General features: G+C 74.7%; 107 protein-coding genes, 1 tRNA gene and 1 pseudogene (1 of these 109 running past the window's edge). 35 read left to right on the forward strand and 74 right to left on the reverse strand.

What is annotated here, in order from left to right:
- Positions 1-254: 254 nt before the first annotated feature.
- The 4 genes from Q0840_RS12885 to Q0840_RS12900 all read right to left on the reverse strand — a co-directional run bounded on the left by Q0840_RS12885 (position 255) and on the right by Q0840_RS12900 (position 3528).
- Positions 255-1556: a multidrug effflux MFS transporter gene (locus Q0840_RS12885; RefSeq protein WP_298459962.1), complete on the reverse strand. Its 1302-nt coding sequence runs from the start codon at positions 1554-1556 to the stop codon at positions 255-257.
- A gap of 41 nt (positions 1557-1597) precedes the next feature.
- Positions 1598-2356, reverse strand: a complete 759-nt coding sequence (locus Q0840_RS12890; RefSeq protein WP_298459963.1) for a response regulator transcription factor — start codon at positions 2354-2356, stop codon at positions 1598-1600.
- A gap of 96 nt (positions 2357-2452) precedes the next feature.
- A complete protein-coding gene (locus Q0840_RS12895) occupies positions 2453-2686 on the reverse strand; it encodes a hypothetical protein (protein ID WP_298459964.1) in 234 nt (77 codons plus the stop codon).
- A 113-nt stretch (positions 2687-2799) separates the two neighbouring features.
- On the reverse strand, positions 2800-3528 hold the full coding sequence (locus tag Q0840_RS12900; protein WP_298459965.1) for a DUF72 domain-containing protein: 729 nt from the start codon (positions 3526-3528) through the stop codon (positions 2800-2802).
- 74 nt (positions 3529-3602) lie between these two features.
- Here Q0840_RS12900 and Q0840_RS12905 point away from each other — a divergent pair, with 74 nt between their 5' ends.
- From Q0840_RS12905 to Q0840_RS12915, 3 genes are all read left to right on the forward strand, one after another.
- Positions 3603-4034, forward strand: coding sequence for an HNH endonuclease (locus Q0840_RS12905; protein ID WP_298459966.1), 432 nt, complete (start codon positions 3603-3605; stop codon positions 4032-4034).
- 86 nt (positions 4035-4120) lie between these two features.
- On the forward strand, positions 4121-6172 hold the full coding sequence (locus tag Q0840_RS12910) for a S9 family peptidase (protein ID WP_298459967.1): 2052 nt from the start codon (positions 4121-4123) through the stop codon (positions 6170-6172).
- Positions 6173-6263: 91 nt separating this feature from the next.
- Positions 6264-7376, forward strand: coding sequence for a Gfo/Idh/MocA family protein (locus Q0840_RS12915; RefSeq protein WP_298459968.1), 1113 nt, complete (start codon positions 6264-6266; stop codon positions 7374-7376).
- A gap of 170 nt (positions 7377-7546) precedes the next feature.
- Here the strand turns inward: Q0840_RS12915 and Q0840_RS12920 are convergent, their stop codons facing one another.
- The 3 genes from Q0840_RS12920 to Q0840_RS12930 form a co-directional block, all read right to left on the reverse strand.
- On the reverse strand, positions 7547-8191 hold the full coding sequence (locus tag Q0840_RS12920) for a hypothetical protein (protein WP_298459970.1): 645 nt from the start codon (positions 8189-8191) through the stop codon (positions 7547-7549).
- 101 nt (positions 8192-8292) lie between these two features.
- Entirely contained in the window at positions 8293-9582 is a 1290-nt protein-coding gene (locus Q0840_RS12925) for an ATP-binding protein (protein ID WP_298459971.1), read from the reverse strand.
- Positions 9579-10259: a response regulator transcription factor gene (locus tag Q0840_RS12930; RefSeq protein ID WP_298459972.1), complete on the reverse strand. Its 681-nt coding sequence runs from the start codon at positions 10257-10259 to the stop codon at positions 9579-9581. The genes Q0840_RS12925 and Q0840_RS12930 overlap by 4 nt, the downstream gene beginning before the upstream one ends.
- Before the next feature lie 113 nt (positions 10260-10372).
- Here Q0840_RS12930 and Q0840_RS12935 point away from each other — a divergent pair, with 113 nt between their 5' ends.
- The 6 genes from Q0840_RS12935 to Q0840_RS12960 all read left to right on the forward strand — a co-directional run bounded on the left by Q0840_RS12935 (position 10373) and on the right by Q0840_RS12960 (position 15410).
- On the forward strand, positions 10373-11062 hold the full coding sequence (locus Q0840_RS12935; RefSeq protein WP_298459973.1) for a hypothetical protein: 690 nt from the start codon (positions 10373-10375) through the stop codon (positions 11060-11062).
- Positions 11063-11171: 109 nt separating this feature from the next.
- Positions 11172-11414 (forward strand): hypothetical protein, encoded by a 243-nt coding sequence (locus Q0840_RS12940; protein ID WP_298459975.1) that lies wholly within the window; start codon positions 11172-11174, stop codon positions 11412-11414.
- Between the two features lie 209 nt (positions 11415-11623).
- Positions 11624-12685, forward strand: coding sequence for a putative F420-0 ABC transporter substrate-binding protein (locus Q0840_RS12945; protein ID WP_298459976.1), 1062 nt, complete (start codon positions 11624-11626; stop codon positions 12683-12685).
- 179 nt (positions 12686-12864) lie between these two features.
- Complete coding sequence (locus tag Q0840_RS12950; RefSeq protein ID WP_298459978.1) at positions 12865-13866, forward strand: putative F420-0 ABC transporter permease subunit; 1002 nt, start codon at positions 12865-12867, stop codon at positions 13864-13866.
- Positions 13863-14684 (forward strand): ABC transporter ATP-binding protein, encoded by an 822-nt coding sequence (locus Q0840_RS12955; protein WP_298459980.1) that lies wholly within the window; start codon positions 13863-13865, stop codon positions 14682-14684. Before Q0840_RS12950 ends, Q0840_RS12955 begins: the two co-directional genes overlap by 4 nt.
- Before the next feature lie 36 nt (positions 14685-14720).
- Positions 14721-15410 (forward strand): nitroreductase family protein, encoded by a 690-nt coding sequence (locus tag Q0840_RS12960; protein ID WP_298459982.1) that lies wholly within the window; start codon positions 14721-14723, stop codon positions 15408-15410.
- 21 nt (positions 15411-15431) lie between these two features.
- Here Q0840_RS12960 and cofC read toward each other — a convergent pair whose 3' ends face one another.
- From cofC to Q0840_RS12995, 7 genes are all read right to left on the reverse strand, one after another.
- On the reverse strand, positions 15432-16103 hold the full coding sequence (cofC, locus tag Q0840_RS12965; protein ID WP_298459984.1) for a 2-phospho-L-lactate guanylyltransferase: 672 nt from the start codon (positions 16101-16103) through the stop codon (positions 15432-15434).
- A 32-nt stretch (positions 16104-16135) separates the two neighbouring features.
- Positions 16136-17080, reverse strand: a complete 945-nt coding sequence (cofD, locus tag Q0840_RS12970) for a 2-phospho-L-lactate transferase (protein ID WP_298459986.1) — start codon at positions 17078-17080, stop codon at positions 16136-16138.
- Between the two features lie 264 nt (positions 17081-17344).
- Complete coding sequence (locus Q0840_RS12975; protein WP_298459988.1) at positions 17345-17689, reverse strand: STAS domain-containing protein; 345 nt, start codon at positions 17687-17689, stop codon at positions 17345-17347.
- Between the two features lie 99 nt (positions 17690-17788).
- The gene (locus Q0840_RS12980; RefSeq protein WP_298459990.1) at positions 17789-18913 is read right to left on the reverse strand and encodes a LacI family DNA-binding transcriptional regulator; all 1125 of its coding nucleotides are present in this window, start codon (positions 18911-18913) and stop codon (positions 17789-17791) included.
- 28 nt (positions 18914-18941) lie between these two features.
- Positions 18942-19868 (reverse strand): carbohydrate ABC transporter permease, encoded by a 927-nt coding sequence (locus tag Q0840_RS12985; RefSeq protein WP_298459992.1) that lies wholly within the window; start codon positions 19866-19868, stop codon positions 18942-18944.
- Positions 19865-20827, reverse strand: a complete 963-nt coding sequence (locus tag Q0840_RS12990) for a carbohydrate ABC transporter permease (RefSeq protein ID WP_298459994.1) — start codon at positions 20825-20827, stop codon at positions 19865-19867. Before Q0840_RS12990 ends, Q0840_RS12985 begins: the two co-directional genes overlap by 4 nt.
- Before the next feature lie 4 nt (positions 20828-20831).
- The gene (locus Q0840_RS12995; protein ID WP_298459995.1) at positions 20832-22220 is read right to left on the reverse strand and encodes an ABC transporter substrate-binding protein; all 1389 of its coding nucleotides are present in this window, start codon (positions 22218-22220) and stop codon (positions 20832-20834) included.
- Positions 22221-22543: 323 nt separating this feature from the next.
- Here Q0840_RS12995 and Q0840_RS13000 point away from each other — a divergent pair, with 323 nt between their 5' ends.
- Positions 22544-23473 (forward strand): Gfo/Idh/MocA family protein, encoded by a 930-nt coding sequence (locus Q0840_RS13000; protein WP_298459996.1) that lies wholly within the window; start codon positions 22544-22546, stop codon positions 23471-23473.
- Between the two features lie 43 nt (positions 23474-23516).
- On the opposite strand, the gene Q0840_RS13005 is transcribed toward Q0840_RS13000, so the two are convergent.
- Complete coding sequence (locus Q0840_RS13005) at positions 23517-24095, reverse strand: DNA-3-methyladenine glycosylase I (protein WP_298460210.1); 579 nt, start codon at positions 24093-24095, stop codon at positions 23517-23519.
- 330 nt (positions 24096-24425) lie between these two features.
- Here Q0840_RS13005 and Q0840_RS13010 point away from each other — a divergent pair, with 330 nt between their 5' ends.
- Positions 24426-24875: a DUF6098 family protein gene (locus tag Q0840_RS13010; RefSeq protein WP_298459998.1), complete on the forward strand. Its 450-nt coding sequence runs from the start codon at positions 24426-24428 to the stop codon at positions 24873-24875.
- 44 nt (positions 24876-24919) lie between these two features.
- On the opposite strand, the gene Q0840_RS13015 is transcribed toward Q0840_RS13010, so the two are convergent.
- From Q0840_RS13015 to Q0840_RS13025, 3 genes are read right to left on the reverse strand one after another with little or no spacing between them, the layout of a single operon-like run.
- A complete protein-coding gene (locus Q0840_RS13015) occupies positions 24920-27130 on the reverse strand; it encodes a SpoIIE family protein phosphatase (RefSeq protein WP_298460000.1) in 2211 nt (736 codons plus the stop codon).
- Complete coding sequence (locus tag Q0840_RS13020; RefSeq protein WP_298460002.1) at positions 27127-27936, reverse strand: alpha/beta fold hydrolase; 810 nt, start codon at positions 27934-27936, stop codon at positions 27127-27129. Before Q0840_RS13020 ends, Q0840_RS13015 begins: the two co-directional genes overlap by 4 nt.
- Before the next feature lie 53 nt (positions 27937-27989).
- Positions 27990-28217, reverse strand: coding sequence for a hypothetical protein (locus Q0840_RS13025; RefSeq protein WP_298460005.1), 228 nt, complete (start codon positions 28215-28217; stop codon positions 27990-27992).
- A 257-nt stretch (positions 28218-28474) separates the two neighbouring features.
- On the opposite strand from Q0840_RS13025, the gene Q0840_RS13030 reads away from it, so the two are divergent.
- Entirely contained in the window at positions 28475-29047 is a 573-nt protein-coding gene (locus Q0840_RS13030; protein WP_298460006.1) for a Dps family protein, read from the forward strand.
- 144 nt (positions 29048-29191) lie between these two features.
- On the opposite strand, the gene pyk is transcribed toward Q0840_RS13030, so the two are convergent.
- The 15 genes and pseudogenes from pyk to Q0840_RS13105 form a co-directional block, all read right to left on the reverse strand.
- On the reverse strand, positions 29192-30625 hold the full coding sequence (pyk, locus tag Q0840_RS13035; protein WP_298460008.1) for a pyruvate kinase: 1434 nt from the start codon (positions 30623-30625) through the stop codon (positions 29192-29194).
- 85 nt (positions 30626-30710) lie between these two features.
- A complete protein-coding gene (locus tag Q0840_RS13040; RefSeq protein WP_298460010.1) occupies positions 30711-32186 on the reverse strand; it encodes a glutamate synthase subunit beta in 1476 nt (491 codons plus the stop codon).
- The gene (gene gltB, locus Q0840_RS13045) at positions 32179-36741 is read right to left on the reverse strand and encodes a glutamate synthase large subunit (RefSeq protein ID WP_298460012.1); all 4563 of its coding nucleotides are present in this window, start codon (positions 36739-36741) and stop codon (positions 32179-32181) included. The genes Q0840_RS13040 and gltB overlap by 8 nt, the downstream gene beginning before the upstream one ends.
- Positions 36742-36869: 128 nt before the next feature.
- Entirely contained in the window at positions 36870-37874 is a 1005-nt protein-coding gene (gene lgt, locus Q0840_RS13050) for a prolipoprotein diacylglyceryl transferase (RefSeq protein ID WP_298460212.1), read from the reverse strand.
- A 47-nt stretch (positions 37875-37921) separates the two neighbouring features.
- Positions 37922-38755, reverse strand: a complete 834-nt coding sequence (gene trpA, locus Q0840_RS13055; protein WP_298460014.1) for a tryptophan synthase subunit alpha — start codon at positions 38753-38755, stop codon at positions 37922-37924.
- Positions 38752-40017 carry a tryptophan synthase subunit beta gene (gene trpB, locus Q0840_RS13060; protein ID WP_298460016.1) on the reverse strand — a complete coding sequence of 422 codons (1266 nt, stop codon included), beginning with the start codon at positions 40015-40017 and terminating at the stop codon, positions 38752-38754. The genes trpA and trpB overlap by 4 nt, the downstream gene beginning before the upstream one ends.
- 58 nt (positions 40018-40075) lie before the next feature.
- Positions 40076-40888 carry an indole-3-glycerol phosphate synthase TrpC gene (gene trpC, locus Q0840_RS13065; protein WP_298460018.1) on the reverse strand — a complete coding sequence of 271 codons (813 nt, stop codon included), beginning with the start codon at positions 40886-40888 and terminating at the stop codon, positions 40076-40078.
- A gap of 165 nt (positions 40889-41053) precedes the next feature.
- Positions 41054-41458 (reverse strand): DUF2752 domain-containing protein, encoded by a 405-nt coding sequence (locus Q0840_RS13070; protein WP_298460020.1) that lies wholly within the window; start codon positions 41456-41458, stop codon positions 41054-41056.
- 94 nt (positions 41459-41552) lie between these two features.
- Positions 41553-42116, reverse strand: a complete 564-nt coding sequence (locus tag Q0840_RS13075) for a DUF4190 domain-containing protein (RefSeq protein WP_298460023.1) — start codon at positions 42114-42116, stop codon at positions 41553-41555.
- Between the two features lie 176 nt (positions 42117-42292).
- Positions 42293-42589 carry an HGxxPAAW family protein gene (locus Q0840_RS13080; protein WP_298460025.1) on the reverse strand — a complete coding sequence of 99 codons (297 nt, stop codon included), beginning with the start codon at positions 42587-42589 and terminating at the stop codon, positions 42293-42295.
- Positions 42590-42768: 179 nt separating this feature from the next.
- Positions 42769-43377, reverse strand: coding sequence for a Trp biosynthesis-associated membrane protein (locus Q0840_RS13085; protein WP_298460029.1), 609 nt, complete (start codon positions 43375-43377; stop codon positions 42769-42771).
- A complete protein-coding gene (locus tag Q0840_RS13090) occupies positions 43374-44948 on the reverse strand; it encodes an anthranilate synthase component I (RefSeq protein WP_298460031.1) in 1575 nt (524 codons plus the stop codon). Before Q0840_RS13090 ends, Q0840_RS13085 begins: the two co-directional genes overlap by 4 nt.
- Positions 44949-45058: 110 nt before the next feature.
- Positions 45059-45445: pseudogene (gene hisI, locus Q0840_RS13095) on the reverse strand (phosphoribosyl-AMP cyclohydrolase); the annotation flags it as partial.
- Positions 45446-45467: 22 nt separating this feature from the next.
- Entirely contained in the window at positions 45468-47330 is a 1863-nt protein-coding gene (locus Q0840_RS13100; protein ID WP_298460033.1) for an ABC transporter ATP-binding protein, read from the reverse strand.
- The gene (locus tag Q0840_RS13105) at positions 47327-49210 is read right to left on the reverse strand and encodes an ABC transporter ATP-binding protein (protein ID WP_298460216.1); all 1884 of its coding nucleotides are present in this window, start codon (positions 49208-49210) and stop codon (positions 47327-47329) included. Before Q0840_RS13105 ends, Q0840_RS13100 begins: the two co-directional genes overlap by 4 nt.
- A 153-nt stretch (positions 49211-49363) precedes the next feature.
- Here Q0840_RS13105 and Q0840_RS13110 point away from each other — a divergent pair, with 153 nt between their 5' ends.
- Complete coding sequence (locus tag Q0840_RS13110; RefSeq protein ID WP_298460035.1) at positions 49364-50011, forward strand: TIGR03085 family metal-binding protein; 648 nt, start codon at positions 49364-49366, stop codon at positions 50009-50011.
- Between the two features lie 42 nt (positions 50012-50053).
- Here Q0840_RS13110 and hisF read toward each other — a convergent pair whose 3' ends face one another.
- The 10 genes from hisF to Q0840_RS13160 all read right to left on the reverse strand — a co-directional run bounded on the left by hisF (position 50054) and on the right by Q0840_RS13160 (position 60948).
- Positions 50054-50824, reverse strand: a complete 771-nt coding sequence (hisF, locus tag Q0840_RS13115) for an imidazole glycerol phosphate synthase subunit HisF (protein ID WP_298460037.1) — start codon at positions 50822-50824, stop codon at positions 50054-50056.
- Between the two features lie 3 nt (positions 50825-50827).
- Positions 50828-51721, reverse strand: a complete 894-nt coding sequence (locus Q0840_RS13120; protein ID WP_298460039.1) for an FKBP-type peptidyl-prolyl cis-trans isomerase — start codon at positions 51719-51721, stop codon at positions 50828-50830.
- Positions 51722-51827: 106 nt separating this feature from the next.
- Positions 51828-53189 carry a Pup--protein ligase gene (gene pafA, locus Q0840_RS13125; protein ID WP_298460041.1) on the reverse strand — a complete coding sequence of 454 codons (1362 nt, stop codon included), beginning with the start codon at positions 53187-53189 and terminating at the stop codon, positions 51828-51830.
- 12 nt (positions 53190-53201) lie between these two features.
- Positions 53202-53897, reverse strand: coding sequence for a proteasome subunit alpha (gene prcA, locus Q0840_RS13130; protein WP_298460043.1), 696 nt, complete (start codon positions 53895-53897; stop codon positions 53202-53204).
- Positions 53894-54751: a proteasome subunit beta gene (prcB, locus tag Q0840_RS13135; RefSeq protein ID WP_298460045.1), complete on the reverse strand. Its 858-nt coding sequence runs from the start codon at positions 54749-54751 to the stop codon at positions 53894-53896. The genes prcA and prcB overlap by 4 nt, the downstream gene beginning before the upstream one ends.
- A 6-nt stretch (positions 54752-54757) precedes the next feature.
- Entirely contained in the window at positions 54758-54949 is a 192-nt protein-coding gene (locus tag Q0840_RS13140) for a ubiquitin-like protein Pup (RefSeq protein WP_298460047.1), read from the reverse strand.
- Positions 54950-55028: 79 nt separating this feature from the next.
- Positions 55029-56807: a depupylase/deamidase Dop gene (gene dop / locus Q0840_RS13145; protein ID WP_298460049.1), complete on the reverse strand. Its 1779-nt coding sequence runs from the start codon at positions 56805-56807 to the stop codon at positions 55029-55031.
- A 128-nt stretch (positions 56808-56935) separates the two neighbouring features.
- Positions 56936-58657: a proteasome ATPase gene (gene arc, locus Q0840_RS13150; protein ID WP_298460053.1), complete on the reverse strand. Its 1722-nt coding sequence runs from the start codon at positions 58655-58657 to the stop codon at positions 56936-56938.
- An 84-nt stretch (positions 58658-58741) separates the two neighbouring features.
- The gene (locus tag Q0840_RS13155; protein WP_298460055.1) at positions 58742-59773 is read right to left on the reverse strand and encodes a tRNA (adenine-N1)-methyltransferase; all 1032 of its coding nucleotides are present in this window, start codon (positions 59771-59773) and stop codon (positions 58742-58744) included.
- An 11-nt stretch (positions 59774-59784) separates the two neighbouring features.
- A complete protein-coding gene (locus tag Q0840_RS13160; RefSeq protein ID WP_298460057.1) occupies positions 59785-60948 on the reverse strand; it encodes a site-2 protease family protein in 1164 nt (387 codons plus the stop codon).
- 71 nt (positions 60949-61019) lie between these two features.
- Between Q0840_RS13160 and Q0840_RS13165 the strand changes: the two genes are divergently transcribed.
- The gene (locus Q0840_RS13165) at positions 61020-62087 is read left to right on the forward strand and encodes a PD-(D/E)XK nuclease family protein (protein WP_298460059.1); all 1068 of its coding nucleotides are present in this window, start codon (positions 61020-61022) and stop codon (positions 62085-62087) included.
- 394 nt (positions 62088-62481) lie between these two features.
- On the forward strand, positions 62482-63459 hold the full coding sequence (locus Q0840_RS13170; RefSeq protein ID WP_298460061.1) for an epimerase: 978 nt from the start codon (positions 62482-62484) through the stop codon (positions 63457-63459).
- Between the two features lie 11 nt (positions 63460-63470).
- Here Q0840_RS13170 and Q0840_RS13175 read toward each other — a convergent pair whose 3' ends face one another.
- Positions 63471-64181 (reverse strand): cation diffusion facilitator family transporter, encoded by a 711-nt coding sequence (locus Q0840_RS13175; protein WP_298460063.1) that lies wholly within the window; start codon positions 64179-64181, stop codon positions 63471-63473.
- 263 nt (positions 64182-64444) lie between these two features.
- Complete coding sequence (locus tag Q0840_RS13180; protein ID WP_298460065.1) at positions 64445-65245, reverse strand: HAD family phosphatase; 801 nt, start codon at positions 65243-65245, stop codon at positions 64445-64447.
- A gap of 65 nt (positions 65246-65310) precedes the next feature.
- Between Q0840_RS13180 and Q0840_RS13185 the strand changes: the two genes are divergently transcribed.
- Positions 65311-66174 (forward strand): PAC2 family protein, encoded by an 864-nt coding sequence (locus Q0840_RS13185; RefSeq protein ID WP_298460067.1) that lies wholly within the window; start codon positions 65311-65313, stop codon positions 66172-66174.
- Between the two features lie 4 nt (positions 66175-66178).
- Here Q0840_RS13185 and mshC read toward each other — a convergent pair whose 3' ends face one another.
- Both mshC and Q0840_RS13195 read right to left on the reverse strand, forming a co-directional pair.
- A complete protein-coding gene (gene mshC / locus Q0840_RS13190; protein WP_298460069.1) occupies positions 66179-67462 on the reverse strand; it encodes a cysteine--1-D-myo-inosityl 2-amino-2-deoxy-alpha-D-glucopyranoside ligase in 1284 nt (427 codons plus the stop codon).
- Between the two features lie 123 nt (positions 67463-67585).
- Complete coding sequence (locus Q0840_RS13195; RefSeq protein WP_298460218.1) at positions 67586-68452, reverse strand: undecaprenyl-diphosphate phosphatase; 867 nt, start codon at positions 68450-68452, stop codon at positions 67586-67588.
- A 95-nt stretch (positions 68453-68547) separates the two neighbouring features.
- Between Q0840_RS13195 and Q0840_RS13200 the strand changes: the two genes are divergently transcribed.
- A complete protein-coding gene (locus tag Q0840_RS13200; RefSeq protein WP_298460071.1) occupies positions 68548-69510 on the forward strand; it encodes an aldo/keto reductase in 963 nt (320 codons plus the stop codon).
- A gap of 89 nt (positions 69511-69599) precedes the next feature.
- Here Q0840_RS13200 and Q0840_RS13205 read toward each other — a convergent pair whose 3' ends face one another.
- Complete coding sequence (locus Q0840_RS13205) at positions 69600-69953, reverse strand: primosomal protein (protein WP_298460073.1); 354 nt, start codon at positions 69951-69953, stop codon at positions 69600-69602.
- Positions 69954-70078: 125 nt separating this feature from the next.
- Between Q0840_RS13205 and Q0840_RS13210 the strand changes: the two genes are divergently transcribed.
- Positions 70079-70327, forward strand: a complete 249-nt coding sequence (locus tag Q0840_RS13210) for a DUF5703 family protein (RefSeq protein ID WP_298460075.1) — start codon at positions 70079-70081, stop codon at positions 70325-70327.
- Between the two features lie 43 nt (positions 70328-70370).
- Here Q0840_RS13210 and Q0840_RS13215 read toward each other — a convergent pair whose 3' ends face one another.
- The 4 genes from Q0840_RS13215 to ald form a co-directional block, all read right to left on the reverse strand.
- Complete coding sequence (locus Q0840_RS13215) at positions 70371-71702, reverse strand: M20/M25/M40 family metallo-hydrolase (protein WP_298460078.1); 1332 nt, start codon at positions 71700-71702, stop codon at positions 70371-70373.
- Positions 71703-71782: 80 nt separating this feature from the next.
- Positions 71783-73870, reverse strand: coding sequence for a M3 family metallopeptidase (locus Q0840_RS13220; RefSeq protein ID WP_298460080.1), 2088 nt, complete (start codon positions 73868-73870; stop codon positions 71783-71785).
- Between the two features lie 74 nt (positions 73871-73944).
- A complete protein-coding gene (locus Q0840_RS13225) occupies positions 73945-74487 on the reverse strand; it encodes a dihydrofolate reductase family protein (RefSeq protein WP_298460082.1) in 543 nt (180 codons plus the stop codon).
- 73 nt (positions 74488-74560) lie between these two features.
- Complete coding sequence (gene ald / locus Q0840_RS13230) at positions 74561-75676, reverse strand: alanine dehydrogenase (RefSeq protein ID WP_298460084.1); 1116 nt, start codon at positions 75674-75676, stop codon at positions 74561-74563.
- A 131-nt stretch (positions 75677-75807) separates the two neighbouring features.
- On the opposite strand from ald, the gene Q0840_RS13235 reads away from it, so the two are divergent.
- A complete protein-coding gene (locus Q0840_RS13235; protein ID WP_298460086.1) occupies positions 75808-76599 on the forward strand; it encodes a fructosamine kinase family protein in 792 nt (263 codons plus the stop codon).
- Positions 76600-77102: 503 nt separating this feature from the next.
- Here Q0840_RS13235 and Q0840_RS13240 read toward each other — a convergent pair.
- From Q0840_RS13240 to Q0840_RS13250, 3 genes are all read right to left on the reverse strand, one after another.
- Complete coding sequence (locus tag Q0840_RS13240; RefSeq protein WP_298460088.1) at positions 77103-77333, reverse strand: zinc-ribbon domain-containing protein; 231 nt, start codon at positions 77331-77333, stop codon at positions 77103-77105.
- A 132-nt stretch (positions 77334-77465) separates the two neighbouring features.
- A complete protein-coding gene (locus tag Q0840_RS13245; RefSeq protein WP_298460090.1) occupies positions 77466-77744 on the reverse strand; it encodes a hypothetical protein in 279 nt (92 codons plus the stop codon).
- Between the two features lie 166 nt (positions 77745-77910).
- Positions 77911-77994: transfer RNA gene (locus tag Q0840_RS13250), tRNA-Leu, on the reverse strand.
- 142 nt (positions 77995-78136) lie between these two features.
- On the opposite strand from Q0840_RS13250, the gene Q0840_RS13255 reads away from it, so the two are divergent.
- Positions 78137-79366, forward strand: a complete 1230-nt coding sequence (locus tag Q0840_RS13255) for an AI-2E family transporter (RefSeq protein ID WP_298460093.1) — start codon at positions 78137-78139, stop codon at positions 79364-79366.
- Between the two features lie 55 nt (positions 79367-79421).
- On the opposite strand, the gene Q0840_RS13260 is transcribed toward Q0840_RS13255, so the two are convergent.
- From Q0840_RS13260 to Q0840_RS13270, 3 genes are read right to left on the reverse strand one after another with little or no spacing between them, the layout of a single operon-like run.
- On the reverse strand, positions 79422-82856 hold the full coding sequence (locus Q0840_RS13260; protein WP_298460095.1) for an error-prone DNA polymerase: 3435 nt from the start codon (positions 82854-82856) through the stop codon (positions 79422-79424).
- Complete coding sequence (locus Q0840_RS13265; protein ID WP_367183131.1) at positions 82849-84591, reverse strand: DNA polymerase Y family protein; 1743 nt, start codon at positions 84589-84591, stop codon at positions 82849-82851. The genes Q0840_RS13260 and Q0840_RS13265 overlap by 8 nt, the downstream gene beginning before the upstream one ends.
- Before the next feature lie 6 nt (positions 84592-84597).
- Positions 84598-85524: a hypothetical protein gene (locus Q0840_RS13270; RefSeq protein WP_298460097.1), complete on the reverse strand. Its 927-nt coding sequence runs from the start codon at positions 85522-85524 to the stop codon at positions 84598-84600.
- 278 nt (positions 85525-85802) lie between these two features.
- Between Q0840_RS13270 and Q0840_RS13275 the strand changes: the two genes are divergently transcribed.
- From Q0840_RS13275 to Q0840_RS13285, 3 genes are all read left to right on the forward strand, one after another.
- Complete coding sequence (locus tag Q0840_RS13275; protein ID WP_298460099.1) at positions 85803-86333, forward strand: YbhB/YbcL family Raf kinase inhibitor-like protein; 531 nt, start codon at positions 85803-85805, stop codon at positions 86331-86333.
- A complete protein-coding gene (locus Q0840_RS13280; RefSeq protein WP_298460101.1) occupies positions 86330-86926 on the forward strand; it encodes a YbaK/EbsC family protein in 597 nt (198 codons plus the stop codon). Before Q0840_RS13275 ends, Q0840_RS13280 begins: the two co-directional genes overlap by 4 nt.
- A gap of 94 nt (positions 86927-87020) precedes the next feature.
- Positions 87021-88136 carry a GGDEF domain-containing protein gene (locus Q0840_RS13285; RefSeq protein ID WP_298460104.1) on the forward strand — a complete coding sequence of 372 codons (1116 nt, stop codon included), beginning with the start codon at positions 87021-87023 and terminating at the stop codon, positions 88134-88136.
- On the opposite strand, the gene Q0840_RS13290 is transcribed toward Q0840_RS13285, so the two are convergent.
- The 7 genes from Q0840_RS13290 to Q0840_RS13320 all read right to left on the reverse strand — a co-directional run bounded on the left by Q0840_RS13290 (position 88120) and on the right by Q0840_RS13320 (position 96469).
- Positions 88120-88734 (reverse strand): GNAT family N-acetyltransferase, encoded by a 615-nt coding sequence (locus tag Q0840_RS13290; protein ID WP_298460106.1) that lies wholly within the window; start codon positions 88732-88734, stop codon positions 88120-88122. The genes Q0840_RS13285 and Q0840_RS13290 overlap by 17 nt on opposite strands.
- Before the next feature lie 2 nt (positions 88735-88736).
- Positions 88737-89627, reverse strand: coding sequence for an RNA methyltransferase (locus Q0840_RS13295; protein ID WP_298460108.1), 891 nt, complete (start codon positions 89625-89627; stop codon positions 88737-88739).
- A 37-nt stretch (positions 89628-89664) separates the two neighbouring features.
- A complete protein-coding gene (locus tag Q0840_RS13300; protein WP_298460110.1) occupies positions 89665-91656 on the reverse strand; it encodes an ABC transporter ATP-binding protein in 1992 nt (663 codons plus the stop codon).
- Positions 91657-91748: 92 nt separating this feature from the next.
- Positions 91749-93500 carry an ABC transporter ATP-binding protein gene (locus Q0840_RS13305; protein ID WP_298460112.1) on the reverse strand — a complete coding sequence of 584 codons (1752 nt, stop codon included), beginning with the start codon at positions 93498-93500 and terminating at the stop codon, positions 91749-91751.
- Positions 93501-93611: 111 nt separating this feature from the next.
- Positions 93612-94967 carry an SPFH domain-containing protein gene (locus tag Q0840_RS13310; protein WP_367183132.1) on the reverse strand — a complete coding sequence of 452 codons (1356 nt, stop codon included), beginning with the start codon at positions 94965-94967 and terminating at the stop codon, positions 93612-93614.
- Positions 94967-95506: an NfeD family protein gene (locus tag Q0840_RS13315; RefSeq protein WP_298460114.1), complete on the reverse strand. Its 540-nt coding sequence runs from the start codon at positions 95504-95506 to the stop codon at positions 94967-94969. Before Q0840_RS13315 ends, Q0840_RS13310 begins: the two co-directional genes overlap by 1 nt.
- 177 nt (positions 95507-95683) lie before the next feature.
- Positions 95684-96469, reverse strand: coding sequence for an ABC transporter ATP-binding protein (locus Q0840_RS13320; RefSeq protein WP_298460117.1), 786 nt, complete (start codon positions 96467-96469; stop codon positions 95684-95686).
- A gap of 154 nt (positions 96470-96623) precedes the next feature.
- Between Q0840_RS13320 and Q0840_RS13325 the strand changes: the two genes are divergently transcribed.
- Complete coding sequence (locus Q0840_RS13325) at positions 96624-97421, forward strand: hypothetical protein (protein WP_298460119.1); 798 nt, start codon at positions 96624-96626, stop codon at positions 97419-97421.
- A gap of 106 nt (positions 97422-97527) precedes the next feature.
- Here Q0840_RS13325 and Q0840_RS13330 read toward each other — a convergent pair whose 3' ends face one another.
- Both Q0840_RS13330 and glgA read right to left on the reverse strand, forming a co-directional pair.
- Positions 97528-97776: a hypothetical protein gene (locus tag Q0840_RS13330; RefSeq protein WP_298460121.1), complete on the reverse strand. Its 249-nt coding sequence runs from the start codon at positions 97774-97776 to the stop codon at positions 97528-97530.
- A gap of 165 nt (positions 97777-97941) precedes the next feature.
- Positions 97942-99159 carry a glycogen synthase gene (gene glgA, locus Q0840_RS13335; RefSeq protein WP_298460123.1) on the reverse strand — a complete coding sequence of 406 codons (1218 nt, stop codon included), beginning with the start codon at positions 99157-99159 and terminating at the stop codon, positions 97942-97944.
- 82 nt (positions 99160-99241) lie between these two features.
- Between glgA and glgC the strand changes: the two genes are divergently transcribed.
- The 3 genes from glgC (at position 99242) to Q0840_RS13350 (ending at position 102034) form a co-directional block, all read left to right on the forward strand.
- Positions 99242-100483 carry a glucose-1-phosphate adenylyltransferase gene (gene glgC, locus Q0840_RS13340; RefSeq protein ID WP_298460124.1) on the forward strand — a complete coding sequence of 414 codons (1242 nt, stop codon included), beginning with the start codon at positions 99242-99244 and terminating at the stop codon, positions 100481-100483.
- Positions 100484-100571: 88 nt separating this feature from the next.
- On the forward strand, positions 100572-101318 hold the full coding sequence (serB, locus tag Q0840_RS13345) for a phosphoserine phosphatase SerB (RefSeq protein WP_298460127.1): 747 nt from the start codon (positions 100572-100574) through the stop codon (positions 101316-101318).
- Positions 101315-102034 carry a ThuA domain-containing protein gene (locus Q0840_RS13350; protein ID WP_298460129.1) on the forward strand — a complete coding sequence of 240 codons (720 nt, stop codon included), beginning with the start codon at positions 101315-101317 and terminating at the stop codon, positions 102032-102034. The genes serB and Q0840_RS13350 overlap by 4 nt, the downstream gene beginning before the upstream one ends.
- A gap of 12 nt (positions 102035-102046) precedes the next feature.
- On the opposite strand, the gene Q0840_RS13355 is transcribed toward Q0840_RS13350, so the two are convergent.
- The 3 genes from Q0840_RS13355 to Q0840_RS13365 all read right to left on the reverse strand — a co-directional run bounded on the left by Q0840_RS13355 (position 102047) and on the right by Q0840_RS13365 (position 104182).
- Positions 102047-102577, reverse strand: coding sequence for a histidine phosphatase family protein (locus Q0840_RS13355; protein WP_298460131.1), 531 nt, complete (start codon positions 102575-102577; stop codon positions 102047-102049).
- Positions 102578-102582: 5 nt separating this feature from the next.
- Positions 102583-103350, reverse strand: a complete 768-nt coding sequence (fabI, locus tag Q0840_RS13360; RefSeq protein WP_298460132.1) for an enoyl-ACP reductase FabI — start codon at positions 103348-103350, stop codon at positions 102583-102585.
- An 85-nt stretch (positions 103351-103435) separates the two neighbouring features.
- On the reverse strand, positions 103436-104182 hold the full coding sequence (locus Q0840_RS13365) for a beta-ketoacyl-ACP reductase (protein ID WP_298460133.1): 747 nt from the start codon (positions 104180-104182) through the stop codon (positions 103436-103438).
- A gap of 183 nt (positions 104183-104365) precedes the next feature.
- Between Q0840_RS13365 and Q0840_RS13370 the strand changes: the two genes are divergently transcribed.
- From Q0840_RS13370 to Q0840_RS13380, 3 genes are read left to right on the forward strand one after another with little or no spacing between them, the layout of a single operon-like run.
- Positions 104366-104857, forward strand: coding sequence for a DUF3099 domain-containing protein (locus tag Q0840_RS13370; RefSeq protein ID WP_298460135.1), 492 nt, complete (start codon positions 104366-104368; stop codon positions 104855-104857).
- Entirely contained in the window at positions 104850-105110 is a 261-nt protein-coding gene (locus tag Q0840_RS13375; RefSeq protein WP_298460137.1) for a hypothetical protein, read from the forward strand. Before Q0840_RS13370 ends, Q0840_RS13375 begins: the two co-directional genes overlap by 8 nt.
- Positions 105107-105946, forward strand: a complete 840-nt coding sequence (locus Q0840_RS13380) for an SURF1 family protein (protein WP_298460139.1) — start codon at positions 105107-105109, stop codon at positions 105944-105946. Before Q0840_RS13375 ends, Q0840_RS13380 begins: the two co-directional genes overlap by 4 nt.
- Positions 105947-105980: 34 nt before the next feature.
- Here Q0840_RS13380 and Q0840_RS13385 read toward each other — a convergent pair whose 3' ends face one another.
- Positions 105981-106751: a TetR/AcrR family transcriptional regulator gene (locus tag Q0840_RS13385; RefSeq protein WP_298460140.1), complete on the reverse strand. Its 771-nt coding sequence runs from the start codon at positions 106749-106751 to the stop codon at positions 105981-105983.
- Positions 106752-106824: 73 nt separating this feature from the next.
- Between Q0840_RS13385 and Q0840_RS13390 the strand changes: the two genes are divergently transcribed.
- Entirely contained in the window at positions 106825-107214 is a 390-nt protein-coding gene (locus tag Q0840_RS13390; RefSeq protein ID WP_298460141.1) for a VOC family protein, read from the forward strand.
- A 25-nt stretch (positions 107215-107239) separates the two neighbouring features.
- Here the strand turns inward: Q0840_RS13390 and Q0840_RS13395 are convergent, their stop codons facing one another.
- Positions 107240-108838, reverse strand: a complete 1599-nt coding sequence (locus tag Q0840_RS13395; protein ID WP_298460142.1) for an ABC-F family ATP-binding cassette domain-containing protein — start codon at positions 108836-108838, stop codon at positions 107240-107242.
- Positions 108839-108993: 155 nt separating this feature from the next.
- Here Q0840_RS13395 and Q0840_RS13400 point away from each other — a divergent pair, with 155 nt between their 5' ends.
- From Q0840_RS13400 to Q0840_RS13415, 4 genes are all read left to right on the forward strand, one after another.
- On the forward strand, positions 108994-109668 hold the full coding sequence (locus Q0840_RS13400) for a biotin transporter BioY (protein ID WP_298460144.1): 675 nt from the start codon (positions 108994-108996) through the stop codon (positions 109666-109668).
- 25 nt (positions 109669-109693) lie between these two features.
- Positions 109694-110404, forward strand: coding sequence for an energy-coupling factor ABC transporter ATP-binding protein (locus Q0840_RS13405; RefSeq protein ID WP_298460146.1), 711 nt, complete (start codon positions 109694-109696; stop codon positions 110402-110404).
- Positions 110401-111012, forward strand: coding sequence for an energy-coupling factor transporter transmembrane protein EcfT (locus tag Q0840_RS13410; RefSeq protein WP_298460148.1), 612 nt, complete (start codon positions 110401-110403; stop codon positions 111010-111012). The genes Q0840_RS13405 and Q0840_RS13410 overlap by 4 nt, the downstream gene beginning before the upstream one ends.
- 112 nt (positions 111013-111124) lie before the next feature.
- Entirely contained in the window at positions 111125-111517 is a 393-nt protein-coding gene (locus Q0840_RS13415) for a TfoX/Sxy family protein (protein ID WP_298460150.1), read from the forward strand.
- On the opposite strand, the gene Q0840_RS13420 is transcribed toward Q0840_RS13415, so the two are convergent.
- Positions 111500-112738 carry an MFS transporter gene (locus Q0840_RS13420; RefSeq protein ID WP_298460153.1) on the reverse strand — a complete coding sequence of 413 codons (1239 nt, stop codon included), beginning with the start codon at positions 112736-112738 and terminating at the stop codon, positions 111500-111502. The two genes, Q0840_RS13415 and Q0840_RS13420, sit on opposite strands and share 18 nt — an antisense overlap.
- A 75-nt stretch (positions 112739-112813) precedes the next feature.
- Positions 112814-112877: the 3' end of a hypothetical protein gene (locus Q0840_RS13425; RefSeq protein WP_298460155.1), read on the reverse strand. The gene runs 701 nt beyond the window's last position; 64 of the gene's 765 nt are visible here — the last part of the coding sequence; the start codon falls outside the window, past its right edge; it ends in the stop codon at positions 112814-112816.

The following is a 112877-nucleotide window of genomic DNA, read 5'->3' on the forward strand; positions in this document are numbered from 1 at the left end:
CCGACACCCACGGCCAGGTACCAGTCACCGGCTTCCTCGGCGACTACCACGTCACCGCCGCCGGCGCCACCGGCAGCGTCACCCTCGGCACGGCCGGCACCACGACGGCCGAGGTGACCCTCGACTGATCGTCCGCGGGGCTGACGGCTGCGCCGGGGTGACGGCCCGCGGGCTGACGGCCGCGCCGGGTCCCGAGGAGCCGCCGTCGACCAACTGCATGAGGCGACGCCCGGACCGCCACCGCGGTCCGGGCGTCACGGCGTCCGGGCGACGGTGCTGAGAGCCGCCTGGCCGTCCGCGCGGTAGGCCGGCGTGCCGAGTGCCAGCACGAGGACCCCCGCCGCCGCGGCCGCGAGCATGACCCCCGCCATGGCGACGCCCGTGCCGCCGAGCAGGCCGACCAGGGGGCTCACCGCGCCACCGAGCGCGCCCTGCAGGCAGCCGATCACGGCGGCCGCGGTCCCCGAGCGCTCGGGGTGCCGTGACAGCGCCAGCGCCGAGGCGTTGGCGATGACGGACGCCAGCAGGGCGACCGTGAACCACAGCGGGACGATCAGCCCGACCACGCCCCCGGCGTGGGTGGCCGCCACGGCGAGCAGCACGGCGGTGCTCAGGACGGTCGCCGGCAGGCCGACGCGCAGCAGGCGCACGGGCCCCACCCGGCGGACGAGCGAGGCGTTGACCTGGGAGCCGACCACCATCGACGTCGCGCCCAGGCCGAACAGCAGCGCGAACTGCTGAGCCGTCAGGCCGTACTCGCCCTGCAGCACGAACGGCGAGCCGGTGACATAGCTCATGATCACCGCGAGCCCCAGGCCGGGCAGCAGCGCGAGGGACAGGAACTGGCGGTCGTGCAGCAGGTCTCGGTAGCCGCCGAGCGAGGCGGTGAACCCGTGCTGGATCCGCCGGTCCGGGGGGAGCGTCTCGGGCAGCGACCGCGCCACCGCCACGGCCAGCACCGCACCGAGCAGCGCCAGCGCCGTGAACACCGCCCGCCATCCCCACCGCTCGGCGACGAACGTGCCGGCCAGCGGGGCCAGGATCGGCGCGACGGCGATCGCGATCCACAGCTTCGACATCAGCCGGGCGGCCTCCGCACCGGAGTACCGGTCCCCGATGACCGCCATCGCGACCACCGACGCCGACGCGCCGACCACGCCCTGCAGGACGCGCAGCGCGACCAGCTGCCCGATCGACCCGGCGACGACGCACAGCAGCGCGACCACGACGTACGCGGACAACCCCAGCACCGCCGGGCGCCGACGACCGTGCCGATCCGACAGCGGACCCATGAACAGCTGGCTGAGCGCGCCGCCGATCAGGACGCAGCTGATCGTCAGCTGAGCGGCGGCCGACGTCGTGCCCAGGTCCCGGGCGACGTCCGGCAGTGACGGCAGGTACATGTCCGTGGTCGCCGCGGGCAGGAACGCCAACGCGCCCAGCAGGATCGCCAGCCGTGCGGAGCGCGGCACCGTGCCTGCCGTGCGGACGGCGGGAGTGGCGGCGGACGCGGAGGGCGCGGCTGCGGTGGGGACGGTGGGCTCGCTCGTCTGCACCCGCAGAGTGTCCCATCGAAACGATTCGGGCCATGACGCGGTCACGCGGTCGAGCTGGCCTCCGCAGCCTCGGCCGGCCGGAGCACGTAGCCCACGCCGCGCAGGGTGTGGATCATGGGCGCCCGTCCCACGTCGACCTTGCGGCGCAGGTAGGAGACGTACAGCTCGACGATGTTCGCCTGACCCCCGAAGTCGTACTGCCAGACCCGGTCGAGGATCTGCGCCTTGGACAGCACCCGCCGGGGGTTGCGCATGAAGAACCGCAGCAGCTCGAACTCGGTCGCGGTCAGCGTGATGCGGGACCCGCCACGGGTCACCTCGTGGCTGTCCTCGTCCATGGTGAGGTCCCCGACGACGAGCGCGCTGTCCTCGGCCACCGCCGTCGCGCCCGCGCGCCGCAGCAGACCGCGCAGCCGCGCCACGACCTCCTCGAGGCTGAAGGGCTTGGTCACGTAGTCGTCACCGCCCGCGGTCAGCCCCGCGACCCGGTCCTCGACGGCGTCCTTGGCCGTGAGGAACAGCACGGGCACGTGGGGGTACAGCGTGCGGATCCGACGCAGCACCTCCAGACCGGACAGGTCGGGCAGCATGACGTCCAGGACGATGACGTCCGGCGGGATGGAGCGCGCCGACCGGATCGCCGACTGACCGTTCACCGCGGTCTGCACCGACCATCCCTCGTAGCGCAGCACCGTCGACAGCAGATCACCGAGCGACGGCTCGTCGTCGACCACGAGGGCCCTGATCGGAGAGCCGTCCGGCCGGGTCAGGGGCTCGCGGGCGGCGGCGGGTGTGCTCATGCCGTGAGCATGGAGCCAGCGCCTCGGCGTCGACTGGGAGAAGTCTGTGAAGACACTGTGCGTGGTGGACGCCCGGGCAGGGTGGGCGCCGCCGCGTCACACCGCGAGGCAGCACTCCGGCCCCGGGGACGACGCGGGCAGCTGACGGCGGTGGCCGGCCGCCCACGACGTCACGGCCGCGGCGAGCGACGCCACGGTCGGCCGCGGCGCCGGGGCGGGGCGGCCCCCGTCGCCGGATGCACGCTCCCATGCGCTCCGGCGGTGGCCGCGCCGCCGCTCGAGGTCGGCGCGCTCGTGGCGGAAGGCGGTGAGGTAGAGGTCCGGGTCCATCGTCGTCTCCTCGGTGGTCGAGTGGGGATCGATCAGTGTCGATATCCGTGAGGATGCCAGTATGTATCGATGGCTGTCAATAGATGCACGGCGAGGCCGGCTCGTCCGGGTGGTCAGCGGGCCAGCAGGTGCGCCAGCGTCGATGCGTTCCGGACGGCGTGGGCGTCGCCGTCGTTGTTGAAGTAGGCGAACACCTCGTGACCGCTGCTCCCCCACTCGCGCAGCCGGTCGGCCCACCAGCGCAGGTCCTCGTCGGGGTAGGACCCGGCGTACAGGTGCTCGCGGTCCGGACCGTGCAGACGCACGTACACGAACGGGGCGGTCGCTCGCAGCCGGCACGGCAGGTGGGCCCCACTCATCACGCACAGCGCCGCCCCGTGTCGCTCCAGGATCCGCAGCACGTCGTCGTGGTCCCAGCTGGGATGGCGCAGCTCGACCGCGACGCGGATCCACCACGGAAGCCGCCCGAGGAAGAAGTCCAGCCGGGCGTCGTCCCGCACGAAGGTGGGAGGCAGCTGCACCAGGAGCACGGCCCGCCGATCCCCGAGCTCGTGCCACCCCGCCGCGATGCGGTCGACCCACACCTCCGGGGCGTACAGCCGCTTGGCGTGCGTCAGGCCACGGGGCGCCTTGACGGACAGCAGGAAACCCGGCGGCAGCACGCGTCGCCACCGCGCGAACGCGGCGTCCTTCGGCCAGCGGTAGAAGCTGGCGTTGAGCTCTGCGGTGGCGAAACGCTGCACGTAGTGACCGAGTCGGTCCCGCGGCGGCGCGCCATGGGGGTAGAGCTCGCCGTGCCAGTGGTCGTAGCTCCACCCCGAGGTGCCGATGTGGATGGTCACGCGACGACTGTCGCACCCGCCACCGACACCGCCGTCGACGAGCCGCCCCGCCGGGTGCGCCGCAGGATGAGGCCATGTCCCCGTCACGCCGCGCGGTGGAGAGGTCCGGTGTCGCTCCGTCGGCCGCCGCGTCGACGTCGCGCCCACGCGCGGACCGCTTGCGGGCCGCCGTCGAGAACCAGGACGGGCGCTGCTTCTGGTGCGGACGCCGGTTCTCGCCGCTGGTGCCGCCCACGACCGACCACGTCGTCCCTCGGGTCAAAGGCGGCCCGTCGTGGCGCGAGAACGAGGTCGCGGCGTGCCGTCGGTGCAACGGTGAACGCGGCCACCAGGGTCCGGTCGAGTGGCTCGAGGAGTGCCTCCGGCGCGGTTGGCCCGCCGACGTCGGGGCCCTGGCGGTCACGCTGGCACGGCTCGAGACGGCCATCGTCGAACGAGGGGGGCAGCGGCGCGCGCGGCCGTACCTGGACGGGCAACGACGCCGGCTGGAGCACCTGGGTCGCTGAGCGGGGTGATGTCGGTGCCCCTCTCCCGGGTGTCGACGAGGTGCAGGGCGGTCGAGCATGTCCCCGGTGCGCCGTAGGTTGATCCCGTGATCCCTGCTGACGTCGCGCTGCTGCGCACCCCTGGCGTTCCCACCCTCAGCCCGGACGGCACGACGGTCGTCATGTCCGTCACGTCGCCGGACCCGGAGACCGACGAGTACACCGGCCAGCTCTGGCGAGTCCCCGCGGACGGCTCAGCCCCGCCGACGCGACTGACCCGCGGGCACCGGGACACGTCTCCCACGTACTCCCCCGATGGCCGCTGGGTCGCCTTCCTGCGCGCGGAGGTCAAGGGCAAGCCGCAGCTGCACGTCGTCGAGGCCACCGGCGGCGAGCCCGTCCGGCTGACCGACGCGCCGCTGGGCGTGTCCGAGCCGCGCTTCTCCCCCGACGGCACCCGGGTCGCGTACCTCGCGCGGGTCCCGGCCGACGACCGTTACGTCGCCGGGGGCGACCCGGGCGCGGAGCCGCCCCGGCACATCACGACGTTCCGCTACCGCGGCGACGGTGTCGGCTTCGTCCGCGATCGTCCCCAGCAGCTGTTCCTGGTCGACGTGCCGCGGGACGCGCTCCCGGGCGACCTGCCCGAGCCCGTGGCGCTCACGGCCGGGGACACCGACGTCGGCGCGCACCGCTGGTTGCCGGACGGCGACCACCTCGTGGCAGTCACTGCCGTCCACGAGAGCCGCGAGGACGACCTGCTGCGCGACGCCGTCGTGGTCGACGCCCGTCCGGGAACGGACGGTCCGCGCACTCCGCGCCCCCTCACCGACGCCGGCGGCACGTCGACCCTCGCGGTCGACACCGTGCTCCCGTCCCACGACGGACGCACGCTGTGGATGCTCGCGTCCGACCAGGGCCCGACGGGACTCGAGTTCGTCGCATCCCAGACCGGCCTGTTCGTCCTTGACCTGCCGGCCGCGCTGGCGTCCGCCGACGACGCAGGGAGCACGCGGCCGCAGCGACGCACCGACGTCGACGCCGTCGACCTCCTGCCCGGCCTGCTGGCCGTGGCGGGTGACGAGGTGCTGGTCGCGGACCAGCGCCGCGGCGCCGTCGTCCTCGTCGCCCTCCCGTCCGACGTCGCCCCCGACGTCGACCCCGGGGACGCCCCGGCCGGGCGCGTCCTCGTCGACTCGCCAGCCGTGGTGCACGGCGTCGCCGCGTCGTCCGACGGGAGCCGCGTCGTCGTGGCAGCCGCCGGACCCGACTCGGCCGGCGACGTCCTGGCCGTGGACCCGGCCTCGGGGACGACGACCCGGCTCACCGACCTGTCAGCGGACCTGCGCGCCACCGGCCGGGTGCGACCGACTCGCGAGCTGACCGCGACGGCTCCCGACGGCTACCCCGTCCACGGCTGGGTGGCTCTGCCCGATGCCGAGCGGCACGGCGCGGGACCCCACCCCGTCATCCTCATGATCCACGGTGGCCCGTACGCCCAGTACACCCACGCCCTGTTCGACGAGGTCCAGGTCCTCGCGGAGGCCGGCTACGCCGTCGTCCTCGGCAACCCGCGCGGTTCGGCCGGCTACGGCCGGTCGCACGGCACCGCGATCCAGCGAGGCTTCGGCACGGTGGACACCGACGACGTGCTCGCCCTGCTCGATGCCGCCATCGCCGACCCCAGCCTGGCGCTCGACCCCGAGCGCACCGGCGTCATGGGCGGCTCCTACGGCGGCTACCTCACCGCCTGGCTCACCACCCGCACCCAGCGATTCCGGGCGGCCATCGTGGAGCGGGGATTCCTCGACCCCGTGAGCTTCGTCGGCTCGAGCGACATCGGCTGGTTCTTCGGGCTGCAGTACCTGGGCGACCATGACACGCCCGACGCAGCGCAGGCGCTCGCCGCGCAGTCGCCGATGGCGCACGTCGGCGAGGTGCGCACACCGACGCTCGTGATCCACTCCGAGAACGACTGGCGGTGCCCGGTGGAGCAGGGCCAGCGATGGTTCGTCGAGCTCAAGCGCCGGGGGGTCGACACCGAGCTCCTGCTCTTCCCGGGCGAGGGCCACGAGCTGACGCGGTCGGGGCGGCCGCGCCACCGCGTCCAGCGCTTCGAGCACGTGCTCCGGTGGTGGGCGACCCACCTGCCGGTCTGAGCGGCGGTCGGGCGGCGCCGCGTCCCCGGGGAGGCGTCGCCCGGCGGGCCGCGCCCGGCGTCGTGCCGGGCGCGGCCACTACCGTCCTGCCATGACACGTGCAGCGCTGACCCCGCCGATCCGCTGGGGCATCATCGGCGTGGGTGACGTCACCGAGGTCAAGAGCGGTCCCGGATTCCAGCAGGCCGACGGCTCGGAGCTGGTGGCGGTGATGAGGCGGGACGGCGCCCGGGCAGCCGACTACGCGCGCCGGCACGGGGTCCCCCGCTGGTACGACGACGCCGACGCCCTGCTCGCCGACCCCGACGTCGACGCCGTCTACGTCGCCACGCCGCCGGACGCGCACGCCGACTACGCGATCCGGGCGGCCGCCGCAGGCAAGCCCGTGTACGTCGAGAAGCCGATGGCTCGGACGGCGGCGGAGTGCGAAGCCATGGTCGCTGCGTGCGAGCGCGCCGGTGTCCCGCTCTTCGTCGCCTACTACCGGCGGGCCATGCCGCGTTTCACCGCCGTGGCACGCCTGCTGGCCGACGGCGCCATCGGCACCCCGCGGGCGGTCACCGTGCGTCAGCTCCAGCCGGCGCCGTCCTTCACCGACGGCGTGGTCCCGTGGCGGCTGCGGCCCGAGGTGTCCGGCGGCGGGCTGTTCGTCGATCTCGGGTCGCACACACTGGACCTGCTCGACCACCTGCTCGGCCCGGTCACGAGCTGCTCGGGCGTGGCGTCCCGCTCCGAGGCGGCGGGCCGCTCCAGCGGGGCGGCCGGCGCTGATGCGACGGCCGACCGGGCACCGCACTCCGGCGCGGCGGACGGACCCGCGAAGGACGGCGCTGCGGCGAACACCCCGGAGGACCTGGTCGCGGCCACCTTCACCTTCGCCTCCGGTGTGCACGGGACCGGCCTGTGGCTGTTCGACGCCGCCGAGTCCGTGGACACGGTCCACCTCGTGGGGACGGCCGGGTCGCTGGAGTTCTCCGTCTTCGGGCAGGAGCCGCTGCGCCTGACCACCACGGCCGGCACGCGGGAGATCGACGCGCCCTACCCGGCCACGGTGCAGCTCCCACTGATCCAGACCGTGGTCGACGCGCTCACCGGACGGGGCGAGTGCCCGAGCACCGGCGCCAGCGCCCTGCGGACGACCCGGGTGGTCGACACGCTCCTGGCCCAGCTCCGCACCGGCGTGCCGCGGCGGGACGTCGACTGACGACCCCCAGCCGGTGACCGCAGGCTGACCGGGACCCGGGGTGGGTGCACCGCACGACGGCGGACGCCACCACGCATGGGCCTGCGTGGTGGCGTCCAGTCGTGGTGGCGTCCAGTCGTGGGTGCCCGGTCGCGGTGGCGCCGACCTGCGGGATGCCGGGGTGTCCAGGCTCAGTGGTCGTCGTTGACGTCGTCCGACCCGCGCCCGCGGCGGTCGCCGTCGTCGTCGCCGCCCCGTCCGCTGTCGTCGCCACCCCGCCCGTTGTCGTCGTCGTCGCTGTCGTCACCGTGGTGACCTGCCTCGCCCTCGCCGCCGTGGCGTCCCGAACCGCTGTCGCCGCTGTGGCGGCCGATCCGGTCGTCCCCCGCGCCGTCGTCCGACACCCCCGCCGGACGGTCACCACCGTTGTCGTCGGACCCGCGGTCGTCCGACACCCCCGCCGGACGGTCACCACCGTCGTCGCCGAACCCGCGGTCGTCGGACACGCCGGCCGGACGGTCACCGCCGTGGTCGTCGGGAGTCGCGCTCGGGCTGGGCACGGCGGTGGGGTCGGTGACCCCCGGGCTCACCGACGGGCCCACCGACGGGCTCGCCGACGGGGTCGGGGCCGGGTCGGCGTCACCGGTCCCCGGCGTCCCGGACGGCGACGGGGTGGGGCGCGGTGCGTCCACGGCGGGCACTGCCGCCGACGGCACCGAGACGCTCGTGCTGGCGACGCCGGGGGCGGTCGCGGCCACCGCCGCGGCGCCGGCACCGGCTCCCGCCAGCAGGGCTCCGGCGACCAGGGCGAGGGTGGAACGGCGGGTCGTGCTCATGGTGATCGTCTCCTCAGGTGCGGTGCGACGCGGCCTCCGCGTCGACCACCACCGTCGCCGCCGCCCCGTGAGGGCGGCGCCAAGCGACCGTCAAGACTCCCTTAAGCCGTCGGGAGCATCAGCGTGACCCGCGCGCCCCCGGTCGCCGACCGGCCGACGGTCAGGCGACCGCCGGCGTCCTCGGCGGCCCGCCGCGCGACGTCCAGGCCGAGCCCGGTCGAGCCGCCGCCGCTGCGTCCGCGCTCGGCCAGCTCCTCGGCGAACCCGACACCGTCGTCCTCGACGACGACCTCGACGACGGGCGGGCCGGCCGGTCCCCCGGCCCGTGCGCCGACGTGCACGGTGATCGCGAACCCCGTCCCCGACGGGGTGTGGCTGAACACGTTGTCGACGAGCACGTCGAGCGCCGCACCGACCACGGCGTCGGCCAGCGGCACGTGGACGGGCACCTCGGGCACCCGCGTCCGCAGCGGCCGCTCCTGGGCGGCGGCCAGCACGGACCAGAACCGCGCACGGTCCCGCACGACACCGGCGACGTCGGACGTCGCCGGGCCGGCTCCCTCGGGGTGACGCGCCGTGCGCACGATGTCGTCGACCGCGCGCACGAGCTCGTCGACGTGGTCCCCCAGGCGAGCGCGGGTCCCGGGGTCCTCGACCAGGTCGACGTCGAGCCGCAGGGCGGTGATGGGGGTCCGCAACCGGTGCGAGAGGTCCGCCACCAGCTCCCGTTCGGCCGCGAGCAGCCCTGCGACCCGCGCGCCGAGGCCGTTGAGCACGCGTCCCACCGTGGCGACCTCCGGCGGCCCGGACGGCTGGACCCGCGCGTCGAGGTCACCGGCGCCGAGCCGACCGGCGACCTCCGACAGCTCCAGCACCGAGCGCGACAACCGGGTCGCCAGTCGCCGGCCCGCGAGCGCGGTCCCCCCGAGCAGGACCGCACCGACCGCGGCCAGCACCAGCCACGCCCGTGCGACGCCGCGGTCGAGCTCGGCGTCGGGCACCAGCGTGCGGACGACCGCGACACCGGACGAGCCCGCGACGGGCAGCACCACCTCGGTGCCGCCGTCGGTCCGGGCCGCGGCCGCCGTGCCCAGCCCGCCCAGCTGCACCGCGGGCGACCGCGGCGCGTCCGGCCCGATGACGCTGCCGTCAGAGGCGAACACCGTGGTCCGCCGGGGACTGTCGTTCACGGCGAGCAGCTCGGCCTCGAGACGCACCCGGTCCTCGGGCGCCCCGCTCGCGAAGACCGCGACCCGTTGGGCGTCCGCCCGGGCCCCGTCCAACGCCCGGTCGTGGGCCAGCGTGCGGGCGAGCAGGCCGAGCGGGACGAGGAACGCGACCAGCACGACGGATGTCATCGCCAGCCCGTACCGGACCAGGATGCGCCTCATGCCGGTGGCGTGAGCTTGATCCCCACGCCGCGCACCCGGTGCAGGTACCGCGGGGCCTCCGCCGACTCGCCGAGCTTGCGGCGCAGCCAGTGCAGGTGGACGTCGACCGTCCGGTCGGCGCCCCCGTACGGCTGGTTCCACACCTGGGTGAGCAGCTCCCGCTTGGGCACCACCTCACCGGCCCGCGCGGCGAGGTGCGCGAGCAGGTCGAACTCCTTGGGGCTCAGGTCGAGCGCTGCCCCGTCCAGCTCGACGGTGCGGGCGCGGGTGTCGATGGTGAGCCCGCCGACCACGAGGGGCCCGGTCGGTCGGCCCGGGTCGGCGCGCCGGAGGACGGCTCGGATCCGTGCCTCCAGCTGGTCGGCGGCGAACGGCTTGACCAGGTAGTCGTCCGCTCCTGCGTCGAGCAGGGCGACGATGCCCGCGCCGTCGTCGCGTGCACTGACCACGATCACCGGGACGTCGCTCACGGCCCGGATCATCGCGAGCAGGGCGCCTCCGTCGAGGTCCGGCAGACCGAGGTCGAGCAGCACCACGTCCGGCCGGTGCGCGACGAGGCTCTGCAGCCCGTCGAGCGCCGACGGCGCCGTCATGGTCGAGTGCCCGCGCGCCGACAGCGTCCGCACGAGGGCCGTGCGGATCATCGCGTCGTCCTCGACGACCAGGACATCGGCCACGGGGCAGACGCTAGGGCATCCCTCCCGCCGTGCGGGGCACGTCCCCCGGACGGGTGCGAACCTTGCCATCGCCTTAACGGTGCGCTGACACCCCGGTGCGGGACCATGGCCGCGTGACCTCCTCCGCGCCCGACGACGCGTCGCACCCGGCCCGGGCTGCCGGGCGCCGTCGTGCGCCGTGGCACGTGGCCGCGTGGCTGCTGGCGACCGCCGCGGCCAGTGGCGTCGCCTGGTCGGCGGTCGCCCTCATCGGTGCGGCGCCCGGGCAGGAGGCGGGTGTGGTCCTGTCCCAGGCGCAGGCCGCCGAGCGGCTCGCCGACCAGCGTGCCGCAGCAGGCGACGCAGCCGTCGCTCCGGGCGGGCCGCCGGCGGTCGCACCCGCAGCCCCGGGACCGGTGCCGACACCCGGGCCGACCGACGCCGGCGCCCCGCCGGGCCCCACGGACGCGTCGCCCTCTGCCGGGGGGACGGTGCCGGCGGAGGACGCACCGGTCGTGCGGGTCTGGGACGTCACCGGTGGCCAGCTCCGCGCGGTGTGCGCCGACACCCGGGTCGGGCTCGTCGACGCGATCCCGCTCGATGGCTGGACCGTCCGGGTCGACGAGGCCGGACCCACCGAGCTCGAGGTGCGGTTCAGCCGCGCCGGTACGCAGTCCCGCGTGCGGGCGGAGTGCGTGGGCGGCGTGCCCGAGGTGACCCGCGAGGACGAGCCCGCCGACGACGACGCCACCGGCACGGGCGGCACCGACGACGACGGCAGTGGTCGACGCGGTGGCGGCAGCGACGACGGCGACGACGACTGAGCGCCGCGGGCGGCCGAGGGTGGTCGGGCGCGAGGGCACGGTCGTACCGTCGACGGTGACGCGCACCGCGCGCCGCTGTCCGCAGATTCCGACGACGGAGGGGCATTCCATGGCGATCGACGGCGAGACCGGCGCCCTGACCGGGACGACCGACAAGGACTACAACATCATCTGGTTCGTGGAGCAGTGCCTGAGCAACGTGCTGCGGCTGCAGACCTACATCCAGGACGCCCAGCGTGAGGGCGACACGGAGCTCGCGGAGTTCTTCACCCGGGCCCAGGCGGAGAGCCGCAAGGGCGCCGAGCGGGGCAAGGCTCTGCTGGCCGCGCGGCTCGGCGGCTCGGGCTCCTGACGGCGGGCACCGCCCGGGGCACGAAGGGGTGCCGCACCCTCTGCGGTGCGGCACCCTCGCCCGCCCGGTGAGCCGGTGCGGTCGAACGTGCGGTAGAAAAGGACATCGGGATCCCGGGGTCGGCTTTGGCCCCGTGTGCTTGCTCCGACTTGGGCAGCTGGTCCGACGCACCACGGTGCGATGACACCCACCTGACCCTCGGAGCCCCCATGCCGCCCATCCCGCCGAACCCGCACGCCCGTCGTCGGCTCCCGCTCGCCCTAGCGCTGGGCGCCCTGCTGCTCGGCGGTGGGTGCAGCGCGGTCGACCCGGCCACGTCCACCGACCCGGGCACGGCCGGCGGGGAAGCGGCCGGTTCCGACCCGGGCGCGGCCGCCGCGACCACCGAGGTGTACCCGGTGACCGTCGACAACTGCGGGTTCGAGGTCACCGTGGAGTCACCGCCCGAGCGCATCGTCACGATCAAGTCCAGCACCACGGAGATGCTGCTCGCCCTCGGCCTCGGCGACCGGATCGTGGGGGCGTCGTTCCTGGACGGCCCCCCGCCGGACGACCTGGCCGACGCCGCCGCCGACCTGCCGGTCATCTCCGACCGTGCGCCGGGGCCCGAGGCCGTCCTGACGCTCGAGCCCGACCTCGTCTACGCGGGGTGGGAGAGCAGCTTCTCGACCGAGAGCGCGGGCGAGCGTGACGCGCTGGCCGATCTCGGTGTCGACTCCTACGTGTCGCCGTCGGCCTGCAAGACGCCCGGCTACCAGCCGGACCCGCTCACGTTCGACGACGTCTTCGCCGAGATCGAGGAGGCCGGGCGTCTGCTCGGCGCCCCCCAGGCCGCGGCCGAGCTCGTCGACCAGCAGCGCGCACGGCTGGCCGAGGTCACCCCCGACCCACGCGGCCTGACCGCGCTGTGGTACTCCTCCGGTGCCGACGTCCCGTACGTCGGGGCGGGGATCGGCGCACCGCAGATGATCATGGACGCGGTCGGCCTGGAGAACATCGCGGGCGACGTCCACGACACCTGGACCGCGTTCGGGTTCGAGCAGGTCGTCGAGGACGATCCCGACGTCATCGTCCTGGTCGACGCCGCGTGGAACACCGCCGAGAGCAAGATCGCGCTGCTCGAGGCGAACCCCGCGACCGCTCGGCTCACCGCCGTCCGTGAGGGTCGCTACCTGGTCGTCCCGTTCGCGGCGACCGAGGCGGGCGTGCGCAACGTCGACGCCGTGCACGACCTCGCGGACCAGCTGGCCGCGCTGGACGTCACGCCATGACCCAGACCACCGAACCACGCCGTGGAGGGACGCGTCCGGGCCCCGCCCCGGCGCGCGCCCCGGCCGCGGACCGGGCTGCGGACCGGACCGAGACCCGCGACGTAGCGCACCCGGCCGGCGGCCAGCCGGACGCCCCCGTCGCGGGTGCCCCCGGCCGCCCCGACGGTCGTCGCCGCCCGGTGTCCGCACCCGCGCTGCTCGTCGGCGCGGCGCTGCTGCTGGTCGCCTCGGTCGTCCTGGCCATCACGGTCGGCCCGGCGCAGATCAGCGCGGTCGAGGTGTGGCGGTCCGTCGCCTCGCACGCCGGCCTGGGCACCACCCCGCTGACCGAGCTGCGGGACGCGATCGTGTTCGACATGCGCCTGCCCCGGGTGCTGACCGCCGGTGCGGTCGGGGCGGGCCTGGCCCTGGCCGGTGCGGTCATGCAGAGCCTGACCCGCAACCCGCTCGCCGACCCCTACCTGCTGGGGCTGTCTTCGGGTGCGTCGCTCGGCGCGGTCGGGGTGCTCGTCCTGGGGGTCGGCGTGGCCCTGCCGGCCGCCGCATTCCTCGGCGCGACCGGTGCGCTCGTCGCGACGCTGACGCTGGCCGGCTCCCTCGGCGCCCTCACGCCCACGCGGACGGTGCTCGCCGGGCTGGCGGTCGCGCAGCTGTGCGCGGCGGCGACGTCGTTCGTCATCTTCTGGTCGTCGACCGGCGACTCCTACCGGGAGATCCTCAGCTGGCTCATGGGCTCCCTCGGCGGGGCGACGTGGACCAGCGTGCTCATCGCCGGCGCCGCCCTGCTCGTGGTCGGCACGATGCTCGCCTCCGCCGGCGGCACGCTGGACGCGTTCGCGTTCGGTGACACCTCCGCAGCCGCGCTCGGCGTCGACGTGCGCCGGACCCGGTGGGTCATGCTCACCGGGGTCGCCCTGCTCACCGGCGGCATGGTCGCCGTCAGCGGGTCGATCGGGTTCATCGGCCTCGTCCTGCCGCACGCCACCCGGCTGCTGGTCGGTGCCCGGCACCGGCTGCTGCTGCCGCTGTCCGCGCTGGCCGGCGCGACCTTCCTCATCTGGGCCGACACCCTGGCCCGGTCGGTGTTCGCCCCCCGCGAGCTCCCGGTCGGCGTCCTGACGGCGTTCATCGGGGCGCCGGTGTTCGCCTGGATCCTGCGACGTCGGCGGGCTGCGTCGTGACCCTCGAGGTGCGCGGCGGAGCGTGGCGGGTGGACGGCACCGTCGTCCTGGACGACGTCGACCTCACCGTGCCCGTCGGCACCGTCACCGGACTGCTCGGGCCGAACGGCTCGGGCAAGTCCACCCTGCTGCGGCTCGTCGCCGGCGTCGGCGGCTCGCTGCCGGGGCGGGCGTCCGGTGCCGGCACCGTCCGCTGGCGCGGGGTCGACCTGCTCGCGCTGCGGCCCCGGGACCGGGCCCGCCGGGTCGCGCTGGTCGAGCAGGACGCCCGCACCGAGGTGGACCTGTCCGTGCGTGACGCGGTGGCGCTGGGACGGACGCCGCACCGCTCGCGGTGGGCCGTGGACTCGGCCGCCGACGTCGCCGCCGTCGACGCGGCCCTGGCCGCGGTGGAGCTGACCGCGCTGGCGGACCGGCGGTTCGGCACGCTGTCCGGCGGGGAGCGGCAGCGCGTCCACCTGGCCCGCGCGCTCGCGCAGGAGGCCGACCTGCTGCTGCTCGACGAGCCGACCAACCACCTGGACATCCAGGCCCAGCTGACGGCGCTGCGGCTGGTGCAGGGCTCCGCCGGCGCCGGCTCGACGGCGGTCGTCGCCCTGCACGACCTGAACCTCGCCGCCGCGCACTGCGACCACGTCGTCCTGCTCTCCCGGGGGCGGGTCGTCGCGGCCGGCCCGGTCGCGGACGTCCTGGTGCCGGAGGTCATCGACCCGGTCTACGGCGTCACCACCACGGTGCTGCGCCACCCGGTGACCGACCGGCCGGTCCTGGCGTTCGCCGCCACGAGCCCGTCCGCCCTGCCGTCCGTCCCGGCCTGACCGGTGGAGCTGGCCGAGGTCGTGCACCGTCGTCGGATGGTGCGCCGCTACTCCCCCGACCCGGTCGACCCGGCCGTCGTCGACCGCCTGCTCCGGTACGCGCAGCGGGCCCCCAGCGCCGGGTTCAGCCAGGGCTGGGCGTTCCTCGTGCTGGACACCCCGGCCGACGTCGCCCGGTTCTGGACGGCGACGACGCCGCCCGAGCGGGCCGCCGCACCCGGCCGGTGGCTGCGGGGCATGACGACGGCGCCCGTGGTGGTCGTGCCGATGTCCAGCGAGGCGGCGTACCGCCGCCGGTACGCCGAACGCGACAAGGCAGCCGCGGGCGAGCGGGGCGGCGTACCCGGGGCCGCCGAGGGTCGCGCCGACCTGCCGTGGTCGGTGCCGTACTGGCACGTCGACGCCGGCATGGCGTCGCTGCTCGTGCTGCTCGGGGCCGTGGACGAGGGTCTCGGCGCGTGCTTCTTCGGCATCCCGGCGGACCGCGTCGCGCACCTGCGCCGGGAGTTCGCGGTCCCGGCGGACCTGGCCCCGGTGGGAGCCCTCACCATCGGCCACCGGCACCCCACGGAGACGGCCGGCGGTTCGGCGACCCGCCGCCCACGACGCCCCGCGGACGAGGTGGTCCACCGGGGCGGCTGGCACCCGGTGGAGCGGAGCGGGGCGCTCCAGCCGGACCACGGCGAGCAGCACGGTGAGCAGGAGGGCGAGCAGCACGGCGGCTGACGCCCCCGCGCGCCCATCGCATCACGGCGCGGCGGGCGTCCCCGGGTGCAGGTCGGCCATCGCCGGCACCTGGGCGGCCAGCCGCGCACGCACGCCGGCGGGCAGCGCGTGCCAGTCGCCGACCGTGTCGAGGTCGACCGACGTACCCGGACGGCGGACCACGCTCACCGGCAGTCCCCGGTGGACCGCCTCCTGCCGGTGCGCCGCACCACTGCCCGGACCGAACCGGAACGTGAACCCGGCGCCGGCCGGGTCCAGCACGAGCGCGTTGGTCCCGGTCCCGGCCCGGTCCGGCGCCAGGGTCACGCCGCCGCCGGCGGCCAGCAGGGCGGCGACGTCGTCCCTGGTGAGCGCCGCCAGGTCCGCGTGGATCACCAGGAGGCGCGCCGCCGCCGCACCGCGCAGGGCACGGGCACGTCCCGCGTCGACGGCCGCGTCCAGGCCCGCCGCGCGGGTCGGCTGCCCGACCACCTCCAGCACCCGCCCGGGACCGTGGACCCCGGACAGCGCGGTCCGCGCGAAGTCGGTGTCCGCGGTGACGACCAGCACCCGGTCGACGTCGTCGGCCGCGACCAGCGTCGCCACCACGTGCCGGGCGAGGGCGACGACCAGCGCTGCGCGGTCGGGTCCGGCCAGAGCGCCGGCCAGCCGTGACTTGCCGGACGTGCCGTCCCGGAGCGGGACTACCGCCACGGTCGGGACGCCCGACCGGCCTACCGGTCCGGTCACCGGGTGGTGTCGGCGGCGGCGAGCACCTCGGCGGCCAGCCGACGCCGGTCCTCGACCTCCCGCATGACCGTCGAGGTCACCAGGACCTGCATCCCGAGGTCCTCGACCGCGCCCGCCAGCGCCCGGTCGGCCCCGTCGAGGACGAAGACGTCGACCAGGCCGACGTACAGCCGCGCGACCCCGAGCGCGGAGACCTCGTGCCCGAGGCTCGCGAGCATCTGCGCCGCCGGGCCCTTGAGCGCCTGACCGCCGACGATCGGGCTCACCCCGATGCGGCGTGCCGACGTGCCCGCGAGCGCCTGCCGGACACCGGCCACCGCGAGCACCGGGCCGATGCTCACGAAGGGGTTCGAGGGCGCCAGGACGACGACGTCCGCCTCGGTGAGCGCCGCCAGGACGCCCGGCGCGGGGGCGGCGTCCTCGATCCCGTCCAGCTCGATACCCACCACCTCGTCGCGGTGCCGGCGGCCGACGAAGTACTCCTGGAAGTCGAACCGGCCGGACGCCGTGTCGACCATCGTCGCGACCCGGTCGTCGGTCATGGGCAGCAGGCGGGCCCGGACCCCGAGTGCGGAGGCGAGGCCGGCCGTCACGTGGGAGAGCGGGACCCCGGCGCGCCGCCGCGCGGACCGCACGACGTGGGTCGCCAGGTCCCGGTCCCCCAGGGTGAACCAGGTTCGCTCCCCCAGGGCGGCCATCGCCTCCAGGGTCGTGTAGGTCTCGTCGACCACGCCCCAGCCGGCCACCGGGTCGGCGATCCCGGCCAGGGTGTACATGACCGTGTCCAGGTCGGGGCTGATCGACAGGCCGTAGATCTCGGCGTCGTCGGCGGTGTTGACCACGACGGTGAGGTCGTCCACCAGGGCGTCCAGACCCTGGACGAGCTTGGCTCCCCCGACGCCGCCGGCGAGCGCCGTCACGGAGCGCCGACGGATGACCACGTCACCCAGCATATCGGCCGCTCTCCTCCCCCCACGCCCGGCCGCACCGGCCCCCACGTGTCGCGGGTGAGCTCCCGACGTGTCCGCGTCGTCGCGTCCCACGCTGCGGGGGCGGGGCTCGCACGGGGCGACGGCGCGGCGCCACGTCGGGACCGGCTGCTCCCCGCGATCCTCCCTCCAGCACCTGGCCGTCACCTGAGCGGACCTCGGGGGCCCCACCGGGTGCCGATGCGCGACCGGCCGACGTGCAGGCCGGCTGACGGGTCAGTCGAGCCGCGGGTAGTGCTCGATGCCGGACAGCCGCAGCGTCCGGTCCACCGCGTCGGACGACCGCAGGGCCACCACGCCCGGGCCACCCGCCGCGGACTGCAGCAGCATGAGCATCCGGACACCCTCCGCGCAGAAGAACGTCACCTCGCGGCAGTCGACCTCGACCGGCTCCCCGACGGCCCGGACGGCCCCCAGGACCCGGGCGAACTGCGCACGCAGCGCGGTGTCGACCTCGCCGGAGAACCGCACCAGCAGGTGGCCCCGGCGGGCCTCGAGGGTGACGTCGCCGGGCCTGGTCCCGGTCGGGGGAAGAGCCCGGTACGGCAGGGTCTGGCTCATGGTGGCGTCCTGACGGTCACAGCGGCGGTGGCTCCCACGCGCGGCGCGCCCGGTGATCGCTGGCCGGGACGTCGTCGGCGACGGATCCACTGTGGCAGGTCACACCCCTGTTTGACCAGCGTGTGCACCCATATGACTGACAGCGTTGACCGACCGCCGTCCGCCGGCGACGGCGCGGGCGCCCGGCGGCGCCGCGGTGGACCCGCGGTGATGGGTCCGGGCGGTCAGCGCCACGGTCTGCGGCGGTTCGGCCGGCGCCTCGATCCGTCCCAGGAGCCGCTCGAGCGCGATCTCACCGAGCCGGACGCCGTCCTGCTCGACGGCGGTGACCGCGGGCGTGACCAGACTCATCCACGGCGCGTCGTCGAAGGTCACCAGGCTGAGCTCGTCCGGGATCCGCAGCCGCAGGTCCGTCGCGGCCCGCCACACCCCCTCGGCCAGCCAGGCGGCGGTGGTCAGGACGGCGGTGGGCGCGCCGGGACCACGCAGCAGCTCCAGCGCCCGGTCCCGAGCGGCTGCGACCCCGGGCCCGCACCGCACGACGAGGGAGTCGTCCACCGGGACCCCGGCTGTGGCGCACGCCTGCCGGAAACCCGCCTCCCGGTCCTGGTCGGCGCTCCAGCCGGCCAGGTCGACCAGCAGCGCGATCCGCCGGTGCCCGAGGCCGAGGAGGTGCTCGGCCGCCTCGCCCGCCGCAGCGGCACCGGCGACCACGACGACGTCGCAGGAGCCCCCGCCGAAGTGCCGGTCCACCTCCACCACCGGCACCCGTTGGCGCGCCAGGAACGTGGTCACCTGCGCCGAGACCGGGGTGAGGATGACCCCGGCGACCCGCAGGGCGACGAACCTGCGCGCCGTCTCCACCTCGTCGACGGCACTGCCGCTGCCGTCGCCCAGCACCATGGCCAGGCCGCGCCGACGGGCGCCCGTGCTGATGCCCGCGGCGACGTCGGCGTAGAACGGTGTGCGCAGGTCCGACACCAGCACCCCGACGGAGCGCGAGACCCGCTCCTTCAGGTGCCGCGCCATGTCGTCGGGCACGTACCCGAGGGTCTCGGCAGCCGCCTGGACTCGCTCCCGGATGCCGAGCCCGACGTACCCGCGGCCGTTCAGCGCACGCGACGCCGTGGACCTGGAGACCCCGGCCGCGTCCGCGACGTCCTTGATGGTCGCCCGACGCAGCGGTCGCTCCGGCCGCCGGACCGGTTGGGCCGCGTCCGCCATGTCGCCCCCGTGGACCCGGCGGACCGGGTCAGCCCTTCGACCCGGTGGTCGCGATGCCCTCGACGAAGTGCCGCTGGCCGAGGAAGAACAGGATGATCATCGGCACCGTGGTGATCACGCTCGCGGTCACGATGATCTCCCAGTGCCACTCACCGCCGAACCCGTAGCGGTCGACGAGCGACTTCAGGCCACGCGGGATGGTGAAGTTGCTCGAGTCGCGCAGGTAGATCAGCGGCCGCATCAGGTCGGTCCAGGCCGCCTGGAACTCGAACAGCAGCGTCACGATGATCGCCGGCTTGGTCAGCGGCAGCGCGATCCGGGAGAACAGCTGCCAGTTGTTGGCACCGTCGATCTTGGCCGCGTCGAACAGCTCACGCGGCAGCCCCAGGAAGAACTGACGGAGCAGGAAGATGTAGAAGGCGCTGCCGAAGAGGTTCCCGGCCCACAGCGGGTACAGGGTGTCGGTGAGCCCGACCGCGTTCCAGATGAGGAACGTCGGGATCATCGTGACGGCTCCGGGCAGCATCATCGTGGCCAGCACGAGCCCGAACAGGGCGTTGCGCCCGGGGAACCGGAAGTAGGAGAACCCCCACGCGACGAGCGCGCTGGACAGGGTCACCGTCGTGGCGGCCAGCACCGTGACCAGGACGGTGTTGCCCAGCCACAGCAGCATGGGTGCTTCCTGCCACACCTGCACGTAGTTCTGGAGCGTGAAGGTCTCGGGGATGATCTGGTTGTCGAACACCTCCCCGCGCGGCTTGAACGAGGCCGAGACGAGCCACACGAACGGGTAGATGAACACGACGGAGCAGGCCAGCAGCGCCGCCACGACGAGCACCCGACCCGGGGTGATGCGCCGTCGCCGCCCGCCGCCGAGGCCGCCCACGCCGGCGACGGCCGCCGACCGGCCGACGTTCTGGCGCCGGACGGAGGTGCTCTCGATGCTCGCGGTCACCGCTGGTCCCCCTCGTAGTAGACGAACCGCTTGGAGACCTTCAGCTGGACCAGCGTGATCGCCAGGATGATGACGAAGAGCACCCAGGCCAGCGCGGACGCGTACCCCATGTGGAGGAACTCGAACGCCTCGCGGAACAGGTAGATCGAGTAGAACTCCGCGGCCTCGTTGCTGTAGGTGGAGTTCCCGGCCCCGAAGTACGCCGTGTACGCCTCGGTGAAGGACTGCAGCGCGTCGATCGAGTTGATGATGAAGACGAAGAACAGCGCACCGGAGATCATCGGGACGGTGATCCGCGTCGTCTTCTGCCAGGGGTTGGCGCCGTCCACCCGGGCCGCGTCGTACAGCTCGGTGGGCACGTTGCGCAGAGCGGCGAGCAGGATGATGACCGACGACCCGACCGCCCACAGGCTCATGAGGATGAGCCCCGGCTTGACCCAGGCCGAGTCCGTCGTCCAGTTCGGCCCGTCGATGCCGAACCAGCCCAGCACCTCGTTGATGAGCCCGTCCTGGCCGTTGAACAGCAGCAGCAGCAGCACCCCGACGGCGACCGGCGGGGTCATGCGGGGCAGGAAGAAGACCGTCCGGAAGAATCCGGAGGAGCGGCCCGCCTGGTTGAGCAGCAGCGCGAGCGCGAGCGACACGATGACCTGCAGCGGCACCTGGATCACCGCGTAGAAGAACGTGTTCCCGATCGCGCGGCGCGCGTCGTCGTCGGCGGCCAGGCGCTGGTAGTTCTCCAGCCCGACGAAGTTCGGCGCGTTGAACACGTCGTAGTCCGTGAGCGACAGGTAGCCGCTGTACAGCACCGGCCACAGGGTCAGCACCAGGAAGCCGACGATCCACGGACTGATGAACAGCAGGGCGGCGCGCGTCTCGCGGCGACGGTTCACGCGCTGCGCCTGCCGCGGTCGGGTCGCCCCGACCGCGGCGGGCGTGCGCTGCGTCGTGGCGGTCACGACATCATCCCTGCTCGTCCCACTGCGCCCACGCCTCGTCGAGGGCCTCCTGCGCCTCCTCCTGGCCCTGGTCGAGCGACTCCTGCGGCTCGGCCTGACCGTTGAGCACCCGGTTCACCGCGTCCTGCCACGCCGACTTGAACTCGGCGTCGGCCGGGTTCGCGGGCAGCGAGAAGGAGTTGTCGTTCGCCTCGTAGGCGGCGTCGATGGCCGAGGCCCACGGCTCGGGGACGTCGTCGCCGATCATCTCGCGGATCTGCGCGTCGGCCTCGGTGTTGGCGGTGGGCTGCAGGCCGGTGAACGGCTGCCCCTCCTCGGCGCGGACGTCCGCGCGGGCCTGCGCAGCGGCCAGCCACGAGTCGGCCTCGGTCATGATCTTCATGTAGCGGCAGGCCGCCTCGGGGTTGGCGCTGTCCGCCGGGATGGCCCACGACGAGCCGGAGCCGTAGGCGATCGCGTCACCCTCACGGCTGTGGACCGTGTCGAACATCATCGGGGCATCCGGCGAGGCGTCCTGCAGGACGTTGACGTACCAGGTCTCCATGGGCATCGCCCCGAGCACGTCGGTGGCGAACTGGTTGCCCTCGCCGAAGAAGTCGGCCGAGTCACGGTAGGCCTTGACGGCACCGAACCCGCCCTGCAGGTCGTAGATGTTCACGGCCCACTCGAGCGCCTCGACGACCGCCGGGTCGTTGAGCTGAGCGGTCCGGCCGTCCTCGGAGAGCAGGTCCGCGCCGTTGGCCTTGGCCCACAGGGGCAGGAACTCGGGCAGCTTGCTGTCGAACCCGATGACGCTGAGCCCCGCGCCGTCGTCGACCATCATGGTCTCGGTGGCCGCGGTGACGGCGTCCCAGTCGGACCCGTTGACGTCCTCGATGGACAGGCCGGCCGCGGACAGCAGCTCGGAGTTCGCCATCGTGATCGCCAGCCCGTTGAACTCCGGGATCGCGTAGATGTGGTCGTCGAAGGTGACCTGCTGCAGTGCGCTGTCGAGGTACTGGGAGGTGTCGATGCCCTCCCCCTCGATGCAGTCGTCGAGCGGGATGATCGCGCCACGGGAGGCGAAGGTGCCGATCTGGTCGCGGTTGGCGTACACCAGCTCGGGCGGGTCGCCGGCGGCGACCGAGGAGAGGAACTGCTGGATGTCCAGGTCGCCCTCGATGAGCTCGACGTCGACGTCCGGCATGGCGTCCTCGACGCGGTCGAGCCGGGCGGTGGCGACCTCGTCGCCGGCGCCGAAGCCCATGACCGACAGGCCACCGCTGACGTCGGCGCCCGAGTCGAACTCGACGTCCGCGCCGCCTTCGGGTCCTGACGTGCCGGTCGCGCACGCCGTGAGCGCGAGCCCGGCCACGACCGTGAGGGCGGCCCAGCGCCCAGATGTCCGATTCATCGGTTGTCTCCAGCCTCTGTGAGAGCCCCGGTCCCGGCGCCCGGGGGGCGGTCGAGCCCGGCCCGACCGACGGGACGTCGGCGGGGATCGACCGGGCCCAGCAGCCCGCCGGAGTGCCCCGACCCGTTCGTCGAGGTGGCCGCGCGGACCGCTGAGAACGTAACCACTTCTCCTCGGCACGGGCAACACGGCGCGCATCACGGGCACCGGCACGGCACCGCCCGATGACGCCCGCCGTCGTCGGCGCCGTCATCCGCCCGCGGTCGGCGCATCATGGGTCCCGTCTCGGGCCGGTCGTGCGGCTCGTCCAGGAAGGAGCGAGCATGCGTGTCGGCGTCGTCGGGCTGGGGTCCATCGCGCGCAAGGCGTACCTGCCGGTCCTGGCCACGACCCCCGGGATCACCCCCGTCCTGGTCACGCGCAACGCCCGCACGCTCGCCGAGGTGGGCGACGCCGTACGGGCGTCGGACCGGTTCACCACGGTCGACGACGCGGTGGCGGCCGGGCTGGACGCCGCCCTGGTGCACACGCCGTCGTCGACCCATCCCGAGGTCGCCGGCACGCTGCTGCGGGCCGGCGTGCCGGTGCTCGTCGACAAGCCGCTCGCCACCGACGCCGCCGCCGCGCATGCGCTGGTCGAGGTCGCCGAGACGGCGGGCGTCTCGTTGATGGTCGGGTTCAACCGCCGCTACGCCCCCGCGGTCGCCGAGGTCGCCCGCTGGGCCGACCGCGACCTGGTGGTCCTGCACAAGCACCGCTCGCACCCGCTCGGGGCCGCCCGCGACATGGTGTTCGACGACTTCATCCACGTGGTCGACACCGTGCGGTTCCTCGTCCCGTCCACGCTGGAGGACCTGCTCATCTCGACCCGCACGTCCGACGACGGCGGGTGCCGCCGGCTGGCCGTGCAGTTCAGCGGGGACGGCAGGCTCGCGGTGGGCCTGATGAGCTGGACGGCGGGCATGTCCCACGAGCTGCTGGACGTCGTCGGGGACGGCAGGCGCCGCCAGGTCACGGACCTCGGTGACGTCGTCGACCTCGCCGACGGCGAGCGCCTCGTCCGCCGCGACCCGTGGGCCCCGGCCACCCGGCTGCGCGGGTTCGACGCGATGTGCGCCGAGTTCCTCGGTGCCGTGCGCGACGGTCGCCGCCTGGACGCACGCGACGCGCTGGTCACCCATGACGTCTGCGAGCGGGTGGTCGCCGCCGCGCAGGGCGAGGGCACCAGCCGGTCGGTGACAGCCCGTCGGTGACGCCGGTCGGCGGGCAGCCTCGTCGGGTCGACAGCCCGGTCGGTCAGTCCCACACCCCGGACGTGCCGCGCCGGTGACTGCCCACGAGGTGCGTGTCCACGATGCCGACGGCCTCCATCAGCGCGAACATCGTGGTCGGCCCGACGAACACGAAGCCCCGTCGCCGCAGCTCCCGGGCGAGCGCCACGGACTCCGGCGACCGGGTGGGCACCTCGGCCGCGGTCCGCGGCGCGGGAGTCGCTGCCGGCCGGAACGACCACAGCAGGTCCGCGAGGCCGACGTCCCCGCGCAGCGCCACCGTCGCCCGGGCGTTGGTGATGGTCGCCCGGATCTTGGCCCCGTTGCGCACGATGCGGGCGTCGGCGAGGAGCCGGGCGACGTCGTCGTCGGTGTAGCCGGCGACCCGGTCCGGGTCGAACCCGTCGAAGACCTCGCGGAACGCGGCGCGCTTGCGCAGGATCGTCGCCCACGACAGGCCCGACTGGAACGCCTCCAGGCTCAGCCGCTCGAACAGCCCCCGCTCGTCGCGCACCGGCAGGCCCCACTCGGTGTCGTAGTACTCGCGCAGCAGCGGGTGCACCGCGGCCCAGGCCGGCCGCGCGAGACCGTCGTCGCCCACCACGAGACCGCTCGGCCCGCTGGTCGCGCCGGCGCCGCCCGGCCCGGGCGCGGGGGTCGCGGCAGGGCCGCTCGGGGTAGGGCCCGTCACGGCACGGCTGGTCACCGCGGGGGTGGTCACCGCGGGGGTGGTCACGGCGGGGGTGGTCACCGCAGCGGCCGGGCTCGGCACGGCGTCGTCGGGGGCGGGCACGAGCCCACGGTAGTGACCGGGCGCCGGCGTCTCCGCCCCGACCGGCAGCAGGTGGCCGGGCGACCGGCGGCGCCGGGCCGCGCGGATGCCGCGGGACGGCGCGCGGTGCAGGCTGGAGTCGGACCGACCTCGGAGGTCTCTGTGACGCTGCCGACCATCTCGACGCTGGACGGGCTCGTCGAGCTGCTCAGGTCGGGCGACGCCGACCTCTACGTCCGGTGGTCGCTCGGCCCGGACACCGACCTCGACGGCGGCGACGCGGCCACCAGCCGGGACGCGCTGACCGGTATCGAGCTGCCCGGGGTCTCGGCCAACTCGCTACGGGTCGAGCCGTGGTGGGGACCCCGGCCGCTCGACCTCTGGGTCGCGCGACGGCTCTACGACTACCGGCACCTGCGTGACCTGCGCGGGCCGGGCGTGCGGGCCTGGATCCTGCGCGGCCGCGAGTGCAGCCGCGGTCCGGACAACGAGCCGCTCGTGCGGGACGTCCGACCGGTCGCGTGGGTCGACGACGCGGTGCTGGCCGAGTGCGAGCGTCTGGTGGCCGAGCAGCGCTCCCCCGAGTGGGGACCGCTCGACCGCCGGCACTGACAGCGGCGGCGAGCGGACCCGGTCCGCCGGCCGCCGCCGTCCGGTCAGCGTGCGGCGCCCGGGCGGCCGATGGCGAGCAGCGCGACGTCGTCGCCGCGGTGCCCGGCCACGAGCTCGGCGAGCAGTGCGTCGCAGAGGCTCTCCGGGTCGTGGGTGCCCGAGTCCGCCGCGGTGCGCCGCAGCCGTTCCAGCCCGGCGTCCAGGCGCTCCGTGCGGACCTCCACCAGTCCGTCGGTGTACAGCACGATCGTCGCGTCGGGCGGCACGGTGCCCGACCACTCGGGAGCTGGACCGAGCGTGATCCCCAGCATCGTCGTGGGACGCACCGGCACCAGCTCGGCCCGCCCCCCGTGGACCAGCAGCGGCGGCGGGTGCCCCGCGGACGCCAGCCGCACCTCGCCCGTCGCCGGCCACAGCCGCCCGAACACCCCGGTGGCCATCCGCTCGAGGCCGAGCACCGGCCAGCTCGCCTGCATCCGGTCGATCACCTCGGCCGGCGACGCCCCCTCGGCCACGAGCGCCCGGTAGACGCTGCGCAGCTGTCCCATCGTGGCCGCAGCCGTCAGGTCGTGCCCGACGACGTCGCCGACGGCGAACGCGACCGACCCGTCCGCCAGCGGCAGCACGTCGTAGAAGTCCCCCCCGACGTCGGCCCAGCGCGACGCCGGCAGGTACCGCACCCCCACGGCCAGCCCCTCGACCGGCGGCGGCAGCGGCGGCAGCAGTCCGGCCTGCAGCGCGTGCGACGCCCGGTACTCGACGTCGAAGCGCTCCGCCCGGGCCGCGACCAGCGCGACCTGGCGGCCGAGCTCCTGGGCCAGCTCGACGTCCGCCTGGGTGAACGGGTCCCGGGTCGGCCCGGTGGCCAGCGTGATCGCGCCCAGCACGCGGTCCTCGGTGATCAGCGGCACCGCGATGAACCCGTCGAAGCCTGCCGCCTCGGCGAGCTGGCGGTGCCGCTCGTCGCGCGTCCCGGCCTCGAGCCAGGCCCGGTCGACGTGCTGCTGCCACACCACCTCGCCCCCGAGCAGCGCCTGGACGGCGGGCGAGTCGTCCGACACCGTCGGGGAGTAGTCGCGGACGACCTCGTCGACGAACGGCTGCCGCGCCGGGTCCCCGTGCCGGCCGACCATCCGCACCGGGCCGGACTCGGTGAGGATGTCGATGAGGCAGATGTCGGCCAGCGCGGGCACGGCGACGGCGGCCAGCCGTTCGAGCGTGTCGCGGAAGTCCGTGGCGGCGGCCAGCACGGTCGCCGCACGGAGCAGGAACGCCGAGCGCCGCGCCTGCTCGGCGGCGCTGTCGGCCAGGCGCGCCCGCTCCAGCGCCTGCCCGGCCTGCCGGCCCAGCGTCCCCATCAGGCTCGACGTGGTCGGCGTGATCTCCCGGTCGGACGGCAGCTCCACGGCGAGGACCCCGACCGGGCGGTCACCGGTCACCAGGGGCACCAGGGCGACCCGGCTGGTACCCGGCGCGGTCGTCACCGGCTCGAGCGGGCCGGCCGCCGCGCCGTCCGGCACCGGCTCGACCACCTGGACCACCGCCTCGGTGACGCACCAACGGTGCGGCAGCGTCGAGGTGGGCTCGATCCGGCGCACCTGGGGCTGGACCATGCCGGTCCACGCGACCAGCGCCAGGTCGGACGGCTCGGCCCCCGCCAGTCCGTCCAGCAGCCAGACCGTCGAGCCGCGCGCCGCCAGGGCCAGGGCTGCGGCGGACGCGATCACCTCGACGACGTCCGCGGACGACGACGCCGCGGCGAGCCGCTCGACGACCTCCTGCAGCGCGCGCATGCGGGCCTCGGAGGCCTCCGCGGCCCGGCGCGCCCGCAGCAGCTCCAGCTCGTACTCACGCCGGTGGGTCGCGTCGAAGACCGTGGTGCGGACCAGCGCGGGCCCGCCGCCGGCGGTGGGCCGGCGGACCGCGCTCACGAGCGCCGGCAGCGTGGTGCCGTCGGCACGCACCACGTCCAGGGCGATCTCCCGCACCGAGCCGTGCAGCGCCAGCATCGGCGCGTAGTGCGTCTCGTGGAAGACCCGGCCGCCGGCGGTGAGCAGGTCCCGGAACCGGGTGCGGCCCACCAGGTCGTCGCTGCTGCGCCCGGTCCACCGCAGGAAGGTGCCGTTGACCCGCACGATGGTGCCGTCGGCCGTCGTGGTCAGGTAGCCGCACGGGGCGTCGTCGTACAGCTCCTCGGCGGACTCGTCCGGCAGCACAGCGGTGCGGACCTCCTCGGGCCCCGGTCCGCCGATCATCCGGGGACGGACGTCCCCAGGAAGGAGCGGATCGCGGCGATCGTCTCCTGCGGGGCGCTCAGGTGCGGGCAGTGCCCGGCGGTGTCGAGCACCATCAGGCTGCTGCCGGGGATCTGCTCGTGCACGAACCGTCCGACGGCGACCGGCGCGATGGCGTCGTCGGCCACCTGGATCACGAGCGTGGGGATCCGGACACCGGCGAGGTCGGCGCGGTTGTCCCCGCGGAAGGTCACCTCGGCGAACTGCCGGGCGATCGCCGGGTCCGTCCGGCAGAAGCTCGCCGTGAGCTCCTCGCCGAGCTCGGGCCGGTCGGGGTTGCCCATGATGACCGGGGCCATCTGCGCCGACCAGCCCAGGTAGTTGCTGTCCAGGGACTCCAGCAGCCCGTCGATGTCCGCCTCGGTCAGCCCGCCGACGTAGTCCTCGTCGTCGGCGTACCGCGGGGAGGGCGACACCATGACCAGGCTGCCGAACAGCTCGGGGGCACGGCGCACCGCCAGCACGCCGATCATGGCGCTCACCGAGTGGGCGACGAGGACGACGTCGCGCAGGCCGAGCTCGCGGCACAGGTCCACCACGTCGTCGGCGTACCCGTCCAGGGACGCGTACCGCACGGGGTCGTAGGCGCTCAGGTCGGACCGACCCGCTCCGACGTGGTCGAACAGCACGACCCGGTGGTCGGCCTCGAAGGCCGGCGCGACCAGCCGCCACATCGCCTGGTCGCAGCCGAACCCGTGCGCGAAGACCATGGCCCTGCCGTCGGGCTCACCGGTGACCGTGACGTGCAGACGGTCGGTGGCGGACATGGGCCGAGCCTACGCAGCCGATGCGCCCGGCCCAAGACGGGGGCGACAGCAGGCTACAGACGGTCCGGGTCGTCCCACGCCTCTCCGGCGAGCTCGTGCTCGTGCCACTTCGCCTCGGTGTCGGCGAGGGACCGGGGGCCGTCCTCGGGGTGTCCGCCGGCCAGCACGTCGCCGGCGGGGGGTCGGGCGTCGGGGCGACCACCCGCGTTGGTCCCCTCGGCCTCGACGAGGTCGTCGTCGTGGGCGGCAGGGTCTGCGGGGTCGGGGATGGGGGTGCTCATGGCGTCAGTCCTACTCCGTCGTCGGGCGCCGCGCATCCGCCGCTCGGCCGCTGGTCGCGCGCCGGTCGCCCGCCAGGTCCGGTCGCCGTTCCGCGCCCCGGCGCCGCGCCCCGGGGCCGTCCCGACGTCCCGCGCCGTCCCGACGTCCCGCGCCGTCCCGACGCGCGGGCCGGGCCGAGGTGGGAAAGGATCGGGGTCTGGGCCCCCGCGGGGGCCGGACCGGAGCACGCCGTCGACGTATCGACCGGAGGACCGTCATGACCGATCTGCCCAAGTTCACCGTCCCCTCGCTGACGCCGGAGGAGGGCCGGACCGTCGCGGACGCCCTGCAGGGGCGCCTGCACGCCCTGAACGACCTGGCGCTGACCCTCAAGCACATCCACTGGAACGTCGTCGGCCCGAACTTCATCGCCGTGCACGAGATGATCGACCCCCAGGTCGACGCCGTGCGGCTGATGGTCGACGCCATCGCCGAGCGGATCGCGACCCTCGGCGTGCCGCCGCAGGGCACGCCCGGTGCCCTGGTGGCCGCCCGGACCTGGGACGACTACTCCATCGGCCGGGCCGGCGCGATCGAGCACCTCGGTGCGCTCGACGTCGTCTACCAGGGCGTCATCACCGACCACCGCAAGGCCGCCGAGGCCGTCGAGGACATCGACGACGTCACCAACGACCTGCTGGTCGGCCACCTGCACGACCTGGAGCTGTTCCACTGGTTCGTCCGGGCGCACCTGGAGTCGTCTGGCGGCAGCCTGAGCACGCAGGACAGCAGCACCGAGCACGGCTCGGCGGAGCAGGCGGAGAAGGGCGCGAAGGCCGGACCGGTGTGACCACCGACGGGTCGACCCGCACAGGTCGACCCACCCGGGTCGACCCCCCGGCCCAGCACGACCGAACGACCGAGCCCCCCGGGACAGCGTCCCGGGGGGCTCGGTCGTCCCTGTCCGCCGCAGGCGGGCAGGTCGGCGGCCGGGTCAGGCGTGGCGGGAGAGCCCCGCCTCCTCGCCGATCTTGTGCACGAGGATCGAGTTCGTGGTGCCGGCGACGCCCACCGGCGCACCCGAGACCACGACGACGTAGTCGCCCAGCTCGGCGAGCCCGTTGGCACGCAGCGTCTGGTCGACCTGGTCGACCATCTCGTCGGTCGAGCCGACCTGGGCCACCTCGAAGCTCTGCACGCCCCAGCTCAGCGACAGCACGTTGCGGACCGTGGTCACGGGCGTGAACGCCAGCAGCGGGATCGGGGACCGCAGGCGCGACATGCGGCGTGCGGAGTCGCCGGACTGGGTGAAGGTCACCAGGAACTTCACCCCGACGATCTCGCCCACCTCGGCAGCGGCCCGGGTGATCGCCCCACCGCGGGTGTGCGGGGTCGAGCCGAGCGGCGCGATCCGCTCGCGACCGAGCTCCTCGGTGTTCTCGATGATGCGGGCCATCGTCCGCACCGCCTCGATCGGGTAGTCCCCGACGCTGGTCTCGCCGGAGAGCATGACGGCGTCGGCGCCGTCGAGCACGGCGTTGGCGCAGTCCGACGCCTCGGCCCGGGTGGGACGCGGCGCCGAGATCATCGACTCGAGCACCTGCGTCGCGACGATCACCGGCTTGGCGCTGCGACGGGCGAGCTCGACGGCGCGCTTCTGCACGAGCGGGACCTGCTCCAGCGGCAGCTCCACCCCGAGGTCGCCGCGCGCGACCATGATGCCGTCGAAGGCCTCGACGATCTCGACGATGTTCTCGACCGCCTGCGGCTTCTCGACCTTGGCGATGACCGGGATGACCCGGCCCTCCTCCTCCATGATCCGCCGGACGTCGTCGTAGTCGGCGGCGCTGCGCACGAAGGACAGCGCGATGAGGTCCGCGCCCACCTGCAGCGCCCAGCGCAGGTCCGACTCGTCCTTGTCCGACATGGCGGGCACGGAGACCGCGACACCGGGCAGGTTCAGGCCCTTGTTGTTCGACACCGGGCCACCGACCTCGACCCGGGTCACGACCCGGGGACCCTCGACCGCGGTGACGCGCACGAGCACGCGGCCGTCGTCGATGAGGATCGGGTCGCCGACGCGGGCGTCGCCCGGCAGACCCTTGTGGGTCGTGGAGACGAGCTCCTTGGTGCCGGGCACGTCCTCGGTGGTGATGGTGAAGACGTCGCCCTCGGCGAGCTCGTGCTTGCCCTCGGCGAAACGGCCGAGCCGGATCTTGGGGCCCTGCAGGTCGACCAGCACGGCGACCGAGCGGCCGGAGGCCTTGGCGGCGGCGCGCACGTTGTTGTACACGCGCTCGTGCACCTCGGTGTCACCGTGGCTGCGGTTCAGCCGCGCCACGTCCATGCCGGCGTCGACCAGCGCCTGGATCTGCTCGGCGGACTCGGTCGCGGGTCCGATGGTGCACACGATCTTCGCTCTACGCATGGCTCCAGCCTATGTCGGGGTTCGGGGTCGGCGACCGCACGACGCCGCGGCGGCCCGGTGCACGGGCCGCCGCGGCGGGGACGGTCTACGGGTGCAGCGAGACGGTGCTCGCGCGGATCGGGACCGGCAGCTCGCTGGTGCCGCCGGACAGATAGGCGTCCACCGACGCGGCCGCCGCGCGGCCCTCCGCGATCGCCCACACGATGAGCGACTGCCCGCGCCCGGCGTCACCGGCCACGAACACCCCCGGGAGGCTGGTCGCGTAGTCGTCGGACCGCGCCACCACGCCGGTGGGCGTGACCTGCGCGCCGACCTGACCGATGAGCAGGTCGGTCTCGGTGCCGACGAAGCCCATCGCGATCAGCACGAGGTCGGCCGGGATGACCCGCTCGGTGCCGCTGGCCGGGACACGGCGGCCGTCGGGCAGGTACTCGGTGGTGGCGACCCGCAGGCCGGTCACGCGCCCGTCGGTGCCCTCGAAGGCGACGGTCGAGGCGAGGTAGTCGCGCTCGCCGCCCTCCTCGTGGGACGTGGAGACCTCGAACACGGTCGGGTCCATCGGCCACGGCTGGTGGGCCGGCCGCTCGGTCGGCGGCTGCTTGCCGATCGCCAGCGTCGTGACGGACGCCGCCCGCTGCCGCAGCGCCGTGCCCAGGCAGTCCGAGCCCGTGTCGCCGCCGCCGATGATGACCACGTGCTTGCCGGTCGCGACGATCTGGTCGGTCACCTCGCGGCCCGCGACCACGGCGTTGGCCTGGTGGAGGTACTCCATCGCGGGGTGGATGCCGGCCAGGTCGCGGCCCGGCAGCGGCAGGTCGCGCGGGACGGTGGCGCCGGTCGCGATCACGACGGCGTCGTACCGGGCCCGTAGCTGGGGCCAGGTGATGTCCCGGCCGATCTCGACGCCGGGGCGGAACCGGGTGCCCTCGGCGGTCATCTGCGCCAGGCGTCGGTCGATGACCGACTTCTCCAGCTTGAAGTCCGGCACGCCGTAGCGCAGCAGACCGCCGATGGCGTCGTCGCGCTCGTACACCGCGACGGTGTGCCCGGCCCGGGTGAGCTGCTGCGCTGCGGCGAGGCCGGCCGGACCCGACCCGACCACGGCGACGGTCGAGCCGGTCAGCCGGGCGGGGACCTGCGGGGTCACCAGACCGCGGGCGAACGCCTCCTCCGGGATGGTGGCCTCGACGTTCTTGATCGTCACCGGCGGCTGGTTGATGCCCAGCACGCACGCCGACTCGCACGGCGCCGGGCAGATGCGTCCGGTGAACTCGGGGAAGTTGTTCGTGGCGTGCAGCCGGTCGATCGCGTCGCCCCACTGACCGCGCCGGGTCAGGTCGTTCCAGTCCGGGATGAGGTTGCCCAGCGGGCAGCCCTGGTGGCAGAACGGGATGCCGCAGTCCATGCAGCGGCCCGCCTGACGGCGGACGAGCGCCTCCTCGTCGGGGTGGTCCACGCGGTACTGGTGCACCTCCCGCCAGTCCATCAGGCGGACGCTCACGGGTCGGTTGGCGGGCAGCTCGCGCTCCCGGACCTTCAGGAAGCCGCGGTGGTCAACCACGGGACACCTCCAGGATGTGCTCCCACACGCCGGGCTGCGTCGCGTCGAGGCCCTCGGCCTCGGCCTTCGCCATCGCCACGGTCATGCGTGCGTACTCGGTGGGCAGGACTCGGGTGAACCGGGTCCGCAGGGCGCCGGTGTCGGCGAGCAGCTCGTTGGCGAGCGGCGACCCGGTCTCCTCGTGGTGGCGCCGCAGCAGCGCCTCGACGCGGATCAGGTCCGCGTCGTCCAGCGGCGCCAGGGTGATCTCCCCGGCCGCCAGCGCCGCCTCGTTGACGGCGCCCGGTCGCAGGTCCAGCACGTACGCGGTGCCGCCGGACATGCCGGCCGCGAAGTTGCGTCCGGTCCGGCCCAGCACCACCACGGTGCCGCCGGTCATGTACTCGCAGCCGTGGTCCCCCACTCCCTCGACCACCAGCGTCGCACCGGAGTTGCGCACCCCGAACCGCTCGCCGACGACGCCCCGCAGGAAGATCTCCCCCGACGTCGCGCCGTAGCCGATCACGTTGCCGGCGATCACGTCGCGGTCGCCGGTCAGCTGGGCCGACCGGTCGGGCCGCACGACGATCCGGCCGCCGGACAGCCCCTTGCCGACGTAGTCGTTGGCATCCCCGTACAGGCGCAGCGTGATGCCGCCGGGCAGGAACGCGCCGACCGACTGCCCGGCCGAGCCGGTCAGCGTGATGTCGATGGTCCCGTCGGCCAGCCCCGTGCTGCCGTACCGCTTGGTGACCTCGTGACCCAGCATGGCGCCGACCGTGCGGTTGACGTTGCGCACCGGCAGGTCGATCCGCACCGGCTCGGCGCGCTCGAGCGCGTCGCCGGACAGCGCGATGAGCTGGTTGTCCAGAGCACGCTCGAGCCCGTGGTCCTGGGCCCGCGAGTGCCGCAGCGACGCGGGGTCGGCGTCGGGCTTGGTGAGGATCGGCCCCAGGTCCAGGCCGTCGGCCTTCCAGTGCGCGACCGCGCGGCGGGCGTCCAGCGCGTCGACGCGGCCGACCGCCTCCTCGACGCTGCGGAACCCGAGCGCCGCCAGGTGCTCGCGCACCTCCTGGGCGATGAACTCGAAGAACGTCACGACGAACTCGGGCTTGCCGCTGAAGCGTGCCCGCAGCTCGGGGTTCTGCGTCGCGACGCCCACCGGGCACGTGTCGAGGTGGCAGACCCGCATCATGATGCAGCCCTCGACGATCAGCGGCGCGGTCGCGAAGCCGAACTCCTCGGCCCCGAGCAGGGCCGCCACCACGACGTCACGCCCGGTCTTCATCTGGCCGTCGACCTGCACCACGATGCGGTCGCGCAGACCGTTGATCACCAGGGTCTGCTGGGTGTCGGCCAGGCCGATCTCCCAGGGGCCGCCCGCGTGCTTGAGCGACGTCAGCGGGCTCGCCCCGGTCCCGCCGTCGTGCCCGGAGATCAGGACGACGTCGGCGTGCGCCTTGGACACGCCGGTCGCGACCGTGCCGACGCCGACCTGGCTGACGAGCTTGACGTGCACGCGCGCCGCCGGGTTGGCGTTCTTCAGGTCGTGGATGAGCTGGGCGAGGTCCTCGATCGAGTAGATGTCGTGGTGCGGCGGCGGGGAGATGAGCCCGACGCCGGGCGTGGAGTGCCGGGTCGCGGCGATCCACGGGGAGACCTTGGGCCCGGGCAGCTGGCCGCCCTCACCGGGCTTGGCGCCCTGGGCCATCTTGATCTGCAGGTCGTCGGCGCTGGTCAGGTAGTCCGCCGTCACGCCGAACCGCCCGGAGGCGATCTGCTTGACCCGGCTGCGCCGCTCGGGGTCCTTCAGGCGCGCCGGGTCCTCGCCGCCCTCGCCGGAGTTGGACCGTCCGCCGAGCCGGTTCATCGCGATCGCGAGGGTCTCGTGAGCCTCGGCCGAGATGGACCCGTAGGACATCGCCCCGGTGTTGAAGCGCTTGACGATCTCGCTGACCGGCTCGACCTCGTCGATCGGCACGGGCGCGCGTCCGCTGGAGAACTGGAGCAGGCCCCGCAGCGTCATGAGCCGCTCGGACTGCTGGTCCACCCGCGCGGTGTACTGCCGGAAGACGTCGAACTGGCGCGAGCGGGTCGAGTGCTGGAGCCGGAACACGGTCTCGGGGTCGAACAGGTGCTCCTCGCCGTCGCGGCGCCACTGGTAGTCGCCCCCCTCGGCGAGCCGCTGGTGGGGCTGACGGTTGCCGCTGCGCGGGTACGCGTCGGCGTGACGGGCGGCGACCTCGGCCGCGATGACGTCCAGCCCGACGCCGCCGAGCCGGCTGGTGGTCCCGGTGAAGTACTCCTCGACGAGCTCCTCGGACAGCCCGAGGGCCTCGAAGACCTGCGCGCCGCGGTAGGACGCGATCGTGGAGATGCCCATCTTGCTCATCACCTTGAGCACGCCCTTGCCGAGCGCCTTGATGAGGTTGGCGACCGCCTTCTCCGGCGTGACGTCGAGGTACCCCGAGCGAGCCAGGTCCTCGACGGACTCCATCGCCAGGTAGGGGTTGACCGCGGCGGCGCCGTACCCGACCAGCGCGGAGACGTGGTGCACCTCACGCACGTCACCGGCCTCCACGACGAGCGAGACCCGGGTCCGGGTCCGGCGGCGCAGCAGGTGGTGGTGCACCGCGCTGACCAGCAGCAGCGACGGGATCGCGGCACGGTCGGCGTCGCCGTCCCGGTCGGAGAGCACGATGAAGCTCACGCCGTCGGCGACCGCACGGTCGACCTGGGCGAAGATCTCCCCCAGCCGCTCGTTCAGGGCGGCGCCGCCACCGGCGACCCGGTACAGCCCGCGGATGGTGATGGCCTTGAACACCCCGGCCAGGCGGGGGTCGCGGTGCACGCGCGCGATCTTGGCGAGCTCGTCGTTGTCGATGACGGGGAACGGCAGGAAGAGCTTGCGGGCGTGCTCGGGCAGGTCCTCGAGCAGGTTGGGCTCCGGCCCGATCGCGCCACCGATGCTGGTCACCAGCTCCTCGCGGATGGCGTCCAGCGGCGGGTTCGTGACCTGGGCGAACAGCTGCGTGAAGTAGTCGAACAGCAGCCGCGGGCGCTCGGACAGCACCGCGACCGGGGTGTCGTTGCCCATCGCGCCGAGCGGCTCCGCGCCGGCGTTGGCCATCGGGGTGAGCAGGACCTTGAGGTCCTCCTCGGTGTACCCGAACGCGCGCTGGCGCCGGCGCACGGACGCCGAGGAGTGCGCGACGTGCTCACGCTCGGGCAGGTCCGGCAGCGCCACCGCGTTCTCGCGCACCCACTGGGCGTACGGCCGCTGGGCGGCGAGCTGGGCCTTGACCTCGTCGTCCTCGATGATCCGACCGGCGCCGGTGTCCACGAGGAACATCCGGCCCGGCTCGAGCCGACCCTTGCGGACCACCGTGGCGGGGTCGATGTCCAGCACGCCGGCCTCCGAGGCGAGCACGACGAGCCCGTCCTCGGTCACCCAGTACCGGCCCGGGCGCAGCCCGTTGCGGTCCAGCACCGCGCCGATCAGCGTGCCGTCGGAGAAGGTCAGGCACGCGGGCCCGTCCCACGGCTCCATCAGCGTGGAGTGGTACTCGTAGAAGGCCCGGCGGGCGGGGTCCATGTCGGCGTGGTTCTCCCACGCCTCGGGGATCATCATGAGCACCGAGTGCGGCAGCGACCGCCCCGCGAGGTGCAGCAGCTCGAGCACCTCGTCGAACGTCGCCGAGTCGCTGGAGCCCTCGCTGACCACGGGCAGCAGCGGGGCGAGGTCGCCGAGCTTGTCGCTGGACAGCGTCGAGGTGCGGGCGGCCATCCAGTTGCGGTTGCCCTTGACCGTGTTGATCTCGCCGTTGTGCGCGATCATCCGGAACGGCTGGGCGAGCGGCCAGGACGGGAACGTGTTGGTCGAGAACCGCGAGTGGACCAGGGCCAGCTCGCTCGCGTAGCGCGGGTCGGACAGGTCCGGGAAGAACGGCTCCAGCTGCGCGGTGGTCAGCATCCCCTTGTAGGTCAGCGTGCGCGAGGACAGCGACGCGAAGAAGATCCCGAGCTCGTGCTCGGCCCGCTTGCGCAGCCGGTAGGTCCGCCGGTCGAGCCCGACGCCGCGCAGCTCGCGGGAGGGGTCGGCGACCACGAGCTGGCGGAACGCCGGCATCGACGCGCGGGCGGTCGGGCCGACCAGGTCCGCGGTGACCGGGACGTCGCGCCAGGCCAGGACGTCCAGCTTCTCCTCGGCCGCGATGGCCTCCAGGGCGCGCACGGCGGTGCTCTGGCCGGCGGCGTCGGTCGGCAGGAACGCCGTGCCGATCGCGTACAGGCCCGCAGGGGGCAGGTCGGCGTCGACCACGTCGCGCAGGAAGGCGTCCGGGATCTGGGTGAGGATCCCCGCGCCGTCACCGCTGTCCGGCTCGGAGCCGACGGCGCCGCGGTGGTCCAGGTTGAGCAGCGCGGTCAGCCCGGCGTCGACGATGTCCCGTCCGGGGGTGCCGCGCAGGGTCGCCACGAAGGCGACGCCGCAGGCGTCGTGCTCGTTCGCCGGGTCGTACAGACCGTGGCGTGCGGGCGCGCCGAGCGCAGCGGGGAACTTCGACGACGTGGGCATGGAACACCGTCCTCACAGGGTCCCGACATGCAAGGGGCCGTTAGGGGAACTGAGGGGCTCGTCGGGACGTCGTCGGCCCGAGCGTGGAGCGACGATACATCCCGGAAACGCATCGGGGCACGGACGTCTCAGGGCACGTCCCGACCGGGACTGCCGTGGGTCGGGGCCGCGTCCTGGCGGGCGTGGCGCCGGGGGTGCCCGGCGTCGTCCCGGGCGCCGGGGCCGGCCGGCTCGGGCGGGACGACGTCGGTGACGTCGTCCGGGGCCGCGGCGCCGTCGTCCGGCACCGGGGCGCCGTCCAGCCGCAGCGTCGTCTCGCGGCCCGGGTGCCGGCGGCCGAGGACGACGAAGAACGCCACCGCGACCAGACCGACGACGATCGACGTCCACACGTTGAGCCGCAGTCCCAGCACCTGCTCGGCGGGGTCGATGCGGAGCGCCTCGATCCACAGCCGCCCGACGGTGTAGAGCGCGACGTACAGCCAGAACACGCGGCCGTGCCCGAGCCGGCGGCGCCGGTCGACCCACACCAGCACGGCGGCCGCCGCGAGGTTCCACACCATCTCGTACAGGAACGTGGGGTGGAACAGCGTGCCGGCGTCGTACCCGGCCGGGAAGGTCGGCCCCGCGGGGTCGATCCGCAGCCCCCACGGCAGCGTGGTGGGTGCCCCGAACAGCTCCTGGTTGAACCAGTTGCCGAGCCGGCCGATCGCCTGCGCGACCAGCAGCCCCGGGGCCAGGGCGTCCGCGAACGGCGCCAGCCGGACGCCTTGCCGGCGGCAGCCGATCCAGGCGCCGACGGCACCGAGCGCGACCGCCCCCCAGATCCCGAGGCCGCCCTCCCAGACGAACAGCGCCCGGACCGGGTCGCCGCCGGGGCCGAGGTACGCGTCCGGGGAGCTGAGCACGTGGTAGATCCGGCCGCCGACGATCCCGAACGGGACCGCCCAGAACGCGATCTCCAGGACGGTGTCGCCGTCACCGCCGCGGGCGACCCAGCGGCGCGTGGTGATCCACAGGGCGGCGGCGATGCCCGCGAGGATCGCGAGCGCGTAGGCCCGCAGCGGGAACGGGCCGAGGTGCCAGACGGCCTGCGGTGGGCTGGGGATGGCCGCCCCGAGGGACGCCCCCACGGACGCCGGGAGCAGGCTCACGCCGCCCGCGCCCAGCGCCACGGCGCTCACCGGGTGCGCGCCTCGGCGCGGTCGGCCCCCCGCACCCCGGCGGACAGGTCACGCGCGACGGCTGCCACCGCCTCGAGGCCCTGCGCGGGGCTCGACGCCTCCAGCATGGGGCGCACGAACGCGGACCCGACGATCACACCGTCGGCGTAGCCGGCGACCTGCGCCGCCTGGCCCGCCGTGGAGACGCCGAGCCCGACGCACACGCGCGCGGCGCCGGCCTGCCGGGTGGCGGTGACGAGCTCGGCGGCCCGCTCGCCCAGCGAGGTGCGCTCGCCGGTCACCCCCATGGTCGAGGCCGCGTAGACGAACCCGCGGGACGCGGCAGCCGTCGAGGCCAGACGCTCGGGGGACGAGCTCGGCGCGACCAGGAACACCCGGTCGAGGTCGTGGGCGTCGGCCGCGGCGATCCACTCCCCCGCCTCGTCCGGGATGAGGTCGGGGGTGATGAGGCCCGCTCCGCCGGCGGAGGCCAGGTCCCGGGCGAACGCGTCCACCCCGTACCGCAGCACCGGGTTGAAGTAGCTCATCACCAGCACGGGAGCGCCGGTGGCGGCGATGCCCTCGACGGCGCCGAAGACGTCCCGCACCCGGACGCCGCCCTCGAGGGCACGCTCGACGGCGTGCTGGATGACCGGCCCGTCCATGACGGGGTCGGAGTAGGCGATGCCGAGCTCGATGATGTCCACGCCCGCCTCGACCATCGCGGTCGCGGCGGCGACCGACCCGGCCACGTCGGGGAACCCGACCGGCAGGTACCCGATCAGCGCGGCGTGCCCCTCGGCGCGCAGGGCGTCCAGGCGGTCCCCCGCGCGGCTGCGCCCGGCGCTCACTTCTGCTCCCCGGGGATCTCGGCGACCTTCTCGGCGACGTCGTGGTCCAGCAGGTCGAACCAGCGGGCGGCGGTCTCCACGTCCTTGTCGCCACGGCCGGACAGGTTGACCAGGATGACCGCGTCGGGCCCGAGCTCGCGGCCGAGGTCGATGGCGCCGGCCAGCGCGTGCGCCGACTCGATCGCCGGGATGATCCCCTCGGTCCGGCACAGGATCTTGAAGGCGTCCATGGCCTGCGCGTCGGTGATCGGCCGGTACTCGGCACGGTGGATGCTCGACAGCCACGAGTGCTCGGGGCCCACTCCGGGGTAGTCCAGGCCCGCTGAGATGGAGTGGCTCTCGACCGTCTGGCCGTCCTCGTCCTGGAGCAGGTACGACCGCGCACCGTGCAGCACACCGGGAGCACCCGCGGTGATGGTGGCCGCGTGCCGACCGGTCTCCACGCCGTCGCCGCCGGCCTCGAGGCCGATCAGCCGGACCCCGGCGTCGTCGAGGAACGCGTGGAAGATGCCGATCGCGTTGGAGCCACCGCCCACGCACGCCGCGACGGCGTCGGGCAGGCGGCCGACCAGGTCGAGGACCTGGGCGCGGGCCTCCTCGCCGATGATGCGCTGCAGGTCGCGGACCATCGCCGGGAACGGGTGTGGGCCGGCGACCGTGCCGAACACGTAGTTGGTGGTCTCGACGTTGGTGACCCAGTCGCGCAGGGCCTCGTTGATCGCGTCCTTGAGCGTGCGCGACCCCGTGGTCACCGGGATGACCTCGGCGCCGAGCAGCCTCATCCGGGCGACGTTGAGGGCCTGACGGCGGGTGTCCTCCTCGCCCATGTAGATCACGCAGTCCAGGTCGAACAGCGCCGCCGCGGTCGCGGTCGCCACGCCGTGCTGACCGGCGCCGGTCTCGGCGATGACCCGCGTCTTGCCGATCCGCTTGGTCAGCAGCGCCTGGCCGAGCACGTTGTTGATCTTGTGCGAGCCGGTGTGGTTGAGGTCCTCGCGCTTGAGGATGATCCGGGCGCCGCCGGCCTCCCGGGCGAAGCGGGGCACCTCGGTGATGATGCTGGGCCGCCCGGTGTAGGTGCGGTGCAGCCGCTGGAGCTCGTCGGTGAAGCCGGGGTCCACCTTGGCTTTGCTGTACTCCGTGTCGAGCTCGTCGAGGGCCGCGATGAGCGCCTCGGGCACGAACCGGCCCCCGAAGTCGCCGAAATACGGGCCTTCGAGCGTGGCGAGCGAGTCGGCGAGCGACCGGTCTGGCTGGTCCACCGGGATCAGTCCCTTCTGAGGGTGAGGTGCGCGGGAGGGTGACGACGAGCCGGCCGGCTCAGCGGCGCACCGCGCGCAGCGACGGGTGTGCACCCGCGGCCACGAGGTCGGCGACGGACTGGCGTGGTGCGTCGTCCGTGACGAGGGCCTCGCCGACCAGGACGGCGTCGGCGCCCGCGCGCGCGAACTCCATCACGTCGTGCGGTCCGCGGACGCCGGACTCGGCGACCTTCACGAGCCCGTCGGGGATGGCGGGCGACACCCGGGCGAACGTGCCGGGGTCGACCTCAAGGGTCTTGAGGTTGCGGGCGTTGACGCCGATGACGCGTGCGCCGGCGTCGACGGCACGGGAGGCCTCCTCGACGTCGTGCACCTCGACCAGGGCCGTCATGCCCAGGGAGTGGACCCGCTCGACGAAGCTGGTCAGCACCGTCTGCTCCAGCGCCGCGACGATCAGCAGGACGATGTCCGCGCCGTGCGCCCGGGCCTCCCAGATCTGGTACGGGCTGACGATGAAGTCCTTGCGCAGCACCGGGATGTCGACGGCGGCCCGGACGGCGTCCAGATCCGCCAGGGAGCCCTTGAAGCGCCGCTCCTCGGTGAGCACCGAGATGCAGTGCGCACCGCCCTTCTCGTACTCGACCGCGAGCGCGGCCGGGTCCGTGATGGTGGCCAGCGGGCCGCGGCTCGGGCTGGACCGCTTGACCTCGGCGATCACCGCGACCGCCTCGTCGTCGCGCAGCCGGTCCACGCAGTTCAACGCACCCGGCACCCGTGCGGCGCGCTCCTTCAGGACGCTCAGCGGGGTCGTCGACTCGCGGGCCGCGAGGTCCTCCCGGACTCCCGCGACGATCTCGTCCAGCACCGTCATCGTGGCCACACCTTCCCTCGGGGAACCCTCACCGACCGTCTCGGCCACCTGCGAGGACGGGCAGCGAGTGGGTCCATCGTAGAGCCGCACGCGTGTGACCCCGACCACCGTCGTGCCGGGACGGGGCCGTCGGGGACGTCGCGGACGTCGCGGTCGCCGCCGCGCTCAGGGCGCGAGGACGCCGGCGAGCGCCGGCACGTTGCGCAGCACGGTGAACGCGACCACCACGGCGAGCAGCACCCATGCCGTGGGAGCGGCGGCGCTGTCGGGCGCCCGGGCGGCGGGCCGCCCGGCACCGAGCCACCGGCGGCGCAGCCACAGGGCCCAGGCGGCCACCGCGAGCGGCGCCCCGAGGACGACGAGCGGGTTCATGCCCCAGGCACCGGCGAGGTCACCGTGCGCGAGGTCGTGGACCGCGCGCTGGCCGCCGCAGCCTGCGCAGTACAGGCCTGTCAGCGCGAGCACCGGGCACCCCAGGTGCCCGCCCGGTCGGTACGGGTCGGTCACGGCCAGGTACGCCACGGCGAGGCCGGCGGCCAACCCCGCGGCGAGCGGTGCCCGGGCGGCCACGGCACCCCGGCGACCGGACGACGCCCGCACGTCCGGACGGCCCGGACCTGCGTGGAGGTGCGGGCCGTCCGGACGCGAGCGGGCGGACATGGCGTCAGAACGTCGTGGTGCCCGTGCTGGTCTCCAGCACGTCCATGTACCAGGCCCAGCCGCCGAAGATGAGCCAGAGCAGCCCGACGACCCACAGCACGAGGGCGACCACCCCGATGATGACGCCGGCCAGCCCGAGGCCACCGTTGTTCGCCTCGCCGCTTGCCGCCGCCTTGCGGCTCTTGGAACCCAGGACGATGCCGGGGATCGCCAGCAGCGGCGCGATGGTGCTGCAGATCGTCAGCGAGAGCAGGCTCAGCACGAGCGACCAGACGCCCAGCGAGTTGCGCTGGGTGCCGCCCTGCTGCCCGTACGGCGAGCCGCCGTACGCGCCGTAGGCGGGAGCCGCGCTGCCGAAGTCCTGCTGGGAGCCGTAGGCCGGCGGCTGCGACCCGTAGGCCGGCGGCTGGGACCCGTAGGCCGGCGGCTGCGAGCCGTAGGCCGGCGGGGTCGACCCTGAGCCGTACGAGGTCGAGCCGGACGACTCCGGACCGGACGAGCCGGAGCCCGAGGAGTCGGGGTCGCGCGGGGTGCCGTACGGATCCTGGGGGTTGTTCGTGGACGACATCGGACCTCCGTGGTGGGTGACGCGGACCGGGAGTGACCCGGGCGGTTCGGTGTGCGGTTCGGCTCTCGTGGTGTGCCGCCCGGCCGTGCGCGGCGTGGCGGGGGGCCGGCGGGGGCCGGGTCGACCGCGCGGCGGCGGCCGGCGGTGCCGGCCGCCGCCCGGCGCGACGGGTCAGCTCAGTGCGACCGGCCCTCGGCAGCGGCCCGCTCCTCCTTGGCGCGGGTCCTGTCGCCGCCCTGGCCGAAGCCCATGAGCTGCAGGATCTTGCCGAGCAGGACGCCGAGCACGGTCAGCCCGACCCCCGTCCAGAACAGCCAGCTGAACGCCAGCACCATGCCGACGGCGCCGACGGTGAACCCGACGATGACGAGCACCGTCATGGTCCACGCCGCCGTCGTGTGCCCGTGGTTCATGGGCGGCGCGCTGGGCGGGAGGTACGCGGTCTCGGATCGAGAGGTGGAACGGTCGGCCATGCGTGGAGCCTTTCATCTGCGGGTTCGCCCGAGCCTATCCCGCGGGGGTCGCCCCGGCCGCGCACGCCCCGCGTGCGGGGCGCCCGGGCGGCCTGGGGTCGGCCGGGGTCAGCCGAGGTCGGCCGGGGTCGGCCGGGGTCGGCCGGGGTCGGCCGGGGTCGGGTGGGGGTGAGCCGGGGTCAGGTGGGGTCGTGGCCGCGGGTGAGCGCGTCCCACGCCGCCTGGTCGTCGTCGGGCACGGCGGCCGTGCCCTCGCTGCGCCCGCCGCGCGCGGCGTCGTGCCGGGCCGAGGGCCGCGACCAGGACCTCGACGTCGCACCGAGCCAGAGGCCGACGACCATGACCGCGACCCCGACGGCGGCGGCGACCCACGGCCAGGCGGTGATCACGACGGGCGCGGTGAGTGTGCCCACGCCGGTCGCGCCGGCCACGACGGTGCGTGCGATCGGCTCGGGGTCCGCCGTCACCGAGACCGCCGAGGCCAGCTGGAGCAGCCCGGCGAGCAGGACGACGCCGGTCACCACCCAGCGTCCGACCGGCCCGGCGAGGCCGATCGCGATGCCGGCGGCCAGCAGGACGAGGGCGGCCGCGGGCACTCCCGGTGCGGCCTGGGTCCCGGTCACGGCGACCGGCACCACCGGTTCGAGCGCGGTGGACCCGGCCGTGCGCAGCCACACGGGCACGCCGCTGACCAGGGAGGCGAGCGCGAGTGCGAGCACCACGAGGATCGCGCAGCGTCGTCCGGTGCTCGCCGGTGCGGGGGGCGGCGGCGCGTCGGGCAGGCTCACGCGTCACGGCCCAGCGTGCGCAGGCGGGAGGCGACCTGGACGGCCCGGACCGCGGCGGCGGCCTTGTTGCGGGACTCGGCGTACTCCAGGGCCGGCACGGAGTCGGCCACGATCCCGCCGCCGGCCTGCACGCTCGCCCGCCCGCCGGCGATGACCGCCGTGCGGATGGCGATGGCCATGTCCATGTCCCCGGCGAAGTCGAAGTAGCCGGCGGTCCCGCCGTAGATCCCGCGCCGTGCCGGCTCGAGCTCGTCGATGAGCGCCATGGCGCGCGGCTTGGGGGCGCCGGACAGGGTGCCGGCGGGGAAGGTCGCGGCGAGCGCGTCCAGGGCGGTCGCCCCCGCGCGGAGCTGGCCGACGACGGTCGAGCAGATGTGCATGATGTGGCTGAACCGCTTGACGGCCATCAGCTCGACCACCTCGACGGTCGACGGCTCGCACACCTTGACCAGGTCGTTGCGGGACAGGTCCACCAGCATGATGTGCTCGGACCGCTCCTTGGGGTCGGCGAGCAGCTCCTCCCCCAGCCGCAGGTCCTCCTCCGGGTCAGCACCGCGGGGCCGGGAGCCGGCGATCGGGAACGTCACGGCGCGTCCGGCGGTGACCTTGACGAGCGTCTCGGGGCTGGACCCGACGACCGCGAAGTCCGACCCGGCGGCGTCCTGCAGCGCGAACAGGTACATGTACGGGCTCGGGTTGATGGTGCGCAGGACGCGGTACACGTCGAGCGGGTCGGCCGGGCAGTCCAGGTCCAGGCGCTGGGACAGCACCACCTGGAAGACCTCCCCGTCGACGATCGCCCGCTTGCCCGCGCGGACGGCGTCCTCGAACTCCTGCTGGCTGGAGCGGAACTCCAGCGCGGGCTCGGGTGCCGCGACCAGGACGGCCGGACCGCCCGCGGCGGGCTCCGCCAGGGCCGCCTGCATGGCGTCGAGCCGGGCCACCGCGTCCGCGTGCGCCTCGTCGACGCGGGCGTCGGTGTCGTCGAAGTTGATCGCGTTGGCGACCAGCCACACCGACCCGTCGACGTGGTCCACGACGGCGAGGTCGGTCGCCAGGCACAGGGTCATCTCCGGCACGTCGAGCTCGCGCGGGGCGTTCGCCGGGATGGTCGGCTCCCACTGGCGCACGATGTCCCACCCCAGCGCCCCGACCAGGCCACCGGTCAGCGGCGGCAGCCCGGGGACCGCCGGGGTCCGCAGCACGTCGAGGGTGGCCCCCAGCACCTCGAGCGGGGCCCCGTCGGTCGGGACCCCGGCCGGGACGTCACCGGTCCACACCGCGCGACCGTCGGCGACCGTGAGGGTGGCGCGCGAGCGCACCCCGATGAAGGAGTGCCGCGACCAGGAGCCGTCGCTCTCCGCCGACTCCAGGATGAACGTGCCGGGCCGGCCCGCGGCGAGCGTGCGGTACAGGCCGACCGGGGTCACGTCGTCGGCCAGCAGGCGGCGCACCACGGGGATCACCCGACGGGTGGGGGCGAACTCGCGGAACTCCGCCAGCGACGGCCAGGTGGTCCCCCACGGCACCTCGACCGGCGCGAGCGTGGGGTCCTCGGCGGCGGCGGTCACCGGCCGGCTCCCCCGGCGACGCCGGCGCCGGTCGTCGCACCGGTCGTGGCACCGGTCGTGACGCCGGTGGACGGCACCCCGGACGGCTCCGACGACCCGGCGCCGTCGGGCCGATCGCCGACGACGGCGGGCAGCACGCCGCCGGCGTCGAAGCACGTGCGCGCGCCGGTGTGGCAGGCGGCGCCGACCTGGTCCACCCGGACGAGCAGCGCGTCACCGTCGCAGTCGACCGCGACCGCCCGGACGTACTGGGCATGGCCGGACGTGTCGCCCTTGCGCCAGTACTCCCCGCGCGACCTGCTCCAGAAGGTCACCCGGCCGGACGTCAGCGTGCGGTGCAGCGCCTCGTCGTCCATCCAGCCGAGCATGAGCACGTCACCGGAGTCGTGCTGCTGGACGATCGCGGCGACCAGCCCGTGCTCGTCGCGCTTGAGCCGGTGCGCGATCGTCGGGTCGAGGGCGGACGGGGACGAGGACGGGGTCGACACGCCGGTGATTCTCCCACGCCGGCGTGGGCCGTCATCGCGTCTGGCTCACCCACGAGGCGTGCATCGACGCGTAGGTGCCGCCTGCCGTGACGAGCTCGCCGTGCGAACCGACCTCCACCACCCGACCGGCGTCCACCACGACGACGAGGTCGGACGCCTCGGCGGTCGACAGCCGGTGCGCGATGGTGACCGTGCTGCGGCCCTCGGTGAGCGAGTCCAGCGCCCGGGCGATGCGCACCTCGGTCGCGGGGTCCACCGCGGAGGTGGCCTCGTCGAGCACCAGCAGGTCGGCCTCGGCGAGGTAGGCGCGGGCGAGCGCCACGAGCTGGCGCTCGCCCGCTGACAGGGACTCCCCCCGCTGCCCGACGTCCGTGGTCAGACCCTGCGGCAGCTCGGACAGCCAGTCGGTCAGGCCCAGGGCGTCCAGCGCGGACCGCACCCGGGCCTCGACGACGTCGTCGGCCGCGTCGACGTCCGCCCCGCGCAGGCCGTAGGCGATGTTGCTCAGCAGCGTCCCGTCGAACAGGAAGCCCTCCTGCGGCACCACGACGACGCGGTCGCGCAGGCTGGTGGTCTCGATGTCGCGCAGGTCCACGCCGTCGAGCAGGACCCGCCCGCGGGTGGGGTCCATGAACCGCACCAGCAGCTTGGCCATCGTCGTCTTGCCCGACCCGGTCGCGCCGACGACGGCGACCGTCGCGCCGGCCGGGATGGTGAGGTCGACGTCGGTGAGCACCGGGGGCCCGTCGGGGTAGGCGAACTGGACGTCGTGGAGCTCCACGGTCGCCGGCCCGCGGGGGCTGACGACGGCGTCCGGACCGGGGTCGGCCACCTCGACGCGGGTCTCCAGGACGCCGAGCACCCGGCGCCACCCGGCGACGGCGTTCTGCAGCTCGTTGAGGATCTCGGTGGCCATCTGCACCGGACCGGTGAACAGCTGCACCAGGAACAGGAAGGCGAGCAGCTGCCCGACCGTGATGCCGCCGTCCACGCCGAGCAGCGTGCCGACGACGACCACCACGGCCAGCACGATGTTGGACACCAGCACGCCGCTGGAGAAGACGATCGCGACGAGCTTCTGCGCGCGCACCTGGGCGTCGCGGGTCGCCTGGATGGTCGCGTCGATGCGGCGCTGGACCCGCTCCGAGACGCCGTAGGCGCGGATCGTCTCGGCGCCCACGACCGACTCCGAGATGGCGCCGAGCATCGCCCCGACCCGCTCACGGACCGTCGTGTAGGCGGCGTTGACCCGTCGCTGGGCGGGGCGCAGGACCAGCACCAGCGGGATGAAACAGGCCCACACCACCAGGGTCAGCTGCCAGGAGTAGATCGCCATGAGGATGGTGGCGACCCCGATCTGCAGCACGGAGACGAGCAGCATGATGCCGCCCCACTGCACGAACAGGGAGATGGTGTCGACGTCGGACGTCACCCGCGAGACCAGCGAGCCGCGCCGCTCGGTGCCCTGGGTGAGGACCGACAGGTCGTGGACGTGCCGGAACGCGCGCACGCGCAGCGTCGCCAGGCCCGCCTCGGTCGAGCGGAACAGCCGGATGTTGACCAGCGCCGAGCAGGTCGCCGCGGCGAGCAGCGCGAACGCGGCCGCGACCACCAGCGTCACGACGCGCTCGACGTCCGGGCCGCCGTCGGCGAGGACGCCGGTGTCGACGGTCTGCTGCACGGCGATCGGGACGACGACCCGGCCGACCGCGGCGAGCACGGCCAGCACGATCGTCAGCCCCAGGCCCTGGACGATCTCCGGGGAGACCTGGACGCCGCGGCGCAGGGTCGCCAGCACGCCCAGGTCGCTGGTGCGGCCGATCCGCGACGCCTCCACGGCGTGGCTGCCGGCGGCAGTGCGCGTGGGCGGTGCGGTGCGGGACGTCGTGGTCATCGGTCCACCTCCGCCCCGGCCGATGCCACCGCGAGGTCCTCGCGGTCGGCGGCCCGGCGCGTGGACTCGCGCTCGTAGGCGGTCGCGAGGTGCCGGTACCCGGGGTCGCGCGCCAGCAGCTCGGCGTGGGTGCCGCGGTCGACGACGCGCCCGCCGTCGAGGTGGACGATCTCGTCGGCCATGGTCACCGACGACATCCGGTAGGCCACCATGACGACGGTCGGCCCGCTGTACCGGGCGTCCGCGCGCGGGTCGCGGGCTCCCTCGGCCACGCCCCGGTCGTGCGGACGCGGCCGGTCGGCGGTCCGGTCGCGGCTGCGCAGCCCGGTGAGGATGGCCTGCTCGATGCGGGGGTCGACCGCGGACGTGGCGTCGTCGAGGACCAGGACGCGGGGCCGGCGCACCAGGGCGCGGGCGATCGCGAGGCGCTGGCGCTGGCCGCCGGAGAGGTTTGCGCCCCGCTCACCGAGCGGGGAGTCCAGCCCGCCGGGCAGCGCGCGCACGACGTCGTCGACCCGCGCCAGGCGCAGCGCCTGCCACACCGCGTCGTCGTCGGGGGCGTCGGGGTCGCCGTCGTCGGCGAGGGTGACGTTGGAGCGCACGGTGTCCTCGAAGACGAACGTGGTCTGGCCCACGAGGGCCACCTGGCGGGTGAGGTCCGCCGGGCGGACCTCGCGCAGGTCCAGGCCGTCCAGCAGGACCGCGCCGGTGGTGGGGTCCGAGAGCCGGCTGAGCAGGGACACCAGGGTCGTCTTGCCCGCCCCGGTCACGCCGACGACGGCCACGGTCCGGCCGGGCCGGATGTCCAGGTCGACGTCGCGGAGCAGCTGCGCGGTGCCGTCCCCGGACGGGACGTCCACGCCGACACCGCGCATCTCGATGCGGGCGCCACCGCCGGCCGCGGGCAGAGGCCGGGTGCCGGGGGTCAGCGCCCCGCCGGAGTCCAGCACGCGCGCGATCCGGTCGAAGCCGACCAGCGAGCGGGGCAGCTCTCCCAGCACCCAGCCGAACGCGCGGACGGGGACGGCGAGCAGCGTGAGCAGGTACGCCGCGGAGACGACGTCGCCGGTCTCGACCGCACCGGACCGCATCCGCAGCGTGCCGACGCCCAGCACGAGCAGGGTGCCGATGTTGGGCAGCAGGTCGATCACGGGGTCGAAGATCGCCCGGACGATGCCGACCCGGACGTTCGCCTCGCGCAGCTCGGAGGTGCGTCCGGCGAAGCGCTCCTCCTCGCGGTCCTCGGTGCCCAGAGACTTGACCAGCACCGCCGCCTCGAAGCTCTCGTGGGCGATGTCGGCGACCGACGCGCGCAGGCCCTGGGCGCGCATGATGGCCGGTGACATGCGCCGCTGGAACACCAGGTTCGCCAGCACGGCGAACGGCAGCACGGTCAGCGCGGCGAGGGCGAGCCAGGCGTCGGTGGTCAGCAGCGCGACGGCGGCCACGGCGATCATCACCACGACCCCGAGCGCGAACGGCAGCGGGTTGAACACCCCGGTGGCGGCCTCGACGTCCGAGCTCGCGTTGGACAGCAGCTGCCCGGTGGGGTGGCGGCGGTGCCAGGACATCGGCAGCCGCAGGTACTGGCGGGTGACCCCGGTGCGGTGCCGCTTCTGCAGGTCCGCGTAGCCGATCCCGGCGAAGATGCGGCGCAGCGCGACCGTCACGCCGAGCGTGACGGCGACCCCGGCGAGCGCCAGCCCGCCGAGCCAGACGTGGTCACGGGCGACCCCGTCGCCCTCGAGCGCGGGGACGACGACCCGGTCGGTGACCGCGCCGAGCACCTGGCTGACCGCGACGGTCGTCGCGCCGAACAGGGCCGAGATCCCGATCGCGGCGGTGTAGGTGCGCGGCTCCGCGCGGATCCCGCGGCCCATGAGCTGCAGGGAGCGGCGCGTCACCGAGCCGTCGAGCGCGTGCTGGGGTCGGCTGGACGGGCGCGCGGGCACATCGCTCCTAGACGAGAGGGGGGCGGGAAGGCTCCCATGGTCGCACGCGACACCGACACGGGCCCCGTGGGACCATGCGTCATGCCCTGGCACCCCCTCGAGCGAGCGGCCCTCGCCCACGCCCTCCGGGAGGCCGGACCCGATGCGCCCACGCTGTGCGAGGGCTGGGCAGCCCGCCACCTGGCCGCGCACGTCGTGCTGCGCGAGACCGCCCCGCTCGCCGCCGCCGGCGTCGCCGTGCGACCGCTGGGCCGCTACACCGAGCGCAGGATCGCCGAGCGCGCCGCGCTCGCCGACGAGCCGGGCGGGTGGGACGAGCTGGTCGGGCAGGTCGAGCAGGGGCCGGGGCGGCTCAGCCCGATGTCGTGGATGGGGGACGCCGCCAACCTGCTCGAGTTCTTCATCCACACCGAGGACGTGCGCCGCGGCGCCGGACCGGTCCCCGCGCAGACGCTGGCCCCCGAGCACACCCAGGCGATCTGGGACCGCCTGGCCCGCCAGGCGCGGCTGCTGTACCGCCGTGCCGGGGTGGGCGTGGTGCTGGTCGTCCCCGGGGGGCCGCGCCGTGGCGTGCGGCGGCCGCCGTCGGGCGCCGGGACGGTGGTGCTGCGCGGGGAGGTGGGCGAGCTGGCGCTGCACGCGTTCGGCCGGGAGAGCGCGGCCCGGGTGGACGTGCTGGGCCACCCGGACGACGTCGAGCGCCTGCAGGAGTCCCCCACCGGCATCTGAGGACGCCGCGCCGCGCGGGCCGTCCGAGCAGGGCCGCCCGGCTCAGCGGACGACGACGCCCGCGGCTCGCAGCGCGTCCTTGACCTGTCCGACCGACAGCGTGCCGAAGTGGAACACGCTCGCGGCCAGGACCGCGTCGGCACCGGCCTGGGCCGCCGCGACGAAGTGCTCGGGCGTGCCGGCGCCGCCGCTGGCGATGAGCGGGCAGCGCACCTCCCCGCGGACCGCACGCAGCATCTCCAGGTCGAAGCCGGCGGTCGTGCCGTCCGCGTCCATCGAGTTCAGCAGGATCTCGCCCGCACCCAGCTCCGCCGCCCGCGCCGCCCACGCGACCGCGTCGATGCCCGTGCCGCGCCGCCCGCCGTGGGTGGTGACCTCGTACCCCGAGTCGGTCCGGGTGTCCCCGGTGACCCGGCGCGCGTCGACGGACAGCACGAGCACCTGGCTGCCGAAGCGGGCGGCGATCTCCGCGATGAGCTCGGGACGGGCGATCGCGGCCGTGTTCACACCGACCTTGTCGGCGCCCGCGCGCAGCAGCCGGTCGACGTCGTCGGCGCTGCGCACGCCGCCTCCGACGGTCAGCGGGACGAAGATCTCCTCCGCGGTGCGCCGCACCACGTCGAAGGTGGTCTCGCGGTTCGCCGACGACGCCGACACGTCGAGGAACGTGACCTCGTCGGCGCCCTCCGCGTCGTAGCGGCGCGCGAGCTCGACCGGGTCCCCCGCGTCGCGCAGGTTCTCGAAGTTGACGCCCTTGACGACGCGCCCGGCGTCGACGTCCAGGCACGGGACGACCCGTACGGCCACGGCCACGGCTCAGCCCTCCCCGTCCGACGCGCCCGAGGCGTCCGGCGCCGGCGCGCCGGACGCCGGGGCGCTGGTGGCCAGGATGTCCACGACGAGGACGAGGGTGTCCTCCTCGCCGCCGACCGCCGCGCCGCCGTCCGGGGGGATGACCAGCATGACCCGGCTGCCGGCGGTCTGCTCGAGCAGCCCCTCGGCGAGGCCGGGCAGGACCCCGGCGCCCAGGTCGAACGACTCGGGGCCACCCTGGTCCCAGCTCGAGTCGTACAGCGACCCGTCGGACCAGCGGATGCCGGTGTACTGGACGGTCACGGTCGAGCCCTCGACGACCTGGTCGCCGTCGCCGCGCAGCAGCGCCTGGACCACGAGCGAGCGCGGCGCCTCGCCCTCGGGGGTGGCGATGACGGGCTCACCGTCGTCGGCGACGGTGACGGGGGGAAGCCCCTCGCGCGGCTCGACCGGCTCACCCCACGCCTGCGTGGGCCGGACGTCGACGACCATGACGGATGCGAAGCTCGCGGTGTCGGAGGTGGCGGGCAGCAGCAGGAGCAGCCGGGTGCCCACCGTCTGGCCGGCGAGCGCCTCGTACAGGTCGGCGCTGAGCACCTCGGGGCTGAGGGTGAACGGCTTGGGCACCGTGGAGTAGGTCTCCTCGACGAGGGAGCCGTCGTCGGCACGCTGGAGCCGGTAGTCGAGCAGCACGGGCCCGCCGTCCTGCAGCTGCGGGCCGCTGCCCTCCCAGACCACCTCCGACGTCGCCTCGGCGACGGCCAGCGGCGGGGTGAACTCCAGCTCCGGCTCCTGCCCCGTGCCGCCGCTGACGGCGACCTGCGGCTGCTCGGCGGCGGTCGAGGTGCACCCGCCCAGCAGGGCAGCCGCGAGGACCGCGACCAGCACTCGTCGCACGTCGAGCCTTTCGTTCGTCAGCCGGGGACCGGCGGCCACTCTACGGTGCCCTGCGCGAGCGTCCGGACGGGGCCGGGCGGGTGCCCTGCCTCGCCCGGACGGGCGGTCACATCGACTCGATCAGCCGCTCGACCCGCTCGTCGACGCTGCGGAACGGGTCCTTGCACAGCACGGTCCGCTGGGCCTGGTCGTTGAGCTTCAGGTGCACCCAGTCGACCGTGTAGTCACGGCGGGCCTCCTGCGCCCGGCGGACGAAGTCCCCGCGCAGCTTGGCCCGGGTGGTCTGCGGCGGGACGGCGGTGGCTTCGAACACCTCCAGGTCCGTGGTGACCCGCTCCACCATGCCGCGGGCCGCGAGCATGTTGTACAGGCCCTCGGTGCGGGAGATGTCGTGGTAGGCCAGGTCGAGGCGGGCGATCCGGGCGTCCGACAGCGGCAGGTCGTGCTTGTCCATGTACCGCTGCAGGATCTTCCACTTGATCACCCAGTCGAGCTCGCGGTCGACGAGCCCGAGATCACCCGTGCGCAGCGCGCGCAGCCCCCGCTCCCACAGGTCCACCACCTGCTTCACCTCGGGTGCGGGGTCCATGTCGGCCGCCACGAACTCCTTGACCCGTGCCAGGTACTCCTCCTGCAGGTCCACGGCCGTCGCGGTCCGGCCGTTGGCGAGCTGGACCGGCGCCATCCCGGTCATGTCGTGGCTGATCTCGCGGATCGAGCGGATCGGGTTCTCCAGCGCGAGGTCGCGCAGCTGGACGCCGGCCTCGACCATCCGCAGGATGAGGTCGGTCGAGCCGACCTTGAGCATCGTCGTGGTCTCCGACATCGAGGAGTCGCCGACGATGACGTGCAGGCGCCGGTAGTGCTCGGCGTCCGCGTGCGGCTCGTCACGCGTGTTGATGATGGGGCGCGACCGGGTGGTGGCGCTGGAGACGGCCTCCCAGATGTGGTCGGCACGCTGGGACAGGCAGTACCGGGTGCCCCGCGGGGTGGTCAGCACCTTGCCGGCGCCGGTGAGAACCTGACGGGTGAGCAGGAACGGGACCAGGACGTCCGAGAGCCGGCCGAAGTCGCCCTGCCGACGCACGAGGTAGTTCTCGTGGCAGCCGTAGGAGTTGCCCGCGGAGTCGGTGTTGTTCTTGAACAGGTGGATCCGCCCGGACAGGCCCTCGTGCACCAGGCGCTGCTGGGCGTCGGCCACCAGGCCCTCGAGGATCCGCTCCCCGCCCCGGTCGTGGGCCACGAGCTGGCGGACGTCGTCGCACTCGGCGGTCGCGTACTCGGGGTGCGAGCCGACGTCCAGGTACAGCCGGGACCCGTTGCGCAGGAACACGTTGGACGACCGTCCCCAGGCGACCACCTTGCGGAACAGGTAGCGGGCCACCTCGTCCGCGGACAGGCCGCGCCCGTCGTCCGCGGCGCAGGTGACGCCGTACTCGGTCTCGAGGCCGAAGATCCGCCGGTCCATGGACTGTCCTCCTTATCCGCCGGCCAGCAGGTCCTCGAGCAGCGCCCCGGTCAGACGGCGGAACGCGCGGCGCGGACGCGTGCGGTCCAGCACGGCGACCTCCAGCTGGGCCGCCGGGATGACCCGTGTCTCGCCCTCAGCCTGCGCCCCGAGGGTGCGGACCGCCAGCCCCAGCACCTGCGGCAGCGTCATGCCCGCGGACCACTCGGCGGCGACCCGGGTGCCCAGGTCCTCGGCCTGCCCGCCCATGACGACCCAGCCGTGCTCGTCGGTCACCGAGCCGTCGTAGGACAGCCGGTAGATCTGGTCACCGCCGGGGTCCGGGCCCACCTCGGCGACCACGAGCTCGACCTCGAGCGGCTTGGACTCGGTGGTGAAGACGGTGCCCAGCGTCTGGGCGTAGGCATTGGCGAGGCCGCGGGCGTTGACGTCGCCGCGGTCGTAGGAGTAGCCGCGCAGGTCCGCGTACCGCACGCCGGCCACCCGCAGGTTCTCGAACTCGTTGTACTTGCCGACCGCCGCGAACGCGATCCGGTCGTAGATCTCCGACACCTTGTGCAGCGCGCGGGACGGGTTCTCGGTCGCGAACGCGATGCCGTCGTCGTAGGCGAGGACGACGACGGACCGGCCGCGCGCGATGCCCTTGCGGGCGTAGTCGGCCCGGTCCTTCATGAGCTGCTCGGGCGAGACGTAGAACGGCATGCTCATCGCAGTCCCCCGTCCGGCCGGCGGCGCGACGCGCCCTCGCGGTCGTGCTCGGCGCGGCGGCGCTCCAGGACGGCGTCGACCACCTCCGCGAGCGTGCTCTCGGCCACCCGCAGGTAGCCGGCGGCGGTCACGCTGGCGACCACGGGCCAGATCCCGCGGACGGTGTCCGGCCCGCCGGTCGCGGAGTCGTCGTCGGCGGCGTCGACCAGCGCCTCCACCGCGACCCGGACCGCGCCGTCGGAGTCCAGGTCGGGCTGCCACAGCTTCTTCAGCGAGCCGCGGGCGAACACGGACCCCGAGCCGACGCTGTGGTGGGCGTGCTCCTCGTACCGGCCGCCGGTCACGTCGTAGGAGAAGATCCGTCCGGTGCCGCGGTCCAGGTCGTAGCCGGCGAACAACGGGACGACCGCCAGCCCCTGCATGGCCAGGCCCAGGTTCGAGCGGATCATCGTCGCGAGCCGGTTCGCCTTGCCGTCCAGCGACAGCAGGGTGCCCTCGATCTTCTCGTAGTGCTCCAGCTCGAGCTGGAACAGCCGCACCATCTCCAGGGCCAGGCCGGCGGACCCGGCGATCCCGACGGCGGAGAACTCGTCGGCGGGGAACACCTTCTCGATCTCCCGGCTCGCGATGGTGGGGCCCATCGTGGCGCGCCGGTCCCCGGCGAGCACCACCCCGCCGTCGAAGGTCAGGGCGACGATCGTGGTCGCGTGCGGCGCCCCGGGGACCGCACCGGCGGGCAGCGGCCGGTTGCCCGGCAGCAGCTCGGGCGCGTGGCCCGCGAGGAAGTCGACGAAGGACGCGGAGCCGGGTGCCGTGAAGGCGCGCGGCAGCCGCCCGTACGGGTCGGTGGTCATGGGCGCCTACTGGCCGCCCTTCTGCACGAACCCGCGCACGAACTGCTCGGCGTTGGACTCCAGCACCTCGTCGATCTCCTCCAGGAGGGCGTCGACGTCGGAGTCCTGGGCCTGGGCGGCGGGGGCAGGCGGCGTGGCCGGCTCGGCCTCGTCCTCGCCGTCCCGACGCTGGGGCCTGACGTGTTCCTGACCAGCCATGGTGACCTCCGCGGATGGGTGGTGCCTGCTGCGCCCACCCTATGTCAGCCCACCCGCACGGGGCGTCGCGGTCCGCCGGTCACCCCCCGGCCAGCGCCCGGAGCAGCGTCCCGGCGTCCGGCGACGCCTCGAGCAGCGGACCGACGTGTGCGCGGGTTCCCCGCAACGGGTCGCGCATGGGCACGCGCTGGAGCGTCGGCGTCCCGGCGACGTCGAAGATGACCGAGTCCCAGCTCGCGGCGCAGATCTCGTCGGCGTACCGGGCGAGGGCCTCCCCACGGAAGTAGGCGCGGGTGTCGGTGGGCGGGTGCACGGTGGCCCGCTCCACGGCCGCCGGGTCCACGAGGCGCTCCACCGCACCGGCCTCCAGCAGCCGGTGGTAGAGCCCGCGCTCGGGGCGCACGTCCGACCACTGCAGGTCGACCGCCGCCAGGCGGGGATGGTCCCAGGGCAGGTGGTCGCGACGGCGCAGCCCCTCCAGCAGCCGCAGCTTCGCGAGCCACTCGACCTCACGGGCGCAGGACGCCGGCTCGGTCGCGAGCCGGTCGAGCAGCGAGCCCCACCGTGCGAGCACGTCGGGCGTCTGGGGATCCTGCTCGGCTGCGCCGCGGGCCGCCATCGCCCGGCGCACCGCGGCCAGGTAGGCCCCCTGGATCTCCAGCGCCGTCAGCCGGCGGCCGTCGGCGAGCTCGAGTCGCGCGGTCAGGGCCAGGTCCCGGCTGACCGTGTGCACCGCCCCCACGGGGTCGCGCAGCACGAGCCCGTCGATGGTCCGCAGGGCGGCCGCGACCTCGCCGTCGGCCGCCGCGTCGCCCGCCACGCCGTCGACGTCGGCGCCCGATCTGTCGCCGCGGTCGTGGCGCGCGGCCTGCTCCAGGAGCCACAGCACGGCCGACGTGGTGCCGAGCTTGAGGTAGGTGGCGACCTCGAGCAGGTTCGCGTCGCCGATGATGACGTGCAGACGGCGCCACAGCTGCGGATCGGCGTGCGGCTCGTCGCGCGTGTTGACGATGGGCCGTCGCAGCGTCGTCTCCAGGCCGATCTCGGCCTCGATGTAGTCGGCGCGCTGGCTCAGCTGGAAACCGGGCTGCTCGCCGCGGGCGCCGAGCCCCACCCGGCCCGCGCCGGTGAACACCTGCCGGGTGACCAGGAACGGCACCAGTCGGCGGGCGAGGTCGGTGAACGGGACCGCGCGGGCGACCAGGTAGTTCTCGTGCGTGCCGTAGGACGCGCCCTTGCCGTCCACGTTGTTCTTGTACAGCGCGACGTCGGGCAGCGCCGGGTTGGCCGCGAGCGCCCGCACCGACGCGAGCATGACGAGCTCGCCGGCCCGGTCCCAGCGGACCGCGTCGAGCGGCCCGGTGACCTCCGGCGAGGAGTACTCGGGGTGGGCGTGGTCGACGTACAGGCGCGCACCGTTGGTGAGGATCACGTTGGCGGCGCTCGGGTCGTCGTACTGCTCGGCGGTCGGCCGCGCGAGCTCCTCGAGCCGGTCGGGGCTGTCCGCGTCGCCGTCGAGACCGGCCGGGGCGCCGCCCTGGCCGGTGGGGGCGTCGTCCTGGCCGGTGAGGGCGCCGTCGTCGTCGGCGCCCGACGCGCTGACCGGGGGCGCGGCGTGCGCCGGGTCGTCGGTGAGCATGGACGGGTGAGCGGCGGCCCGCAGCACGTGGAAGCCGCGGGCGTCGTGCAGGGGGTCCTCGTCGTCGTAGTCCCACCGGGCCCGTGCCCGCGAACCCACCCGCGCCGGCACGTGCGCCGCCACCACGTAGCTGGACAGCAGCATCGGGTTCGCCATCGGCCGACCGGGCTCGAGGACCCCGTACTCCGTCTCGATCCCCATCACGCGGCGCACGGTCACCCGGTCAGCCTAGTCAGCGCCGACCCGACGAACCGCCGCCAGGCCGACCGCCGCCCAGGTCGACCGCCGGCCGGTCGACCGCCGGCGGGTGCTGCCCCCGCGGCGACCGGTCGGCGGGTGGACGGACGCTAGAGGTACTGCCCGGTGCTCGTGACGGTCTCGATCGTGCGCGACCCGTCCGGTCCGCCCTTCTTGCTCGTGACGATGGTGCGGATGAACACGATCCGCTCGCCCTTCTTGCCCGAGATGCGCGCCCAGTCGTCCGGGTTGGTGGTGTTCGGCAGGTCCTCGTTCTCCTTGAACTCGTCCACGCACGCGGTCAGCAGGTGATCGACGCGGATGCCCCGTTGCCCGGTCGCGAGCAGGTCCTTGATCGCGGACTTCTTGGCACGGTCGACGACGTTCTGGATCATCGCCCCCGAGTTGAAGTCCTTGAAGAACAGGATCTCCTTGTCCCCGGACGCGTAGGTCACCTCGAGGAAGCGGTTCTCCTCGCTCTCGGTGTACATCCGCTCCACGACCCGCTCGATCATCGCGTCCACGGACGCGCCGACGTCCCCGCCGTGCTCACGCAGGTCGTCGGGGTGGATCGGCAGGTCGGGCGTGAGGTACTTCGCGAAGATCTCCTTGGCGCCCTCGGCGTCCGGACGCTCGATCTTGATCTTCACGTCCAGCCGGCCGGGCCGCAGGATCGCCGGGTCGATCATGTCCTCGCGGTTCGACGCCCCGATGACGATGACGTTGTCCAGCCGCTCGACGCCGTCGATCTCGCTGAGCAGCTGCGGCACGATCGTCGTCTCGACGTCGGAGGAGACACCTGTGCCCCGCGTGCGGAACAGCGACTCCATCTCGTCGAAGAACACCACGACCGGGTGCCCCTGCGAGGCCTTCTCCCGGGCCCGGGCGAAGATGAGCCGGATGTGCCGCTCGGTCTCGCCGACGTACTTGTTCAGCAGCTCGGGGCCCTTGACGTTGAGGAAGAAGCTGCGGGCCTCACCGGCCGCCTCGCCGCGCGCCTCGGCCGCCGTGGCGGCGAGCGAGTGGGCGACGGCCTTGGCGATGAGCGTCTTGCCGCACCCGGGCGGCCCGTACAGCAGCACGCCCTTGGGCGGCTTGAGCCCGTGCTCACGGAACAGGTCCGGGTGCAGGAACGGCAGCTCGACGGCATCCCGGATCGCCTCGATCTGCGGCCCGAGCCCGCCGATGTCGGTGTAGTCGATGTCCGGGACCTCCTCGAGCACGAGCTCGGAGACCTCGGCGCGCGGGATGCGCTCGAAGACGAAGCCGCTGCGGGGCTCGATGGTCAGCGCGTCGCCGACCCGGACCGGGCTGGCGTCGTCGAGCAGCCGCCCCGCCAGCCGCACCACGCGCTCCTCGTCGGCGTGACCGACGACGAGGGCGCGGTCGGCGCCGAGCAGCTCCTTGACGGTCACGAGCTCGCCGACCGGCTCGTAGCTGCCCGCCTCCACGACGGTGAGCGCCTCGTTGAGCATGACCTCCTGCCCGGGGCGCAGGGCCGTGAGGTCGAGCGCGGGGCTGGCCCCGACGTGCATCTTGCGGCCTGCGGAGACCACGTCGACCGAGCCGTCCTCGCGGGCGCCGAGGTACAGCGCGTAGGTCCCGGGCGGCTTGGCGAGCTCGTCGAGCTGACGGCGCAGGTCGACGATCTGCTCGCGTGCGGCCACCAGGGCGTCCGCGAGCCGCTCGTTCTTGGCGGTGAGCACCGCGGCCTGCCGTTCGGCATCACGGTGCTGGCCGAGGTCACGGTGCTGGCTGTGGTCCGGGCGCTGGCTGTGCTCGGGGCGCTGGCTGTGCTCCGGGCGCTGGGCGAAGCCTGACGGATCCGTCATGACGGCCCCCTTCCGCGTGGGCGTGGCGATGTCCCAGCCTAGACACGCCCGCCGCCCCGCGCGGACGGCCCACGCGGGCGCGCGTCAGCCGATCTCGGGCGCCTGCCCGACGTCGCGCCGCACCCGCCGGACCTTCTTGTCCGAGACGGGTCGCTCGCCGAGGTCCTCCGCGCTCCACTCCCCCGGCTCCGCGGCGTCCACGGGGTAGGACCCCTTCGCCGGGCGCCGGCGACGCAGCGGGGCCTCGACGCCGTCGGCCATCCGCCGGGCGGTGAGCAGGAACCCGGTGTGGCCGATCATCCGGTGCTGCGGGCGCACCGCCAGCCCCTCCAGGTGCCAGCCGCGGACCATGGACTCCCATGCCTCGGGTTCGGTGTACCGGCCGTCGGCACGCAGGTCCTCGGCCAGCCGGGACAGCTGGGTGGTGGTGGCGACGTACGCGACCAGGACCCCGCCGGGGGTGAGCGCGGTGGCGACCGCGTCCAGGTTCTCCCACGGCGCGAGCATGTCCAGCACCACCCGGTCGACCGAGCCGACCTCGGTGACGGTCGGCAGCACGTCCGACAGGTCCCCCACGGACAGCGTCCAGGCCGGGTGCGGCGCACCGAACTGCAGCTCGACGTTCCCCCGCGCGATCGCGGCGAAGTCCTCGCGGCGCTCGATCGAGTGGAGCGTCCCGCCGTCGCCGACGGCGCGCAGCAACGACATCGTCAGCGCACCGGACCCGACGCCGGCCTCGACGACGCGGGCACCGGGGTAGATGTCGGCCATCGCCACGATCTGCCCCGCGTCCTTGGGGTAGACGACGGCGGCGCCGCGCGGCATGGACAGGACGTAGTCGCTGAGCAGCGGCCGCAGCGCCAGGTACTCGATCCCCGCCGTGCTGCGCACCACGGACCCCTCGGGCTGCCCGAGCAGGTCGTCGTGCAGCAGAAAGCCCTTGTGGGTGTGGAACTGGCCGCCGGGCGCCAGGGTGATGGTGTGCAGCCGGCCCCGCGGGTCGGTGAGCTGGACCCGGTCCCCCGCACGCAGCGGGCCGCGACGGATGTCGGCTCCCGTCGGGCTCGGGGCGGGCGTCGGCCCGGCGGTCTCGGTCGTCGCGGGGGTGTCGGTCACGGGGGTCGAGTCTAGGAGCGCGCGCCGAGGGCGGCGACGACGTCGCTGGTGAACAGCAGCCCGGTGACCCGGCCGCCGTCGGCGACCGCCATCACCGGGGACGACGGCGCCACGCGGTTGACCTCGCGCGCGAGCGCGGTCCCGGTGGCGGCGGCGTCGACCACGGCGCCCACCGGGATCGGCACCGCGACGGCGAGCACGTCGGTGGTCGGGTACGCCTCGACCGGCACCGAGGCGGCCGCCCCGGGGTCGACGTAGGCGGCCGGGCGGCCGTCCTGCGCGAGGACCACGACGTGCACGACGCCGGCCGTGAGGGCCGCGCGCTGGGCGTCCGCGAGCGACGACCCGAGCGGCACGACGGCGGCGGGCCGGGCCAGCCGGGCGGCCGACAGCCCGTCGACCGACCGCTGGGCAGCGGCTCCCGTGATGGCGCCGGATGCGCCGGTCCACAAGAAGCCGGCGATCAGGACCGCCCAGATCACCGTGAACAGCGACGGCTCCCCGCCGCGCAGGAGCGGCAGCCCGACCGTCCACGCCACCAGCGCGACGGCGACGACCCGCCCGGCCCACCCGGCGACGACCGTCCCGCGGTACCGGTCCCCGGTCACGCCCCAGACCACGGCCTCGAGCACCCGGCCACCGTCCAGGGGCAGGCCGGGGACGAGGTTGAAGACGCCGACGAAGGCGTTCGCGATCGCTGCGGAGTACAGCAGGGCCACGAGCAGGCCGGTGGAGTCGACGGCCCGCAGCGCCGTCCACGCGAGCACGGCGAGCAGCACGTTGGTCAGCGGCCCGACGATGGCGATCAGCGCGCTGACCCGGGCGCTCGCCCCCGCGCCGGCGAACGAGGTGTGCCCGCCCCAGAGCGTGATCGCGAACTCGTGCACGCGAAGCCCGTTGGCGCGGGCCACCAGACCGTGCGCGAGCTCGTGCAGGAAGACCGAGGCGAACAGCAGCACCACGAAGCTGAGGGAGACGGCGTAGGTCGCGGCGGCGCCCAGGTCGAAGCCGAACCTGCGGACCGTCGGCGCGAACAGCAGCGTCAGGACGACGGCGGCGACGATCCAGGACCGCGCCAGGATGATCGGGGCGCCGGCTGCGTGGCCGATGACCCAGCCCGCCGTGCCCTGGGGTCGCGCTCGACCGGACCGTGGTCCCCTGCTCGATTGCTGCACCACGCCAGCGTAGGTGGTGGTGGCGGCACGGCGGCGCGGGGATGTCGGTGCCGGCACCTACCCTCGTGCGCATGTCGATCTCGACCCTGCCGACCCACGCCGCGCCGGACCCGGACGCGGACGTGGCTGCCGGCTCAGGCACGGGCACGGGTACGGGCACGGGCACGGAGACAGCCGCCCGGCCGGCCCGCGACCGTCCCCGCCGTCCGGGCCTGTCCCCCTCGCGCGCCAACGACTACATGCAGTGCCCGCTGCTCTTCCGGTTCCGCGTGGTCGACAAGCTGCCCGAGCCGCCCAGCGAGGCCGCCGCCCGGGGCACGCTCGTGCACGCGGTGCTCGAGCGTCTCTACGACGCGCCGGCCGGCGAACGCACCGAGACCTCGGCGCGCGCGCTGCTGCCGGGCGAGTGGGACCGGCTGCGCACGGCGGAGCCCCGCTATGCCGCGATGTTCGCCTCGGCCGAGCAGGAGGAGGCCTGGCTGGCCGGCGCCGCGAAGCTGCTGACCACCTACTTCACGCTCGAGAACCCCACCCGGCTCGAGCCGCGCGAGCGCGAGCTGTTCGTGGAGAGCCAGCTCGACGACGGGCCGCTGCTGCGCGGCATCGTCGACCGTCTCGACGTCGCCCCCGACGGCGCGGTCCGGGTCGTGGACTACAAGACCGGCCGCTCACCCCGCGCCGGGTACGAGGGCACGGCGCTGTTCCAGATGCGCTTCTACGCCCTGGTGCTGTGGCGAGCCACCGGGAAGGTCCCCCGCATGCTGCAGCTGGTCTACCTGGGCGACGGTCAGGTGCTGCGGCACGAGCCGGGCGAGCCCGAGCTGGTCACGACCGAGCGCCGGGTGCGCTGGCTGTGGGACTCGATCCAGCGCACCGCCCGGTCGGGCGAGTGGAAGCCGCGCACCTCGGCGCTGTGCGGCTGGTGCGCGCACCAGGCACTGTGCCCCGCGTTCGGCGGCACCCCACCGGAGGTTCCCGCGGGCGCGGTGGAGCTCGCGCTCGGGGTGGCGCCGCCCGCGGTCGAGGGGACCGACACCGTCGGCGGTCCGACGACGGTGGGGCCGCCGGCCGCGGGCCCGGCGGCGGCCGCGCAGCGGGCCGCGGGTCCGGCGGAGCAGCCGGTCGGCGCGCTCGGCTGACCGGCGACTCAGGCGTCGAAGGCGCGGACCGGTCGGCCACGACGTCGGCCGCCCTGGCCCGCAGGGCGTCGGACCGGTCCGGGGTACGGCCCGACCGGTGGTCAGACCACGCGGCCGCGGTGGCGGCGCGGGCGTCGGCGGGCGTCGCGCCCGGTGCGCCCTCCAGCACGGCGGGGACGAGCCAGTCGACGTCGAGCACGCCCGCCGGAGGGGCGAACACCCGCTCCCCGCTGACCCAGTCGGTCGGTCCGCTCATCCGGCCATGCTCGGGCAGCACCGGCCCCGGCGCCACCGGGCTCCTCGCGCGGGGCACACCGCCGACCCGCGTCCGTGCCCCGGCGGTGTGCCCACCGGGGCGGCCGGGACCGGCCGGCCGCGCGCCTAGGCTGCCGGGATGAAGGTCGTCATCCCCGGCGGGACCGGACAGGTCGGTGGCGTGCTGCGGCGGGCACTCGTGGAGCGCGGCGACAGCGTCACCGTCCTCAGTCGTCGCCCCGAGCAGCTCGAGGACGGCATCCGGCACGCGGTCTGGGACGGCCGGACGCTGGGTGCGTGGGCCGACGAGCTCGACGGGGCCGACGCCGTCGTCAACCTCGCCGGCCGGACCGTGAGCTGCCGCTACACCGACGCCAACCTGCGGCAGATGATGGACTCGCGGGTGGACTCCACGCGTGTGGTGGGGCAGGCCATCGCCGCCGCGCGACGGCCCCCGCGGGTGTGGCTGCAGATGAGCACGGCGACCATCTACGCCGACGCCCGCAGCCGACCCGACGACCGGCCGCACGACGAGCACACCGGGATCATCGGCGGCGAGGAGCTCGACGTCCCGCTCTACTGGGAGTACAGCGTCCGCATCGCGCGCCGGTGGGAGGCCGCCCAGGCCGATGCGGACGTGCCCGGCACCCGCCGGGTCGCGCTGCGGACCGCGATGGTCATGACGCCGGACCGCGGCGGCGTCTTCGACTACCTGTCCTGGATGGCTCGGCTCGGTCTCGGCGGGCCGGTCGCCGGGGGCCGGCAGCACGTCTCGTGGATCCACGGTGAGGACTTCGTGCGGGTGGTCGAGCTGCTGCTCGAGCGCGAGGACCTCGACGGGCCGTTCATCGTGGCCGCTCCTGACCCGGTCGAGCAGCGTGACCTCATGCGCTCGCTGCGGGGAGCCTGGGGTGGGCGTCCCGGACTGCCGGCCACCCGGTGGATGGCGGAGATCGGCGCGTTCGCGCTGCGGACCGACACCGAGCTGCTGCTCAAGAGCCGCCGGGTGGTGCCGGGGCGCCTGCTGGACGCCGGCTTCACCTTCCGTCACCCGCGGTGGGACGCGGCGGCCGGGGACCTCGTCGCTCGACGGCGCAGCGCCCGCCACCCGGGCTGACTCCCGGTCCGTCAGCCGCCGCGGCCGCGCTCGGGCTCGTGGCCGTGGCCGTGGTGGTGGACGTGGTGGTGGACGTGGTGGTCGTCGTTGTCGTGGTCGTGGGCGAGCTCGCCGTCCCACGCCTCCGCGCCCTCGTGGACCGCGAAGGCCGCGATGACGAAGCCGGCGACGGGGTCGAGCCAGGCGGCTCCGGTCAGCGCGTACAGCCCCACGCCGACCAGCGTGGACAGGCTGAGCAGCACGCAGATCCTGGTCTCGGCCGCGTCAGCGAGGATCAGGTCGTCCGCCAGCGCGACGCCGACACGTCGCTTCGCCGCGGCGAGCACCGGCATCACGACGATCGACGCGACCAGCACCCCGATACCGAGGGGGGAGCTGTCGGGGGTCTCCCCGCCGAGCAGGCGTCGGACGCCCTCCACCGTGACGTACGCGGCCAGGCCGAAGAACGTCAGCGCCACCAGCCGCAGGGTCCGCTTCTCCTTGGCCTCGTCGGCGTGCCCGTGCCGCAGTCGCGCCGCCAGCCGCAGGCCGACCAGGATCCCCGCCATCGACTCGATACCGGAGTCGATGCCGAACCCGACCACCGACACCAGTCCCGCGATCACGCCTGCGGTGATCGCGACGACGCCCTCGACGACGTTGTAGGCGACCGTGACCTGAGCCAGGCGCAGGCCCCGCCGGGTCAGGCCCACCACCTCCGCGTCGGTGAGCCCCGCGCTCACCGGGCGGCCCCCGGCGCGTCCGGCGTGCGAGGTGGCCCCGCCGCGAGCGCACGGCCGCCGACGACCCCGGGGACGGGGCACAGTGCCACCGCGTCGTCGGTCAGCCCCCGCATCCGCTGCCCAGCACGCACGAGGCACGGGGTCGCCGGCGCCTCCGCCGGGGCATCGGGCCGCGAGCCCGCGGCTCCTGCCGGGGCGTCCCGGTCACCGCGAGTCATCGCCATACGGCGATGCTAATGGGGTGGTCGGGGTGCCGGCGGCCGTCAGGCTGCCGGGGTGATCAGGTCGAGCACGTCCCCGCCCGCCACCCGGGCCAGGCTCGCGAGGTCGAGCTCGGTCAGCGAGCTCACCCGGCTGAGCCCCGGCGCTGGCGCGATCGGCAGCATGACCTCGACGCCGATCGTGCGGGCGCCGGCCGCGAGAGCGGACCCGATGCCGGACGGCGAGTCCTCCACCGCGACGCAGCGGGTGGGGTCCACGCCCAGCCGAGCGGCTGCGGTGAGGTAGGCCTCCGGGTGCGGCTTGCCGTGGGTGACCTCGTCGCCGACGACGACGGTGCGGAACACCCCTGCGGGCGCCGCGGCGACGAAGGGCTCGGCGAGCCGGCGGTAGGACATCGTCACCAGCGCGCACGGGACCCCGGCCGCCGCGAGCGCCTCCAGCACCTCGCGCGCGCCCGGCTGCCACGGCACGTGCCGGGTGACCTGCTCGACGACGCGCCCGATGAGGAAGTCGACGATCTCCTCGACCGGCAGGTCGACGCCGTGGTCGCGCAGGATCTGCCCGCTCACGGGCAACGGCTGGCCGACCATGGCCAACCCCTGCTCGTAGCTCCAGGTGCCGCCGTGCGCCCCGACCAGCTCCGTCTCGGCCGCCATCCAGTACGGCTCGGTGTTGACCAGCGTGCCGTCCATGTCCCACAGCACCGCGGGCGGCGCGGGGCGTGGCGCCGCGGGGCCACGCCGGGGGGCGACGTCGGGCCGGTCGCTGCGGACGCGGGCGCCGTCGGGCAGGTCGCCGAGGCCGGGAGATCGGGCACCGTCGGGCGCGGGGGCGTGAGGCATCGCGCCATCCTAGGCGCGGCCCGCGCCGATGCTCGGGCGTGGCGGAAGCGCCCTAGGCTGGCCCGATGACCGAGCAGCAGCACCCGGGCGAGGACCGGACGGAGCGCGAGCCCGTCCTGCTCGCCGCCTTCGAGGGATGGAACGACGCCGGGTCCGCGGCCACCCAGGCGTTGGAGCACCTGCACGAGGTCTGGGCCGCCGAGGAGGTCGACGAGCTCGACCCCGAGGAGTACCACGACTTCCAGGTGAACCGGCCGACGGTCGCGGTGGGCGACTCTGGCCGCCGCGAGATCACCTGGCCGACGACCCGGGTGGCGGTGGCCACCGCGCCGCAGTCGGGTCGGATCGTCGTCCTCGTGCACGGCATCGAGCCGTCCATGCGCTGGCGCCGGTACTGCGCCGAGCTGCTCGACATCGCCAAGAACCTCGGGGTCCGGTCGGTCATCACGCTCGGTGCGCTGCTGGCCGACGCCCCCCACACGCGGCCGATCCCGGTCAGCGCCTCCGCCGAGGACCCGCAGGTGCAGGCCCTGGTGGGCGCGGAGCCCAGCACCTACGAGGGCCCGACCGGCATCGTCGGCGTGCTCCAGCACGAGGCGGCCGAGCAGGGCCTGCGGGCGGTGTCGCTGTGGGCGGCGGTGCCTCACTACGTGGCCCACCCGCCGTCACCCAAGGCGACGCTGGCCCTGCTCGCGCGCATCGAGGAGCTGCTCGGCGAGCCCATCCCGCTCGGCGAGCTGCCCGACGACGCCGCGGCGTGGCAGCACGGGGTCGACGAGCTCGCCGCCGAGGACAGCGAGATCGCCGAGTACGTGCACCAGCTCGAGGAGGCGAAGGACACCGCCGACCTGCCCGAGGCCAGCGGCGACGCGATCGCGCGCGAGTTCGAGCGCTACCTGCGCCGTCGGGACAAGGGCACCGGGGCGTAGCCGGTCACAGCCGTACCCCGAGCAGCGCGTCCACCGCGCTCCGGACGAGTGCGGGGGCGCCGTCCACCGTGCCGTGCCGACCGCTCGCCGGGCTGCCGCCGAGCGCCGCATCGGCCCAGTCGTCGACCGCGACGAGCGCCCGGGGGGCGTCGAGGTCGTCGGCGAGCGCTGCGCGCACCGCCGCCAGCGTGCCGGTGGCCTCCGGGCCGGCGTCCGTGGCGACCGCGCGCCGCCACCGGTCCAGCCGCTGGACCCCGGCGGCCAGGTCCGGCTCGGTCCACTCCCAGTCGGTCGCGTAGTGGTGCCCGAGCAGGGTCAGTCGGATGGCCATGGGGTCGACCCCGGCCGCCCGGAGCGCCGACACCAGCACGAGGTTGCCGCGCGACTTGCTCATCTTCTCGCCGTCCAGGCCGACCATCCCGGCGTGCACGTGCACGCCGGCGCCGCCCGCGCCGTCGGACAGCACGCGGGCGTGCGACGTGCTCATCTCGTGGTGCGGGAACTGCAGGTCCACCCCGCCACCCTGGACGTCGAACGGCAGCCCCAGCCCGTCCCGGGCGATCACGGCGCACTCGACGTGCCACCCCGGACGGCCGGTACCGAGCGACCCGCCGTCCCAGGCCGGCTCACCCGGGCGCTCGCGCCGCCACAGCAGCGGGTCCAGCGGGTCCCGCTTGCCCGCGCGGTCGGGGTCGCCGCCCCGCTCGCCGAACAGCACGAGCATGTGGTCGAGCTCCAGCCCGGCGACCTGCCCGAAGGCGCTGTCGACCGACAGGTCCGCGTAGACGTCACCCGTGGTCGGGTCCGCACCGCCCGCTCCCGGCTCGAGCGGGACCCGGTACGCGGCTCCCGCCGCGAGCATCTTCTCGACGGCGCCGACGACGTCGGGCACGGTCTCGACCGCACCGAGGTAGACGTCGGGCGGCACGACGCGCAGCGACGTCATGTCGTCGGCGAACAGGGTCGTCTGGTCCTGGGCCAGGTCGCGCCAGTCCACACCGGTCGCGGTCGCCCGCTCCAGCAGCGGGTCGTCGACGTCGGTGACGTTGGACGCGTACCGCACGTCCAGGCCGGCATCCCGCCAGGCGCGGCCGAGCAGGTCGAACGCCACGTACGTCGCGGCGTGGCCCATGTGCGTCGAGTCGTAGGGGGTGATGCCGCAGACGTAGAGCGTGGCCCGCGGACCCGTCGCGGCCGGCACCAGCCGGCCCGAGGAGGTGTCACGGACGTGCACGGTGTCGCCCCGCCCGGGGAGCTGGGGGATCTGCGGGAGGGGCCAGGTCTGCACCGGGTGAGCCTAACCGCGCCGCCGCGGTGCGCCCGTCGGACGCCCAGCGGGCGGCGCCGTCGGACGCCCAGCAGCGGCGCCGGGGCCGAGTGCGCCGGGGGCCGGGTGGGCGCGCCGCGCGCGTCAGCCGGCGGTGAGCGCGACGGGCTGAAGGACGCCCACCGTGAGCAGCACGAGCACGACGGCGGCCAGCACGATGCGGTAGACGACGAACGGCTTGTAGCTGTAGGTGGACACGATCCGCAGGAACCCGATGATCACGACGTAGCCGACCACGCCGGCGACCAGGGTCGCGACGACCGTGGCCGCGACGCCGGGGGTGCCGGGCGTGCCGAACTCCCCCAGGCTGCTGACCAGCTGGTACAGGCCGGACCCCAGGACCGCCGGGATGGCCAGCAGGAACGAGTACCGGGCGGCGGCCTCCCGCGTGTAGCCCAGCAGCAGCCCGGCCGTGATCGTCCCGCCGGACCGGGACACGCCCGGCACCAGGGCCAGGGCCTGCGCCAGCCCGAAGATCAGCGCGTGCCGCGGCGTCAGGGACGTCAGCGCTCGCACCTTCGCGCCCCGGCGGTCCGCCCAGCCGAGCACGAGGGCGAACCCGGCCAGGGTGGCCGCGATGAGGTACAGGTTGCGGAAGGGCTGCTCGATCGCGTCCTGGAAGAGCAGGCCCAGCACGACGATGGGGATGCTGCCCAGGCCGATGTACCAGCCCATCCGCGCGTCGGGATCGTGCGAGCCCAGGCGTGAGGCGCGGTCGGTGCCGTGCTTGCCCGAGATCGCCCGCCACCACGCGCGGCAGATCGTCGCGATGTCGCGGCGGAAGTACAGCAGCACGGCCGTCTCGGTGCCGATCTGGGTGATCGCCGTGAACGCCGCACCCGGGTCCCCGGAGCCGATGAGCTCACCGACGATGCGCAGGTGCGCGCTGGAGGACACCGGCAGGAACTCGGTCAGCCCCTGCACCAGACCCAGGATGATCGCTTCCCACATGCCGACTGAGGAGTCCACCAAGGCCATGGTGGGCAAGGCTAACGGCGCGCCGGGGCACCCGAGGACGACGCCCGAGCCCGGTAGCGTTCGGCCCCATGGAACAGCGAGGGCTCGGACGAACCGGCCTGCGGGTCTCCCAGCTGGGCCTGGGCACGCTGACCTGGAGCCGGGACACCGACGAGCACGAGGCCGCGGAGCAGCTGCGGGACTTCGTCGACGCAGGTGGGACGCTGCTGGACACGGCGGCGTCCTACGCCGACGGGGCCGCCGAGGAGCTCATCGGCTCGCTGCTCGGGGACGTCGTCGCCCGCGACGAGGTGGTGCTGTGCACCAAGGCCGGCGTGCGGCGCACGCCGTCCGGCGGTGTGGTGGACGCCTCACGCGGCGCACTGCTGGACTCCCTCGACGGCTCGCTGGCGCGGCTGCGGACCGACCACGTCGACCTGTGGCTGGTGCAGACGCCGGACCCGCGCACGCCGCTGGACGAGACGCTGTCGGCGCTGCGGCTCGCGGTGACGTCCGGACGGACCCGCTACGTCGGGCTGTCCAACCACGCGGGCTGGCAGACGGCGCGCGCGGCGACGCTGCTGGCCGGTGACGTGGGCCTGGCGGCGGTGGAGGTGGAGTACTCGCTGCTGCAGCGCGGGATCGAGCGTGAGGTGCTCCCCGCGGCGGCGGACCTCGGCGTGGGCGTGCTCGCCTGGTCGCCGCTCGGTCGCGGTGTGCTGACCGGCAAGTACCGCCGCACGATCCCGGCCGACTCGCGGGCGGCGTCCCCGCACCTGGCCGGCTTCGTCGAGCCGTACCTGGGAGCCGGCTCGCTGGCCGTGGTGGAGGCGGTCGCCACCGCCGCCGAGGGGCTCGGCTGCGCACCGCTGGACGTGGCCCTGGCCTGGCTGCGGGTCCGGGGGCAGATCACCTCCGCCATCGTCGGCGCCCGGACCCCGGCGCAGCTGCGGGGGTCGCTGAGCGCGCACGGCCTGGAGCTGCCGGCGGAGATCGTGCATGCGCTGGACGAGGTCAGCGCCCCGGAGGTCGGCTACCCCGAGCGGCGCTGACCGCCGCGGCCCGTGCCGCGGCGTCCGCCTGCGGCCCGGGCGGGCGCGCCGGGCGAGCGGCGGTCGTGCGCTGGTTGCGCGCGCCAGGCTCAGCGAGCCTGACCGGAGCCGACGTCGTCGCCGAGCCGGTCGAGCAGGTCGTCGTCGTCCACGTGGGCGTCGAGGTCGCTCGCGCCGGCGCGGGCCGCGCCCGGCCGGTCGTCCTCGTCGTCGAGGGTCTCGTCGTCCTCGTCCTCGTCGTCGTCGTCGACCAGGTAGAACGGCGTGGCCTCCCCGTGGACGGTGGCGAGGGCGTCGTCGTAGACCTCGAACGCGTCGGCGAGGACGTCGTAGGCGTCGTCGACGGCGGGGTCGTCGTCGCGCCGTCGTGCCGCGACCGCGTGGTAGTGGGCCTCGAGCGCGGCCACGAATCGATCGAGGGCGGCGCGCGGATCGACGGTCATGCACTGACGGTAGCGCCGCCGAGGGCACAATGGCACCGGGAATCCCGGGCGCCGGGAGCGCGTTGGGTCGCGTGGCGCGGGGGTCGGGTGGCCCCGGCAGGGATCGGTGCGACGAAGGGATCGCGATGGAGAGCAGGCTCGCAGGTCGTGCCCGCAGCGAGTGGGCGGCAGGAGGCGGTCAGTACGAGTACCGCGTGCTGACGATCCCGCGCACCACCAGTCGGAACGACGCGCGCCGTCTGCTCACCGACGAGGCCGAGTACGGCCGCTGGGAGCTCGCCCGGACGCTGCTGTTCGCCGGCGGGGAGCGCAAGGTCTGGCTGCGCCGCAAGATCATCCGGGTCCGCAGCACGCTCGCCGAGACGCTGGACTGAGCCCGAGCCGACCGCTCTCGCCGCCGCGGGACGGGCGGGACGGTCAGCAGGCGCCGAGCAGGCGGTCCAGCACGCGGACGCCGAAGGTGAGCGCGCTGGTCGGGACCCGCTCGTCGACGCCGTGGAACATCGCGGAGAAGTCCAGCGACGGCGGCAGCTGCAGCGGTGCGAACCCGTAGCCGGTGATGCCCAGCCGGGCGAGCGACTTGTTGTCCGTCCCGCCGGAGAGCGTGTAGGGCAGCACCGCGGCGCCCGGGTCCTCCGCCTGCAGGGCCGCCACCATGGCGTCGACGAGGTCGCCCTCGAACGGCACCTCGAGGGCGATGTCCTGGTGGATCGGCTCGATCCGCACGTGCTCGCCGGCCAGGGCGCGCAGCGTGCTCAGCGCCTCGTCCTCGTGCCCGGGCAGGAAGCGGGCGTCCAGGACTCCCTCCGCGCGACCCGGGATGACGTTCGCCTTGTACCCCGAGCTCAGCTGGGTCGGGTTGGACGTGTTGCGGATGGTGGCGCCGACGAACCGGGCGGCCGGTCCCAGCGCGTCGACGAGCCGGTCCACCGCGTGCTCGTCCTCGGGGTCGAAGCGCATCCCGGTCAGCTCGGCGACGCCCTCCAGCAGCCGGCGCACCGTCGGGGTCAGGGTGAACGGCCACGGGTGCTCGCCGATGCGCGCCATCGCGGCGGCGAGGTGGGTCACGGCGTTGTCGGTGTTGACCTGGCTGCCGTGCCCGGCGCGGCCGTCGGCGACCAGCCGCAGCCAGGCGATGCCCTTCTCCGCGGTCTGCAGCAGGTAGGCCCGCCGGCCGTCGATCTCGACGGAGTACCCGCCGACCTCGCTGATGGCCTCGGTCGCGCCCTCGAACAGGTCGGGGCGGTGGTCCACGAGCCAGCGGGCGCCGTAGGCCCCGCCGGCCTCCTCGTCGGCGAACAGGGCGACGACGACGTCCCGCGCCGGGCGCCGTCCCTCACGGGCCATCTGGCGCACGACCGCCAGGATCATCGCGTCCATGTCCTTCATGTCGACCGCGCCGCGGCCCCACAGCAGGCCGTCGCGCTCCTCGCCGCCGAACGGGTCCACCTGCCAGTCCGAGGCCTGCGCCGGGACCACGTCGAGGTGCCCGTGCAGGACGAGCGCGCCCCGGGTGGAGTCCTCACCGGGCAGCCGGACGACGACGTTGCCGCGGCCCGGGGCGGACTCGACGTACTCGGGCTCCAGGCCGACCTCGGTCAGCGACCCCATGACGTACTCGGCCGCGAGTCGCTCGCCCGGGCCCGACCCGTCGCCGTAGTTGGAGGTGTCGAAGCGGAGCAGGTCCTGGCAGATGCCCACGACCTCGTCCTGGGCGGTGCGGGCAGCGGCGTCGACAGGCGTGGACATGGGCACCACCGTACCGTCGGCCCGTACCGCAGTCGGGTACGGGCCGACGGTCGCCGGTGCACGGCTGGGTCGGGCTCCGGTCAGGCCCCGGTCGCGTCCAGCCCTCGCCGGGCGAGCAGCGGGCCGATCTCCGGGTCGCGGCCGCGCAGGTCCCGGAAGGTCGCCATGACGTCCACCGACCCGCCCCGGCCGAGCAGCCGGTCACGGAACGTGTCGCCGTTGGCCCGGCTCAGGCCGCCGTGCTCGGTGAACCACTCGACGGTGTCGGCGTCCAGCACCTCGGACCAGATGTAGGAGTAGTAGCCGGCCGAGTACCCACCGCCGAAGACGTGGTTGAAGTAGCTGGTCCGGTACCGCGGTGGGACCGGCGCGAAGGCGATCCCGGCCCGGTCGAGCGCGGCGGCCTCGAACCGCTCCACCTCGGCCGGGTCCGTGGGCACCTCGTCGGGGGCCAGCACGTACCAGGCCTGGTCGAGCAGGGCTGCGGCCAGGTACTCGGTGGTCCCGAAGCCCTCGTTGAACTGGCGGGACGCGAGCATGACGTCGACCCACTCCTGCGGCATCGGCTCGCCGGTGACGTGGTGGACGGCGTACCGGCGCAGGATCGCCGGGTCCCAGGCCCACATCTCGTTGACCTGGGACGGGTACTCCACGAAGTCGCGCGGGACCTCGGTGCCGGACTGCGAGGGGTAGCGCACGTCGGAGAACAGCCCGTGCAGGGCGTGACCGAACTCGTGGAACAGGGTGATGACCTCATCCCACGCCAGCAGGGTCGGCTCCCCCGTCGGGGGCTTGTTCAGGTTGAGGTTGTTGACCACCACGGGCCGCTCACCGAGCAGCCCGGACTGGTCCACCAGGTTGTTCATCCACGCGCCGCCCCGCTTGGACGCCCGGGTGTAGAAGTCGCCGAGGAACAGCCCGATCGGCTGGTCGCTGCGCTCGTCGGCGACCTCCCACACCCGCACGTCGGGGTGGTACCCGACCAGGTCGGGACGTTCGGTGAAGGAAAGGCCGTACAGCTCGCCCGCCGCCGCGAAGACGCCGTCGCGCAGCACGCGGTCCAGCTCGAGGTAGGGCCGCAGCAGCGCGTCGTCCAGGGCGTACCGCTCCTTGCGCACCCGCTCGGCGTAGAAGGCCCAGTCCCACGGCTCGAGCCGGGCGCCCGGCACGTCGGCCTCGAGGGCCGCCTGCAGGTCGGCGGCCTCGGCCTGGGCGTTCGCGACGGCGGCGGGCGCGAGCCGCCCGAGCAGCGAGCTCACCGCGTCGGTGGTGCGGGCGCACGCATCCTCGGCCACGTACGCCGCGTGGTGGGGGTACCCGAGCAGCTGCGCGCGCTCGGCACGCAGCCGCACCAGGCGCAGCAGCGTCGTGCGGGTGTCGTGCTCGCCGCCCGTGGCGCCGCGGGTGACCGACGCACGGTGCAGCCGCTCGCGCACCGACCGGTCGGTCAGCGCGGCGAGGGCGGGCTGCTGCGTGGGCAGGATCAGCTCGAGCAGGTACCCCTCGGTGTGGCCGCGCCCCTGGGCGGCCTCACGCGCCGCGGCGATCGCGTCCGGGGCCAGGCCGTCGAGCTCGGCCACGTCCTGCACGAGGACGGCGGCGGCGTTCTGCGCGGCCAGCAGCGTGCGCCCGAACGCGGTCTCCAGGCTGGTGATCTCGGCGTTGAGCTCGCGCAGCCGCGCCTGGTCGGCCTCGGGCAGCGCGATGCCCGACCGGCCGAAGTCCGTGCGGTAGGTGTGCAGCAACCACGCCGTGTCCGGTTCCAGCGTGACCCGGCCGGCGTCGACGTCGGCGGCGATCGCCTCGAGCCGGGCGTGCAGCCGGGCGTCGAGGTAGACCGCGTCGTGGTGCGCCGCCAGCTGCGGCGCCATCTCCGCCTCGATCTGCTCGAGCCCCGGCGTGCTGTCCGACCCCACCTGGTTGAAGAAGGCCGCAGCGGCCCGCGCGAGCAGGCGCCCCGACCGCTCGAGCGGGACGAGGGTGTTCTCGACCGTGGCCGGCTCGGGATCGTCGGCGATCTGCTCGATCTCCGCGCGCTGCCCGGCCATCCCGGCGACCAGCGCCGGGGCGAAGTGCTCCTCGCGGATCGCGGCGTAGTCGGGCAGACCGAAGGGCAGCGTGGAGGGTCGGGCGAACGGGTTGGCAGGGTCCAGGTGGCTGGAGGTCATGGGCACCATCCTGCCGTGCGGCGACCGGCGGGACGGTGTCTGCGGAGCTGCGGTGGCTGCGGGCTGACGGCTGCTCACCCGTGCGGGACGGTGTACCGCAGCTCGACGAAGGCGTCACCGAGGCGGGTCACGTCGGTGAGCGCCAGCGGGCCGGGCAGCCGCGCGGGCAGGACCGGGGCCCCGCCGCCGAGCACGACGGGCGCGACGCCCAGCCAGATCTCGTCCAGCAGCCCGCGTTCGGCGAACTGGGCCACCAGGGCACCACCGCCGACCAGCCAGATGTTCCGGCCGGCCGCCGCCTGGACCATCTGCGCGTGCACCCGCGCGACGTCGTCGGCGGTCCGCACCACGTCCGCCCCCGGGACCAGGGGCAGGTCGCGGTGGGTGAAGACCCACGTGCGATGGTCGGGGTACGGCCACCGGTCCACCCCCTCCGCCAGGACGAACTCGTAGGTGGCCGCACCCATCGCGATCGCGCCGACCCCGGACAGGAACGACTCGTAGTGCTCGGTCACGCCGGGCACGTCGTTGAACTGCATGAGCCAGTCGAGGGAGCCCGCCGGGTCGGCGATGTACCCGTCGAGGCTCGCTGCCACGTAGTACTGGGTCCGCGTCATCACCCCAGCATGCCGCGCGCCGCCGACACGCCGCCGGGTCCCGGGGCGCGGGCCGGGGCACGGAGGAGCGCCGCTACCCGAGCACCTCGGCGACGGCGGTGGCGGTGAGGCCGTGGGCGCCGGCGACCGCCGCGTTGAGCAGGGCGCCGTCGTGCGTGGTCAGGCCGGCGGCCAGGGCCGGGTCGGAGCGAGCGGCGGCGCGCCAGCCGTCCGCGGCGAGCCGGGTCAGGTAGGGCAGGGTCGCGTTGGTCAGGGCACGGGTCGAGGTCACCGGCACGGCACCGGGCATGTTGGCGACGCAGTAGAACACCGAGCCGTGCACGGTGAAGGTCGGGTCGGCATGGGTCGTCGGGCGCGTGGACTCCAGGCAGCCGCCCTGGTCGACGGCGATGTCGACCAGCACGGACCCGGGGCGCATCCGGGCGACGAGGTCGTCGCTGACCAGCCGGGGCGCGCGCGCACCGGCGACCAGGACCGCACCGATGACCAGGTCGGCGTCGAGCAGCTCCTCCTCGAGCGTGTACTGGCTCGAGGCGAGCGTGCGCACCCGACCACCGAACGTGGCGTCGATCGCGCGCAGCTTGGGCAGGGACAGGTCCAGCACGGTGACGTCGGCCCGCATGCCGACGGCGATCTCGACCGCGTTCGTGCCCGCCACGCCGCCGCCGAGGACGACCACCTTGGCCGGCCGCACGCCGGGGATGCCGCCGGGCAGCACCCCGGCGCCGCCCGCGCTCGTCATCAGGTGGTACGCGCCGACCTGCATCGACAACCGGCCGGCGACCTCGCTCATCGGTGCCAGCAGCGGCAGCGTGCCGTCGGCGAGCTGCACGGTCTCGTAGGCGATCGCCGTCGTGCCCGCCGCGAGCAGCGCATCGGTGGCGGGACGGTCCGCAGCCAGGTGCAGGTAGGTGAACAGGGTCAGGTCACGTCGCAGGTAGGCGTACTCCGATGCGACGGGCTCCTTCACCTTGCACACGAGCTCGGCGCGGCCCCACACCTCGTCGGGCGTGTCCACCAGGTCGGCGCCGGCCGACCGGTAGGCGGCGTCGGGGACCGCGGAGCCCTCCCCCGCACCGCGCTGGACGAGCACCCGGTGGCCGGCGGCCACGAGCTGGTGGACGCCGGCCGGCGTGATCGCCACCCGGTGCTCGTTGTTCTTGACCTCGCGGGGGACACCGATCTGCATGGGGCACTCCAGGGACGACGACGGGCCGGGTCGCGGCGGCTGCCCTCAGCGTGCCCTCTCGCGGGCCCGTCGGCGCGCGCACGACGCGACTCGACGGGTCGGCCGCCCCGACGGGTGATGGACTGGGGGCCATGACCGCGAAGCCGGGCGCCGACGTCCACCGCAAGCACCGGTCGGACGCACCCCCCGGCTTCTTCGCCTGCGAGGCCGCGGGTCTGCGCTGGCTGGCGGCGGCCGACGCCGTCCCGGTCGTGCGGGTGCTCGACGTCGCCCCGGACCACCTCGACCTCGAGCGGCTGCGGCCGGCGCCGCCGACCCCGGACCGCGCCCGCCGGCTGGGTCGCGGGCTGGCCGGCCTGCACGACGCCGGCGCGCCCGCGTGGGGCAGCCCGCCGGCAGGCTGGGACGGCGACGGGTTCTTCGGCCCGCTCGACGAGCCGCTGCCGATGCCGGCCGGGAACCACGACCGCTGGGGAGAGTTCCTCGCCGAGCGCCGGCTCGAGCCGCTGCGCACGCTGCTGGCGTCCCGCGGCCGGCTCGGCACCAGCCTGGACGCGGATCTCCACGCCGTCATCGCCCGGCTGCGGTCCGGGGACCTCGACGGCGACGACGTCCCGGCCCGGGTCCACGGCGACCTGTGGTCGGGCAACGTGCTCTGGACGTCGTCCGGCGCGGTGCTCATCGACCCGGCCGCCCACGGCGGCCACCGCGAGGGCGACCTGGCGATGCTCGCCCTGTTCGGTGCGCCACACCTGGCCGACGTCGTCGCGGGGTACGAGGAGGTCCACCCGTTGCGCCCGGGCTGGCACGAGCGGGTCACGCTGCACCAGCTGTACCCGGTGGGGATGCACGCGGTGCTGTTCGGCGGCGGCTACGTGGCGCAGACGCAGGCGATCGCGGCCCGGTGGGGGCACGCGCGCTGAGCCGGCGGGCGCGGTCCGCCCTCACCCGGGAGCCCGGATGCGCGACGGCCCGGTGACCTCGCCATGAGGTCACCGGGCCGTCGCCACGTCTCCAGCATCGTCTGCGCCACCACCCACCGCGCCCGCTTGTCCTTGTCTCGCGCGGCTTGAACCGCCCCCGGCCTGCTTGGGGACTGTCGGTGACGTGCCACCCGGTCCGTGCCCGTCCACCCCTCACCAGAGGTGCGTGACCCGACCGAGCCGATCCATTCGCGGCGGGATGCTGGCACCACCACGCAGACCGGGGAACTGCTGTGCGCCGCGGCTCTCACCGCGACACCCTGCCCATCGACGGGCACACCAGCAGTCTGAGGGGTTCAAGCCCACCGATCCACCGGATATTCCGCCGGCGCCCGCGCCGACCCGCGGCTGAGCGTGCCCGAGGGCTGAGCGTGCCCGAGGGCTGAGCGTGACCGGGTGCTGACCGCGCCCGGTGCCGGCCGCGCCCGGGTGTGAGCCGGCAGTCAGGTCGCGGGGTGGGACTCCAGGACGGCCGGCTCCCACCGGCCGTGGCACACGGTGCACTCCACCGCGGGCCGGGCGCTGCCCAGGGGGATCACCGGGATCCAGAACAGGTGCACCCACGTCCGGGACTCCAGCTGCTCGTACGTGCGCGCGACGAAGCAGGACGGGCAGTGGAAGACGCCGGTGCTGGTCCGGCCGGTGCGCAGTCGGGTGCCGACGAACAGGATCACGTCGCCGAGCGTGCGTGGCACAGCGGTCGACTTGGCGCAGGGCGACCCGGCGCGGCTCTGCGCGCATGACGAGGGCCCCGACCGGTGGGCGGTCGAGGCCCTCGTGGTCGAGGGTGGGGTGGGAGCGAGGGGTCAGACGACCGTCTCGGCGACGAAGCCGCCGTCGGGCGCCGCGGAGACGCTCCAGACGCGGACGTCCTTGCCCCCCTTGCCGTTCTTCTCGTGCACGCGCACGAGGTCGCCGCGCTCGCGACCCTCCCCCTCGATGACGTAGGGGGTGCCGCGCTTGTCGATCGTGATCTCGACCGCACCGACGAAGGCGGACAGGGCCTGCGCGGGTGCGCCGTCGACCTCGGTCACCGGGTAGGGAACCCCGGAGATGACCGGCTCGGGGGAGGTCTTGAAGGTCATGGTGTGCCCCTCACGTGTGTCGCGACCGCAGGTCCGGGGCGCGTCCCGTTCAGGATGACGAGCGGGGTGGGTGGTGTCCAGCGGTACCGCCGGTCGCTGGCACCGGCACGACGAAGGCCCCCGACCTGGCGGGGTCGGGGGCCTTCGTCGTCGCTGTCTCAACGAGTGTCCGGAGGGGGACTTGAACCCCCACGCCCTATACGGGCACTAGCACCTCAAGCTAGCGCGTCTGCCATTCCGCCACCCGGACAGGTGGACCTTCTGGGGAGCATCTCCCCGTCAGGCGCGGCCGTAAAGATAGCACGGTGTGGGGGGCGGGCAGCCACGCCGACCCGGGTGCAGACTGGCGCCGACAGGCCCCCGCCGCACCACTCGTGAAGAGGCTCACCGCCATGACGGACCAGGACACGTCCCTCGCCGGGAGCGACCGTCCACATGCCTCGACCCGTCACCTGGCCGGCGCGAGTCCCGCCGCGCGGCGGGTCGCCGGGGCGCGGCGCAACCCGTCGGTCGTGGGGTTCGAGCAGACCGCCCCGCACTGGCTGCGGGTGCTGGCCGGGATGTCGTGGCGGCTGCTCGTGGTGGTCGCGGCCGTCGTGCTGGTGTTCTACGCGACGTCCCGGGTGCAGCTGGTCTTCATCGCCGTCTTCATCGCCCTGGTGTTCACCGCGGTGCTGCGTCCGCTGGTGGACATGCTCTCCCGGGTGATGCCGAGGGGGCTGGCGACGGCGGTGGCGCTGCTGGTGGGGGTGGTCGCGACGCTCGGGACCCTGGCCTACGTCGGGTTCTCCGTGGCCGGGCAGTGGGACAGCCTGTCGCGGCAGTTCACCTCCGGGATCGACGACATCATCGACTTCCTGCAGGACGGACCACTGCCGGTCACGGTCACGAACGACCAGCTCAACGTGTGGATCGACGACGGCCGCGACTGGGTCGTGGAGCACAGCGGTGAGGTCGCGTCGCAGGCCGCTGCGAGCGCCGGCTCGGTGGTGCTGGTGTTCGGCGCGCTCGCGCTGGCGGTCTTCTGCTCGGTGTTCTTCCTCGCCCGCGGTCACGAGATGTGGGTCTGGTTCCTCAACCAGCTGCCGGCGCGCACCCGGGACACCTGGCAGACGGCGGCCGAGGCGGGCTGGTACACGTTCTCCGGGTACACGCGGGGCACCGTGATCATCGCGGTGACCGACGGCGTGCTGGCGCTCGTGGTGCTGCTCGCGCTGGGCGTGCCGCTGGCGGCACCGCTCGCGGTGCTGGTCGTCATCGGCGCCTTCATCCCGCTGGTCGGCGCACCGGCCGCCATGGTCGTCGCGATGGTGGCGGCACTGGCGGCGAACGGCCCGATCAACGCCCTGCTGGTCGGTGTCTTCATCGCGCTCATCGGGCAGTTCGAGGGACACGTCCTGCAGCCGCTGGTGATGGGCCGGCAGGTGTCCCTGCACCCGGTGGTGATCGCGCTGGTGGTCACCGCCGGGACCATCACGGCCGGCATCCTGGGCGCGGTGATCTCGGTGCCGCTGGTCGCGGTCGCCTGGGCGGTGTTCTCCCGGCTGCGCCGGCTGGACCCGCCGGTGGAGGACGACGACGCCGAGTCCGACGACCTCGAGGTCACGCCGCAGGAGGGGTGACGTTCCCGGTCGCGCCGGCTGGGACGGCAGGGACGGCAGGGACGGCTGCGGCCGATCAGTGGAAGTCACGAGACCGCGTCGGCACCTTCAGGGACAGCGGGGCGAGGTGCTCGGCCACCAGGTTGGTGGCGCCGTCGGCCCGCTCGATCTGACCACGGACGACGAGTGCGGCGGACGTGCGCGCCGCCCGGCGGAACCGCCGCCACAGGCCCGCCGTGCAGACCACGTTGAGCAGGCCGGTCTCGTCCTCGACGGACAGGAACGTCACGCCCTGCGCGGTCCCCGGTCGCTGGCGGTGGGTCACCACGCCGGCGACGGCGACCCGCCGCCCCGGCTCGTGGGCGAACGCGTCCGCGACCCGCAGCACCCCGGCGGCGTCCAGACCGGTGCGCACGTGCTCGGTCGGGTAGGAGTCCACCGACACACCCGTCGCCCACACGTCGGCGACCGCGAGCTCGACGTCGCTCATCCCCGGCAGCGTGGGGGCGGCGACGCCGACCGAGACGCCGGGCAGCGTGTCGGGGCCCTCCTGCGCGAGCGCCCCGGCGGCCCACAGCGCCTCGCGGCGGTCCACGCCGGTCCCGTCCCGTCCGGGAATCCCGGCCAGTGCGCCGGCGGTCGCCAGCGACTCGAGCTGCGCGGTGCTGAGCCGGACCCGGCGGGCGAGGTCGCGCAGGTCCGCGAACGCCCCACCCCGGGCCCGCTCGGCGACCAGGGCGGCGGCGACGTCCTCGCCGACCCCCCGCACGGAGGCGAGCCCGAGACGCACGGCCAGCGCACCGTCGTCGTCGTGCCGCTGGGGACGGACGGGCTGGGGGCGGACGGCCGGCTCTTCGCCGTCGCCGCGGGACGCCAGCGCCTCCGGGGAGCGTTCCGCGCGCAGCGTGGTGCCACCGGTGAGCGGCACCAGCGGCAGCTCGGGACCGACCGCACCGGGGACCCGCTCGAGCCCCGCGTGCACCCCGGACGCCTGGACGTCGGGACGCAGCACGGTCAGCCCGTGCCGACGCGCGTCGGCCACCAGGGACTGCGGGGAGTAGAAGCCCATCGGCTGCGCCGCGAGCAGCCCGGCGTAGAAGGCCGCCGGGTGGTGGGCCTTGAGCCAGGTGCTGGCGTAGACGAGGTAGGCGAAGGAGTAGGCGTGGGACTCGGGGAAGCCGAAGTCGGCGAAGGCCTTGAGCTTGTCGAAGATCTGCTCGCCGGTGTCCCGCGGGACACCCTTGCGCTCCATGCCGTCCAGCAGCCGGGCGTGCAGCGCCTCCATCTTCGCCGTCGACCGCTTGGAGCCCATCGCGCGGCGCAGCTGGTCGGCCTCGGCGCCGGTGAAGTCGGCGACGTCGATCGCCATCTGCATGAGCTGCTCCTGGAACAGCGGCACGCCGAGCGTCTTGCTCAGCGAGCTCTCCAGCAGCGGGTGCAGGTAGGTGACCTTCTCCCGGCCCTGGTAGCGGGCGATGTAGGGGTGCACCGAGCCGCCCTGGATCGGGCCGGGACGGATCAGGGCGACCTCCACGACGATGTCGTAGAACCGCCGCGGCCGCAGCCGCGGCAGGGTGCCCATCTGCGCCCGGGACTCGACCTGGAAGACCCCCACGGTGTCCGCGGCGCACAGCAGGTCGTAGACGTGCGGGTCCTCCTGCGGCAGCTCGTGCAGGTCCAGCGTGATCCCCTCGTGCTCGCGGACCAGGGTGAACGCGTTCTGCAGGGCGCTGAGCATGCCCAGGCCGAGCAGGTCGAACTTCACCAGGCCGGCGTCGGCGCAGTCGTCCTTGTCCCACTGCAGCACGGTCCGCCCGGGCATCGTCGCCCACTCCACCGGGCACACCTCGACCACCGGCCGGTCGCACAGCACCATGCCGCCGGAGTGGATGCCCAGGTGACGCGGGAGCCGCAGGAACCGCTCGGCGAGCCCGAGCACCGGCTCGGGGATCACGGCCATCGACTCGGCCGACTCCGGCCGGTGCGTGGGCACGGTGTCGTGGCGGTCCGCGCCCACGTCCTCGGGGCGGACCGGCGCGGGCGTGGAGTCCCGCAGGCTCCCCCACTGCTCGATGCTCTTGCTCCACGCATCCTGCTGCCCGACGTCGTACCCCAGCGCCCGGGCGGCGTCGCGCACCGCCGACTTGGGGCGGTAGGAGATGACGTTGGCGACCTGGGCCGCGTGCGTGCGACCGTGCTTGGCGTAGACGTACTGGATGACCTCCTCCCGGCGGTCGGACTCGATGTCGACGTCGATGTCCGGCGGACCGTCGCGCTCGGGGGCCAGGAACCGCTCGAACAGCAGACCGTGGCGCACGGCGTCGACGGCGGTCACGCCCAGCGCGTAGCACACGGCCGAGTTGGCCGCGCTCCCCCGGCCCTGGCACAGGATGCCGCTGCGCCGGCAGAAGTCGACCAGGTCGTGGACGATCAGGAAGTACCCCGGGAAGTCCAGCGTCTCGATGACGTCGAGCTCGTGCGCGATCTGCGCGTACGCCCCCGGCACCCGCTCGGCCTCCGGCGGGCCGTACCGGCGCCGCGCCCCCTGCCAGGTGACCTCGCGCAGCCAGCTCGCCTCGGTGTGACCGGGCGGGACCGGGTACGGCGGCAGGTTGGGGGCCACCAGGGACAGATCGAACGCGCACTCGGCCCCCAGGGCGGCCGCGGTCGCCACCGCGCCGGGCCGGCGTGCGTGCCGCGCGAGCATCTCCTGCGCGGAGCGCAGGTGGGCGCCGGCGGTCGCGGGCAGCCAACCGTCCAGGTCCTCCAGGGAGGACCGGGCACGGACCGCGGCGAGCGCCGCGGCGAGATCCGCGTCGCGCGGGGTGGCGTAGTGCACCGCGCCGGTCGCGACCAGCGGGAGCCGCGCCGCGGCCGCCAGCTCCGCGAGGGCGTCGGCGCGCTCGGAGTCCCACGGGTCGCCGGCGTCGGTCACCTCGACGGCGACGTTGTCCTTCCCGAACAGGGCAACAAGCCGGTCCAGCTCGGCCCGCGCCGCCGACCGGCCGGCGTCTCCGGCTCCGTCGAGGCCCCGCCCCTCCAGCGCACGGCGGACCGCTCCCTTGCGGCACCCCGTCAGCACGAGCCACTGCCCGTCCGCCTGCTCGGCGAGCCCCTCCAGCGTGTAGGCCGCCGCCCCCTTGCGCCCGGTGGCCAGGTGCGCCGTGGCGATCGCGCGGGACAGGTTGCGGTACCCGTCGGCGCCGCGGGCGAGCACCAGCAGGTGCGTGGCGCGCGGGTCCGGCACACCGGTGGGTGGGTCCAGGACGTCACCGGCACGGCCGGGGACGGGCAGGTGCAGCTCGGCACCGAACACCGTGGGCAGCCCGACCGTGCGCGCCGCCTGGGCGAACCGCACGACGCCGTACAGCCCGTCGTGGTCGGTCAGGGCCAGCGCGGACAAGCCCAGTCGAGCCGCCTCGGCGGCGAGCTCCTCCGGCTGGCTCGCACCGTCGAGGAAGCTGAACGCCGAGTGCGCGTGCAGCTCGGCGTAGCGGGGGCCCTCAGTCATAGAGCGCCTCGCAGGTCCACTGCTCCTGGGAGCACGACAGCAGCAGTGCCCGGCCGCCCTCGAGGGCCACCTGCAGGTGCACCCGCCGGCGCGGGGTGGCGGTCCACCACCGCTCGACCATCGGCCACGGACCGGCCCACGCCACCAGCCGGTGTGGTCCGGCGTCGACCCCCGGCAGAGCCGTCGCCCCGGCACCGGCACCAGCACCGGCACCAGCACCAGCACCAGCAGCCCAGCACACCGTCGCCGGGGGTGCGCTCATCATCAGCCGCGCGTCGACCCGGACCGGCCGGCCGGCGTCGTCGAGCACGTCGACCACGACAGGCTCGACCAGGACGGTCGCGGGCGCGGGATCGGGCAGCCGCCCCGGCCAGGGCCGGTCGGCCGCACGGTCGGTGGCCCGGGCGTCGCCCCACGGGACCAGGTGGACCTGGTCGCGCACGTCACGCCCACCCTGCAGGGCCGCGACCAGGACGCCGTCACCGCCGAGCAGGCCCTGGACGCGCAGCAGCGCACGGTGGGCGCGCAGGTCCCCGCCGCTCGCCCCACCCCACAGCCGCCCCTGCTCCGCACCGGCCGGGGCGACCTCCTCGGCCGCGACCCCCAGCCGGACCAGCGCCGACGGCTCCGGCGTCCGGCCCGCACCGCCACCGCCACGACCACCGCCGCCCCCCTGGCTGCCCGAGAGCCAGCCCTCGAGCTGCCAGCGGACCCGGTCGGTGATCCGGGCGGCGCTCAGCCCACCGAGCCCCCCGGCGTCGGTCCGCCAGGTGCGCACCAGCTCGTCACCGGACTCGGTCCGCGCGGTGATCCGCAGCCGCCCACAGCTCGCCGAGCGCTCGACCAGCATGGTCTGGAGCTGCTCGGCCAGCCGGCGCGCCGCGAAGGCCGCGGCGTCGACCCGCTCGGCGGGCGGGTCGAGCTCGCACTCGACCGCGACGTCCGGCTCGAGGCGGCGCCGGGTCGGCGGCCGCACGTCCCCGCCGCGCGCGAGCCGGTGCGCCCACGTGCCCAGGTCACCGAACCGGGCCTCGACGTCCGCGGGCGGCAGCGCGGTGAGGTCGCCCAGCGTGGCCAGGCCCAGCCGCCGCAGCAGGTCGACCAGGGCACCGACCTCGGTGACCGCCCGCTCGGTCATCGCGGCGTGGAGCAGCACATCCACCCCGAGCGGGTCCAGGAACGCGCGTGCGCTGCCGGCCGGGACCACGAGGGAGGACCGGGCGGCCAGCACGGCGGCGAGCAGCCCGTCCGCCACGCCGACCTGGCACTCGTGCCCGGTGGCGTGCGCGACGGCGGTCACGAGCCGCTCCGCGAGGACGTGCTCGGAGCCGTGGTAACGGCTGGCCCCGGCTGCGGGGAGCAGCAGCAGCCCGGGACGGGCGATCTCCAGGCCGGCGACCACGGTCTCGACCGCGGCCGCGACCGGTTCGAACGTCCGGGCGTCGCGCCCGTCGTCCGCCGCGAGCAGCTCGAGCCCCGGAGCGCACTCCTGGGCTTGACGGCGGCGCATGCCCCGCCGCACCCCGTGGGCCCGCGCCGTGGCGGAGACAGCGGTGACCAGCCGGCCGTCGTGGACGGCCGCCGGCCGGTGCGCCTCGACCTGACCGTCCACCATCGCGGCCACGACCGGCCAGTCGGGAACCCACAGCACCACCGTGCGGGTCGGGGGGGCGCCGCGCCGGTCGGCGCCGCCATCGGCGGCCGGCACCGACGGGCGCACCGGGGTCAGGGTCACCGCCGCTCACCCCACCAGCCGCAGCGGCTGCACGGTCTCCGGCGCGCGTCGACGGGCGGGGTCGGACGCCTCCGCGCCCGCCCCGGCCGCCCCGGCTCGTACCGGGAGGACCACCTCGGCGCGCGAGCGGTGGCCCGCGCTCCCCCGGCCGCCGCGGGTCACCGCGAGCCGGTACCGGCGCAGGTGGCCGTGCCCCGCGCCGAGCCCGGTCCACTCGACCGGCTCCGCGGTCAGCACCACGTGCGCCCCCGGCCACGTCGCGGTGGACAGCAGCACCGTGCCGCGCTCGCGCGCCCGGGCCGTCAGCCGACGACGCTCGGCGTCCGTGAGCACGGCGTCGTCGCCGACGACGACGAGATCCACGCCGTCGAGCAGCGCCGCGAGCACCGTCGGGGCGTCCGGTCCGGGCCGCGGGACGAGGGCGAGCCGGTCCAGCACCACGCCGGCCTGCTGGGCGGCGAGCAGACCCACCGCCGGCAGGCCGACCACCGCGACCCAGGACCCCTCCTGCGAGGCGCGCGCGACCAGGGCCAGGACGAGGGAGGTGGATCCGGTGACGACCAGCGACGCCCCGCGGCGCAGCGCACCCCCGGGCAGCAGCGGGGCCAGGTCGGGCGCGACCGGCAGGGGCGGCCGGTCGGGATGGGTCAGCGACGACCCTGCCGCCGCAGGGACGGGGACCGGCGCAGCCGCGGTCGGGCCGGGGACGGACGACGTCGCCGTGCCCGCGGCGCTTGTCGAGCCGACAGGTGCGGAGCCGGCAGGTGCGGAGCCGGCAGGTGCCGAGCCGGCAGGTGCGGCACCGGCATGCCTCGACGACGCAGCCGCCGGCCCGGCGCGCAGCCCGCTGCGTGCACCGGTGCGCTGCTCGGCGTGCGCCAGCACCGCCCGCGCGAGGGCGGCGCGGTCCACGCCGTCGAGCACGGTCGTCATGGCACCTCCTCAGCCCTCGGCGTGTTCGAACACCTGTTCGAACACGCTCAGTACACGGCCCGCCGCCGGGCGCTGTCAACCGCGCCCGGCGAGTCGTGGACGACGCCGCCCGGTGTGTCGCCGAGCCGCCGCGACGACGCCCTCGCCGGCACCTCCCCCGGCCCCCGCGGCGTGCGGCCGCGGCCCGCGCCGGGCAGCATGGACCCGCCCCGACACCGGTGGGCGCGCTCGTCCCACCCACCCCACCGGCTGCCGTCCGTGCCACCCGAGGAGCCTGCGTGGACCTGAACCGCCCGATCGCCCCGGACCCGTACAGCGGGCTGCCCGCCGTCCCGTCCTTCACCCTGACCAGCGACGACGTCGCCGACGGCGTCGAGATGCCGGCCGCCCACACCGCCGACGGCGGCAGCCGGTCCCCCGGCCTGAGGTGGCACGGCTTCCCCGCCGGGACCCGCTCGTTCGTGGTCAGCTGCTTCGACCCGGACGCCCCCACCCCGGCCGGCTTCTGGCACTGGACCGTGGTCGACCTGCCGGCCGGCACGACGTCACTGCCGGGCGGCGCCGGCGCACCCGACGCCGCCGACCTGCCGGCACCGGCATTCGCCACCCGCAACGACGGTGGAACCACCGGCTACACCGGGGCCGCACCGCCGCAGGGCGACCACCCGCACCGCTACGTCTTCGCCGTGCACGCCCTGGACGTGGAGAGCCTGGACCTCACGCCCGACGCCACCCCGACGGCCGTGGCGTTCAACGCCCTGTTCCACACCCTGGCCCGCGCGACGCTCACGCCCACCTTCCGGCGATGACGACCGGCCTACCCGCCGCCCACCCGCCGCTGCGCTGGCTGCGCGCCGTCGACCACCCCGAGCTCATGGCCACCGGCACCCATGCCGCCCTGCTCGGGTGGGCGGCGGTCCAGCCCGAGGTCGCCGACGCCGTCGCGGTCGCCGAGATCGATCCCGACCTCGCGGACACCGCCGCCCTGACGGCGGCCTACGCCCTGCCGCCGGGCGCGTCGGCGAACTGCGTGCTCGTCGCCGGCCGCCGCGCCGGCGAGGAGCGGGTGGCGGCCGCCGTCGTGCTGGCGACCACCCGGGCGGACGTCAACACCGCGGTCAAGCGTCTGCTGGACGTGCGCAAGGCGTCGTTCCTGCCCACCGACCGCGCCACCGCGGAGTCGGGCATGGAGTACGGCGGGATCACCCCGGTGGGCCTGCCCGAGACCTGGCGGGTGCTGGTCGACTCGCGTGTCGTCGCGGTCGACGCCGTCGGCGGCCCGGGACAGCACCCGGCGGTGGTCGTCGGAAGCGGGATCCGCGGCTCCAAGCTCAGCCTGCCCGGGGCACTGCTCGGCCACCTGCCCGGTGCGGAGGTCGTCGAGGACCTCGCCGTGGGCTGAGCCCGCTGCGGCAGGCGGGTGACGTCCGCGTGCCGGACGACGCCCCTCCCGCTCGGCCGCTCAGGCCCGGTCGGCGCCGTCCGAAGGGGACGGCATGAGGTCCGACTGGTCACCACCCCCGCTGCACGGAGCGCGCGCGCGCCGCCTGGACGCGCGGATCAGCGGGGCCATGACGGTGCTCGGCTCGCTGACCGCCGTCCCGTTCGCCTACGAGAGCCCCTACCCCGGGCTGCTCTACTCGTTCGCCGCCCTGTGCGTCCTGATCGGTCTGCTGATGCTCGCCGGCGCTGCGCGGGTGCGACCGTGGGCGCTGTCGGCGGCCAGCGTCCTGGGGGCGGTCGGCATCACCAGCGTCGCGGTGCACGCCCCGGACGGGTTCACCCACGCGAGCGGACCGATCCTGTACGTCATCCCCGTGCTCCAGGTCGGGCTGCTGCGCAGCGGCCGGGAGGCCTGGCTGCAGCTGACCTGCGCGCTGACCGCCTACGCCGTCGGGCTGCACGTGGTCGGCTTCGACCTGCCCGGCATCGGGTTGACCACCCTCCCGGTCCTGCTCGCGCTCGCCGTGCTGAACGCGGCGGTGCTCCTGCTCCGCGACCGGGTCGACCGGCTCGTGGGCGAGGTGGACCGGCTCATCCGCGAGCTGCGGCACCAGGTGCGCCACGACGCGCTGACCGGCCTGCTCAACCGCCAGGGCCTCATCCAGCACGCCGCCAGCCCCGACGTGCTGCTCGTGGGGAGCCTGCTCCTGATCGACGTCGACCACTTCAAGCGCATCAACGACGTCAGCGGTCACCTCGCCGGCGACGAGGTCCTGACCCAGCTCGGCGCCCTGCTCGCGGCCGTCCTGGGACCGCGCGAGACCGCGGTGCGGGTGGGCGGCGAGGAGTTCCTGCTGATCCTCGCGACCACCGACGCCGCCGCTGCCGGCGCCCGGGCGCAGGACCTGCGCCGGCACATCAGCGCCACGCTGCGCACGCCCGACGGCGATCCGGTCACGGTCAGCGTCGGCGTGGCGTCCGGGGATCTCACGAACCAGTTCACCGAGCTGTACCGGCAGGCCGACGACGCGCTGTACCGGGCCAAGGCGCGCGGTCGGGACCGGGTCGAGCTGGCCGTCCCGGGGCCGGCGGGCAGCACCGGGCCGGGCGCCGACGCCGTCGTGCCCACCGCACGGGACCGGCGCACGACCGTCAGCGGGGCCGGCTGACGCCCGACGCGGCCTCGCCGTGCGCGGCGAGCCACTGCGGGCGCAGGGCCGCCATCATCACCTCGTCGACGCGCTCGCCGTCGAAGACCAGCGCCGCGCGGCGCACGCCCTCGACCACGAACCCCGCGCGCTCGTACACGTGCCGCGCGCGGGGGTTGACCGTGTAGACGCCGAGCTCGACCCGGTACAGGTCGGTGGCCGTGAACGCGTGCGTCAGCACCAGCCGGGTCGCCTCCGATCCCAGGCCGCGGTCACGCCCGAGGGGTCCGACCAGGATGCGGAAGTTGCAGGACTGGTTCTCCGGCTCCCAGTGGTTGAGCACGACCTCCCCGACGCACCGGTCGGTCGCCCGGTCGACCAGCGCGAGGTCGAGCCGGTCGCCGGCATCGGCGCGGGTCTCGTACCAGCGGCGGGTCGGCTCGTCCAGGTGCGGGTCCGCCTCGGCCGCCTCGGCGGTCGTGTGCACGCTGCCCGTCAGCCGCCGCACGTCCGGGTCGGCCAGCACGGGTCCCATCGCGTCGATGTCGGCCGGGGTGAACGGACGCAGCACGGCGCGCTCGCCGACCAGGGTCGGCTTGGCGCTGAGGTCGGTCGGCACGGTCAGACCGTAGCGGTCCGGTCGCCGCCGGCCGGGGACCCGACGGGCCGGTCCGCGGCCGTGCGCGTCGCCCAGAACGCCACCGCGGAGGCGGCCGCGACGTTGAGGGAGTCGACCGCGCCGGCCATCGGGATCCGCACGACGACGTCGGCGGCCGCGACCGCTCCCCGGGACAGCCCGTCCCCCTCCGTGCCGAGCACGAGCGCGAGCCGCGCGGGCGGCTGCGCCGCGAGGTCGTCGAGGGTCACGGCGTCGTCGGCGAGGGCGAGCGCGGCGACGGTGAACCCGTCGTCCCGCAGGTCGGCCAGGCCACCCGGCCAGGACGTCAGCCGGGTCCACGGCACCTGGAACACCGTCCCCATTGAGACGCGCACCGAGCGCCGGTACAGCGGGTCCGCGCAGCGTGGGCTGACCAGGACGGCGTCGACGCCCAGCGCGGCGGCGCTGCGGAAGATCGCCCCCACGTTCGTGTGGTCGACGACGTCCTCGAGCACCGCCACCCGCCGCGCGCCGGCGCCGCCACGGGCCGCGGCGAGCAGGGCGTGCGCGTCCGGCAGCGGCGGGCGGTGCATCGCGGCGAGGGCGCCGCGGTGCAGGTGGAAGCCGGTGATCTCCTCCAGCACGGGCTCCGGGGCGACGAAGACCGGCACGTCGCCGTCCGGGCCTGCGCCGACCTGGTCCAGCAGGTCGGCCAGGTCCGGCAGCCACCGCTCGGCCATCAGCAGCGACCGGGGCCGGTGCCCGGCGGCGACCGCGCGCCGGATGACCGTGGAGCTCTCCGCGATGTACAGACCCTTGGCGGGCTCGTGCTTGGCGCGCAGCGCGACGTCGGTCAGCCGGGTGTAGTCGGCGAGGCGGTCGTCATCGGCGGTGGTGAGGTGGTGGATCGGCACGTCGGCGATCCTCCCAGGCGCTCACCGCCCGGCGTGCCTACGGGCTCGGGGCGGCCGCCGCGGCGAATTGGCTCGCGTACAGCTCGGCGTACGCACCGCCCGCCGCCAGGAGCTCGGTGTGGGTGCCGTGCTCCACGATCGAGCCGTGGTCCATCACGAGGATGACGTCGGCGTCGCGGATCGTGGACAGCCGGTGCGCGATGACGAACGACGTGCGGCCCGACCGCAGCGCCGCCATCGCGCGCTGCACGAGCACCTCGGTGCGCGTGTCCACCGACGACGTCGCCTCGTCCAGCACGAGGATCGGCGGTCCGGCCAGGAACGCCCGGGCGATGGTGAGCAGCTGCTTCTCCCCCGCGCTGACGTCCGAGCCCTCGTCGTCCAGCCGGGTCGCGTACCCGTCCGGCAGGGTGCGCACGAAGCGGTCGACGTGGGTGGCCCGGGCCGCCTCGACCATCGCCTCGTCGGTCGCGTCCGGCGCGCCGTAGCGCAGGTTGTCCGCGATCGTGCCGCCGAACAGCCACGTGTCCTGCAGGACCATCCCGACCTGGGACCGCAGCGCGTCGCGGGTCATGTCCCGGATGTCGACGCCGTCCAGGGTGATGCGTCCGCCGTCGATCTCGTAGAACCGCATGAGCAGGTTGACCAGCGTCGTCTTGCCGGCCCCGGTGGGGCCGACGATCGCCACGGTGCTCCCCGGCTCGGCGACGAGCGACAGGTGCTCGATCAGCGGGGTGTCGGGGTCGTAGCGGAACGAGACGTCCTCGAACGTCACCCGTCCGCGGACGGGCAGGGCCGGGACGACGGGCTGGTCGGGATCCGGCTCCTGGTCCGGGGCGTCCAGCAGCTCGAACACCCGCTCGGCCGACGCCACCCCCGACTGCAGCAGGTTCATCATCGACGCGACCTGGGTCAGCGGCTGGGTGAACATGCGCGAGTACTGGATGAAGGCCTGCACGTCGCCGAGGGTCATCGCCCCGGAAGCGACCCGCAGGCCGCCGACCACGGCCACCGCGACGTAGTTCAGGTTGGACAGGAACCCCAGCGCCGGCTGGATCGTGCCGGAGATGAACTGCGCGCGGAAGCTCGCGTCGTACAGGCGCTCGTTGCGGTCGCGGAAGGTCGCGATGGCCTCGTCCTGCCGGCCGAACACCTTGACCAGCGCGTGACCGGTGTACATCTCCTCGATGTGGGCGTTGACCTGACCGGTCCAGGACCACTGCGCGACGAACTGCGGTTGGGAGCGCTTGGCGATCGCCACCGTCACCACGATGGACAGCGGCACGGTGACCAGGGCGACCAGGGCCAGCAGCGGGGAGATCCAGAACATCATCGCGAGCACACCCACCACCGTCAGCAGCGCCGTCACCAGCTGGGACAGCGTCTGCTGCAGGGTCTGGGCGACGTTGTCGATGTCGTTCGTCACCCGGGAGAGCACCTCCCCGCGCTCCTGGCGGTCGACGTAGCTCAGCGGCAGCCGCGAGAGCTTGCCCTCGACCGCCGCGCGCAGCCGGTACGCGCTGCGCTGGACGACGTCGGTGGTCAGCCGGCCCTGCGCCCAGCCGAACACGAAGGCGCCCACGTACACGCCCAGGACCGCGAGCAGCACGGCGGCCAGCCGCCGGGTGTCGACCCCCTCGCCCGGGACGAGGCTCATGCCGCTGACCAGGTCGGCGAGCTGGTCCTGCCCCTGGGCGCGCAGCCCGGCGACCGCCTCCGCCTGCGTGCTGCCGACGGGCAGGCCACGCCCCACGAAGCCCTCGAACACGATGTCGGTCGCGGTGCCGAGCAGCTTGGGGCCGGCGACGGCGAGCGCGACGGCTGCGAGCCCGAGGAGCACCACGAGGGTGATCCGCAGCCGCTCCGGCGCGAGCTGGGCCAGCAGCCGCCGCCCGGACCCGGTGAAGTCCATGGACTTCTCGGCCGGGACGCCCAGGCCGGGGCCGAAGCCGGGGCGCGGCGGCCGCCTCGGGACCCCGGCGCCCGGCCCCCGGCCGGGCGCGGCCGGACCACCCCCGGGCGCTGGCACTGCACCGGGAGCAGGCACTCCTCCGGGCGCAGGCACTCCTCCGGGCGCAGGCGCTCCGCCGCCGGCGGCCGGCGGGCGGGGGCCCCGGACGCTCACGCGGCCGCCTCCTGCGCGCTGAGCTGGGACAGCACGATCTCGCGGTACGTGTCCGACGTCTCCATGAGCTCGGTGTGCGTCCCGGCGCCGACGACGGTGCCCTCGTCGAGGACGACGATGTGGTCGGCGTGCCGGATGGTGGCGACCCGTTGGGCGACCACCAGGACGGTGGCGTCGCGGGTCGCGGGGGCCAGCGCCGCCCGCAGACGGGCGTCGGTCGCGACGTCGAGGGCGGAGAAGGCGTCGTCGAACAGGTACAGCGCGGGGCGCCGCACCAGGGCGCGGGCGATGGCCAGGCGCTGCCGCTGGCCGCCGGACAGGTTCGTGCCGCCCTGGGTGACCGGCGCGTCCAGACCGCCGGCGAGCCGCTCCACGAAGTCGCGCGCCTGCGCGACCGCGAGGGCGTGCCACAGCTCGTCCTCGGTGGCGTCCGGCTTGCCGTACCGCAGGTTGGAGGCGACGGTCCCGCCGAACAGGTACGCCTTCTGCGGGACCAGGCCGATCCCGGACCACAGGTCCTGCGGGTCCCGGTCGCGCACATCCACACCGTCCACGAGCACCGCACCCCCGGTGACCTCGGCGAGCCGCGGGACGAGGTTGAGCAGCGTCGTCTTGCCCGAGCCGGTCGAGCCGATGATCGCGGTGGTGCGGCCGGGCAGCGCCGTGAGGCTGACCCCGCGCAGCACCGCCGCCTCGGCGCCGGGATAGCGGAACTCCACGTCGCGCAGCTCGAGCCGTCCCCTCGCCGACCCCGCGGCGGCACCCGCCGGGACCACCGGCCGCGCCGGCGGACGGACGCTGGGCTGGGTGTCCAGCACGGCGGTGATGCGCTCGGAGGCCACCACCGCCCGGGGCACCATCACGAACATCATCGTGGCCATCAGGACGGCCATGAGGATGTACATGATGTAGCTGAGGAAGGCGATGAGGGCGCCGACCTGCATCTCCCCCGAGTCGATGCGCCGGCCGCCGAACCAGATCACCGCGACGCTGGTCACGTTCATCACCAGCAGCACGGCCGGGAACATCAGCGCCATCAGCCGGCCGATCCGCACCGAGGTGCGCATCAGCTCGGTGCTGGCCTCGGCGAACCGCGCCGTCTCGCGACGCTCGCGCACGAACGCGCGGATGACCCGCACACCCGCGATCTGCTCGCGCAGCACGCCGTTGATCCGGTCGATGCGCGTCTGCATGACGCGGAAGTGCGGCACCATGCGCCGCACGATGAGCGCGATGATCACCGCGAGGGTCGGCACCGACACGACCAGCAGCCCGGACAGGACGACGTCCTCGCGCAGTGCCATCACGACGCCGCCGACCAGCATGAACGGGGCGACGACCATGAGGGTGAGCGAGAACAGCACGACCATCTGGACCTGCTGGACGTCGTTGGTCGTGCGGGTGATGAGCGACGGCGCCCCGAAGTGCCCGACCTCCTGCGCGGAGAAGCCCTGCACGTGGGTGAACAGCGCCGCCCGCACGTCGCGGCCCAGCGCCATCGCGGTGCGCGCACCGAAGAGGACGGCGACCACAGCGCAGCCGACCTGCGCCAGGCTGATCGCCAGCATCACGGCGCCCACCCGCAGGATGTAGCCGGTGTCCCCGGCCGCGACGCCCCGGTCGATGATGTCGGCGTTCAGCGACGGCAGCAGCAGCGTCGCCGCGGTCTGCAGCAGCTGGAGCACGAGCACGGCGACGACGGCGCCCCGATACGGGCGCAGGTGTCGGCGCAGCAAGGGGACGAGCACGGGGCCTCCGCCGGGTCAGGCGTCGCGGTGGGACCGCGCGCCTCGACGACAATAGGCCGCCGACGGCGCGCGGTGCGCCACTGATTTGTCGGACGCGCCGACGTGCGTGGCCTACCGGCGGGTGTCCGGCGGCTCGGTCGTCGGCGGCTCGGTCGTCGGCGGCTCGGTGGTCGTCGGCCCGGCCGTCGTCGTCGCACCACCCGGCTCGGCGGCGCGGTCGGGACCCGCCTCGGCGGACGAGCTCCGGTCGGACGGCCGCTGGGACGACGGTGGCACCGCCGGTGCTCCCGGTGGCTGGCCGTGCACCGGCTGGGTCGGCGTCGGCTCGGTCGCGGTCGGCCCGGTGGGCGCCGGCCGCCGGGAGCCCGTGTACGGACGCTGGCCCGCCTCGGCGCGCCGGTCGGCCGGGCTGCCGCTGAGCGTGCCGGCACTCACCGCGTCCGCGGTCGCCGCCTCGGAGTCGCGCCGGGCCTGGGCCAGGGCGGCGCCGGGGTCCGGCAGGACGGTCGGCGGCAGGTCCTCCGACCGCACCGGGGACGACCCCGCCGGACGGCTCGGGGCTTCCCCGCCGTCCGCGGACATCGCGCCGGCGAACCCCTGCGTGAGCTGACCGAGCGCGCCGGTGAGCTCCGACGGGACGATCCAGACCTTGTTCGCCGCGCTGCCGGCGATCTTCGGCAGCGTCTGCAGGTACTGGTACGCGAGCAGCTTGGGGTCCGCGTCGCCGCGGTGGACCGCGTCGAACACCTGCAGGATCGCGCGCGCCTCGCCCTCGGCGTTGAGGATCGCGGCCTGCGCCGACCCCTCCGCCCGCAGGATCGCCGCCTGCCGGTCACCCTCGGCGGTGAGGATCTGCGACTGCTTGACGCCCTCGGCGGTCAGGATGGCGGCGCGGCGGTCCCGCTCGGCGCGCATCTGCTGCTCCATCGAGCCCTGGATGGACTGCGGCGGGTCGATCGACTTCAGCTCGACCCGGTTGACGCGCACACCCCAGCGACCGGTGGCGTCGTCGAGCACGCCGCGCAGCTGGCCGTTGATCTGGTCACGGCTGGTCAGCGTCTGCTCGAGGTCCATCGACCCGACCACGTTGCGCAGCGTGGTGACGGTGAGCTGCTCGATGCCGGTGATGTAGTTGGCGATCTCGTACACCGCGGACTTGGGGTCGGTGACCTGGAAGTAGATGACGGTGTCGATGCTCACCACGAGGTTGTCCGAGGTGATCACGGGCTGCGGCGGGAACGACACGACCTGCTCGCGCAGGTCGACCGCCGCGCGGACACGGTCCACGAAGGGGATGAGCAGGTGCAGACCCGCGTCCAGGGTGCGGTTGTACCGGCCCAGCCGCTCGATGATCAGCGCCACGGTCTGCGGGACGATCCGCACCGCGCGGACCAGTGCCACCACGACGAAGACGAGCAGCAGCCCCAGGACGATGTAGCCCAGGACCGTGCCGAGGGTGAGATCCACTACGCGTTCTCCTTCGGACGGTGCAGACGGGGGTGGGCGGCGAACCGCTGGGCCAGCCGTCCGGCCTGCGGGTCGGGCACGGGGTGGTCGGGCCGGGCGGGGATGCCCACGGAGGCGTGGTCGACGACGGCGGCGGCGCCGTCGATCCGCACCACGCGGACCTCCTCGCCCTCGGGCAGGACGAGCCCCTCGCGGGCGGACCGGGCGGACCAGACCTCGCCGGAGAGCTTGACCCGGCCGCCGTGGACGTCCACGTCCTCGACCACGATCGCGAGCCGGCCCACCTGCGCCGCGGCGTTGGTCTCCACCAGCGGCACCCGGTCACGCAGGCTGCGCAGCAGCCACGGCCTGATGGCCACCAGCAGCAGCGCCGACACGACCGCCAGGACGACGATCTGCACCGACAGCGGCGCCCCGAGGGCGCCGGCGATGCCGGCGGCGATCGCGCCGCCGGCGAACATGATCAGCACGAGGTCGAGCGTGAGCACCTCGATCGCGACGAGCAGCAGAGCCGCTCCCAGCCACCACAACCAGTCCATCGTGGTCCCCTCCCGGGTGGGAGCACCCCGCACCTGCGGTGCGCTCCGGGCACCGCAGGCGGTGCCTCGACCCAGCATATCGGGGTCCGTCGCGGCTCCGGGCTCGGCGCCTCACCGTTCCGGGCTCGGCGTCTCAGCGCTCCCAGTCCGGCGTCTCACCGCTCCGGGCTCGGCGTCTCAGCGCTCTGCGCGCGCCGACCAGCGACCCTCGTGGCGCTCGACCGTGAGCGGCAGACCGAAGGCGCCGGAGAGCTGCTCGGCGGTGAGCACCTGGTCCAGCGGTCCGGCCGCGTGCACCCGACCGTCGCGCAGCAGCATGAGGTGGGTGAACCCGGGCGGGATCTCCTCGACGTGGTGCGTGACCAGGACGAGCAACGGGGACCGTGGGTCCGCGGCGAGCTCGGACAGCGCGCCGACCAGCTCCTCGCGACCGCCGAGGTCCAGGCCGGCGGCCGGCTCGTCGAGCAGCAGCAGCTCGGGGTCGGTCATCAGGGACCGGGCGATCTGGGCCCGCTTGCGCTCGCCCTCGCTCAGCGTCCCGAAGGTCCGGTCGGCGAGGTCGGCGACCCCGAAGGCGGCCATGAGGTCCGCGGCGCGCTCCTCGTCCGGCGCCTCGTAGCTCTCCCGCCAACGGCCGGTCACCCCGTAGGCGGCGGTGAGCACGACGTCGCGCACGGTCTCCCCCGACGGGATCCGGTCCGCGAGCGCCGAGCTGGCGAGCCCGATGCGCTGGCGCAGCTCGAAGACGTCGACGCGGCCCATCCGCTCCCCGAGCAGGTCGGCGGTCCCCGAGCTCGGGTGCATGCGTCCGGCGGCGATCTGCAGCAGGGTGGTCTTGCCCGCGCCGTTGCGGCCCAGCACCACCCAGCGCTCACCGTCCCCGACCTGCCACGTCACCTCGTCGAGGATGGTCTTGGTCCCCCGGCGGATGGACACGGCCTGCAGGTCGAGCACCTCGTTCATGAGGACCGACCCTAGCCTGCGCCCCGCCGCCCGGCCGGGCCGCCGCGCGCACCGCCCCGTGCCGCGGCACCCGGGGACGGCGCCCGGGCGAGCGGGCGCAGGCGATCGCATGCCGTCGGGGTGCCGGGTCGTGCCGGGTCGTAGGTTGGTCGCCGTGGATACGACCCCCGACGTTCTCGCCCTGCCGCGCTCGGTGCTGCTGGCCCTGTGGGCGCACGGCGTCGGCGCGGGCGCCGGCCCCCTTCAGCAGGCGCTGGCCGCCGTGCAGGGCGACGACGAGCCGCACACCGTGCGCGTCGGTGAGGGCGCGGAGCCGTCCGAGGACGGACTGGCCGGGCTGCTGGCGGCGTGGGCCGGTGGGCCCCGGGAGGTCGCCGCCGTGCTGCCGGCGCCCGGTGATCTTTCCGGGGTCCCCGCCGCGGTCAGCCGGTTGTCGGTCGACGCCGGGGAGTGCGTCCTGGTGCACGCGGCGGCGGGCTCCTTCGCCGCGGTGCCCGTGGTCGAGGAGTTCGGCAGCGCCCTCGAGCCCGGGCACCTGGTGACCTGGGAGGTGCGTGCGGTGCCGGACTGGCGCACGTCCCTGCTGGGCGTGCTCGGCACGCTCGCCGACGCCGAGCGTGAGCTGCGGCTCGCGCTGATCTCGGCCACGGAGGCGCTCGCCTCGCTCGACGTCGCCCGGTGGCGGCCCGACGCCGCCGAGGCGATCGCGGCCCTGCGCTCGGAGGTCGGCCCCGGCTGGCCGGTCCCCGGCTCGCTCGACGGGCGTCGGGTGCGCGTGCTGGCCAGCGCCGCCCGGCTCCGGGCGATCGTCGCCCTGGCCACCGCCGACGACGGCGGCGCGGTCAACCTGTGGCAGGCGGACCAGCGGTCCACCGCCCTGCGTGAGGTGGACCGGGCCGCGCGGCGGGCGATGGCGGCGGCGACGGCCACCGTGGCCACCGGCCCCGCCTGACCCGCCGCCGGCCCGGCTCGACTCGACCCGCGGCGTGCCGGACCGGCGGTACCCCGGCGACCGGCCGGACCGGCAGCGCGTCCCTGCCGGCTGGAACGGCTGGCGGCTAGTGGGCGAAGAATGCCCGCGCGGCGTCGCTGCGCCAGCCCGGCGCCCACTTGTCCAGCACGGCAGCCTTGGACGGCGTCATCGTCCCCGCGTCCCACGAGGCGATCCACGCGCGGTGCAGCGCGATGCGCTCGCGGTCGCTCGGCATGCCGGCGGGGCGTGTCGGGGACGCGTCCAGCGGCACGAAGACGAAGCCGGGGGCTGCGGTGCAGGGGGTCGGGACGGTCGGTGCCGTGGCGGTGCTCATGGTCGTGCTCCTGCGGTGGACGGGTGCCGGTCCTGTCCTCATCGTCCGGCCGGTCGCGCCCGTGAGGGGCGTGCCACCGTCCGGTGACGACCGGCCCGGTCGCGGGCGGCCGCCGTCACCCGGTCGGCCGAGTCCCCTGTCACCGGCAGGGCCGCCCGCACCCGGTCAGCCGATGACGGACCGGTACACCTCGATGGTGCGGTCGGCGATCGCGTCCCAGGAGAAGTGGTCTTCGACCCGGCGCCGGGCCGCCACCCCCATCGCGGCGGCCCGCTGGGGGTCGCCGACGACGGCGGTCAGTGCGGCGGCGAGGTCGGCGACGAAGCGGTCGGGGTCCAGCGGCGTGCCGGTGCCGTCCTGCGCCTGGTCGATCGGGACCAGCAGGCCCGTCACGCCGTCGTCGACCACCTCGGGGATGCCGCCGGTCGCGGTGCCGACCACCGGCAGGCCCACCGCCATCGCCTCGAGGTTGACGATGCCGAGCGGCTCGTACACCGACGGGCAGGCGAACACGGTGCCGCTGGCCAGCACCGCGACCAGCTCCTCGCGCGGCAGCATCCGGGAGATCCAGAACACCCCGCTGCGGGTCTGGGCGAGCGTCTCGACGAGCCCGCGGACCTCGGCCTCGATCTCCGGGGTGTCCGGCGCCCCCGCGCACAGCACGAGCTGCACCTCGGGCGGCAGCTCGGCGGCGGCCCGCAGGAAGTACGGCAGGCCCTTCTGCCGGGTGATGCGACCGACGAACACCACCGACGGCCGGTCCGGGTCGATCCCCAGCCCCCGCACGACGGCGTCGGCGGCGTCCCCGGCCGGCGTCCCGGGCTCGGGGCGCTGCCAGCCGGCCAGGTCGATGCCGTTGTGCACCACGTGGACCTTGTCCGGGTCGACCTGCGGGTAGCAGCGCAGGATGTCCGCACGCATGCCGGCGCTCACCGCGATGATCCCGGCGGCTCCCTCGTACGCGGTCCGCTCGGCCCACGAGGACAGCGCGTAGCCGCCGCCGAGCTGCTCGGCCTTCCACGGGCGCAGCGGCTCCAGGCTGTGCGCGGAGACCACGTGCGGGACGCCGTGCAGCAGTCCCCCGAGGTGACCGGCGAGGTTGGCGTACCAGGTGTGGGAGTGCAGCAGGTCGGCGCCCGCGACGTCGTCGGCGATGGCCAGGTCGACGCCGAAGGTGGCCAGCGCGGCGTTCGCGGCCGAGAGCTCCGCCGGCACGCCGTACCCCGTGACGCCCTCCCCGGACGCGGGGCCGCTGGAGCCGGTGAAGCAGCGCACGCGCACGTCGATGCTTCGGCGCAGGACGGCGGAGAGCTCGGCGACGTGGACCCCCGCCCCTCCGTAGACGTTCGGGGGGTACTCGCGGGTCAGCAGGTCGACTCTCATCCGCCGCACGCTAGCGCGACACGTCGGGGTGAGCAGCCCCTACGGGTGGCCTGGCTCACAGTCGCGGGCCTATGTTCGCTCCATGGCAGCGCCGCGCGTACTCGCAATCGTCCTCGCAGGTGGGGAAGGGAAGCGACTCATGCCGCTCACCTCCCACCGTGCCAAGCCCGCCGTCCCGTTCGGAGGCATCTACCGACTGGTCGACTTCGCCCTGTCGAACCTCGTGAACTCGGGCTACCTGAAGATCGTCGTGCTGACGCAGTACAAGTCGCACAGCCTGGACCGGCACGTCACGAAGACGTGGCGCATGTCGCCCCTGCTGGGCAACTACATCGCGCCGGTCCCCGCGCAGCAGCGGGTGGGCAAGCACTGGTACCTCGGCAGCGCCGACGCGATCTACCAGTGCCTGAACATCATCGACGACGAGCGCCCGGACATCGTGGTCGTGGTTGGCGCCGACCACGTCTACCGGATGGACTTCTCCCAGATGGTCGACTCGCACATCGAGTCCGGGGCGGAGATGACGGTCGCCGCGATCCGCCAGCCGATCGCCATGTCGACCGAGTTCGGCGTCATCGAAACCGACCCCAGCGACCCGACCCGGATCACGGCCTTCCGGGAGAAGCCGTCCGACCCGGTCGGGCTGGCCGACTCCCCCGGGGAGATCCTGGCGTCCATGGGGAACTACGTCGCCAACGCGGACGCGCTGCGCCGCGCGGTGACGGAGGACGCCGAGGACCCGGACTCCAAGCACGACATGGGCGGCGACCTCGTCCCCGCGTTCGTCGCCAAGGGCACCGCGGGGGTCTACGACTTCATCCACAACGACGTGCCCGGGTCCACCGACCGCGACCGCGACTACTGGCGCGACGTCGGCACGCTGGACTCGTACTTCGAGGCCAACAAGGACCTCATCTCGATCAACCCGGTGTTCAACGTCTACAACGACGAGTGGCCGCTGCACACCGGCTACACCGGGCTGCCGCCGGCCAAGTTCGTGCACGCCGGGCCGGACCGGGTCGGGTACGCGGCCGACTCGGTGGTGTCGCCCGGGGTGATCGTCTCCGGTGCGACCGTGTCCGGCTCGGTCCTGTCCCCGGGGGTGTACCTGCACTCGTGGTCGGCGGTCTCCGACAGCGTCCTGATGGACGGCGTCAAGGTGCACCGCCACGCGCAGATCCACCGCGCGATCCTGGACAAGAACGTCATCGTCCCCGAGCGCACGCGGATCGGCCTGGACCCCGACCACGACCGTGCCCGCGGGTTCACGGTGACCGAGAGCGGGATCACCGTGGTCCCCAAGGGCACCGTCGTCGAGCCGTAGCGGTCCGCGCGCTGCCGCAGCCGGGCGCGGCGGCGGGACGGCCGGACCATGACGCCGGACGCCGTCCCGCCGCCGCTACGCTGCCCCGGTGACCAGCCACGCCGCCGAGCCGACCACAGGGGCTGACCGCAGGCCGGACCGCAGGCTCGTGGTGATGGACGTCGACTCGACCCTGATCACCGGCGAGGTCGTCGAGATGCTCGCCGAGCGGGCCGGAGCGGGCGACGTGGTCGCCGCGGTCACGGAGCGGGCCATGCGCGGTGAGATCGACTTCGCGACCTCCCTGCACGAGCGGGTCGCCCTGCTCGCCGGGCTCCCGGTCTCGGTGCTGGCCGACGTCACCGACGCCCTCGTCCTGACCCCCGGGGCGCGCGAGCTGCTGGCCGAGCTGGCGCGGCGCGACTGGCCGGTCGGCCTGGTGTCCGGCGGGTTCGCCGAGATCGTCGAGCCGCTCGCCGCCTCGCTCGGCATCCGTCGCACCGTGGCGAACCGGCTGGAGGTGGCCGACGGCCGGTTGACCGGGCGCGTGCGGGGGGCTGTGGTCGACCGTGCCCGCAAGGCGGTCGCGCTGCGCGAGTTCGCCGCCGCCGAGGCGGTCCCGCTCGGGCGCTGCGTGGCGATCGGGGATGGCGCCAACGACCTGGACATGATCGCCGCGGCCGGCCTGGGGATCGCCTTCAACGCCAAGCCGCTGGTCCGCGAGCACGCCGACGCCGCCGTCGACGAGCGCCTGGACGCCGTGCTCGACATCATCGACCGGAGCACACCGCCCGCCACCGACCTGTCCCCGCTGTCCGCGCCGTCCGCGCACCCCCGACCCGACGAGGTGTCATGACCGCCACCGCCCACCCCACCGAGCCCGCCACGTTCGGCACGGCCGTCGTGCTGACCAGCCGGGGGCCGGCGTATGCCGACCCCTGGCACGACCTGACCGGCGTCGCCGCGTCGATCGCCGGACTGCTGGGCGAGGCGGGTCTGGACGTGGAGGTCCGCGACGACGTCGCCGACGCGCTCGACGACCACGCCGGGCGCTCGCTCGTCGTGGTGTCGGTCTCCGGCGCGGTCGACGGGCCCGGCCTCGAGCAGGAGGTGGCCGAGGCCGACCGCATCGGCGCGGCCCTCGATCGTCACGTCGCCGCCGGCGCCCCGGTGCTGGCCGTCCACGCCGGGGGGATGGCGTTCCCGGCGGTACCGCGCTGGCACCGGCTGCTCGGGGCGCGCTGGGTGCACGGCACGTCCGGCCACCCCGACCTGGGGCTGTGCACCGTCCAGGTCGACCGGTCGGCGCACCCGGTCACGGCCGGCCTGGCGGACATCACGCTCGAGGACGAGCGGTACAGCGACCTGGACGTGCTGCCCGACCGCCAGCCGCTGGTGACGCACGAGCACGACGGGCGCACGCACCCGCTCGTGCTGGTCGGCACGGTCGACGGCAGCAGGGTCGTGTACGACGCCCTGGGTCACGACGGTCGGTCCTACGCCGCCGAGGAGCGCCGTGAGCTGCTGCGGCGCGAGGCCCGCTGGGCGGCCGGGCTGCCGCCGGTGGGCTGACGGACCGGGCAGTTAGAGGTCCGGGGAGATGACAGCACGCAGGTCGACCGCGCCGGCGGCGAGGGCCTGCCAGTGGTCGTCGAGCTCGAGGACCACGTAGGTCGCCGTCGGCACCCCCGCCCGCACCCGGGCCACCGCGGTCGCGTCGGAGGCCGCACCGGCGAGGGCCGCCGCGGTCGCCGACATCGTCGGCTCGTGCCCCACCACCAGGACCGTGCGCACCCGCTCGTCGACCTCGCGGAGCACCCGCACGACGTCGTCGACGCCCGCGGTGTACAGCGCGTCGGTCAGCACGACCTCGGGCTCGGCGTCGCCGAAGGCCCCGCGCAGCAGCTCCCAGGTCTGCCGGGTGCGCACCGCCGGGGACACCAGCACGACCTCGGGCACGAGGTCGGTGGCGCGCAGCGCGGTCCCGACCCGTCCCGCCTGACGGCGGCCGTCCAGGGCCAGCGGGCGGACCTCGTCGGCTGCGCCGTCACCCGGTTCTGCCTTGGCGTGCCGGAGCAGGACGAGCCGGCGGGTGCGGTCGGAGATCGGCGACATGCCGCCTACAGTCCCATCGCGTGCACGCCGCCGTCGACGTGCACGATCTCCCCGGTGGTCGCCGGGAACCAGTCGGACAGCAGCGCGGCGACCGCGCGGGCGGTCGGCTCGGGGTTCGTGACGTCCCAGCCGAGCGGTGCGCGCTCGGGCCAGCCGCCCTCCATGGTCTCGAACCCCGGGATGGACTTGGCCGCGGTGGTGCGGATGGGGCCGGCCGAGACGAGGTTGACCCGCACACCCTGGGGACCGAGGTCGCGCGCCAGGTAGCGGGCGGTCGACTCGAACGCGGCCTTGGCCACGCCCATCCAGTCGTAGACCGGCCAGGCGTAGCGGGCGTCGAAGGTCAGGCCGACGACGGACGCGCCGCGGCTGAGCAGCGGCTGCGCGGCGACCGCGAGCGACTTCAGGGAGAAGGCCGACACCTCCAGGGCGGTGGCGACGTCCGCCCACTGGCCGGCCAGGAAGTTGCCGCCCATGACGGACTGCGGCGCGAAGCCGATCGAGTGCACGACGCCGTCGAGGTGGTCGGTGTGCTCGCGCACCCGGTCGGCGAGCGCCGCGAGGTCCTCGTCCGACGTGACGTCGAGCTGCACGACGGGTGCCTCGACCGGCAGCCGGCGAGCGATCGCCTGGGTGAGCCGGAACTGGCGCCCGAACGACGTCAGCACGACCTCGGCGCCCTGCTCCTGGGCGAGCCGCGCCACGTGGAAGGCGATCGAGCCGTCGGTGAGGACACCGGTGATGAGGAGCTTCTTGCCGTCGAGCAGACCCATGGGGACTTCCGTTCGTCAGGTTCGTCGGGGACGTCGTGCGGTGCCGCGCTCCGGCCCGCGGGTGCGGCGGTGCGCGGGTGCGGGCCTAGTGGCCCATGCCGAGGCCGCCGTCGACGGGGATCACGGCCCCGCTGATGTAGGCGGCGTCGTCGGAGGCCAGGAACTGGACCACGCCGGCGACCTCCTCGGGCTGGGCGAACCGGCCGGCGGGGATGGACGCGCGGTAGGCGGCCTGGCGGTCGTCGGGCAGCGCGGCCGTCATCGCGGTGTCGATGTACCCGGGGGCGACGACGTTGGCGGTGACCCCCCGGCCGCCGAGCTCGCGGGTGATCGACCGGGCCATGCCGACCAGGCCCGCCTTCGACGCCGCGTAGTTCACCTGGCCCGGCGACCCGTACAGGCCCACCACCGACGAGATGAGGATGATGCGGCCGCGGCGCAGCCGGATCATGCCCTTGGACGCGCGCCGCGCGCACCGGAAGGACCCGGTGAGGTTGACGTCCAGGACGTCGTCGAAGTCCTCGTCGGACATCCGCAGCATGAGACCGTCACGGGTGACGCCGGCGTTGGCGACCAGCACCTCCACGGGGCCGTGCGCGGCCTCGACCTCGGTGAAGGCGGCGTCGACGGACGCGGTGTCGCGCACGTCGCCCACGACCCCGAGCACGCCGTCGGGCAGGTCGCCGCTGCGGTACAGCGTGGCGACGCGGTCCCCGGCGGCGACGAACCGCTCGGCGATGGCGCGGCCGATGCCGCGGTTCGCGCCGGTGACGAGCACACTGCGCGGCTCGCGGGCGGCGGTCGGTGCGGGCTCGGTGCCTGTCTGCGTCACGCGTCTCCTCCGTCGTGGTGCGGCTGCGCGGACCCACGCCGCGCCACGCCCACCGACGCTAGCCGACGGGCCCCGCGCCGTCGTGGCACGGACGCACACCGATGCCGGGAGTGGTTTGTCACATCCGTACAAGTCACAGGGCCCTATCACGCCGACTCCGGGACTGGCGACTAAACTCATGTGGTGAGCAACCGCCGCATCCGCAGTGACGCCGAGGTGCACACCATCACCTCCGCCGCCGTCCCCCTCGGGGACGACATCGACCGGCGAGCCCGCCGGTACCTGTTCCAGATGGGTCTGCGCACGCTCTGCTTCCTGGGCGCGGTGCTGACCTTCGGTCGCGTCCCGTCCTGGGCGTCGATCGCCATGATCGTCGGCGCCGTCGTGCTGCCCTACATCGCCGTCGTGCTGGCCAACGCCGGGCGCGAGCGCCCCGAGCGCCCCGAGGAGGTGCTCCACCAGCGTCAGCTCGCCGCAGCGGCCGGCGCCGGCACGCCGTGGCCGTCGTCCGCCGCGGGCGGTCCCGCGCCTTTCCCCCCGGTCGTGGACCAGCCGTTCCCCACGCCGTCCGCCGCACGCGGCTCCGCCCCGTTCGGCTCGGACCCGTACGGCTCGGACCCGTACGGCTCGGCCGCGGCCGGGACTGCCGACCCGGACCGACGCCGGCATGGTTGATCTCCTCGGCCCCCGCCCGGACGCCGTCGACGAGCTGGTCTGCAGCTCGCGCGGCTGCCGGGCGGAGGCGACGTGGGGGCTGCTGTGGAACAACCCCGCGCTGCACACCCCGGACCGCCGCAAGGTCTGGCTCGCCTGCGACGAGCACCGGCAGCACCTCGAGACGTTCCTGGGCACGCGCTCGTTCCTGCGCGCGACCGTCCCGGTCACGGACCTGGAGACCCGGCCGGGGACGGCCGAACCGTCGGCATGACCATGCCCGTCGACCGCGCGGCGACCCGGCGTGCCGCCGGCCTCGTCGCCATCGCCGTGGCCCTGGCGGTGGTGTGCACCCTGCTCGGCCTGTGGCAGTGGCACCGCGCCGAGTCCCGGTCCGCGGCGATCGCGGTCGTCGAGTCGAACTTCGCCGCCGACCCGGTGCCCCTGGACGCGGTCCTGGACTCCCCCGGCGACGCGCTGGCCGAGGACGAGGTCTGGCGACCGGTCCGGGTCTCGGGCCGCTACGACGCCGACGCCGCGGTCCTGCTGCGCAACCGCCCGGTGAACGGGCGGCCGGCCTTCCACGTGCTGGTCCCCTTCGTGGTCGACCGGCCGGACGGCGGCACCGCCGTCCTAGTCGTCGACCGGGGCGCCATCACCACCGACCAGGACGCGGGCGACGTCCCCCCGCCCGCCGGCCCGGTCGACCTGGTCGTGCGGCTGCGGGCCGGTGAGCCGACGTCGCCCCGCGACGCCCCCGCCGGCCAGGTTCAGGCCATCGCGGTCGGCCAGGTGCTCGAGGCCGGCGGCGCGTCCGACGACGTCCCGGCGTACCGGGCGTACGGCGCTCTGGTGAGCGAGGACCCGGCCGCCCAGGCCGCGCTGGGCCCGCTGCCCGAGCCCAGCACCGACCCCGGGTCGCACCTGTCCTACGCGCTGCAGTGGTGGACGTTCGCGCTCGGCTCGCTGATCGGCTTCTCCGTGCTGGCCCGGCGTGAGCTCACCGCGAGCGACGACGAGCCGGGAGCCGAACCGACGCCGCCGCGACGTCGTCGGGCGCCGAGCGCCGAGGACATCGAGGACGCCCTGATCGACGCCCAGCTGCGCTGACTCCCGCTCACCTGGACGGCGGGCGAGCGCACGGTCACAGCCGGGGAGCCGGCTCGACCAGTGCTGCCAGACCGTCGAGCAGGCGCTGCAGACCGAAGGCGTAGGCATGGTCGGGGTCGTGCGCGCTGCCATGGGCAATGCCGGCGGCGGTCCCGATCCGCACGGCCCGGGGGAAGCGGCGCTCGTCCAGGACGCCGGCGAGCAGCGGCCCCGCGGCGGCCCACCACTGCTCGTCGGTCGACGGCTCGTGCCGCTGCCGCTCGCGGGCGTCGTGCGCGTCGCGGGCGCTGGCACGGACGAAGGACAGCAGCAGCGTCAGGCAGTCGTCGACGGCCACGTCGTCCAGGCCGCACCCGTCGAAGGCTGCCAGCTCGTGCTCGTACTTGGCCATCTGCCCCGGTCCCAGCGGCGGTCGTAGCGTCGAGATCTCCGCAGCCCACGGGTGTGCCCGGAACAGCTCGCGGTTCTCCTCGGCGACCGATCCGGCGCGCTCGCGCCAGGGCCGCGCGGCGACGTCCCGGCGCGGCATCGCCGCGTAGACGGTGTCCAGCATCAGGTCGAGGAGCTGGTCGCGGTCGCTCACGTAGGTGTAGAGCGACATGGTGCCCACGCCGGCGCGGTCCGCCAGCCTGCGCATCGTGACGGCCTCCACCCCGTGCTCGTCGGCCAGCGTGACGGCCGTCGTGACGACCTCGGCGAGGTCGAGCCCTCGGCGTGGGCCCCGCCGGGGGGCCCCCTCGGGCGTGCGCCACAGCAGCGCGAGGGTACGGGCGGGGTCGCCGGCGCTGGATCGGTTGCGGGTCACGGGAACATCCTCGGCCGATCCGTCGTTGGACAGTTACTCCGTACATCGTACGGATCATCGTCGGGGGGACCCCATGCGCATCACCGCCAGCGCCATCTCGCTCAACGTCGAGGACGTCGAGGCGTCCAGCACCTTCCTGGTGACTCACTTCGCGTTCCACGTGGACATGGCGGCGCCCGGGTTCGCGAGCCTGAGCCGGCCCGACGCCGGCATGAGTGTCGTCTTCCTCCAGCGCGGGCTGCCGACCCTGCCGGCCGACCAGCGCGAGGAGCACGCTCGCGGTCAGATCCTCGCCTTCGTCGTCGACGACCTCGAGGGCGAGCTCGCCCGGCTGCAGCGCGAGGGCGTGCCGATCACCATGCCGCTGACCGCCGAGGAGTGGGGCGAGCGAGCCTTCCAGGTCCGCGATCCCAACGGCGTCATCGTGCAGCTGGTCGACTGGGACGGACCGGTGACCACCTGATCCCGGGCCGCGCGGACGGCGAGGGTCAGGCCAGCGAGATGAGGTCCGCGTACGCCGGGCCCCACAGGTCCTCGACGCCGTCGGGCAGCAGGACGACGCGCTCGGGGTTGAGGGCCTCCACCGCGCCCTCGTCGTGCGAGACGAGCACGACGGCGCCCTCGTAGGACCGCAGCGCCCCGAGGATCTCCTCGCGGCTGGCCGGGTCCAGGTTGTTGGTCGGCTCGTCCAGCAGGAGGACGTTGGCCGAGGAGACGACGAGCGCGGCCAGTGCTAGGCGGGTCTTCTCCCCACCGGACAGCACCCGGACGGGCTTGTCGGCGTCGTCCCCGGAGAACAGGAAGGAGCCCAGCACCGAGCGCACCTGGGTGTCGGTGAGGTCGGGCGCGGACGAGCGCAGGTTCTCCACCACGGTGCGCGAGATGTCGAGCGTCTCGTGCTCCTGGGCGTAGTACCCGAGCTTGAGGCCGTGGCCGGCGTGGACCTCGCCGGTGTCCGGGACGTCGATGCCGGCGAGCATCCGCAGGAGGGTCGTCTTGCCGGCGCCGTTGAGCCCGACGATGACCACCCGGCTGCCCTTGTCGATCGCCAGGCCGACGTCGGTGAAGACCTCCTGCGAGCCGTACGTCTTGCTCAGCCCCGAGGCGGTCAGCGGCGTCTTGCCGCACGGCGCCGGCGTCGGGAAGCGCAGGCGCGCCACCTTGTCCGACGCGCGCACCTCGTCCAGGGAGGACAGCATCCGCTCGGCGCGGCGGGCCATGTTCTGGGCGGCGACGGCCTTGGTGGCCTTGGCGCGCATCTTGTCCGCCTGTGCGAGCAGGACCGACGCCTTCTTCTCGGTGTTCGCGCGCTCGCGCTTGCGCCGCTTCTCGTCGGTCTCGCGCTGCTGCAGGTAGGCGTCCCAGCCGAGGTTGTACTGGTCGAGCTCGCCGCGGTTGGCGTCGAGGTGGAACACCTTGTTGACGGTCGCGCGGAGCAGGTCGGTGTCGTGGCTGATCACCACGAACCCGCCCGGGTAGGACTTGAGGTAATCGCGCAGCCACAGGATCGAGTCGGCGTCGAGGTGGTTGGTGGGCTCGTCGAGCAGCAGCGTCTCCACCCCGGAGAACAGGATGCGGGCCAGCTCGACGCGGCGGCGCTGGCCGCCCGACAGGGTCCCGATCGTCTGGCCCAGGACGCGCTCGTCAAGACCCAGGTTCGAGGCGATCCGGCTGGCCTCGCTCTCCGCGGCGTACCCGCCACCGGCGGTGAAGCGCGCCTCCAGCCGGGTGTACCGCTCCATGGCGGCGTCCCGTGTCGCGTCGTCGGCGCTGGCCATCGCGCCCTCGGTCTCGCGCATCGCCCGGACCACCTCGTCCAGGCCACGGGCGGACAGCACCCGGTCCATGGCGACGGTGCCCAGGTCGCCGGTCCGCGGGTCCTGCGGCAGGTAGCCGATCTCGCCGGACCGGACGATCTGGCCCGCGGTCGGCAGCGTCTCCCCCGCGAGGGTCTTCGTCAGCGTCGTCTTGCCGGCGCCGTTGCGGCCCACCAGCCCGATCCGGTCCCCGGCGGCGATCCGGAAGGTCGCCTCCTCCAGCAGGACGCGGGCGCCGACGCGTAGCTCGACGGCCTGGGCAGTGATCACGGTGTGACTTCCTTACAACCTGCGGTCCCGGGGGTTGGACGCGGACACAAACGCCGACCATCGTACGACCGGCTAGCGTGACGACCGGTCGCGCCGGGCGCCGCTGCGCCGACGACCACCTCACACCACGTCCCCACGCGGAACCGGAGCGAGCCATGCCGACCCCCCCGGAGCACGAGTCCACCTCCCCGACGCCGTCGGCGGCGCGACCCGGACCGGGTACCCCCACCGGCGGCGCCTCGGTGCTGCCGTCCGCGGCCGCGCGGACCTCCGTCGCGACCGACGTCGCCCTCGTGTCGACCTTCGCGGCGTTCATCGCCGTCTGCGCGCTGCTGCCGGCGATCCCGGTCGCCGGGCTCGCGGTGCCGATCACGCTGCAGACCTTCGGGGTGATGCTGGCCGGGACCGTGCTCGGGGCGCGCCGCGGTGCGCTGGCCGCGCTGCTGTACGTCGTCGTGGGGCTGGCCGGTCTGCCCGTGTTCTCCGGTGGGGCCGGCGGGCTCGCGATCGTAGGCGGTGCGTCGTTCGGCTACCTCCTCGCGTTCCCGATCGCCGCCGCGATCGCCGGTGCGCTGGTCACGGCCGGCCGACGGGCCAGAACCGGTCGCCTGCCGCTCGTCGTCTTCGGCGCGGCGATGGCGGGCAGCCTGCTGGCGACGCACCCGCTGGGGATCACCGTCATGGGCTGGCGGCTGGGCATGGGCCCGGCCGAGGCGATCGCCACCGGCGCCACCTTCCTGCCCGGCGACGTGATCAAGAACGTGCTGGTCGCGGTCGTGGCGACCGCGGTGTTCCGGGCGTTCCCGGACATGCTCCGTCACCGCCGTTGAGCGTGGTGCCGACCACGACCGCCGGATGATCGAGTTCGAGCAGGCCACGGTCGTCGCGCAGGGGGCCGACGGTCCCGACGGGCGCGCCGTCGACGTGACCATCCTGCACCCGGTCACGTGCCGGCTCACCGAGCGGCGCATCGCCGTGGTCGGGGCCAACGGCTCGGGCAAGTCCACGCTGGCCCGGCTGGTGAACGGGCTGGCCACGCCGTCGTCGGGCCGGGTGGTGGTCGACGGCCTCGACACCGTCCGTGACGGTGCGGCGGTCCGCCGGCGGGTCGGTTTCGTGTTCACCGACCCCGACGCCCAGCTCGTGATGCCCACGCCGCGGGAGGACGTCGCGCTCTCGCTGCGCCGGCTGCCGGTCGACCGGGCCGAGCGCGACGAGCGCGTGCGCGCCGTCCTGGGCCGCTTCGGCCTGGCCGACCGTGCCGAGGTCAGCGTGCACGCGCTCTCCGGCGGCCAGAAGCAGCTGCTGGCGCTGGCCGGCGTGCTGGCCACGGAGCCGGCCGTGCTGGTGTGCGACGAGCCGACGACGCTGCTCGACCTGCGCTGGCGGCGCGTCGTCGACCACCTGCTGGACGCCCTCGACCAGCAGGTGCTGCAGGTGACGCACGACCTCGAGGCCGCCGCCCGCGCCGACCGCGTCCTGGTGGTCGACGCCGGGCACGTCGTCTTCGACGGTCCCGCGGCGGACGGCGTCGGGCACTACCGCGACCTGATGGCGGTCCGGTGACCATCCCGATGCCGCTGGGGCAGTACCGGCACGGCACGGGCCTGCTGCACCGGCTGCCGGTGCCCGCCAAGCTCGCCGGCCTGGCGGTGCTCGGCATCGCCGTGGTGGTCACCCGGGGACCGCTGCCCGCGCTGCTGCTGCTGGCGGTCGCGCTGGTCGGCGTCCGCACGGCGGGCGTGCGCTGGCGGGGCGCCGTCCGGTCGCTGCCGCCGGTGCTGGTCACGGCGGCCGTGCTGACCGTCTACCAGTGGTGGCAGCGCGGCCCCGCCGTGGCGATCGAGGTCAGCGCCGACCTGCTCACCCTCGTGCTGGCCGCGACGGCGGTCACCGCCAGCACGCCGGCCGACCGGATGCTCGACGTCCTGGAGCGGGCGGTCCGGCCGCTGCGCCACGTCGGGGTGCGGCCCGACGTCGTCGCCCTCGCCGTCGCGCTCATGCTCCGCGCGGTGCCGGCGGTGCTGACGACCGCCCACGAGGTCCGCGACGCCGCCCGCGCACGCGGGCTCGAGCGCAACCCGCGCGCGCTGCTGGTGCCGACCGCGGTCCGCACCGTGGCCCGGGCCCGGTCCACCGGGGAGGCGCTGGCCGCCCGGGGCATCGGCGACTGAGACCGCCCGCGAACCGGTGCCGCGGCGTCGGCGGCGGCTCTAGGGTGGGACCCGCAGGTGGCGGCCACGCCTCTGCGCCTCACGCGTCGCCCACCGGCAGCAGGAGCCACCCGTGGACCCACCGCAGCGGACCCTCGCCGAGCGCGTGCGAGCCGCACTCCCCCCGGGTCACGCGGTGCGCGAGGTCGCGATGTTCGGCGGCCGGGCGTTCATGGTCGACGACGCCATGGTCGTCTCGGTGGGCAAGGACGGCGACCTGCTGGTCAGGATCGACCCGGCCCGCCACGAGCAGCTGACCGCCCGGCCGGGGGCGAGGCCCGCGGTCATGGGGGTCGACCGTCCCATGGGGCCGGGCTGGATCACCGTGGCACCCTCCGCGCTGGACACGGACGAGGAACTGACGTCCTGGCTGGACGTCGCGCTCGAGCACCACGCGGCGGTGTCCAACGGCGCGCCGACCCGCCGGGCCCCGGGTCCCGCCGCCGGCTCAGGACCCGGCACCTAGGTCGCCGTCGGTCGTGCGCAGCGGGCCCACCGCACCCACCAGCACGACGGCGCACGCGAGGAGGAAGACCGCCCGCACCCCGAGCACCTGCGCGACGGCGCCGCCGAGCGCCGCTCCGAGCGGGCGGGTGCCGTAGGCGACCAGCCGGTAGCCGCTGCTCATCCGCCCCATCAGGTGGTCGGGCGTGACCCGTTGGCGCATCGACACCACGATGACGTTCCAGGTGCCCAGGCCCACGCCCCCCACGACGAACGCCACCGCCACGAGCGCGACGTCGTCGGTGATCGCGAGGACCGCGAACTGGGGCACGGTGACGAGGTAGCCGACGACGACGGCGCGCGCCGGCCCCAGCGCCCGTTCCACACGCTCGGCGAGCGTGGCGCCGACCAGCACGCCCGCCGCGATCGCGGCGAACAGCAACCCGTAGCCGGTCCCGGTGAGGCCGAGCGCGGACCGCGGTCCGACCGCCCACAGCACCAGGACGGCGAAGGTGGCGTTGCTGGCCAGGTTGAACGCGCCGGTGGTCAGCGCCAGGCGCCGCAGCACCCGGTGCCGCCACAGGTACCCGAGGCCCTCGTCGATCTCGGCCCTCAGCGTCGTCCGGCCCGCACCGGGGGGGCGACGTGCCCGGAACGTCCCGGGCAGGACCACGAGCGCGAGCACCGCCAGCGCCCAGGTCGCCGCAGGGACCGCGAGGGCCAGTGCTGCACCGACGCCGACGAGCAGACCGCCGAGCGGCGGACCGACGAACTCGTTGGCGGCCAGCTCGGCGGCCTGCAGCCGGCTGTTCCCCCGCGACAGCTGCGCCGGAGGCACCACGAGCGGCACGACCGCCTGCGCCGCGATGTCGTGGACCGTCTCCGCGGAGCCGACCACGAACGCCGCCGCGTACAGCAGGCCGATGGCGGCCGCGTCGTCGTCACCGAGCAGGGCCAGGGCGAGCAGGCCGGCTCCGGCCGCCCGCACCACGTTGGCCGTCACCATGGCCCTGCGGCGGTCCCACCGGTCCACGAGCGCACCGACCGGCAGGGCCAGCAGCAGCCACGGCAGCGTCACCGCGACGGCCACCCCGGCCACCAGCGCCGGCGACCGGGTCGCCGCGACGGCGACCAGCGGCACGGCCACCTTCACGACGCCGTCGGCCACGTTCGACGCCGTCGATGCCGACCACAGCCACCAGAAGGCGGACCCCAGTCCCCCGATGTGGTCCGCCGGCGCCATGCGGGTCACGGTGCCACATCGGCCGAAGCCCCCCCCGGCCCGCGGTCCCTCCTCGGCGTGCAGGTGTCGCTCGCCTCAGTCGCCGCAGCCCTGCCCGCCGATGATGGTGGTGACGACGTCGTCCGTGGCGTAGACCGTC

This window comes from uncultured Cellulomonas sp. (assembly GCF_947494015.1).
Lineage (GTDB): Bacteria > Actinomycetota > Actinomycetes > Actinomycetales > Cellulomonadaceae > Pengzhenrongella.

What these genes read in the sequence shown, in the direction of transcription:
- Q0840_RS13140 (WP_298460047.1), bottom strand. Translation starts at nt 54,949, where the DNA reads ATGGCTGGTCAGGAACACGTCAGGCCCCAGCGTCGGGACGGCGAGGAC.
- prcB (WP_298460045.1), bottom strand. Translation starts at nt 54,751, where the DNA reads ATGACCACCGACCCGTACGGGCGGCTGCCGCGCGCCTTCACGGCACCC.
- Q0840_RS12920 (WP_298459970.1), bottom strand. Translation starts at nt 8,191, where the DNA reads ATGAGCACGACCCGCCGTTCCACCCTCGCCCTGGTCGCCGGAGCCCTG.
- Q0840_RS13280 (WP_298460101.1), top strand. Translation starts at nt 86,330, where the DNA reads ATGACGACCGGCCTACCCGCCGCCCACCCGCCGCTGCGCTGGCTGCGC.
- Q0840_RS13285 (WP_298460104.1), top strand. Translation starts at nt 87,021, where the DNA reads ATGAGGTCCGACTGGTCACCACCCCCGCTGCACGGAGCGCGCGCGCGC.
- Q0840_RS13420 (WP_298460153.1), bottom strand. Translation starts at nt 112,738, where the DNA reads ATGGCGCCGGCGGACCACATCGGGGGACTGGGGTCCGCCTTCTGGTGG.
- Q0840_RS13390 (WP_298460141.1), top strand. Translation starts at nt 106,825, where the DNA reads ATGCGCATCACCGCCAGCGCCATCTCGCTCAACGTCGAGGACGTCGAG.
- Q0840_RS13380 (WP_298460139.1), top strand. Translation starts at nt 105,107, where the DNA reads ATGACCATGCCCGTCGACCGCGCGGCGACCCGGCGTGCCGCCGGCCTC.
- Q0840_RS12975 (WP_298459988.1), bottom strand. Translation starts at nt 17,689, where the DNA reads ATGAGCCAGACCCTGCCGTACCGGGCTCTTCCCCCGACCGGGACCAGG.
- Q0840_RS12940 (WP_298459975.1), top strand. Translation starts at nt 11,172, where the DNA reads ATGGCGATCGACGGCGAGACCGGCGCCCTGACCGGGACGACCGACAAG.
- Q0840_RS13165 (WP_298460059.1), top strand. Translation starts at nt 61,020, where the DNA reads ATGTCGATCTCGACCCTGCCGACCCACGCCGCGCCGGACCCGGACGCG.
- Q0840_RS13200 (WP_298460071.1), top strand. Translation starts at nt 68,548, where the DNA reads ATGGAACAGCGAGGGCTCGGACGAACCGGCCTGCGGGTCTCCCAGCTG.
- Q0840_RS13015 (WP_298460000.1), bottom strand. Translation starts at nt 27,130, where the DNA reads ATGATCGGCGGACCGGGGCCCGAGGAGGTCCGCACCGCTGTGCTGCCG.
- gltB (WP_298460012.1), bottom strand. Translation starts at nt 36,741, where the DNA reads ATGCCCACGTCGTCGAAGTTCCCCGCTGCGCTCGGCGCGCCCGCACGC.
- trpC (WP_298460018.1), bottom strand. Translation starts at nt 40,888, where the DNA reads ATGACGGTGCTGGACGAGATCGTCGCGGGAGTCCGGGAGGACCTCGCG.
- Q0840_RS13110 (WP_298460035.1), top strand. Translation starts at nt 49,364, where the DNA reads ATGCCCTGGCACCCCCTCGAGCGAGCGGCCCTCGCCCACGCCCTCCGG.
- Q0840_RS13225 (WP_298460082.1), bottom strand. Translation starts at nt 74,487, where the DNA reads ATGACGCGGACCCAGTACTACGTGGCAGCGAGCCTCGACGGGTACATC.
- pyk (WP_298460008.1), bottom strand. Translation starts at nt 30,625, where the DNA reads ATGCGTAGAGCGAAGATCGTGTGCACCATCGGACCCGCGACCGAGTCC.
- Q0840_RS13105 (WP_298460216.1), bottom strand. Translation starts at nt 49,210, where the DNA reads ATGGGCCGCGGGATCCGCGCGGAGCCGCGCACCTACACCGCCGCGATC.
- Q0840_RS13075 (WP_298460023.1), bottom strand. Translation starts at nt 42,116, where the DNA reads ATGTCGTCCACGAACAACCCCCAGGATCCGTACGGCACCCCGCGCGAC.
- Q0840_RS13235 (WP_298460086.1), top strand. Translation starts at nt 75,808, where the DNA reads ATGACCGCGAAGCCGGGCGCCGACGTCCACCGCAAGCACCGGTCGGAC.
- Q0840_RS13260 (WP_298460095.1), bottom strand. Translation starts at nt 82,856, where the DNA reads ATGACTGAGGGCCCCCGCTACGCCGAGCTGCACGCGCACTCGGCGTTC.
- prcA (WP_298460043.1), bottom strand. Translation starts at nt 53,897, where the DNA reads ATGAGCATGCCGTTCTACGTCTCGCCCGAGCAGCTCATGAAGGACCGG.
- fabI (WP_298460132.1), bottom strand. Translation starts at nt 103,350, where the DNA reads ATGGGTCTGCTCGACGGCAAGAAGCTCCTCATCACCGGTGTCCTCACC.
- glgC (WP_298460124.1), top strand. Translation starts at nt 99,242, where the DNA reads ATGGCAGCGCCGCGCGTACTCGCAATCGTCCTCGCAGGTGGGGAAGGG.
- Q0840_RS13185 (WP_298460067.1), top strand. Translation starts at nt 65,311, where the DNA reads ATGACCGAGCAGCAGCACCCGGGCGAGGACCGGACGGAGCGCGAGCCC.
- Q0840_RS13330 (WP_298460121.1), bottom strand. Translation starts at nt 97,776, where the DNA reads ATGAGCACCGCCACGGCACCGACCGTCCCGACCCCCTGCACCGCAGCC.
- Q0840_RS12895 (WP_298459964.1), bottom strand. Translation starts at nt 2,686, where the DNA reads ATGGACCCGGACCTCTACCTCACCGCCTTCCGCCACGAGCGCGCCGAC.
- Q0840_RS13025 (WP_298460005.1), bottom strand. Translation starts at nt 28,217, where the DNA reads ATGAGCACCCCCATCCCCGACCCCGCAGACCCTGCCGCCCACGACGAC.
- Q0840_RS13270 (WP_298460097.1), bottom strand. Translation starts at nt 85,524, where the DNA reads ATGACGACCGTGCTCGACGGCGTGGACCGCGCCGCCCTCGCGCGGGCG.
- Q0840_RS13205 (WP_298460073.1), bottom strand. Translation starts at nt 69,953, where the DNA reads ATGACCGTCGATCCGCGCGCCGCCCTCGATCGATTCGTGGCCGCGCTC.
- Q0840_RS12980 (WP_298459990.1), bottom strand. Translation starts at nt 18,913, where the DNA reads ATGGCGGACGCGGCCCAACCGGTCCGGCGGCCGGAGCGACCGCTGCGT.
- Q0840_RS13030 (WP_298460006.1), top strand. Translation starts at nt 28,475, where the DNA reads ATGACCGATCTGCCCAAGTTCACCGTCCCCTCGCTGACGCCGGAGGAG.
- Q0840_RS13405 (WP_298460146.1), top strand. Translation starts at nt 109,694, where the DNA reads ATGATCGAGTTCGAGCAGGCCACGGTCGTCGCGCAGGGGGCCGACGGT.
- Q0840_RS13000 (WP_298459996.1), top strand. Translation starts at nt 22,544, where the DNA reads ATGCGTGTCGGCGTCGTCGGGCTGGGGTCCATCGCGCGCAAGGCGTAC.
- Q0840_RS13320 (WP_298460117.1), bottom strand. Translation starts at nt 96,469, where the DNA reads ATGAACGAGGTGCTCGACCTGCAGGCCGTGTCCATCCGCCGGGGGACC.
- Q0840_RS13355 (WP_298460131.1), bottom strand. Translation starts at nt 102,577, where the DNA reads ATGTCGCCGATCTCCGACCGCACCCGCCGGCTCGTCCTGCTCCGGCAC.
- Q0840_RS12925 (WP_298459971.1), bottom strand. Translation starts at nt 9,582, where the DNA reads ATGAGGCGCATCCTGGTCCGGTACGGGCTGGCGATGACATCCGTCGTG.
- Q0840_RS13255 (WP_298460093.1), top strand. Translation starts at nt 78,137, where the DNA reads ATGACGGACCAGGACACGTCCCTCGCCGGGAGCGACCGTCCACATGCC.
- ald (WP_298460084.1), bottom strand. Translation starts at nt 75,676, where the DNA reads ATGCAGATCGGTGTCCCCCGCGAGGTCAAGAACAACGAGCACCGGGTG.
- Q0840_RS13220 (WP_298460080.1), bottom strand. Translation starts at nt 73,870, where the DNA reads ATGACCTCCAGCCACCTGGACCCTGCCAACCCGTTCGCCCGACCCTCC.
- Q0840_RS13375 (WP_298460137.1), top strand. Translation starts at nt 104,850, where the DNA reads ATGGTTGATCTCCTCGGCCCCCGCCCGGACGCCGTCGACGAGCTGGTC.
- Q0840_RS12995 (WP_298459995.1), bottom strand. Translation starts at nt 22,220, where the DNA reads ATGAATCGGACATCTGGGCGCTGGGCCGCCCTCACGGTCGTGGCCGGG.
- Q0840_RS13170 (WP_298460061.1), top strand. Translation starts at nt 62,482, where the DNA reads ATGAAGGTCGTCATCCCCGGCGGGACCGGACAGGTCGGTGGCGTGCTG.
- glgA (WP_298460123.1), bottom strand. Translation starts at nt 99,159, where the DNA reads ATGAGAGTCGACCTGCTGACCCGCGAGTACCCCCCGAACGTCTACGGA.
- Q0840_RS13180 (WP_298460065.1), bottom strand. Translation starts at nt 65,245, where the DNA reads ATGCCTCACGCCCCCGCGCCCGACGGTGCCCGATCTCCCGGCCTCGGC.
- Q0840_RS13080 (WP_298460025.1), bottom strand. Translation starts at nt 42,589, where the DNA reads ATGGCCGACCGTTCCACCTCTCGATCCGAGACCGCGTACCTCCCGCCC.
- Q0840_RS13315 (WP_298460114.1), bottom strand. Translation starts at nt 95,506, where the DNA reads ATGGACTGGTTGTGGTGGCTGGGAGCGGCTCTGCTGCTCGTCGCGATC.
- Q0840_RS13245 (WP_298460090.1), bottom strand. Translation starts at nt 77,744, where the DNA reads ATGACCTTCAAGACCTCCCCCGAGCCGGTCATCTCCGGGGTTCCCTAC.
- Q0840_RS13195 (WP_298460218.1), bottom strand. Translation starts at nt 68,452, where the DNA reads ATGTGGGAAGCGATCATCCTGGGTCTGGTGCAGGGGCTGACCGAGTTC.
- Q0840_RS13100 (WP_298460033.1), bottom strand. Translation starts at nt 47,330, where the DNA reads ATGACCACGACGTCCCGCACCGCACCGCCCACGCGCACTGCCGCCGGC.
- Q0840_RS13020 (WP_298460002.1), bottom strand. Translation starts at nt 27,936, where the DNA reads ATGTCCGCCACCGACCGTCTGCACGTCACGGTCACCGGTGAGCCCGAC.
- Q0840_RS12905 (WP_298459966.1), top strand. Translation starts at nt 3,603, where the DNA reads ATGTCCCCGTCACGCCGCGCGGTGGAGAGGTCCGGTGTCGCTCCGTCG.
- Q0840_RS13400 (WP_298460144.1), top strand. Translation starts at nt 108,994, where the DNA reads ATGCCGACCCCCCCGGAGCACGAGTCCACCTCCCCGACGCCGTCGGCG.
- Q0840_RS12960 (WP_298459982.1), top strand. Translation starts at nt 14,721, where the DNA reads ATGGTGCGCCGCTACTCCCCCGACCCGGTCGACCCGGCCGTCGTCGAC.
- Q0840_RS13210 (WP_298460075.1), top strand. Translation starts at nt 70,079, where the DNA reads ATGGAGAGCAGGCTCGCAGGTCGTGCCCGCAGCGAGTGGGCGGCAGGA.
- Q0840_RS13215 (WP_298460078.1), bottom strand. Translation starts at nt 71,702, where the DNA reads ATGTCCACGCCTGTCGACGCCGCTGCCCGCACCGCCCAGGACGAGGTC.
- Q0840_RS12945 (WP_298459976.1), top strand. Translation starts at nt 11,624, where the DNA reads ATGCCGCCCATCCCGCCGAACCCGCACGCCCGTCGTCGGCTCCCGCTC.
- Q0840_RS12915 (WP_298459968.1), top strand. Translation starts at nt 6,264, where the DNA reads ATGACACGTGCAGCGCTGACCCCGCCGATCCGCTGGGGCATCATCGGC.
- arc (WP_298460053.1), bottom strand. Translation starts at nt 58,657, where the DNA reads ATGACGGATCCGTCAGGCTTCGCCCAGCGCCCGGAGCACAGCCAGCGC.
- pafA (WP_298460041.1), bottom strand. Translation starts at nt 53,189, where the DNA reads ATGGACCGGCGGATCTTCGGCCTCGAGACCGAGTACGGCGTCACCTGC.
- Q0840_RS12890 (WP_298459963.1), bottom strand. Translation starts at nt 2,356, where the DNA reads ATGAGCACACCCGCCGCCGCCCGCGAGCCCCTGACCCGGCCGGACGGC.
- Q0840_RS13350 (WP_298460129.1), top strand. Translation starts at nt 101,315, where the DNA reads ATGACCGCCACCGCCCACCCCACCGAGCCCGCCACGTTCGGCACGGCC.